The following is a 113662-nucleotide window of genomic DNA, read 5'->3' as shown; positions in this document are numbered from 1 at the left end:
TCGCCGGCGAGCGGGGTGAAGTCCTCGAACAGGCCGCGGGCGAAGTCGGCGAAGTGCGGCCGCTGCGGATGGCGGGCCACCAGCGTCTTCTGCCAGGGCGTCAGATTCGCATAGAGCGCGACCAGGGCGTCCCGCGCCTTGCCCTCCAGCTTCAGCACCTCGTCGGTGATGGCCACGCCGTCGCCGGAAGAGGAGAGCGCACGCAGCTCTTCCACCTTGGCCTCGAGTTCGGCAACCGGCTTCTCGAAGTCCAGATAGCTGCGCATGAGGGTCCGTGAGGTTTGAGGAGGTCGGCGCCCCCTAAAGCGGCGGGAAGCTGCCTTTGCCACGCGGTCAAGTCAAGGTCGCCAGATCAAGTCGGCGCGCGGCGCGAACAAAAGGCCCGTCGCGCGGCCCTGCCGTGGGGCAAGGCGACGCTGCAACGGAACCGAGCGGGGAGCGTTGTCCCCAAATCATGGTGACATCATGGAGGCTGTCATGAAACCGCAAGACGCGACGCCGCAGAAGGCCAAGGAGAGCCACCCGCCCGCCCCTGCCGCCGAGGAGCGCCCTCCGGAGACGCAGCGCCAGAAGCCGGCCGCCGGCCCCCATGCCAAGCCGCAACTGACCGATCCCGAGAAGACGCCGGGGGCCGGCGCCCTGGCCGATCCCGACAAGCCGCAGGACCCGGACGCGACCGGCTGACGCAGCCGGCCGGCGCCGGGGGCCGGCGGCCGGCCTTGTTCCCGGGGGGCTGCTGGGGCTATTGCTGGCACGCCACTTCCCGGGGACCCTTCCGACGATGCGCGCGCTGCTCGACGTTATCCTTGTCGTTCTCCAGCTCTATGTCTGGATTCTCATTGCCGCGGCCGTGCTGTCCTGGCTGGTCGCATTCAACGTCGTCAATCCGTACAACTCGTTCGTGCGGAACGTGGGCGAGTTCCTGTTCCGGGTGACGGAACCCCTGCTCGCGCCCATCCGCAACGTGCTGCCCAATCTCGGCGGCATCGACCTGTCGCCGATGGTGCTGATTCTCTTGATCTTCTTCCTGCAGCAGGTCATCGCCTACTACATCTACCCCTACGTGTTCTGAGCCGGCTGCCGTGGCGACCGAACCGTCCTTCCTGCGCGTCCTGCCGGACGGCGTGGAGGTGACGGTGCGGGCGACGCCACGCGGCGGCCGCGATGCCGTGGACGGCGTCGCCGCCCTCTCGGACGGGCGCGAGGTGCTGAAGGTGCGGGTGCGGGTGGCGCCGGAGGATGGCGCCGCCACCGCTGCCGTCGCCAAGGTGGTGGCCGGCGCGGCCGGCGTCGCCGCCTCCCAGGTCCGGCTCACCTCGGGCGCGACGGCGCGGGTGAAGACCTTCCGCATTGCCGGCGATGGCCCGGCCCTAGCGGCGAAGCTTGTAGCCGCCGCGGGGAAATGAGCCTCAGGCGGGCTTCACGAAATCCTCGCGCATGGGCGTGAACACGTCCACCAGCACGCCGGGCTCGATGCACACCGCCCCGTGGTGGACACCCGAGGGCACATAGAAGCTGTCCCCCGCCTTCAGGCGCTCGGTCCGCCCGCCAATGGTCAGCTCGAACAGGCCGCTCTCCACGCTGGTGATCTGCGTGTGCGGATGGCTGTGCGGCACCCCCATCTGTCCCGGCGCGCGGGCGATGACGCGGACCAGCATGATCTCGTCGTTGAAGGTGAGGATCTGCCGGCTCACCACCTCGTCCAGCACCTCCACCGGTGTGGTCTCGGCGAAGGCAAAGACGTTGCCCTTCTCGCTCATCTCTTGATCCTTTCAGCGCGCCAGCCAGCCGCCGTCCACCGGCAGCACGATACCATGCACATAATCCGCCGCCCGCGAGGACAGGAACACCGCCGCGCCGCCGATGTCGGTCGGGTCGCCCCAGCGGCCGGCCGGGATGCGGCCGAGGATGGCGGCATTGCGATCCGCGTCGGCGCGCAGGGCCTCGGTGTTGTTGGTGACGAAATAGCCGGGGGCAATGGCATTCACATTGATGCCCTTCGCCGCCCATTCGCAGGCCAGCAGCCGCGTAAGGCCGGCCAGCCCGCTCTTGCTCGCCGTGTAGGACGGAATGCGGATGCCCCCCTGAAAAGAGAGCAGGGAGGCGATGTTGACGACCTTGCCGCCCTTCCCGTCCGCCAGCATCCGCCGGGCGAAGGCCTGGGTGAGGAAGAAGGTGGACTTGAGGTTCACGTCCATCACCTCGTCCCAGTCTTCTTCCGTGAAGTCGATGGCGTCGGCGCGGCGGATGATGCCGGCATTGTTGACGAGGATATCGACGCGCCCGCCGATCTCCGCCTCGGCGACGATGCGGTCGATGGGCTTGAGGGTGGCGAGGTCGGCGCGGACGGCGGTGAAGCTGCCGCCCGCGGCCGCCACCAAAGCGGCGGTCTCGTCCATGGGGGAGCGGCCCACCCCCACCACACCCGCGCCGGCCCGCGCGAGCGCGACGGCGATGGCCTGGCCGAGGCCGGTATTGGCGCCGGTGACGACGGCCCTGCGGCCGGACAGATCAAACGGAGTCACGACACTCACTTCAGTTGGTCCATGGCAATCATGTCCATGTCCGTATAGTCGATATTGTCGCCGCCCATGCCCCAGATGAAGGTGTAGGCGCGCGTGCCGCAGCCGGAATGGATGGACCAGGGCGGCGAGATCACCGCCTGCCCGTCCGCCACCACGATATGGCGCGTCTGGGTCGGCTGGCCCATCAGGTGGATGACGCGGGCGTCCGCCATGAGGTCGAAATAGAGATAGACCTCCGAGCGCCGGTCATGGACGTGGCAAGGCATGGTGTTCCACACATTGCCCTCGTCCAGCTGGGTCATGCCCATGACGAGCTGGCACGATGTCACCACGTCAGGGTGGATCATCTGGTAGATGGTGCGCCGGTTGGCCGTGGCGGCTTCGCCCAGCAGCATTTTCCTGGCTTGCGCGATCCGCACCACCTTGGTCTCGTGGCGCGCATGGGCGGGCGTGGAGAGCAGGTAGAAGCGGGCCGGCACATCGGCGCTGTCGGAGGTGAACAGCACCTCCTTCGTGCCCATGGGCACATAGATCGCGTCCCGGTTCCCCAGCGCATGGGCGACACCGTCCACGCGCACCTTGCCGGCGCCGCCGATGTTGAAGACGCCCAGCTCCCGCCGGTCGAGGAAGTTGGGCGAGCCGATGGTGGCCTTGTCGCTCTCCAGCGCCAGCGGCACCGTGACCGGCGTGGCCCCGCCGATGACGAAGCGCTCCACATGGCTGTAGGTGAGCAGCACCATGCCCGGCTCGAACAGGCGTTCCACCAGATAGTTGCGCCTGAGCGCCTCGGTGTCGAAGCCGCGTGTGGCGTCCTGGTGGTGCACGTGGCGCACGTCGATCATCATGGGGCAGTCTCGGGGCAGGAGAGCAGGGACGAGCGGAACGGCGGCTAGCGGAACGGGGGCTAGCGAAACACGGCCGGCAGCCAGAGCGACACGGCCGGCACGTAGGTGACGATCAGCAGCACCACGACGGAGGCGCCGAAGAAGGGCCAGATGGTCTTCATCGCCTCGCCGATGGTGATCTTGCCCACCGCGCAGCCCACGAACAGCACCGAGCCCACGGGCGGCGTGTTCAGCCCGATGCCGGCGTTGAGGATGAGGATCACCCCGAAATGCACGGGATCGATACCGAAGGCCTTCACCAGCGGCAGGAAGATGGGCGTGCAGATGATGATCATCGGCGCCATGTCCATGAAGGTGCCGAGGATGAGCAGGATGATGTTGATGAGCAGCAGGATGACGTAGGGGTTGGACGAGACCGCCTGCATCAGCTCGATTGTGGCCTTGGGCACCTGCAGGAAGGCCATGAGCCAGCCGAAGGATGCCGCCGTGCCGATGACGAGCAGCACCATGGCCGTGGTGCGCACCGCGCCCAGCGTCGCCTCCACGAAGCCCGCCCAGTCCATCTCCCGGTAGACGAAGGTCGTCACCAGCAGCGCGTAGATGACTGCGATGCAGGAGCTTTCCGTCGCGGTGAAGATGCCCGAACGCACGCCGCCGAAGATTATGCCGATGAGCATGATGCCCGGAATGGCCACCACCACCGAGCGCAGCACCGCATACCAGCCGGGAAAGGTGCCGGCGGGATAGCCGCGATTGCGGGCCACCATGTAGGCCGTGATCATCATCGCCGCGGCGAGCAGGAGGCCGGGCATGATGCCGGCGGTGAACAGGTCCGCAATCGAGATGGTGCCACCCGCCGACAGGGAATAGATGATCATGTTGTGCGACGGCGGGATCATCAGCGCGATGATGGCCGAGTTCACCGTCACGTTGACCGCATAGTCCTTGGCATAGCCGTGGCGCGCCATCTGCGGGATCATGATGCCGCCGATGGCCGAGGCGTCCGCCACCGCCGAGCCGGAGATGCCGCCGAACAAAGTGGAGGCCACCACGTTCACCTGCCCCAGGCCGCCCCGCAGATGCCCGACGAGGCTCGCCGCCATGCCGATGAGCCGGTCGGCGATGCCGCCGCGCATCATCAGGTCACCGGCGAAGATGAAGAAGGGGATGGCCAGCATGGAGAAGGCGTTCATGCCGGAATTCAGCTGCTGGAACACCACCACCGGCGGCAGATCGAGATAGAGCACGGTCGCGAGCGAGGCGAGGCCGAGGCAGAAGGCCACCGGCGTGCCGATGACGAGGAGCAGCGCGAAGACGCCGAAGAGGATGGTGATGGCCATGGGTCTGGTCCGGCGTCATTCCACGGTGTGGACATGGGCGAGCGGCACCTCGGGCACCCGTCCCTCGGTGAGGTCGGTGAGAAGCCGCTCGAACGAGAACAGGCAGATGAGCGCGCCGCCGCCCACCAGCGGCAGGTAGTCCACGCCCTGGGGCAGGTCCACGCCCGCCATCTTGGCGCTCCAGGTGCCCATGGCGAGATCCCAGCCATACCAGGCCATGGCGCCGCCGAAGCCCATCACCAGCACATGGGTGGCGATCTCCATGGCGCGGCGCACCGGCGGCGTGGCGAAATGCAGGCCGATCTCGAAGCCGAGATGCATGTTCTCGCGCACGCCCACCGCCGCGCCGAGCAGGATGAACCAGCTCATGAGCAGCAAGGACAGCGGCTCGGTCCAGCTCGGCGAGGCGTTCAGCACGTAGCGGCCGATGACCTGCCAGAACACCGCCGCCGTCATGGCGACGAGGCCGGCGCCGGAGATCCACAGCGCCACCGCCGACAGGAAACGCACCACGCGCCTCAGCGCGAGCAGCGGAGCCGGCCTTGCAGCCTCTCCGCTCCCGCCGGAACGCTCGCTGGACTTGATGTTCATGCCGCTGCGCCTCCCGGGGATGGCCGGGCGCGCAGGCCCGGCCGGTGCCGCGCCTTCAGTTCACCGCCCGGATGCGGGCGACGAGGTCCTTCATCTTGTCGGTGGTGACGAACTTGTCGTAGACCGGCTTCATGGCGTCGATGAAGGGCTTCTTGTCCACCTCGTTGATGATGGCGCCGCCCTTGACCACGTGATCCTTGGCCTCGACGTCCCGCTTGGCCCACAGCTCGCGCATCTTCTTGGTCGCCTCGAGCCCGGCCTCCTTGAACATCTTCTGCTCGTCCGGGCTCAATTTGTCGAAGGCGCGCTTCGACATCACGAACACCTCCGGCGCCAGCGAGTGCTCGGTGAGCGAATAATACTTCGCCACCTCGTAGTGCTTCACCGAGTCATAGGAGGGATAGTTGTTCTCCGCGCCGTCCACGAGGCCGGTCTGCAAGCCGGAATAAAGCTCGCCGAAGGGCATGGGCGTCGCGTTGGCACCGAGGGCGTTGATCATGGCAATGAAGAGGTCCGACTGCTGCACCCGGATCTTCATGCCCTTCATGTCGTCGAGGGTCTTGATGGGCTTCTTGGAATTGTACATGGAGCGGGCGCCGCTATCGAAGAAGCCCAGCACCACGAGGCCGTGCGGCTCGAAGGCTTTCGCAATCTCCGCGCCGATGGGGCCGTCCACCACCTTGTACATGTGGTCGGTGGAGCGGAACAGGAACGGCATGCCGAGCACCGCCGTCTCGGGGATCAGATTGTTGAACGGCGCGGTGTTGACGCGGTTGAGATCGATCACGCCGAAGCGGGTCTGCTCGATGGTGTCCTTCTCGCCGCCGAGCTGGCCGGAGGAGAAGACCTGCACCTTGTACTTGCCGTTCGACTTCTTCTCGATGATCTCGCCGAAATACTTCACGGATTCGACGGTGGGGTAGCCGTCCGGGTGGATGTCGGCGGACCGCAGCGTGGTCTGGGCCATCGCCGGCAGCGCCGAGAGCGCAAGGCCGGAGAGCGCAAGGCCCGATAGCGCAAGGGCGACGGCGCGGGAGGTCAGTCGGCGTCGGGTCAGCATGGGCGTTCTCCCTGTGTGTCGGATATTTTTCCGCTTTATTGCGGCCTTTGCGGCCGTTCACTTCCAAGGGGCGCGGCGGCCTACATCACCGCGCCGATCTGCCAAGGCACGAACTCGGCATCGCCATAGCCCAGCTCCTCGGACTTGGTGTGGGCGCCGGAAGCAACCGCCAGCACCTTTTCGAAGATCTCGCGACCCTTTTCTTCCAGCGACACGCCATCGAGCACGTCGCCGCAATTGATGTCCATGTCCTCTTCCATCCGGCGATAGATGTCGGAATTGGTGGCGAGCTTGATGGAGGGGGTGGGCTTGGCGCCGAAGGCGGAGCCACGGCCGGTGGTGAAGCAGATGACGTTCGCCCCGCCCGCCACCTGCCCGGTGGCGGCCACCGGATCGTAGCCGGGGGTGTCCATGAAGACGAAGCCGGCGTCCGTCACCGGCTCGGCATATTCATAGACCGCGCGCAGGGTGGAGGAACCGCCCTTGGCGGCGGCGCCGAGCGACTTCTCCAGAATGGTCGTGAGCCCGCCGGCCTTGTTGCCGGGCGAGGGATTGTTGTTCATCTCCCCCGCATTGCGGGCGGTGTAGTCCTCCCACCACTTGATGCGGGCGACCAGCTTCTCGCCCACCTCGCGGGTCGCGGCACGGCGCGTCAGCAGGTGCTCGGCCCCGTAGATTTCCGGCGTCTCGGAGAGGATGGATGTTCCGCCCTGCGCCACCAGCAGGTCGGAAGCGACGCCGAGCGCAGGATTGGCGGTGAGCGCCGAATAGCCGTCCGAGCCGCCGCACTGGAGCGCCAGCACGATCTCGGACGCCGGCCGTGCTTCCCGCCGTGCAGCGGCGGCGCGGGGCGCCATCTCCTTCAGCGTGCCGAGGATATGCTCCACCGTGCGGCGGGTGCCGCCCTCGTCCTGGATGGTGAGGGTGCGAAAGCCGTCCGCCTCCTCCACCCCGTATTCCTGCTTGAAGCGGGCGATCTGGAACATCTCGCAGCCGAGCCCCACCATCACCACGGCGGCGAAGTTGGGGTGGGTGGCATAGCCCCAGAGGGTGCGCGAGAGCACGTCATAGCCCTCGCCCTTGGAGGCCATGCCGCAGCCGGTGCCGTGGATGATGGGCACGATGCCGTCGATGCCTGGAAAGTCCGCGAGGATGCCGGAGCGCTCCGCCGCCTGCGCCGCGAACCGCGCCACTGAGGCCGAGCAGTTCACGCTGGTGAGGATGCCGAGATAGTTGCGCGTGCCGGTGCGCCCGTTGGAGCGGCGGAAGCCCATGAAGTGGGCGCGCTCGGCCTCGGGCACCAGCACATCGTCGCGGGCGTCGGCGGCGAAGGCGTAGTCGCGGGCGAAATCGTGCAGCACCACATTGTGGGTGTGGATGTGGGCACCGGGGGCGATGTCCTCGCTGGCAAAGCCGATGACCTGACCGAACTTCACCACCGATGCGCCGGCGGGAATGGGCTCGATGGCCACCTTGTGGCCGCGCGGGATGCGCTGGGACGCGACGATGCCCGCAACCTTACCGCCGGGCGCGACCTCGTCCAGCGCCACCGCCAGATTGTCCTTCGCAGAAAGCCGAAGGGTGCGCGGCGCCATGCCCGCCTCCATCCCCATGAGCACGTCTCCCCGACCTGTTTCACGGCCACTCTTGGACCCGCGCCTTCGTTGACGCTCTTGATATGCTAATATATTAGTATGGAAGACCTCGCAAGAGCGGGCAGGCTGCCGGGGGAGGCTGGAACGGTGGTGGTGACGGGGGCGGATCTCAGGCGCAGGCCGGCGCATCGCAGCGAGAATGTCCGCGCGGTGCCGGCATCCTCGCGCATCCACGCCGCCCTGCGCGACGACATCGTGGCCATGACCCTTCCGCCCGGCGCGCCGCTGCAGGAAAAGCAGATCGCCCTCGCCTACGGCGTCAGCCGCACGCCGGTGCGCGAGGCCATCCTGAAGCTCGCCGACGAGCGGCTGGTGGACATCTTTCCCCAGTACGGCACCTTCGTCTCGCGCATCTCGGTGCCGGAAGTGCGTGACGCCATGATCATCCGCAATGCGCTGGAGCGCACCAGCGTGCGCGAGGCGGCGGCCCATGTGGCGACGCTGCCGGAGAAGGCGCGGCGGGTGGCGATGGCGCCGCTCCTCGCCACCCTGCGCCAGCAGCGCGCCGCCCACCGCGCCGGGGCGCTGGCGGAGTTCCACGCCGCCGACGAGGCCTTCCACCAGATCATCGCCGAGCTGGCCGGACACCCCAACATCTGGCGTGTCATCCGGCAGGAGAAGGCGCACGTGGACCGCTGTCGCCTCCTCACTTTGCCCTCCCCCCAGCGCCGCGCCAGCGTCATCGCCGAGCACCAGATGGTGGCCGACGCCATCGGCGAGGGGGATGCGGATGGGGCGGAAAAGGCCATGGCGGCCCATCTCGGCCGGGTCATCCCCAGCGTCGAGGATCTGGGCGCCGCCCATCCCGATTATTTCGAGGCGGAAGGTGCGCCCACCGATGCCGTGAACGCGAGGTGAGTTCCGTGTCCAGCCTCCTCCATCCCGATCGCCTGCTGCCCGCCGATCCGTCCGTGCGCGCGGTGGCGCGCCGGCTCTATGGGGAGGTGGAGGCACTGCCCATCGTCTCGCCCCACGGCCACACCGACCCGCGCTGGTACGCCTTCAACGAGAACTTCCCCGATCCCGCGCGGCTGTTCGTGGTGCCGGACCATTATGTGTTCCGCATGCTCTACAGCCAGGGCATCCCTTTGGAAAAGCTCGGCGTTCCCCGTGCCGATGGCGGCGAGACGGAGCAGGATGGGCGGGCCATCTGGCGGCTGTTCGCGGCCAACTACCACCTGTTCCGTGGCACTCCCACGCGGGCATGGCTGGACCATGCCTTCGCCACCCTGTTCGGCCTTGAGGAGCGGCTCAGCGAGAAGACGGCAGATGCCGCCTACGACCTCATCGCCGGGAAGCTGCAACAGGAGGCGTTCAAGCCCCGCGCCCTGTTCGAGCGCTTCAACATCGAGGTGATCGCCACCACCGAGAGCCCGCTGGACGACCTTGCCGCCCATGCGGAAATCCGCGCCAGCGGCTGGAGCGGGCGGGTGGTGACGGCCTATCGGCCCGATCCGGTGGTGGACCCGGAGTTCGAGGGCTTCTCCGCCAATCTCGCCCGCTTCGGCGAGATCACCGGCGAGGACACCTTCTCCTGGACGGGCTATCTCGCCGCCCACCGCAAGCGGCGCGCCTTCTTCAAGACCTTCGGCGCCACTTCCAGCGACCACGGCCACCCCACCGCCGCGACCTTCGACCTGCCGCCGCAGGAGGCGGAGGCGCTGTTCCGCCGTGTCACCGGCAATGCACCCGTGAGCGCGCAGGATGCCGAGCTGTTCCGCGGCCAGATGCTCACCGAGATGGCGCGCATGAGCCTGGAGGACGGGCTGGTGATGCAGATCCATCCCGGCGCCATGCGCAACCACAACGGCCAGATCTTCGCCCGCTTCGGCCGGGACAAGGGGGCGGACATCCCCTCCCCCACCGAATATGTGCGCGCGCTGAAGCCGCTGCTCGACCGCTTCGGCAACGAGGCGGGCCTCACCATCATTCTCTTCACGCTGGACGAGACGAGCTATGCCCGCGAGCTGGCGCCGCTGGCCGGCCATTATCCGGCGCTGCGGCTCGGCCCGGCCTGGTGGTTCCACGATAGCCCGGAGGGGATGAAGCGCTTCCGCGCCATGACCACCGAGACTGCCGGCTTCTACAACACCGTGGGCTTCAACGACGACACCCGCGCCTTCCCCTCCATCCCCGCCCGGCATGATGTGGCGCGGCGCATCGATTGCGGCTTCCTTGCGGAACTTGTCTGCGAGCATCGGCTGGACGAGGACGAGGCGGTGGAGGTGGCGCGCGATCTTGCCTACGGCCTCGCCAAGAAGGCCTACAAGCTTTGAGCCCGCGGCTCTCGCTTTCCACCCTCGCCGACCTGCCCGCCGCCGTCGCCCGCCCGGCCTATGACATTGCGGCGGCGGAGGTGGGGGTGGTGCATCTGGGCGTCGGCGCCTTCCACCGCGCCCATCAGGCGGCCTATCTTGACGCCATCCTCGGGCGTGGGCACACGGGCTGGGCCATCTGCGGCGCCAGCCTGCGCTCGCCCGACACCTCCGACGCGCTCGATCCGCAGGATGGCCTCTACACGCTCGCCGAGCGCTCGGGCGCGGGGGACAAGCTGCGCGTCATCGGATCGCTCCGCCGGCTGCTGGTGGCGCCGCGCGATCCCGAGGCGCTGCTGTCGGCCATGTCCGATCCGCGCGTGCGCATCGTCACCCTCACAGTCACCGAGAAGGGCTATTGCCACGATCCCGCCTCGGGCACGCTGGACGAGGCTCACCCGGACATCCGCGCCGATCTGGCGAACCCGCACCGACCCGTGAGCGCGCCCGGCTATCTGGTGGAAGCCCTCGCCCGCCGCCGCGCCGCCGGCATCGCCCCTTTCACCGTGCTCACCTGCGACAATCTCCCGGCCAACGGCAAGACCGTGGCGCGGGTGACGGCCCGCCTCGCGGCCCTGCGCGACGATGATCTCGGCCGCTTCGTCGCGGGCGAGGTCGCCTTCCCCTCCACCATGGTGGACCGCATCGTGCCCGCCACCACGGACGAGGACCGGGCGCTGGTCGCCGCCGGCCTCGGGATGGAGGACGCGTGGCCGGTGATGGCCGAGCCCTTCACCCAATGGGTGGTGGAGGACCATTTCCCCCTCGGCCGGCCGCCTCTGGAGGAGGTGGGCGTGGAGATGGTGTCGGACGTGGCGCCGTTCGAGCACATGAAGCTGCGCCTGCTGAACGGCGCCCATTCCACCCTCGCCTATCTCGGCTATCTCGCGGGCCACGCCACCATCGCCGACACCATGGCGGTGCCCGCCTTCGCCCGGCTGGTGGCGCGGCTACAGGATGAGGAGGTGACGCCGACGTTGCATCTGCCCGCGGGCGTGGACGTGGCCGCCTACAAGCGCGCGCTTCGGGAGCGGTTCGCCAATCCGGCGCTCAGGCACCGCACGTGGCAGATCGCCATGGACGGCTCACAGAAGCTGCCCCAGCGCCTCGTCGCCACCGCCCGCGACCGGCTGGCAAAGGGGGCGCCCATCCCGCTGCTCGCCCTCGGCGTCGCCGGATGGATGCGCTACGTGACCGGGCGGGACGAACAGGGCAAGGCCATCGACGTGCGCGACCCCCTCGCCGCCCGGCTGAAGGCGCTGGCGGACGAGGCCGGCCCCGAGGCCGCTCGCCTCGCGCCGGCTCTTCTCTCGGTGCGCGAAGTGTTCGCCGACCTCGGCGCCGACCCGCGCTTCGCCGGCCCGGTGCGCGAGGCGCTCGCCCGCCTATTGGCGCGCGGAGCTGCGGCGACTGTGGAGGAGATGGCGGGCGGGTGAGTCCAAGCCCGCGCCCGCGCCGCTCAGTGCTTGTTGTTGGAGAGCTTGTCCGACCAGGCCAGCACCAGGCTCGATCCCACGAATACCATGTGGATGATGACCAGCCACATGAGCGTGTTCTCGCTCATGTTCCCCTTGTCGAGGTTCATGAACGCCTTGAGCAGCTGGATGGCGGAGATGGCGACGATGGAGGCCAGCAGCTTCTGCTTCAGGCCGGTGAAGTCCACCCGCGTCATCCAGTCCGGCCAGTCGGGGTGGCCGTCGGGATCGATCTTCGACACGAAGTTCTCGTAGCCGGAGAAGATCACGATCACCACGAGGTTGCAGGTGAGCGTCAGGTCCACGAGGGCCAGGATGCCGAGGATGATGTCGCTCTCGGTGGCCGAGACCGCGTGCAGCACGAAGTGCAGCAGCTCGTGGCCGAACTTGAACAGCAGCACCAGCATGCCCACGACGAGGCCGACATAGAAGGGCGCGAGAATCCAGCGGCTGCGGAACAAAATCCCTTCGATCACCCGCTCGATCATCCCTCACCCCCGCTTTCCCCCGGCGCATGATGCACCGCAACGAGCCGCGGCAAGGGGTGCCACGGCGCGCGCGCGAGGGCAAGCGGGCAAATTCGGCAGGCGCGGCCCCCGGAAGGGTGGCGCCCTACTCCTTCACCGCTCCGGTCATGGACGAGACGTAATAATCCACGAAGAAGGAATAGAGGATCACCACCGGCAGCGAGCCGATGAGGGCGCCGGCCATCAGCGATCCCCATTCATACACGTCCGACCGCACCAGCTCGGTGAGCACGCCCACGGGCACGGTCTTGTTCTCCGACGACTGGATGAAGGTGAGCGCGTAGATGAACTCGTTCCACGACAGGGTGAAGGAGAAGATGCCCGCCGAGATCAGCCCCGGCACCGAGAGCGGCAGCAGCACCTTGATGAGGATCTGCCAGCGCGAGGCGCCGTCCACCAGCGCGCACTCTTCCAGCTCGAACGGGATGGAGCGGAAATAGCCCATCAGCAGCCAGGTGGAGAAGGGCACGAGGAAGGTGGGATAGGTGAGGATCAGCGCCAGCTTGGTGTCGTAGATGCCGAGGCCGAACACCATGATGGCGAGCGGGATGAACAGGATGGAGGGCGGCACCAGATAGGCGAGGAAGATGCCGAGGCCGACCCAGCGCGAGCCGTTGAAGCGCAGGCGCTCGATGGCATAGGCCGCGAACACGCTCGTCACCAGCGAGATGACGGTGGCCGCCACCGAGATGTAGACCGTGTTCCACAGCCAGTGCGGATAGGAGGTCTCGAACAGCAGATACTTGATGTGCTCCAGCGTCGGCTCCACCACCCAGAGCGGGGAGTAGTTGTTGTAATCGGTGAGCTGGAAGTTCGGTTTGATGGCGGTGATCGCCATCCAGTAGAACGGGAACAGCAGCACGAAGACAAAGACGATGAGCGGCAGGAAGACGGTGACGACCCGCCGGGGCAGGCTGTCGAGATAGCTCATGCCCGTGGAATTGTCGGTCATCTCAACGGGTTGGGGCTGGGCCATGGGGGTCCTCGCAGAATTGGTGGGCGGCGCGTGGGGCTTTCAGGGCGGGCTCAGTCGGCCCCGCCCTGCTGCCACTTGCGGCGCTGCAGGCCGAAATAGCTGAACAGGATCGCCGCCAGCAGGAAGGGGATCATGGCCACGGCGATGGCCGCGCCCTCGCCCAGCGAGCCGCCGGGAATGGCGCGCTGGAAGGAGAGCGTCGCCATGAGGTGGGTGGAGTTCAGCGGGCCGCCGCGGGTCAACACGTAGATCAGCTGGAAGTCGGTGAAGGTGAACAGCACCGAGAAGGTCATCACCACCGCGATGATCGGCGAGAGCATGGGCAGCGTGATGTAGCGGAAGCGCTGCCAGTTGGTGGCGCCGTCCAGCGTCGCGGCCTCGTGCAGCGAGGGCGAGATGGTCTGGAGCCCCGCCAGCAGCGAGATGGCGACGAAGGGAATGCCGCGCCAGACATTGGCCGCGATGACCGAGGCGCGGGCGTTGGTGACGTCGCCGAGGAAGTTGATGGGCGCGGAGATGAGCCCCATCTTGATGAGCGCCCAGGAGATGATCGAATACTGGCTGTCGAAGATCCACCAGAAGGCGATGGCCGAGAGCACGGTGGGCACCACCCACGGCAGCAGCACCACGGCGCGGAAGAAGGCCTTGAACGGCAGGTTCTCGTTGAGCAGCAGCGCCAGCCACAGGCCGAGGCCGAACTTCAGGATCGAGGCGGCGATGGTGTAGAGGAGCGTGTTGAACACCACCAGCCAGAACAGGCTGTCGCCCCAGAGCGATTCGTAGTTCTCGAGGCCGATGAACACGCCCTCGCGGCCGATGCGCGTGTCGGTGAAGCCGAGCCACACGCCGAGGCCGAGGGGATAGGTGAGGAAGAACAGCAGGAAGACGGCCGCCGGCACCATGAAGGCGATGCCGAGCACGTGCCGGCCCTGACCGATGCCGGCCCAGAAGGACCGTTTGTGGGTCGGCTCAGCCGCTGCGACGTTGGCCATGAATGGGTCTCCGGTATCGCTGTCTTGCTGTCTTGTTGACCTCTCCACTGGAGAGGGACTTCCCGTCGCGCTTTGTCCGGGGCGTCATGGCCGGCCTTGTGCCGGCCATCCACGTGGTTCCGCCAGTGCCACGGTCGCGCCCTCGCTAAAGCGGCGCGGCGTGGATGCCCGGAACCCGCATTTTTGCGGGTTCCGCATTTAGGTGCGCAAGTCGGCAACAGCCGACTTGAGGCACGAGGCCGGGCATGACGGCGGTATCGAAGGGGCCGGAAACCCCGGCCCCTTGTGTGCCTCAGCGGTAGATGCGCTCGGCGCGCTGCTGGGCGCGCTTGGCGGCTTCTTCCGGCGTGCGCTGGCCGGTGGCGGCTTCCGCCACCATGTCCACGACGATCCAGTCGGCCATGGCCGCGGCCGACTTCGGCCCGAGCGGACCGGCGTAGCCGTTGGGCTGCAGCGTCTCGGAGGCGAGCGCATAGGCGGCGTGGATGGGCTTGGAAGTCCACACCGGATTGTTGGAGAAGCTCTTCAGCGTCTGGCAGCAATAGGCGCTCGCGCCGGTCAGCCAGGCATTGTACTGGTCAGCCTGGAACATGAAGGCGAGATAGGCCTGCGCCGCCTTGGGGAACTTCGAATACTTGAAGATGCAGGCGGTGGTGGTCTGGTGCAGTTCCACCTTCTTGCCGATGGGGCCGACCGGGAAGTTGGTGGACTTCATGTCCGCCGCCATTTCGGCGAGCTTGGGGTCGTTGGCCGCCGCGTAATAGACCGACACGCCGTTCGCCGTCACCGACAGGTCGCCGGCGATGAAGGCGCGGTTGTTGTTGACGTCGAGCCAGCTCTCGGTGCCGGGGATGAAGGTCTTGTACAGCTCGGCCACGTATTTCAGGCCGGCGACGGTCTCGGGCGAGTTGATGACCACCTTGCCGCTCTCGTCCACCATCTTGCCGCCGTGGCTCCACAGCACCCAGTGGCAGAAGTTGTTGCCGTCACCCACGCCATGGCCCAGCGTGAAGCCCATGGGGTGGTTGTTGGCCTTGAGCGCCTTGCCAAGTTCGAGAAGGCCCTTGGTGTCCTTCGGGAATTCGGAGAAGCCCGCCTGCTTCACCCAGCTGTCGCGATAGACCACCGCGTTGCCGATGGTGGCGAGCGGCAGGCCGACGAAGCGGCCCTTGACCGTCGCATAGGCCGCGCAGGCCGGATAATAGCCGCCATATTGCTTGGCGAGGCTGTCGGCGAGGTCGGTCACGTCGAGCAGCTTGTCGGGATACTGCTGGGCGTCGTCGAACCACACCCACACGATATCGGGGCCGGAGCCCACGTTGGCGGCGACGGCGGCCTTGGGACGGATGTCCTCCCAGCTCTCCTTGTCGATGCGCACCTCGATGCCGGTGGCCTCGGTGAACTTCTTGGTGTTGGCGATCCAGGCGTCTTCCTCGCCCTTCACGAACGGCGACCAGCGCAGCAGGCGCAGGGAGGCGCCGGCCTCCGGCTCGAACTTGGCGACAGCCTGGGCGATGGCCTCCTTGGTGGAGAGCATGGGCAGGGCCATGGCGCCGGCCGCAAGGCCCGCGCCGCTCATGAGAAGGTCACGTCTGGAAATGGTCATTGGTCTTCCTCCCGTGAAGCGTTTCCTCGAGGACGGGCCGTTTCGGACGACAGTCTCGAACGGTCTTCTTTCCCCCTGATCGTACCGAAGCCCGGCACGGTACCGGACCTTGTCAGAGGCGACTGCCGGTCGCCTCGTCAAAAAGATGTGTGAGGCCCGGCTGCGGCGCGATGCGGATCGTCTCGCCGGGGCTGAAGCTCAGCCGCTCGCGGAACAGGCAGGTGATCTCCTGCGCCGCGGCCCCCTCGCCGAGGCGGGCGACGACCAGGATCTCCGAGCCGGTGGGCTCGGTGACGACGACCTGGGCCGGCACGCCCGCGGGATCGAGGCGGATGTGCTCGGGGCGCAGGCCGTAGACCACCTTCTGCCCGTCGGCGAGGCCCTGCGCATCCGGCAGGGGCACCTCGACGCCGCTGTCCGTCACCAGCATGGGATTGGCGCCGAGCCGCACCTTGCCCTTGACGAAGTTCATGGAGGGCGAGCCGATGAAGCCGGCGACGAACTGGTTGGCGGGCCGGTCGTAAAGGTCCAGCGGGGCGCCGATCTGCTCCACGATGCCGTCGTGCATCACCACGATCTTGTCGGCCATGGTCATGGCCTCGATCTGGTCGTGGGTGACATAGACCGTGGTGGTCTTCAGCCGCTGGTGCAGCTCCTTGATCTCGGTGCGCATCTGCACGCGCAGCTGGGCGTCGAGATTGGAGAGCGGCTCGTCGAACAGGAACACCTGCGGATCCCGCACGATGGCGCGGCCCATGGCGACGCGCTGGCGCTGGCCGCCGGAGAGCTGGCGGGGGTAGCGGTCGAGCAGCTTGGTGAGGTTGAGGATCTCGGCGGCGCGCTGGACCCGGCTTTCGATCTCGGACTTCGGGGCTTTGCGCAGCTTCAGCGAGAAGCCCATGTTGTCCGCGACAGTCATGTGCGGATAGAGCGCGTAGTTCTGGAACACCATGGCGATGTCCCGTTCCTTCGGCGGCATCTCGTTGATGACGCGATTGCCGATCAGGATTTCGCCACCGGAGATGTTTTCGAGGCCGGCGATCATGCGCAGCAGCGTGGACTTGCCGCAGCCCGAGGGGCCGACCAGGACCACGAACTCACCGTCGCGGATGTCCACGTCCACGCCATGGATGACCTGCGTCGACCCATAGGCCTTCTTCACACCGCGAATGTCCACGGTCGCCATGCAGCGTCCTCTCCCCTCGCCGTTTCCTCGTGCCGCGCGGGGGCCCTTGAGGACCTTGCCCGATGCAGCCGCACCATTCTTGGGCCGGAACAGACCTCCGGCCGGGCGCCCCTTCCGGAACGCGGCGCGATCATGGTGCGAGGTGAGAACGGGATCAAGTGGAAATTTAAAACGATTGAAGCTCCATTGGACGAAGGTCTGATATGGGGCTAGAGATACCCCTCCCGCCGAGGGGATGGCCGCTTCCGGCCGTGCTCTGCGGGCTCCGGCGCGGGTTCAGGGGGCGGCGCTCCCGCCGGCCCGCCGGTGACATTTCCATCCGTTTTTCCTGCCCAGCCGCCATAGCGGAGACTTGCGATGACCGGATCTGCCATGACCGATGCCGCCCGCCCGGCCCTTCTCCTCACCGGCTCCGTGATGGAGGAGGTCGTCGAGCGCCAGCTTTCCGGCCGCTTCACCCTGGTGCCGCTGGACGCCCTGAACGACAGCAATGCCGGCGCGGTCGAGGCCATCGCCACCCGCGGCAAGGTGAAGGTGGACGACGCGCTCATGGCGCGCCTGCCCAACCTGAAGATCGTCGGCAATTTCGGCGTCGGCTACGACACCGTGGATGCCGCGGCGGCGGCGAAGCGCGGCGTCATCGTCACCAACACGCCGGACGTGCTGAACGAGGAGGTGGCCGACCTCACCCTCGGCCTGCTGCTCGCCACCGTGCGGCAGATCCCCCAGGGCGACCGCTTCGTGCGCTCGGGACAGTGGACCAAGAGCGCCTTTCCCCTCGGCCCCACCCTGCGCGACCGCACCGTGGGCATCCTCGGCATGGGCCGCATCGGCAAGGCCATCGCCAAGCGGCTTGAGGCCTTCTCCGTGCCCGTCGTCTATCACAGCCGGCGGCCGCAGGCGGACGTGGCCTATCGCCATTATCCCGACCTCGTGGAGATGGCGCGGGCGGTGGACGTGCTGGTGGCGATTCTTCCCGGCGGACCGGCCACGCGTCACATCATCAATGCCGAGGTGCTGGCGGCGCTGGGCGCCAACGGCATCCTCATCAACGTGGCGCGCGGCACCGTGGTGGACGAGGCGGCGCTGCTCTCGGCGCTCCAGTCGAAGACCATCCTCGCCGCCGGCCTCGACGTGTTCGAGGACGAGCCCAACGTGCCGGAGGCTTTCTTCGCCCTCGACAACGTGGTGCTGCTGCCGCACGTGGGCTCCGCCACCCACTTTACCCGCGCCGCCATGGGACAATTGGTGGTGGACAACATCCTCTCCTTCTTCGACGGCAAGGGGCCGCTGACCCCCGTCGCCGAGACGCCCTGGCCGCGGGGCTGATCCACGGACGCCCCCCGGGCTGCGACGCGCCGGCCCTCGCGCCGGCGCGCGTACCTGATGATCCCCTGCCCGCGCGGTGCTAAACTCGCAGCGCGACGCGGCGGGGCGACCGGGGCGCGGGTCGTCGTGGAGGGCAGCATGGCGCATCTGAACGATTTTCCGCGGGTTCAAACGCGCCGCGGCGCGCTGTGCCGCGTGCTTGCTGCCCCTCTCCTTGCCGCCCCCCTTCTTGCTGCCCCGTTTCTTGCCGGCCTGATCGCCATCGCGCCTGCGTTCGCCCAGAAGGCCGATCCGGCCGCAAAGCCGCCGGCCGCCGCCACCGCGGCGCCGAAGCTCGATCCCGCCGTGCGTGAGGCGGCGGCCCGCATGGCCGCGCCGCTCCGGCTCTCCAGCGCCGACGGCGCACGCGGCTGCGCCTTCGCCCTGAAGCCCGACGCCGCCGGCCCCGGCCTCGCGGTGGAGTTCGACCGGCCCGCCTGCGCCGACATCGGCTTTTCCGCGCAGGTCGTCGCCTGGCTGCCCGATCCCTCCGGCTCCATCCGCCTTCTCAACGCGCAGGGCCGCACCGTCGCCGAGTTCACCGAGGGTACCGAAGGCAGCTACGAGGCGCTGCGCGAAGGCGACGGCGTCTATTTCCTCGCCAACCCCGCCGTGGCCGAAGGCACCGAGCTGAAGCCCGAGGAGGTGGTCGGCGACTGGGACCTCGCCCGACAGGTGGGGACGCCCGTGTGCCGGGTGACACTCCTCGATTCGCCGGCCAAGGGCGGCGGTTTCCGCCTGAGCATCGCTAGCGGCTGCGATGCGGCCCTGCTGCGCTTCGGCCCCACCGCGTGGGACATCGAGGGCGGCAACATCCTCGTGCGCGGCGAGGGCGGCGCCTCGGTCATCCGCTTCGCCCGGCAGGAAGACGGCGGCTGGGCCCGCACGCCGGAACGCGGGCGCCCGCTGCTGATGACGCGCCCCTGACACTCGGGCATCGGCCCCGACCTCGCGCCGGGGACGCCTCCGCGGTCGGCCCCTATGGCCGTTCCGACCGACCCGGGCGTGCTCCGAGTCACGCCCATGAGTCACCCGTGTGACGGGGCCTGTGATCGGAAAGCGTCACCTCACCGGATCATAATACCATTTCCATGGCCTTTTTGAGGCGCCCGATCCCTTTCGCGGCACATCATTTTCCTGGCAGGAACGGGCCGCCGTACCGTTTCGGGACAGTGCGTTGCAACCATGCAACAGCAGAATCCAGCAACTGCAACGGTTTGCCTAAAGCGGATGCAATCGCTGCCTCAAATTTCGCATTGGACTTGAAGCCGCGACCTGATTTTTATCATTCCAGATCGCTGCGGGGAAAACCGTTATGAACAAGATTGCAGTCGTGGCCGCTTCCATGCTCCTGGCCGGAGCCGCTTCCGTGGGTGCCGCCGGCGCCGCGGACCTGAGCTCTCCCATGCCCGTGAAGGCCGCTCCGGCGCCTGAGGCCCCCCTGTGGGACGTGGCGTTCGGCGTGAAGCTCGGCACCGACTACGTGTTCCGCGGCATCTCGCAGACCGACGGCAACCCCACCGTTCAGGGTTATGCCGAGCTGCGTCTGTTCGACTGGGTCTACGCCGGCATCTTCGCCTCGAACGTGGACTTCCCCCCGATCAACCAGTTCGGCGGCTTCACCGGCCTGACCGACGCCTCGGCTGAGATCGACCTGTACGGCGGCCTGCGCCACACCTGGGGCGCCTTCACCGCCGACGTCGGCTTCGTCTACTACTACTATCCCGGCGAGATCGCCGTGAACTCGCTCGGCGCGGGCATTCCCTCGGTCAACATCGACTACTGGGAAGTCTACTTCAAGCCGACCTACGTCTTCAACGACGTGTTCACCGTCGGCGCCAACCTCTACTACACCAACAGCTACGCGGGCTCCGGCTCCACCGGCACCTACCTGTCGGGCACTGCCAAGATCGACTTCACCAAGTGGAGCCCGGTCAAGGACGTGGGCTTCTACATCTCGGGTGAGCTCGGCTATCAGTGGCTCGGCCAGACCGACCTCGGCAACATCTTCGTCGCCAACTACGAGCTGCCCTCCTACACCACCTGGAACGTGGGCGCCGCCTTCACCTACAAGGCCGCCACCCTCGACCTGCGCTACTACGGCAGCACCCTCACCTCCAGCCCGTCCTACGTGTCCGGCGTCGGCTTCGCCTCCATGGGCACCTGCGGCGTGATCTCGGGCCTGAAGAACGTCTGCGGCGACCGCTACGTGGCCAGCCTCTCCTTCGACACCTCCTTCCTCGCTCTCAAGTGAGGTCGGCCGGGTCGCCTGACCCGGGTCGAGACAGAACAAAGGCGTCGCGCTCTGCGCGGCGCCTTTTTCTTTTGGCACAAGGGCTCAGGACGGCCATTGCAGCCACACGCCGTCATGCCCCGGCCGGTCCGGGGCATCCACCGGCCCGGAAGGCCGGTGCCGGGTCTAGACGTGGCACCCCGGCCGCGCCGTGGATCGCCTGCACGAGGCGGGCGATGACGGTCCCGAATATCCTGCCGGCTCTCCCCTGCCCTCGCCGCCCCTAGCGCCCCGGCAGCACCAGCACGGTGCGGGTCTTGGGCAGGGTCTCACGGCTGAGCAGCACGAACGGCTCGGTAGCGCGCTGAACCGTCCATTCCTGCCCCAGCCGCGCCAGGAAGCGCTCCAGCCCGTACTGGCTGAAGTAGTGCATGGGGATGACCAACGGCGCGTTGATGGATTTCAGCACCTCCACCATGCCTTCCAGATCGAGCGTGTAGGAGCCGTCCACCGGCGCCAGCACCACGTCGATGCGGCCCAGCGCCTCCAGGTGGTCCTTGGTCAGAAGGTGGTGCAGGTGCCCGAGATGGGCGATGCACACGCCCGCCACCTCGAACACGAACATGGAATTGCCGTCATATTCGGTCCCCGCCCCACGGCGGATGTTGGTGGGGACGTTGCGGATCCACACGTCCTCCACCGTCACCTCATGGTGCGCCGGCGCCCCGTCCCGCCCCCAGCCCTTCAGCACATATTCGATGCCGGGGTCGGGCGCGTCCGTGTAGTGGGTGTCGTGGGCATGGTTCATGGTGACGATGCGCGGCACCAGATTCGCCCGCACGTAATCGTTGTAATCCGTGACGATGCTGACCCCGGCCGGGCTTTCGATGAGGAAGCTGGCGTGGCCGATGAAGGTCAGGTGCACCGGCCCCGTGGCCTCCGCAAGCCGCAGCATGGCGGCATCCAGCGCCGCGAGCCGCACCTTGGGCCGCTCGGCCACCATGCGCGGGCACTTTTCCGGCTGCGCCTGCACGGTCCCTGCCGACAGCGCCAGCACCCCGAAAGCAGACGCGGCGAGGAGCGCGCGCAGCCTTCCCCAGCGGCAGTTGGCAGCCACGGCATTCGGCATTGCGGCGAAGGCAGGGGACGACATGGCGGCTCCCATCGGTCGCGCCCGCCCCGCTCCGCGGGCATGGGCGGCGGCGAGGGGTGCTCGGATGTTCCGGCGAAATGCGGATTCAACGATTGTGCCGTGTTGCGCCGCCCGCGCAATGTCGTCGCACGTAACGCCAGCGTGAGCCGCCCTGCCAGCCCCGCGCCGGCCGTGCGATCACCCCGCGCGACGCCCCCCATGGACCTTGCGCCCCGGATCGGCAATCGTGCGCCGCGGCGGCGACGGAGGCTGTTCGGGCCGCCCGGACGAAAGGGGAGGCTTCACAATGTCTTTCAACATGGTCATCGTTCAGCCGGCGGTCGCGCTGATTGCAGGCGTCCTGATCCTCGCCTTCCCGCGACTTCTGAACGTGCTGGTCGCCATTTACCTCATCATCGTGGGCGTCACCGGCCTGATGGGGCACTGATCCGCGACGGCTTCAGAAGGGGCCGCGCAGGAACGGCCGTCCGATTGCCCAGTTGATGCTTTGTGCGCTGCACGTTAAAGCATCCCGCCACTCTGCATAATCCCAAACGGGGCCAACCCACATGACGAAATGGGTCTACACCTTCGGCGACGGCAAGGCCGAGGGCAAAGCCGACATGAAGAACCTTCTCGGCGGCAAGGGCGCGAACCTCGCCGAGATGTCGAACCTCGGCCTGCCCGTCCCTCCCGGCTTCACCATCACCACCGAGGTGTGCACCTATTATTACGCCCACGGCCAGACCTATCCGGCCGAGCTGAAGGGCGAGGTGGAAGCCGCGCTCGCTCAGGTGGGCCAGCTCACCGGCAAGTCGTTCGGCGATGCGTCGAACCCGCTGCTCGTCTCGGTGCGCTCGGGCGCCCGCGCCTCCATGCCCGGCATGATGGACACGGTGCTGAACCTCGGCCTCAACGACGCCACCGTGGACGCGGTGGCCCGTCTCGCCGACCGGCGCTTCGCCTATGACAGCTACCGCCGCTTCATCACCATGTATTCCGACGTGGTGCTCGGCGTGGACCACCACCACTTCGAGGAGATCCTGGAGCACTACAAGCTCCAGCACGGCCACACCCTCGACACCGACCTCTCGGCGGACGACTGGGCGGCCCTGGTGGTGAAGTACAAGGCGAAGGTCGAGGCCGAGCTGGGCAAGCCCTTCCCGCAGGACCCGCACGAGCAGCTCTGGGGCGCCATCGGCGCCGTCTTCTCGTCCTGGATGAACGCCCGCGCCATCACCTACCGTCGCCTGCACTCGATTCCCGAGAGCTGGGGCACGGCGGTGAACGTGCAGTCCATGGTGTTCGGCAACATGGGCGAGACCTCGGCCACGGGCGTCGCCTTCACCCGCAACCCCTCCACCGGCGAGAACGCGCTCTATGGCGAGTTCCTGGTGAACGCCCAGGGCGAGGACGTGGTGGCGGGCATCCGCACCCCGCAGGACCTCACCGAGAAGGCCCGCAAGGCCGCCGGCTCCGACAAGCCCTCCATGGAAGTCGCCCTGCCCGACGCCTTCAAGGAGTTCGAGCGCATCTCGCATGTGCTCGAAAACCACTACCGTGACATGCAGGACCTCGAGTTCACGGTGGAGAAGGGCAAGCTCTGGATGCTCCAGACCCGCTCCGGCAAGCGCACCGCCAAGGCGGCCCTGCGCATCGCCGTGGAGCTGGCCGCGGAAGGGCTCATCACCGAGCAGGAGGCCGTCGGCCGGGTCGATCCCGCCGCGCTGGACCAGCTGCTGCACCCCGCCATCGATCCCAAGGCCGAGCGCAAGGTGATCGCCACGGGCCTCCCCGCCTCTCCGGGCGCGGCGGCCGGCGCCATCGTGTTCTCGGCGGATGAGGCCGAGGCGTGGAAGGAGCAGGGCCGCAAGGTCATCCTCGTCCGCGTCGAGACCTCGCCGGAAGACATCCACGGCATGCACGCCGCCCAGGGCATCCTCACCGCGCGCGGCGGCATGACCTCCCACGCGGCGGTGGTCGCGCGCGGCATGGGCAAGCCCTGTGTCTCCGGCGCCGGTGCGCTGCGCATCGACAATGCCGCCCAGACGCTGACCGTGAACGGCCAGACCTTCAAGAAGGGCGACCTCATCACCATCGACGGCGGCACCGGCCAGGTGCTGGCGGGCGAGGTGGCGATGCTCCAGCCGGAACTCTCCGGCGAATTCGCGACCCTGATGGGCTGGGCCGACAAGGTGCGCAAGCTCAAGGTCCGCGCCAATGCCGAGACCCCGGCGGACGCCCGCATGGCCCGTTCGTTCGGCGCCGAGGGCATCGGCCTGTCGCGCACCGAGCACATGTTCTTCGACGCCGGCCGCATCCTCGCCGTGCGCGAGATGATTCTCGCCGACGACGAGGCCGGCCGCCGCTCGGCGCTGGCCAAGCTCCTGCCCATGCAGCGCGACGATTTCGTCGAGCTGTTCGAGATCATGAAGGGCCTGCCGGTCACCATCCGCCTGCTCGACCCGCCGCTGCACGAGTTCCTCCCCCACACGGCGGAAGAGACGGCGGAGGTGGCGAAAAGCCTCGGCGTGGACATCGAGCGGGTGGAGCGGCGCTACAAGGAGCTGCACGAAGTGAACCCGATGCTCGGGTTCCGCGGCTGCCGCATCGCCATCGCCTTCCCCGAGATCGCCGAGATGCAGGCCCGCGCCATCTTCGAGGCGGCGGTCATCGCCGCCAAGTCGACGGGCGAGGCGGTGGTGCCCGAGGTGATGGTCCCCCTCATCGCCACCAAGGCCGAGTTCGACATCGTGGACAAGGTGATCCGCGACACCGCCAAGGCGGTGGAGCAGGAGACCGGCGCCACCCTCACCTTCCAGGTGGGCACCATGATCGAGCTGCCCCGCGCCGCGCTGCGGGCGGAGGAGATCGCCAAGGGCGCCGAATTCTTCTCCTTCGGCACCAACGACCTCACCCAGACCTGCTTCGGCGTGTCCCGCGACGACGCCGGCACCTTCCTCGGCCCCTATGTCCAGAAGGGCATCCTGGAGGTGGACCCCTTCGTCTCCATCGACGTGGACGGCGTGGGCGAGCTGGTGAAGATCGGCGTGGAGCGCGGCCGCAAGTCGCGTCCCGACATCAAGCTCGGCATCTGCGGCGAGCACGGCGGTGATCCGGCCTCGGTGGCCTTCTGCCACGAGGTGGGGCTCAACTACGTCTCCTGCTCGCCCTTCCGCGTGCCGATCGCCCGCCTCGCGGCGGCGCAGGCAGCGCTGAAGAAGTGAGCTTCCGGGGGCGCCCCGCGATTAAACCAGCGCGGCGCCTGAGCGTGCCCCTTGGCCTCGGTCGAAGACCGGGGCCGAAGGCAAGATCCTGAAAAGGCCGCCTCCGGGCGGCCTTTTTGCTGTCCATTCGCGAGCGTGGCCGGAACCGTTGGCCTGCTGTACCGTTTCCTCCGCGCCCCCACGCGAGCGGGGCGGTATATCGGAGGGACACCATGCAAGAGGCGCAAGTGGGCTGGATCGCCGCCATCATCATCGGCGGCTTTGCCGGGTGGTTCGCCTCCATGTTCATGAAGAGCGACACCGGCCTCTTCACCAACATCATCCTCGGCATCATCGGCGCCGCCATCGCCAGCTTCCTGTTCGGGCTGCTGGGCGTGGGTTTTGCCGGCTGGCTCGGCTATCTCGTCGCCGGCTTCGTCGGGGCCTGCATCCTCATTGCCGGCGCACGGGCGGTCAGAGGCTGACCGCCCGGCCCTGACCCGCGTTCACTGCACGAAGGTATTCACCAGCGTGCCGATGCCGGCGATCTCGATCTCGATGGTGTTGGTCGGCTCCTTCATGGTGCCGACCCCCACCGAGGTGCCGCAGGCGATGAGGTCGCCGGGGTTCAGCGTCATCTCCTTCGAGAGGAGGGACACCAGCAGTGCCGGCGGGAAGATCATGTCGGCGAGCGGGTAGTTCTGCCGCTCCTGCCCGTTGAGGATGGTGCGCACGCGCGCCGCGGCGGGATCGAAATCCGTCACGATCCACGGGCCGAACGGGCCATAGCCGTCGATGCCCTTGGCCCGCGCCCACTGGGGGAAGGTCGGGTCGCGATTGAGGATGTCGGCGGCGGTGATGTCGTTGACCACCGTGTAGCCGAAGATGCCGGCCGCGGCTTCCGCCTCGGACACGTTGGTCAGCGTCTTGCCGATGACGATGCCCAGCTCGCCCTCATAGACCGTCTTGCCCTCATAGGACGCCGGCCGGCGCACCACCGAGCCGGGCGCGGAGACGGAGGTGGTGGCCTTGAGCAGATAGAGCGGCTCGGCCGGCTCGGCCACTTTCAGCTTGGCCGCCAGTTCATGGAAGTTGTTCCACAGGGCGACGATCTTGGAGGGGACGCAGGGCGCCTCCAGCGCCACATCAGCGAGCTTCACGGTCGCGCCGGTCGCGGTGGCGCCCGCGAACATGCAGCCCTCGTGCACGGCGATGGTGTCGCCCTCAAGCGTGCCAAAGCCGGTCTTTCCGTCGGCGGCGAAGCGCAGCCAGGTGGTCATGGGTGTTTCCTCTGGTGATTGTTTGGGGAACCGCCCTTTGCCTCCTCTCCGTGTCATGCCCCGGCTCGTCCGGGGCATCCACGGCGCCGCGAGAGCGGTGCGGGCAATCTGGCTCCCTGCGCGCGGCAGGGTGGATCCCCCGGACGAGCCGGGGGATGACGGCGTCAATTCAGAAGGTCAGGCGCGGAAAACGCTCCTGCCCTCAGCCCTTCAGCACGTCGACGAGGGTCTTGCCGAGGCGCGCCGGCGAGGGCGACACGCGGATGCCAGCTGCCTCCATGGCCGCGATCTTGTCCTCGGCGCCGCCCTTGCCGCCGGAGATGATGGCGCCGGCATGGCCCATGCGACGGCCGGGAGGGGCCGTGCGGCCGGCGATGAAGCCCACCATCGGCTTCTTGCGGCCTTGTCGAGCCTCATCTGCGATGAACTGGGCCGCGTCCTCCTCGGCCGAACCGCCGATTTCGCCGATCATCACGATCGATTGGGTCTTGGGATCGGCGAGGAACATCTCCAGCACGTCGATGAATTCCGTGCCCTTCACCGGGTCGCCGCCGATGCCCACCGCCGAGGTCTGGCCGAGGCCTTCCTGGGAGGTCTGGAACACGGCCTCATAGGTCAGCGTGCCGGAGCGCGAGACCACGCCCACGGACCCCGTCTTGAAGATGTTGGCGGGCATGATGCCGATCTTGGCCTGCCCTGCCGTCACGATGCCGGGGCAATTCGGCCCCACGAGGCGCGACTTGGAGCCGGAGAGCGCCCGCTTCACCTTCACCATGTCGAGCACCGGGATGCCCTCGGTGATGCAGACGATGAGCGGGATTTCCGCGTCGATGGCTTCCAGGATGGCATCGGCCGCGCCGGCCGGCGGCACGTAGATCACGGAGGCGTCGGCACCGGTGGCTTCCTTCGCCTCGATCACGGTGTCGAACACCGGCAGGCCGAGATGCACCGAGCCGCCCTTTCCGGGGGAGGTGCCACCGACCATCTTGGTGCCGTACATGATGGCCTGCTCGGCGTGGAACGTGCCGTTCTTTCCGGTGAAGCCCTGGGTGATGACCCGGGTGTTGGCGTCGATCAGCACGGACATCACGCAGCTTCCTTCTTCACGGCCGCGACGATCTTCTGCGCCGCATCGTCCAGATCATCAGCGGGGATCACATTGAGCCCGGATTCACGGATGATCTTCTTGCCCTCGTCCACATTCGTGCCGGCGAGGCGCACCACCAGCGGCACCTTCAGGCCGACCTGCCGCACGGCGGCGATGACGCCCTCGGCGATCACGTCGCAGCGCATGATGCCGCCGAAGATGTTCACGAGGATGCCCTCGACATTCGGATCGGCGGTGATGATCTTGAAGGCCGCCGTCACCTTCTCCTTGGTGGCGCCGCCGCCCACGTCGAGGAAGTTGGCGGGCTCCCGGCCGTAGAGCTTGATGATGTCCATGGTGGCCATGGCAAGGCCCGCGCCATTGACCATGCAGCCGATGGTGCCATCGAGCGCGATATAGGAGAGATCGTAGCGCGAGGCCTCGATCTCCTTGAAATCCTCCTCGCTCTCGTCGCGCAGCTGGGCCACGTCCGAGTGGCGGAACAGCGCGTTGGAATCAAAGCCCACCTTGGCGTCGAGGCAGACGAGGCGCGCGTCCTTCGTCACCACCAGCGGGTTGATCTCCAGAAGGCTCATGTCCTTCTCGGTGAAGGCCTTGTAGAGGTTGGCGGTGAGCGCCCCGGCCTGCTTGGCGAGATCGCCGGTGAGGCCGAGGGCCTGCGCCACCTTGCGGCCGTGCAGGGGCTGCACGCCGGTGGCCGGGTCCACGGAGAAGGTGTGGATCTTCTCAGGGGTGGAATGCGCCACCTCCTCGATGTCCATGCCGCCTTCGGTGGAGACCACGAAGGCGACGCGCGAGGTCACGCGGTCCACCAGCATGGAGAGATAGAATTCCTTGTCGATGAGCGCGCCTTCCTCGATGTAAAGGCGGTTCACCTGCTTGCCGTCGGCGCCGGTCTGCAGCGTCACGAGCGTATTGCCGAGCATCTCGGCAGCATTCGCCTTCACGTCGGCGGCGGTCTTCACCACGCGAACGCCACCCTTGGCGCCCTCGGGAAGCTCCTTGAACTTGCCCTTGCCGCGTCCGCCGGCGTGAATCTGCGCCTTCACCACGAAGGCGATGCCGCCGAGCTTGCCGGCCGCGGCCTCGGCCTCTTCGGGGGTGAAAGCGGGAAAGCCGCGGGAGACCGGTACGCCGAAATCGCGGAGGATGGCCTTGGCCTGGTATTCGTGAATGTTCATCGGGGTTTCCTCCCTCGTCGAGGGCCGCGTTTGCCGCGGCTCAAGGTGCGCTTTGGCTGCCCATTGCGACGAAAGTCGCAGTCTGCACCCAATCGCGCGCACGCTCCAGTGCGACACGACGCCAGTGGGGGCGCCAATAGAAGCGCGAGGCGTGACGCACTCGGCGAGGTGAATTTTGCGGACCGTCCTTGCGGACGAAAGATCGCCTCTCCCCTCAGGGGCGGCGTGAAGCCGGCGGCCGGAGCGCTCAGCGCATCGGGCAAGGCCGGAAGGAGGGCGTTACGGGCCGCCGTATCGAAAAGCCCTCCCCCGCGTGCGGGAGAGGGAATGGGCTGCTGCGCAGACGTTCTGCGCTGGACCCCGGCTCGGCGCTCAAGCTGCGCTTTCGCTGGCCCGGGGAACGGATGCGATCAGACCACGCGACCTTCGTGCATGGACTTGATCTGCTCGGGGGAATAGCCGAGCTCCGCCAGCACCTCGTCGGTGTGCTCGCCGAGCAGCGGGGAGCCGGTGACTTCCACGCTCATGTCGGAGAACTTGATCGGGCTGCCGACGGTCAGATACTTGCCGCGCTGCTTGTGATCGACTTCCACGATGGTGCCGCTCTCGCGCAGGGACTTGTCCTCGGCGATCTCCTTCATGGTGAGCACCGGAGCGCAGGGGATGTCGAACTTGCGCAGGATGTCGACCGCCTCGAACTTGGTCTTGTCGGCGAGCCACGCCTCGATCACCGCGAAGATGTCGAAGATCTTGTCCTGGCGCGCGCGGGCGGTGTTGTAGGCCGGATCGTTGATCCACTCGGGCTTGCCGATGGCTTCCGCCACCTTGCCCCAGGCCTGCTCCTGCACGGTGAAATAGATGTAGGCGTTGGGATCGGTCTCCCAGCCCTTGCACTTCAGCACCCAGCCGGGCTGGCCGCCGCCGCCCGCGTTGCCGCCGCGCGGAACCACGTCCGAGAACGTGCCGTGCGGGTACTGCGGGTACTCCTCGAGGTAGCCCACGCGGTCGAGGCGCTGCTGGTCGCGCAGCTTCACGCGGCAGAGGTTGATGACCGCATCCTGCATGGACACGGCGACCTTCTGGCCCTTGCCGGTCTTGTTGCGGGCGTGCAGCGCGGTGAGGATGCCGATGGCGAGGTGCATGCCGGTGTTCGAGTCACCGAGCGCCGCCGCGGACACGGTGGGGGGGCCGTCCCAGAAGCCGGTGGTGGAGGCCGCGCCGCCAGCGCACTGCGCCACGTTCTCGTAGACCTTCAGGTCTTCGTAATGGTGGCCGTCGGAGAAGCCCTTCACCGAGGCGACGATCATGCCCGGGTTCAGCTCGTTGATGTGCTCCCAGGTGAAGCCCATGCGGTCGAGCGCGCCGGGGGCGAAGTTCTCGACGAGGACGTCGCTCTCCTTGATGAGCTTCGTCAGCACTTCCTTGCCTTCCTGGGTCTTGGTGTCCAGGGTCAGGGAGCGCTTGTTGGAGTTCAGCATGGTGAAGTACAGCGCGTCGGCATTGGAGATGTCGCGCAGCTGGTTGCGGGTCACGTCGCCCGAGCCGGGACGCTCCACCTTGATGACGTCCGCGCCGAACCAGGCGAGGAGCTGCGTGCAGGCGGGGCCGGCCTGAACGTGCGTGAAGTCGATGATCTTGATGCCTTCCAACGGCTTGCTGGTCATTTGCGTTCCCTTTTCAAAAACTGGTCTTCAACAGCGGGACGGCGTCACGCGAGGCATCCGCAGTCCCGAAACCTTCCGGCGTCACGGCACGGGGCCGCCGCCGGCTTCACCCGCCGGTTTGCCCGGTCTCTCATGCTTGGGATGCCGCCTTCATCTGCGTCTCGGCGTCCGCGAGGCGCTTGCGAAGGTCGCGCTCCTCCTTCCATCGCGCCGTCTCGTCCCGGATGACCGAGACGATGTGCGTGGGCACGCCCGCCTCGGACACGAGGAGGGCGACGGTGAAGGCGATGGACAAGGCATGGCCGTCCTTGTGGATGGCCGGCACGCGCAAGAGCGTCGTCCCGTAGCGGGTGACGCCGGTGCGCATGGTCTCGTGATAGCCGTCCCAGTGCCGCTGGCGCTGGCGCTCCGGGATGATGATGTCGAGCGACTGCCCCATGGCTTCGTCCGGCGTGAAGCCGAACATGCGCTCGGCGGCCGGATTCCAGAGCGCGATGGCGCCGGCCTTGTCGCAGACCACGATGGCGTCCGCCACGGCATCCATCAGCTGAGCAAGATCGAGGGCCGCACTCATCACGTCTTCCTTTCGAACCTTTCACCTCCCGCCGTCGCCGGCGATGGGGCGGCCCCCTGAGGACCGCCGCCCCGAGGCGTAACTGCTATTCCGCCGCCATCCGGCGAGGGGTGCCGATGGCGCCCGAGGCGCGCAGGGCGTCGATGCGGTCGGGGGCGAGGCCAAGCACGCCGGCGAGCACCTCTTCGGTGTGCTCCCCGAGCAGCGGCGAGCGCTCCACCTCGACCTGATTGTCCGAGAGCTTGATGGGGTTGCCGACGGTCAGGTACGTGCCGCGCATCGGGTGCTCCACCTCCACCAGCGTGCCGGTGGCGTAGAGCGACTGGTCCTCGGCGATCTCCTTCATGGAGAGGATCGGGCCGCAGGGGATGTCGTACTTGTTGAGGATCTCCATGGCCTCGAACTTGGTGTGGGCCATGGTCCAGGCTTCGATGCGCGTGAAGATCTCGTTGAGGTGCGGCAGGCGCGCGGCCGGCGTCGCGTAGTTCGGGTCGGTCTTCCACTCGGGCTCGTGGATGACGTCGCAGATCTTCTCCCAGACCGGGGCCTGGGTGATGAAATAGATGTAGGCGTTGGGATCGTGCTCCCAGCCCTTGCAGCGCAGGATGCGCCCGGGCTGGCCACCGCCGGAATCATTGCCGGCGCGGGGCACGCTGTCGCCGAACGGGATGCCCTCGCCGAACTGGCTGTATTCCTTGAGCGGGCCGTTGGCGAGGCGCTGCTGGTCGCGCAGCTTCACCCGGCAGAGGTTCAGCACCGCATCCTGCATGGCGCACAGGACGCGCTGGCCGCGGCCGGTGTGCTCGCGCTGGAACAGCGCGGTGACGATGCCAAGCGCTAGGTGGAGGCCGGTGCCCGAGTCGCCGATCTGCGCGGCGCTGACCATGGGCAGGCTGTCGCGGAAGCCGGTGGTGGAGGCGGCGCCGCCCGCGCACTGGGCGACGTTCTCATACACCTTGCAATCCTCGAACGGGCCGGGGCCGAAGCCCTTCACGGAGGCGAGGATGAGGCGCGGATTGATGGTGGAGAGGCGCTCCCAGGTGAGGCCCATGCGGTCGAGCGCGCCGGGCGCGAAATTCTCGACCAGCACGTCGCACTGGCGCACCAATTGCTCGAGGACGGCCTTGCCCTCGGGGTTCTTGGTGTCGAGGGTGATCGACCTCTTGTTCGAGTTGAGCATGGTGAAATAGAGGCTGTCGGCGCCGTCCACGTCGCGGAGCTGGCCGCGCGTCACGTCGCCCTCGCCGGGACGCTCCACCTTGATGACGTCCGCGCCGAACCAGGCGAGCAGCTGCGTGCAGCTCGGTCCGGACTGAACGTGGGTGAAGTCCAGGATGCGGACCCCCTCTAGTGCCTTGCCCATCGTATCCTCACAATTCCGCTCTGTTTTCGTTCCCGGTTTTACTTTTATTATTTTGGTGTCGTCGGGTTGGGTGGCGGGACCTGAGGCCCCGCCGACCAGCCTTGCATCATGAGTGGCGCCGGCTCATGCGCCGGACGCCGCTCACTTCTTCTTCTTGACCACGCTCTGCGGGTTCAGCGAGCCGATGTTGCCGCTCTCGGAGCCGGCAGCCGGGTCGATTTCCGCATTGATGAGGGTGGGCTTGCCCGAGTCCATGGCGGCGCTGACCGCGCGATAGAGCTCGTCGGGGGACGTGACGTTCACGCCCACGCCGCCGAAGGCTTCCATCATCTTGTCGTAGCGCGCGCCGGGGACGAACACCGTGGTGCCGGGATCACGCCCGGTGGGATCGGTGTCGGTGCCGCGGTAGATGCCGTTGTTGTTGAAGATCACGATGGTGACCGGCAGGTTGTAGCGGCAGATGGTCTCCACCTCCATGCCGGAGAAGCCGAAGGCGCTGTCGCCTTCCACCGCGAGAACCTTCTTGCCGCTCTCCACCGCCGCCGCGATGGCGAAGCCCATGCCGATGCCCATCACGCCCCAGGTGCCGACATCGAGGCGCTTGCGCGGCTCGTACATGTCGATGATGCCGCGGGCGAGGTCGAGGGTGTTGGCGCCCTCGTTCACCAGCAGCGCGTCGGGACGCTCCTTGATGACGTTCTTCAGCGCGCCGAGGGCCGAGTGGAAGTCCATGGGCACCGAGTTCTTCAGGAGCTTCGGCGCCATCTTGGCGATGTTGGCTTCCTTCTTGGTGCGGATGGTCTCGGTCCACTGGGCCGGGGGAACCTTCCAGCTGCCGTCGAGGCGGGCGTTGAGCGCGGCGATCACCGAGCCGATGTCACCGACGAGCGGGGCCGCGATCTCGACGTTGGAGTCCATCTCCTTGGGCTCGATGTCCACCTGGATGAACTTCTTCGGGGCATCGCCCCAGGTCTTGCCCTTGCCGTGGGAGAGCAGCCAGTTGAGGCGCGCGCCCACGAGCAGCACCACGTCGGCATCCTTCAGCGCGGTGGAGCGCGCGGCGCCGGCGGACTGGGGATGGGTGTCCGGCAGCAGGCCCTTGGCCATGGACATGGGCAGGAAGGGGATGCCGCTCTTCTCGATGAAGGTGCGGATCTCGTCGTCGGCCTGCGCGTAGGCCGCGCCCTTGCCGAGGATGACGAGGGGACGCTCGGCGCCCTTGAGCAGCTCCATGGCGCGGTCCACCGCGGCCGGGGCCGGGATCTGCGCCGGAGCGGGATCGATCACCTTGACGAGGGACTTGGCGCCGGCCTCGGCATCCATCACCTGGCCGAAGAGCTTCGCCGGCAGGTCGAGATAGACGCCGCCGGGACGGCCCGACACCGCCGCGCGGATGGCGCGGGCGACGCCGATGCCGATGTCGGCAGCGTGCAGCACGCGGAAGGCCGCCTTGCACAGGGGCTTGGCGATGGCGAGCTGGTCCATCTCCTCATAGTCGCCCTGCTGGAGGTCGACGATCTCGCGCTCGGAGGAGCCCGAGATGAGGATCATCGGGAAGCAGTTGGTGGTGGCGTTCGCCAGCGCCGTCAGGCCGTTGAGGAAGCCGGGGGCCGACACGGTGAGGCAGATGCCGGGCTTCTTGGTGAGGAAGCCCGCAATCGCCGCCGCGTTGCCGGCATTCTGCTCGTGACGGAAGGAAATGACACGGATGCCCTCGGCCTGGCACATGCGGCCGAGATCGGTGATCGGGATGCCGGGCACGCCGTAGATCGTCTCGATGCCGTTCAGCTTCAGGGCATCGATGACGAGGTGGAAGCCGTCGGTGAGCTCACGCTCGGCCTCGGCGGCCGGGTCGATGTGCACCACGTTGTCTTCGATCTTGGACTTTTCCGCCGTAGCCATGAGGATCTCCTAGGGCGTCGTTCCGTGGCCTGTGACCGGCCTATTCGGGGAAGACGCCGTGCCGTTCCACATGAGCCGCAAGGCCCATGGTGTGTTCCCGCACCAGGCGCTCGGCGAGATCTGGGTCTCTTGTCTCGAGCGCATCGATGATCGCCATGTGTTCCCGCATGGAGATTTCGTGCCGGTTCTCCTGCCGCACCGAGACTGCGCGGATGGCGCGCATGTGCAGGAACAGGTTCTCCGTCATGTCCACGATCAGCCGGCACCCGCCCATGCGGATCACGGCCTGATGGAAGGCGATATTCGCCTCCGAATACTCGTTCATGTGGCTGGCGAGGGGCTGCGCCTCGAACTCGTGGAACAGCCGGCGCAGGCCCGCAATCTCGCTGTCGGAGGCGTGGGTCGCGGCCAGGCGCGCCGCCATCGCCTCCAGCGCCGCCCAGACCACGATGAGGTCGAGGATCTCGCGCTTGGTCTTGCGCACCACGAAGATGCCGCGGCGCGGAACGGAGCGCACGAAGCCCTCCTGCTCCAGAACGGTCATGGCTTCGCGGATCGGGGTCCGCGAGACGCCCAGCGTCTCGGAGAGCTGGCGCTCGTCGAGACGGAATTCGGTGGTCGAGCCGTAGATGTCCATCTGCGTGATGGCGCGCTTCAGGGCCTCGTAGGCCAGCATGCGCAGGCTGGACGCGGCCTCCAGAGGCTCGACCTTGAGCTTCGGAGGATCAACGACCTCAAGCGCGGGCGTCTGATGCACGGGCGTCTGCACGACCTGGACTTCCTCTCCCTGGAAGCGGCCGCCTTCTGTCGAGGCGTTCCTCATCCGTGAAATACTGTATACGGTGTTCATTGCGCCATATCAATCCCGTCCGCCGGGAATTCGATTGCGCGTCGCAGCACGACCCAGGGTCAACGGCCCGGAAAAGCGATGCGGGCGGAGGCTGTTGTGCCATCGGCCTCGGTCTTTGTCCGAGGCCGAGAGGGCCACGCTCAGGCGCCGCGCGGGCTGGACCAAAGGCCCATGAGCCGGGCTCATGGGCCTTTGGCTATCCCGCCCGCCGTCTTTCACTCGGCGGCCGCCGCCTCTTTCCCCCCGTTGAGGCGGGCCATCACCTTGGACACCAGCGGCCACACCAGCATCACCAGCGCGAGGGTGACGATGGAGCCCACCAGCGGGTTGGACCAGAAGATGGAGAGGTGGCCCTGCGACACCAGCATGGCCTGCCGGAACGACGATTCGGCCATGTCGCCGAGCACCAGGGCCAGCACCAGCGGCGCCAGCGGATACTGGAGCTTCTTGAACAGGTAGCCGATGACGCCGAAGATCAGCATGACGGCGATGTCGAGCCCGGCATTGTGCACCGTGTAGGCGCCCACCGCGCAGATCACGAGGATGATCGGCGCGATCACGCTGAACGGGATACGCAGGATGGCCGCGAAGATCGGAACGGTGGTCAGCACCACGATCAGGCCGGCGATGTTGCCGAGGTAGATCGAGGCGATGAGGCCCCACACGAAGTCCTTCTGCTCCACGAACAGCAGCGGGCCGGGCTGGAGGCCCCAGATGAGCAGGCCGCCCAGCAGCACCGCCGCGGTGGGCGAGCCGGGAATGCCCAGGGTGAGCATGGGCAGCAGCGCCGAGGTGCCGGCGGCGTGGGCCGCCGTCTCCGGCATGATGACGCCTTCCAGCTCGCCCTTGCCGAAGTTGCGGCCGTTCTTGGAGAACTTCTTGGCGAGGCCGTAGCTCATGAAGGAGGCCGGCGTCGCGCCGCCAGGGGTCACGCCCATCCAGCAGCCGACGATGGCCGAGCGCAGAAGACCCGCCCAGTATTTTGGGATCTGCGCCCAGGTGTGCAGCACCACCCTGGGATTGATGGAGGCGCTCTTGCCCTTGAAGGCGAGACCTTCCTCCATGGTGAGCAGAATCTCGCCCACGCCGAACAGGCCGATGACCGCCACCAGGAAGTCGAAGCCGCGCAGCAGCTCCACCGAGCCGAAGGTCATGCGCAGCTGGCCCGTCACCGTGTCGATGCCCACCGCCGCGAGGGCGAAGCCGAGCATCATGGCCGCGATCACCTTGGCCGGCGGCTCCTTACCCATGCCGACGAACGAGCAGAAGGTGAGGAGGTAGACGGCGAAGAATTCGGCCGGGCCGAACTGCAGCGCGAACTTGGCGATGACCGGCGCGAGGAAGGTGATGAGCAGCACGGCGAAGAAGGCGCCGATGAAGGAGCCGGTGAAGGCCCCCGTCAGCGCCTCGCCGGCCTTCCCCTTCTGGGCCATGGGATGCCCGTCGAAGGTGGTGGCCACGCTCCAGGGCTCGCCGGGAATGTTGAACAGGATGGAGGTAATGGCGCCGCCGAACAGGGCTCCCCAATAGATGGAGGAGAGCATGATGATCGCCGACACCGGCGACATGGAGAAGGTGAGCGGCAGCAGGATGGCGACGCCGTTGGCGCCGCCCAGCCCCGGCAGCACGCCGATGAGGACGCCGAGCGAAATGCCGACGAACATGTAGACGATGTTCATGGGGTCGGCGAGGACACCGAACCCTCCGATGAGTGACGTGAGCGCTTCCACGGGGTCCTCCGTTGCGCCCCCCGGCCGCTTCTGTGGCGGCTCGCGCGGGGTCGGGCGCGTTGCCTGTTGTGCGTCGATGGTCTCGAAAAGATGGATGGGCGTCGCATCGCCCGTGGGTCCGCCGGGCGGGGCCGAGCGGAGATCGTCTGTCGCCTCCCGCGGCCCCGGAGGCGGGGCGCGCGGGCGGGACCGCGGCGCGGGGCGCCGGTGGTCAGTAGCCGAGCGCGGTCTCGAGCGGGCCCTTGGGCAGCGGCACTAGGAACCAGATCTCGAACATGACGAAGAGGGCGAGCGGCACGCCCACGGCGACGGGGATAATCTTCGCCACCGGGTATTTGCCGAGCCACCACATGAAGAAGACGATGAACACCGCCGACGCGAGATAGATTCCGACGAGGAAGATCAGCCCCACATAGACCGTCGTCGGGATCAGCACCTGCATCACCGAGACGAGCTGGGAGCGATCGACGAAGTTTCCGAGATCCGGATGGCGGCTCACCAGCGCCGTCACCAAAGTGACGGTGGAAGCGATGAACATGATGAGGCCGACATAGAAGGGGAAGTAGCCGGCCTGCGGGCCGTCCGACGCCCAGCGCGCGCCCACGCGCCAGCTGTCGGACATGACGAGGGCCGCGAGGGCCATGAAGATCAGCGCCACTGCCGCGTCCATGGTGCGGTTGGTGACGGTCTTCTCATTGTGCGCGGTGGGGGCGGAGTGTCCGCTTTCAGTGCTCATGGGATCAGATCCTTGAAGCGCCCCGCCGGTCAGGCATCCGTCTCAGGCTTCGTGCGGGGCTTCAAAACGGGGCCGGTCACGGCCGGGGCGCACGGCGGTCGCGTTCCGCGCGGCGTCCCGGATGGGCTTCCCAGATCGGCGCACAGGGTCGGCGGCCGGCCCAGCCCCGCCGTCGCGCGGCGAAGCCTCTACCGTCCCTGCCCTTCCGGCGCCCGCGGCTCTGCGGCCACACGGCACCGGCGCCGCGAACCTCGTCGCCTATTTGGCGACGAAGCCCGCCTTCTCCATGAGGTCCTTGTGTGTGGCCTCGGCCTTGGTGAGCCAGGCCGAATATTCGGGACCGCTCAGGGCCGTGGTGTTGAAGGCCCCCTTCTGCATGAATTCCTGCCACTCGGGGGTGGCGCGGACCTTCTTGAACAGTTCGACGAAGTAATCGACCTGATCCTTGCTGGCATTCGGCGGCATGAGGATGCCGCGCAGCATCAGATATTCGATGTCGAGGCCGGATTCCTTGCAGGTGGGAATGTCCGCCCAGGACTTGCCGTTGGCGATGGGCTCCTTGTAGGGCAGCCGCTGGTAGTCGAACACGCAGAGCGGCTTCAGTTCGCCCGCGCGCCACTGGGACACCGCCTCGATGGGGTTGTTGACCGAGGCGGTCACATGGCCGCCGACGAGCTGGGCCGCGACGTCGCCGCCGCCCTTGTAGGGCACGTAGATGAACTTGGCGCCGGTCTTCTGCTCGATGGCGGCGGTGATGATCTGGTCTTCCTGCTTGGAGCCGGTGCCGCCCATCTTGAAGGTCTGGTCGCCCGAGGCGGCCTTGAGCGCGGCGAGGAAGCCCTTCACGTCGTCATAGGGCGCCTTGGCATTCACCCACAGCACGAACTCGTCGAGCGCCAGCATGGAGACCGGGGTCATGTCCTTCCAGGAGAAGGGCACGCCGGTGGCGAGCGGGGTGGTGAAGAGATTCGAGAGGGAGATGATGATCTTGTGGGGGTTCCGGTTGGAGCCCTTCACGTCGAGGAAGCCCTCGGCGCCGGCACCGCCGGACTTGTTGATGACGACGAGCGGCTGGCTCATCAGATTGTTCTTCTGGACGATGCCCTGGATCATCCGCGCCATCTGGTCGGCGCCGCCGCCGGTGCCGGCGGGAACGATGAATTCCACGGTCTTGGTGGGCTCCCAGGCCGCATGGGCCCAGGACGGCATAACGGCCGGCGCGAGCGCCGTCGTGACCGCGAGCGCAGCCGCACCTCTCCTGACGATCTTGGCGATTGCCGAATGCATCTGATTTTTCCTCCCCACGTCCGCGTTCTTTTTGGTGCGGATCGCAATTCCAGAGCTTCAATCAACCGGCGCCTGTTGCGCCGGGCAAGGTCCCGAAAACACTTCTGTTCGTCGAACCCCCGGGCTTAGCCTCTATGGAGCAGACGAAAACGGGACTTCAGCCTGTTTTACATCGCGCATCTTCACCAATACGCGATTTATGCCGGCAATTTAGTTGGCGTTCCCACCGTTGCCGTTACGGCGGCTTGGCAAGAGTATAGACCAAGGGAGGGGTGTCAATTGGAATTTTCAATTCGGAATTAGGTACGTTGTATGCCACAACTTTGGAATACTGTATTCCAGTTGCGGAAGGCCACCTTAGCGGAAGGCGGCGTAGTCCTGCGGCAGGTTTTCATCGGCACCGGAATACAGGCGCGTCATCTGCTCCGCTGCCGCCACCACGCGCCGGCCAAGGCGCTGGATGCGATCCTCGCTCATGCGCACCGCCGGGCCGGACACCGACACCGCGCCGATGGGCTCGCGCCACTCGTTGAGGATCGCGGCCGCCACCGCGCGCATGCCGGGGGCATGCTCCTCCCGGTCCACGGCGAAGCCGCGCTCCAGGATTTCGGCGACATCATCCATCAGCGCCCGCTCCTCGCGGCGGGTGGCGGTGGTGAAGGGCTCGTAGCGGATCTGGGCGAGACAGGCGCCGCGGAAGGAGGGGCTCGCAGCGGCCAGCACCGCCTTGCCGGCGGCGGTGGCATGCAGCGGCAGCCGCGCGCCCAGGCGGAAGAAAGCGCGCACGGGCGCGTGCGCCTCCGCCTGCGCCACCACCACCAGCTCCATGGCATCGAACATGGCGAGGTTCACGGTCTCGTCGGTCTCGTGGAGGAGACGGCGAATCACCGGACGGCCGATGTCCGGCAGCTTGCGGATGCGGAGATAGGCCGAGCCGATGCGGAACAGGCCGAGCCCCACGGTCCAGAGCCCGGTGGAGAGGTCGTGATTGACCAGCTGGCGCTTCTCCAGCGTGGTCAGCAGGCGGTGCACGGTGGAGACGGGCAGCTCGGCGCGCCGGGCGATCTCGGCCAGCGCCATGCCGTCCTGATCGGCCACCACGCGCAGCAGGGCGATGGCGCGGTCCAGCGACTGGACCTCGGCCCCGCCCTCCGACGCCGTGCCGGAGGCCGGCCGTCCCCTGCGCCGCGGTGCGACCTCGGTGTCCGGCATGCCGCTTTCTCCTCCCGTTTCGTTGCGTATCAAACTATCTTTCCCCTCGCGCCCGTCCACCCCGTGCGCTGCCCCTGCGTCAAATTTTCCACGTTGCGGAATTAATTTCCATAAGTATTGTGTCCGGGACTTGCCGGACGGCGGGGCTGCCCGCTAATCTGGTATACATAATACGACATAGATCGCGCTCAGCAGGGAGGATCAGCCATGAAGGTATGCATTTTCGGTGCCGGAGCCATTGGCGGCTATCTGGGCGTGCAGCTCGCCCAGGCCGGCGCCGATGTCAGCCTGGTGGCCCGTGGCGGCCATCTGGAGGCCATGCAGACCAATGGCGTGAAGCTGCTGATCAATGGCGAGGAGCGCGTCGCCAAGGTGCGCGCCACCGACGACCCGCGCGAGCTGGGGCCGCAGGATTACGTCATCATCGCCCTCAAGGGCCATTCGGTGCCCGGCGTGGTGCAGCAGATGCGCCCCCTCCTCGGCAATGACACCTCCGTGGTCACCGCCGTGAACGGCGTGCCCTACTGGTACTTCTACAAGCATGGCGGGGCGCTGGAGAACCGCACCCTCGCCACCATCGATCCCGGCGCGAAGCAGTGGGAAGTGCTGCGTCCCGAGCGCGCCATCGGCTGCATCGTCTATCCCGCGACCGAGGTGGTGGCGCCCGGCGTCATCCAGCACATCTATGGCGACAAGTTCCCCCTCGGCGAGCCGTCGGGCGAGATCACGCCCCGCGTCACCGCCCTCAGCCAGATGATGGAAAAGGGCGGCCTGCGCGCGCCGGTCATGACCAACATCCGCGACGAGCTGTGGCTGAAGCTGTGGGGCAACCTCTGCTTCAACCCCATCAGCGCCCTCACCCACGCCACCCTCGACCTCATCGCCGCCGATCCCGGCACCCGCGCCGTGGCCAAGGCCATGATGCTGGAAGCCAAGGCCATCGCCGAGCGCATCGGCGTCAACTTCCGCGTGGACGTGGAACGCCGCATCAACGGTGCCGGCGCCGTGGGCGCGCACAAGACCTCCATGCTCCAGGACCTGGAGCGCGACCGCCCCATGGAGATCGATCCGCTGGTCAGCGTCGTCCAGGAAATGGGCCAGATGCTGGACATGCCCACCCCCACCCTCGACGTGGTGCTGGCCCTGGTGCGCCAGCGCGCCGCCATGGCCGGCCTCGGCGGCATCCTCGCCAACCCGCCGCTGACCGCCGCCGATCTCGAGCCGCAGAAGAAGGCCGCGGTGCACTGAGACCTCCCCTCCCGATGGCCGGGTCCGCCCGGTCATCGGACGCGGCAGCAGGGTGACTTGAAAATGAAAAGGCCGGGCGCTTGCCCGGCCATTTTCATGTCTGCGTCGCTTCAGGAAAACCGCGCGGCCCTCGATTTCACACCCGCCCTACGGACGGGAGGCGCCCCGGACGGGCGCCTTGATCGGGATGCGTTCAGTCGGCCTCGCTCTGCGCGGCAGCAGGCGAAACGGGGGAAGCGGCGTCGGCCGGCTGGCTGGCGTTCAGCGCCATGCCTGTCAGCACATAGCCCAGCACGAGAGCGGCAAACACGGCGATTCGCTTGGTCATCCTCGATCCTCAGAACTTGCGTCGCGGCTTCCGTCGCCGACGACACCCGCTTGCGGCGGTGCAGCACGAAATACGCTTCCCGTGCGGCACCGGAGCTGAATGAGTGTGTCAGCAGCGGTTCATAAAGACTGAACGGCACCGGGGTGTTCCCCGGAAATCGTCCGGGGCGTGGCCCGCCCCGCTGGCACTGCGACCGGGGTATCGCCCCCGCGACTCGACCGCAGCGAAACCGGGTTTACACCGCGCCGCGTCACGTGTCTGTGTCCTGCGAGTCACAGCGCCCTTGCGTGAACCGGGGTGGTAAAGCAGCGGTTTACGCGGTGCCGCAGCGGGGTACATCCCGGCACAGACGCGGCGAACGGGAGCCCGCGCCGCGGGCTGGCGAAAGGCCGCGCCGGCAGGCCCGCGCGGCGCTTTACTCGGATCGTTCCAGGCTCTAAGCGAGGGCACCTTTTCGCGACGCAGCAAGGCGCCCATGCTCCGCAAGCTCTACGACTGGATCATCGCGTATTCGTCGAAGCCGTCGGCACCCTGGGCCCTCGCCCTCGTCGCCTTTGCGGAAAGCTCGGTGTTTCCGGTGCCGCCGGACGTGCTGCAGGTGCCCATGACGCTGGCGCGGCCGGACAAGGCCTGGCGCTACGCCCTCATCGCCACCATCGCCTCGGTGCTGGGCGGCCTCGTCGGCTACGCCATCGGCGCGCTGCTCTATGACAGCGTGGGCAAGTTCCTCATCGAGCTTTACGGCTACGGCCAGAAGGTCGACCAGTTCCGCGCCGCCTACGCCCATTACGGGCACTGGGTGATCCTCCTGAAGGGGCTCACGCCGATCCCGTTCAAGCTGGTCACGATCACCTCGGGCTTCGCCAACTACAGCCTGTTCTGGTTTTTCGTGCTGTCGGTGATCACCCGCGGCGCCCGCTTCTTCCTGCTGGCGGCGATCCTGTACTACTTCGGCCCGTCCGCGCGCGAGTTCATCGAGAAGCGGCTCGGCCTCGTCACGCTGGGGCTGCTGGCCGTCATCGTGATCGGACTGGTGGCGGCGGCCTATTTCGTCTGAGGCCGCCGGCCTTCCCTACTGACCTTTCGGGCGCGACAGCACCGAGGCGGTGCCCGCCGACGCGCTGTCGGTGGTCGCCGTACCGGCGCCCGCCTTGCGCTTCTGCGGCTGGGCGGGGCTCGCCGGGGTCGCGGAGGGGGCGGCGTTGGCCGATTGCTGGGCCGCCGTCTGCCCAGCCGGCGCATTCGCGCTCGCGCCGGGCGTCGGCTGAGCCGCGGGGGCCGCGGCAGCAGCAGGCTCAGGCGCGGCGGGCGCAACCACCGCAGGCGCGGGCGTGACGGCGGCCATGGTCGCCTCCGGCGGGCGCTGGGGCGGCAGCGGCGCCGGGGTTCCGGCAATCGTGGGCGACGGGGCGGAATAGGACGGTGCCGGAGCCGGCGGAACAGCGCGGGCCGTCGCGGGCGGTGCCTGGCGCTGGGGCGCAGGGGCCGGCGCAGCCACGGCGGGACCAGCGGGACCACCCGGAATGGCGCGCGCGCTCACCACCCGGCCGGTGAAGGCATTCACCCGCAAGAGCGCCCGCCCCTCCTGATCGGATGCGGCAACCAGATAGAAGCGGCCGGAGAGCTTGGGCGCACCGATGCTCCAATAGCCCATGCTCTGGACGATGGACCGGATCTCCTCGGGTGGCAGCACCGGATAGCGCGCCTGCGGCACCCCGTACGCCCCGCCGGGATAGGTGCCGGGCGGATAGGCGCCGGGCGGCACCGGATAGCCGCGCGGCGCGAGGCCGGGCTGCCCCTCATAGATCAGCACCTGCGCCGCAGCCGGCAGCGCGCTGCCGATGAGAAGGGCAGAAACGGCGGCCGCGCGCAGCACCGGCCGGGAGCCGAAGGGAAGGGAGAGGGTGTGGTGCACGGCGCTGCTCCGGATCGGTAGAAACGTGAGGCGGTCGGTCGGCCTGCGCCCCTTCTTCTCCGCGCGCGTCCACGCATGCGAGGACGGGACCCGGCGGAGCCGCCTGATTCCCGTTCACCTAAGCCTTCCAATGCGGCAGCCGTAGGACGCAAGTCAGGACGCAAAATTGGGGCGGGAGCCGGCAATCGGCCGCATCGCGCATCGGACCCGCCGGGAGGCGCCGAAATCCCGTTGCGCGAGCGCCAACCGCCCCGTACCGTTCTTGCGCCAGAACCGCCAGTCGCGCAATTTTTCGCCAATTTGACCGCTTCTGCGCCATCGTGGCGCTTGTGAGGCTGCTGCTTTTCTGTCATCTTCGCCGAGATAGGGCAGTCGTACTTCCCTATCTCCCGTGCGCGCCGAATTGCCGAGCTCACGTTCCACAGGGCCGGCGCGTCGCCGGCCGAAGTCGGACGGAGGCGCAGTTCCGCGCGGCGCGGCTGTGGTGCAAAAGTTGCAAAGCAGGTATCGGATATCGTCGGGACGCCCCGTCCGGGCGAAGGGGGTCCGGCGCCCGGCGCGATGCGCACGGGCACCGACAGTCTGGGGAAGCCGGCGGCACAGCCGGAAAATGCGGGCGGCGCGCCGCCCTATGGAAAAGGAATGGTCAGATGGCACCGATGGATCGCAAGGATGGCTTGATCGGAAGCGTGGCTCAGACTGCCGCCGCCGTGAAAGACACGGCGATCGTCGGCCGTCCGGACGCCTTCGGCCTGTTCGACCCGGCGCACGAGCGTGACGCCTGCGGCGTCGGCTTCATCGCCGACATCAAGGGCCGCAAGAGCCACCGCATCGTGCAGGACGGCATCAACATCCTGCTCAATCTGGAGCACCGCGGCGCCGTGGGCGCCGATCCGCGCGCCGGCGACGGCGCGGGCATGCTGGTGCAGATCCCACACAAGTTCTTCGCCAAGGAAGCGGCCCGCCTCGGCTTCGCCTTGCCGGAGCCCGGCCAGTATGCCGTCGGCCACATCTTCATGCCGCGCGAGGCCGAGGGCGAGGCCATCGTGCGCGCCGCCTACGAGCGGGTGGTGGCGGAAGAGGGCTTCCAGCTCATCGGCTGGCGCGACGTGCCCACCGACAATTCCTCCCTCGGCGTCAGCGTGCTGCCGACCGAGCCCAAGCACGTGCAGATCTTCATCGGCCGCGGCGAATTCGCGGGCGACGAGGACGGCTTCGAGCGCCGCCTGTTCGTGCTGCGCAAGGTGATCTCCAACACCGTCTATGGCGCCCGGGACCCGCGCACCGCCGGCTATTATCCGGTGTCGCTGTCGGTCCGCACGCTGGTCTACAAGGGCATGTTCCTGGCCGACCAGCTCGGCGCCTATTATCCGGACCTGCACGACCCGGACTTCGAGAGCGCGCTCGCCCTCGTGCACCAGCGCTTCTCCACCAACACCTTCCCGGCCTGGCCGCTGGCCCACCCCTATCGCATGGTGGCGCACAACGGCGAGATCAACACCCTGCGCGGCAACGTCAACTGGATGGCGGCGCGGCAGGCGAGCGTGGATTCCGAGCTGTTCGGCGCCGACATCTCCAAGCTCTGGCCCATCAGCTATGAGGGCCAGTCGGACACCGCCTGCTTCGACAACGCGCTCGAATTCCTGGTGCAGGGCGGCTATTCCCTGCCCCACGCGGCCATGATGCTGGTGCCCGAGGCCTGGGCCGGCAACCCGCTCATGGACGAGGAGCGGCGCGCCTTCTACGAGTACCACGCCTCCCTGATGGAGCCGTGGGACGGCCCCGCCGCCATCGTCGCCACCGATGGCCGGAAGATCGTCGCGACGCTGGACCGCAACGGCCTGCGCCCCGCCCGCTACATGGTGACGAACGACGACACCATCGTCCTCGCCTCGGAAATGGGCGTGCTCACGCTGCCCGAGGAAAAGATCGTCACCAAGTGGCGCCTCCAGCCCGGCAAGATGCTGCTGGTGGACCTCGAGGAAGGCCGCCTCGTCCCCGACGAGGAGATCAAGACCGAGCTGGCCCGCGCCAACCCCTACAAGGAGTGGCTGAAGCACACCCAGCTCGTGCTGGAAGACCTGCGCCCCGTGGAAGCGCGCGAGGTGCGCACCGACGTGTCGCTGCTCGATCGCCAGCAGGCGTTCGGCTACACGCAGGAAGACCTCAAGCTGCTCATGGCGCCCATGGCCATCACCGGCCAGGAAGCGGTCGGCTCCATGGGCACCGACACGCCCATCAGCGTGCTGTCCAACAAGTCCAAGTCGCTGTTCAGCTACTTCCAGCAGAATTTCGCGCAGGTGACGAACCCGCCCATCGACCCGATCCGCGAGGAGCTGGTGATGAGCCTCGTCTCCTTCATCGGGCCGCGGCCGAACATCTTCGACCTGGAGGGCAACGCCCGCCGCAAGCGCCTTGAGGTGCGCCAGCCCATCCTCACCAACGAGGACCTGGAGAAGATCCGCTCCATCGGCTTCATGGAGGAGCGGTTCGACACCCGCACGCTGGACATCACCTACCCCTCCGACAAGGGCGCGGCGGGCATGGAGGATGCCGTGGAGCGGCTGTGCGAGCGCGCCGAGGCGGCGGTCCACGGCGGCTACAACATCATCATCCTGTCCGACCGCATGATCGGACCGGACCGCATCCCGATCCCGGCGCTGCTCGCCACGGCGGCGGTGCATCACCACCTCATCCGCAAGGGCCTGCGCACCTCGGTCGGCCTTGTGGTCGAGACCGGTGAGGCGCGGGAGGTGCATCACTTCGCCTGTCTCGCCGGCTACGGCGCCGAAGCCATCAACCCCTATCTCGCCTTCGAGACCCTGCTCTCCATGAAGGATGAGATTCCGGAGGAGGTGGACGACAAGGAGATCGTGAAGCGCTTCATCAAGTCCATCGACAAGGGCCTGCTGAAGGTGATGTCCAAGATGGGCATCTCCACCTACCAGTCCTATTGCGGCGCGCAGATCTTCGACGCGGTGGGCCTCTCCTCCGAGCTGGTGCGGAAGTATTTCTTCGGCACCGCCACCACCATCGAGGGCGTGGGCCTGCCGGAGATCGCGGAAGAGACCGTGCTGCGGCACACCCTCGCCTTCTCGGACGCGCCCGTGTTCCGCATGGCGCTCGATGTGGGCGGCGAATACGCCTACCGCATCCGCGGCGAGGACCATGCGTGGTCGCCGGATTCGGTCTCGGCGCTCCAGCACGCCGTGCGCGGCAATGCGCAGGACAAGTACAAGGCGTTCGCCGCCATGATCAACGAGGAGGACAAGCGCCTCCTCACCGTGCGCTCGCTGTTCCGCATCCGGTCCGCGGGCGAGATCGGGCAGGCGAGCGTGGACGTCTCCGAGGTGGAGCCCGCCTCCGAGATCGTGAAGCGCTTCGTCACCGGCGCCATGTCGTTCGGCTCCATCTCGCGCGAGGCGCACACGACCCTCGCTATCGCCATGAACCGGATCGGCGGCAAGTCGAACACCGGCGAGGGCGGCGAGGAGCCCGAGCGCTTCAAGCCCCTGCCCAATGGCGACAGCATGCGCTCCGCCATCAAGCAGGTGGCCTCCGGCCGCTTCGGCGTGACGGCGGAATATCTCGTCAATTCCGACGTGATGCAGATCAAGGTCGCGCAGGGCGCCAAGCCCGGCGAGGGCGGCCAGCTGCCCGGCCACAAGGTGGACGCGGTGATCGCCAAGGTGCGCCACTCCACCCCGGGCGTGGGCCTCATCTCCCCGCCCCCGCACCATGACATCTATTCCATCGAGGACCTCGCCCAGCTCATCTACGACCTGAAGAACGTGAACCCCGACGCGGACGTGTCGGTGAAGCTCGTCTCCGAGGTCGGCGTGGGCACGGTGGCGGCCGGCGTCGCCAAGGCGCGCGCCGACCACATCACCATCTCCGGCTTCGAGGGCGGCACGGGCGCGAGCCCGCTCACCTCCATCAAGCACGCCGGCTCGCCGTGGGAGATGGGCCTCGCCGAGACCCAGCAGACGCTGGTGGCCAACCGCCTGCGCTCGCGCGTCGCGCTGCAGGTGGACGGCGGCCTGCGCACCGGCCGGGACGTCATCATCGGCGCCCTGCTCGGCGCCGACGAGTTCGCCTTCTCCACCGCCCCGCTCATCGCGGCGGGCTGCATCATGATGCGCAAGTGCCACCTGAACACCTGCCCGGTGGGCGTGGCGACGCAGGACCCCGTGCTGCGCAAGCGCTTCAAGGGCACGCCCGAGCACGTCATCAACTACTTCTTCTTCATCGCGGAAGAGGTGCGGGAGATCATGGCCTCCCTCGGCTTCCGCAAGCTGGAAGAGATGGTGGGCCGCGCCGACGTGCTGGACCAGAAGGCCGCCATCGACCACTGGAAGGCCAAGGGCCTCGACTTCTCGCGCATCTTCGCGGTGCCGCAGGTGCCGGCCGAGGTCGGCATCCGCCACACCGAGCGCCAGCACCACCCCATCGAGAAGGTGCTCGACCGCACCCTCATCGCAAAGGCGGCCCCGGCGCTGGAGCGCGGCGAGAAGGTGGTCATCGAGACCCCCATCCGCTCGGTGGACCGCTCCGCCGGCGCCATGCTCTCGGGCGCCGTGGCCAAGGCCTATGGCGGCGCCGGCCTGCCCGACGACACCATCCACGTCACCCTCTCGGGCACCGCGGGCCAGGCCTTCGGCGCCTTCCTCGCGGCGGGCGTCACCTTCGACCTGATCGGCGAAGCCAACGACTACGTGGGCAAGGGCCTGTCGGGCGGGCGCATCATCGTGCGGCCGCCGGCCCATTCGGCCATCGTTCCGGAGAACTCCATCATCGTCGGCAACACCGTGATGTATGGCGCGACCGAGGGTGAATGCTACTTCCACGGCATCGCCGGCGAACGCTTCGCGGTGCGCAATTCGGGGGCAATCGCCGTCGTCGAAGGCACCGGCGACCATGGCTGCGAATACATGACCGGCGGCATCGTGGTGGTCATCGGCCCCACGGGACGCAACTTCGCGGCCGGCATGTCCGGCGGCGTCGCCTACGTGCTCGACGAGGACAAGAGCTTCGCCAAGCGCTGCAACCTCTCCATGGTGGACCTGGAGCCCGTCGAGGAGGAGGAGGACCTGCTGGAGCGCCTCCACCACCACGGCGGCGACCTGGAGTTCAAGGGCCGCATCGACGTGCAGGGCGACATGTCCCGCCACGACGAGGAGCGCCTGCACCAGCTCATCGCCAAGCACCTGCACCACACGGGCTCGGCGCGGGCGCAGATGATCCTCGACAACTGGGCGGACTATCGCTCCAAGTTCGTCAAGGTGATGCCGGTGGAATACCGCCGTGCCCTGCGCGAGATGGAGAAGCGCCGCGGCCTCGCGGCGGCCGAATGAGGCAGGAGCGTCCCCTCTCCGGAGGGGACGCCGGCCGGCCCCGAACGGCCGGCACGCGGGCCGGTCGCCCGTGCGGAAACGCGCGCGAAAACCGAGTCCTCAAGCTGGAACAATTCTTGTAATGGAACTGGTGGTGCGGCACGCGGAGACATCCGGCGCGCGCGGCGGTTCCCTCAAGGTTCGCCAACGAGGTTTTTATGGGCAAGGTCACGGGGTTCCTGGAGATTGATCGGCGCGAGCAGAAGTATCAGCCCGCATCCGACCGCATCCGCCATTTCCGCGAGTTCACGCTGCCGCTGCCCGACGCCGAGGTGGAGAACCAGGCGTCGCGCTGCATGGATTGCGGCATCCCCTTCTGCCACGGCTCCACCGGCTGCCCGGTCAACAACCAGATCCCGGACTGGAACGACCTCGTCTATCGCAACGAGTGGGAAGAGGCCGCGCGCAACCTCCACTCCACCAACAATTTCCCCGAGTTCACCGGCCGCATCTGCCCCGCCCCGTGCGAGGAAGCCTGCACGCTGAACCTCGAGGACGTGCCCGTCACCATCAAGACGGTGGAGCAGGCCATCGCCGACAAGGCGTGGAAGAAGGGCTGGATCAAGCCCGAGCCCGCCGCCGTGAAGACCGGCAAGAAGGTCGCCATCATCGGCTCCGGCCCGGCCGGCCTTGCCGCCGCCCAGCAGCTCGCCCGCGCCGGCCACGACGTGCATGTCTATGAGCGCGAGCCCAAGGCCGGCGGCCTGCTGCGCTACGGCATTCCCGACTTCAAGATGGAGAAGCACCACATCGACCGCCGGGTGAAGCAGATGGAGGCGGAAGGCGTCACCTTCCACTACAACGAGAACATCGGTGTGGTCCGCCCCCTGCAGGAACTCCTCGACGGCCACGACGCGGTGCTGCTCGCCGGCGGCTCCGAGGCCCCGCGCGATCCGGGCCTGCCCGGCCAGGAGATGGAGGGCGTGCACTTCGCCATGCCCTATCTCGTGCAGTCCAACCGCCGCGAGAGCGACGAGCCGGTGAACGAGATCCCGATCCTCGCCGGCGGCAAGCATGTGGTGGTGGTGGGCGGCGGCGACACCGCCTCCGACTGCGTGGGCACCGCCTTCCGCCAGGGCGCGCTCTCCGTCACCCAGCTCGACATCCGCGCGGTGCCGCCCATGAAGGAGGACAAGCTGGCGGTGTGGCCCTTCTGGCCCACCAAGTTCCGCACCTCCTCCTCCCAGGCCGAGGGCGCCGAGCGCGAGTTCGCCTGCGCGACGCTGGGCATCGAGGGCCGCAACGGCCGCGTCACCGGCGTCAAGTGCGCCCGCGTGGATGCCAAGCGCCAGCCCATCCCTGGCACCGAGTTCGTGCTGCGCGCCGATCTCGTCTTCCTCGCCATCGGCTTCGCCCACCCGCTGTTCGCCGGGCTCATCGAGCAGTCCGGCGCGGCGCTGGACAAGCGCGGCAACGTGAAGGCGGACGAGGAGGCCTATGCCACCTCCGTGCCCAAGCTCTACGCCGCCGGCGACATGCGCCGCGGCCAGTCGCTGGTGGTCTGGGCCATCCGCGAAGGCCGCCAGGCCGCCCACGCCATCGACAAGGACCTGATGGGCGCGACGACCCTGCCGCGCTGAGGCGGTTAGGGCGCAGATCGAGATCGCCCGATCCTGAATGCAAAAGCCCCCGGCCATCGGCCGGGGGCTTTTTTGTGCGCCGTTGAAATGGCCCGCAGTGCGCGAGGGCTCACGAGACGAGCCCTCGCCGCCGAGCCTCCTCAGATGTTCGTCTTGTCGGCGCCCTTGAGCTGCAGGATCTCGCGCGCCTCGTCGGGGCTGGCCACTTCCAGTCCGAGGCCCTCGATGATCTTGGCGGCGAGCTTCACCTGATCGGCGTTGGAGGTGGCGAGCTTGCCACGGCCGGCCCAGAGTGAATCCTCCAGCCCCACCCGGATGTTGCCGCCCATGGAGGCGGCCATGGCGGCGATGGGGAGCTGGTTGCGGCCGGCGCCGAGCACGGACCAGCGATACTGATCGCCGAACAGCCGGTCGCAGGTGCGCTTCATGTGCATCACGTCCTCGGGGTGGGGACCGATGCCGCCGAGGAGCCCGAACACCGACTGCACGAACAGCGGCGGCTTCACCAGCCCGCGCTCCAGGAAGTGCGCGAGATTGTAGAGATGGCCGATGTCGTAGCACTCGAACTCGAAGCGCGTGCCGTTATCGTAGCAGGTGGTCAGGATATATTCGATATCCTTGAAGGTGTTGCGGAAGACGAGATCGCGCGTGTTCTCAAGATGCGTCTTCTCCCACGGGTGCTTGAACTCCTTGTACTTGTCGAGCAGGTGGAACAGCCCGAAATTCATGGAGCCCATGTTGAGCGAGGCCACCTCCGGCTTGAAGGTGGCGGCGGGCAGCACGCGCTCCTCCACCTTCATGTAGGGGCTGCCGCCGGACGTGATGTTGATGACCGCGCTGGTGGCCTGCTTGATGCGCGGCAGGAAGGGGGCGAACGCCTCCGGCGTCTGGTCCGGCTGGCCGGTCTCCGGGTTGCGCGCGTGCAGGTGCAGGATGGCCGCGCCGGCCTCGGCCGCCTTCAGCGCGTCGGCGACGATCTCGTCCGGCGTGATGGGCAGGTAGGGCGACATGGTGGGCGTGTGGATCGCCCCCGTGATGGCGCAGGTGATGATGACCTTGCGGTTGGATTTCTTGGGGGCGGCCTCGGTCATGACGGTGTTGCCTCGGTGGTCGTGAATATGGGGGTTCGGAAAGCTCAGGCGCCGATGTCCTTGTCGGCCTTGCGCTTGTGGGCGGCCAGCGCCATCAGCCGGCGGTCGCGCCACACCTGACGCTCCTGAAGGGCATCGTGGGCAAGGCGCGCGCGGCGCTCGGCGAGCACGGTCTCCAGCACCGGGCCGGCCCAGTCCACACGGCGCCACTGGTCGGGCGAGATGCGCTCGTAAATCTGCTGGTAGCGCGCGACATAATCCGCCACGCCGCCGGGCGCGTTGAGGTCGATGGTCTCGAACGGCCCCATGAAGGACCAGCGCAGCGCCAGCCCCTCACGGATGCCGATGTCCACGTCTTCGACGCTGGCATAGCCGTCCGCCACGAGGCGGAACGCCTCTTCCAGCAGCGCGCCCTGCATGCGGTTCATCACGAAGCCGTCCAGCTCGCGCTTCATCACGATGGGCGACTGGCCGGCGGCGCGCATGAGGTCGGCGGCGCGGGTCATGGTCTCGGGCGCCGTCCAGGGGGCGGGCACCACCTCCACGGCGGGGATCAGATAGGGCGGATTGATGGGGTGGCACACGCACACCCGTTCGCGATGCTTCAGGCTTTCCGAGAAGCGCGACGGCAGGATCGCCGAGGTGGAGGAGGCGAGCACGGTCTCCGGCGCCGCCAGCGCATCGAGTTCCGCATAGAGCGCCTGCTTGAGGGCGAGGTCTTCCGGCGCATTCTCCTGCGCGTGGACGGCGCCCTCCAGCGCCTCGGCATAGGATTGGGCGGCGGAAAGGCGTGCGCGCACGGCCTCGGGGGTAGCGCCATTGAGCAGGTCGTTGGCGGCGAGGTCCGGCAGCACGCCCTCGATATAAGCGAGCGCAGCCTCCGGCGCACCCTCCGCCTTGTCGGCCAGCGCCACGTCGAACCCGGCGCGGGCGAAGGTGATGGCCCAGGCCCGGCCGATGAAGCCCGAGCCGATGATGGCGATCTTGGTCATGGATGCCTCATTGCGGAAGAGAATCCCTTCTCCCCTCGCGGGAGAAGGTGGCTCGCGGCACCGCCGCGAGCCGGATGAGGGGCGCCCCGGACCAGCGACGGCGCAGCCGGAGCGCCGAGCCGGGGGCCAGGGGAAAAGTCGGCGCAGCCGGCGATGGCCATCGGACGACCCTTCTCCCCTCGCGGGAGAAGGTGGATCGCGGCGAAGCCGCGAGCCGGATGAAGGGGTGGTGTCGTTTGACCGATGAGTGCGATGGAGGAGGGGCTCCCACCCCTCACCCCCATCCCCTCTCCCGCAAGGGGAGAGGGGTGGCTTTTGGCGGTCATTGCCCCGCCCCTCACAGCCACAGCACCTGCCTTCTCAGATCAAGGTCGCGCGCGAGCGGGCGGGCGGGGCCCTCGTGGACCACCTCGCCGCGCTCCAGAACCACCGCGCGGTCGGCGAGGTTCAGCACCACGTCGAGATGGTGATCCACGATGACGAGGGTGAGCGCTTGGCGCAGCCGGTCGAAGGCGTCGAACAGTTCCTCGGTGACCGCCGGGGAGAGGCCCTCGAACGGCTCGTCCAGCAGCAGCACGCGGGTGTCGCCCATGAGCGCGCGGGCCACCGCCACCATCTGCTGCTCGCCGCCGGAGAGGAGGTCGGCCGGCGTGTCCATGCGCACCTTCAGGCGCGGGAAGAGGTCCAGCACCTCCTCCTCGCTGAAGTGCTTGCCGGCCCCGGTGATGCGCTTCAGCCGCCCGAGTTCGAGGTTGTGTCGCACGCTCATGCCGTGGAACAGCGCCCGGCCCTGCGGCACGTAGCCGACGCCGCGCCGGGCGATGGCTGCGGAGGACAGGCCCATCAGTTCCTCGCCCGCCAGTGTCAGTGACCCGTTCATGGGCTTGACGATGCCGGTGATGGCCTTGAGCAAAGTGGATTTTCCCGCCCCGTTGCGGCCGAGCAGCGCGAGGATCTCCCCCTCCTTCGCCTCCAGCGAGACGCCGGCGAGGATGCGGCTCTTGCCGTAGAAGGCATCGATGCCGTGGAGCCGCAGCATGGTGGTGTCGGTGGCAGCGGATTGAAGGTCGCGGGCGGCCAGCGCCGCGGCGCCGGAGCCGATATAGACCTCCTGCACGCGCTTGTCGGAGCGTGCATCCTCCACCGTGCCGTCCACCAGCACCGCGCCGTCGGCCATCACGGTCACGGCGTCGGCCAGTTCGAACACGCGGTCGATGTCGTGCTCCACGAGGAGCACCGGCACCTCGGCGGAGATGTCCTTGATGAGGTTGGAGACGCGGTTGCGCTCCGCCGCCGCGAGGCCCGCCAGGGGCTCGTCCAGCAGCAGCACGCGCGGGCGGGAGGTGAGGGCAAGACCCATGTCCAAGAGCCGCTGCCCGCCATAGGAGAGCGCGCCCGCCTCTGCCCTTTCCATGCCGGCGACGCCGAGGAAGGCCACCATCTCCGCCGTCTCGGCATTGATCTCGGGGATGGACGCGGCATCGCGCCAGGGATCGAAGCGGCTCTTGTGGGTGGCCTGCACGCCGAGGCGAAGGTTCTCCTCCACCGAAAGGGTCGGGAACAGGTTGGTGATCTGGAAGGAGCGCGCGAGGCCCTTCATGCACACCTGATTGGGCGAGAGCCCGTCGATGCGCTCGCCGGCGAGGCGGATTTCGCCGGCATTGGGGGCGAACATGCCGGAGATCATGTTGAAGGTGGAGGTCTTGCCCGCACCGTTGGGGCCGATGAGGGCGTGGAGCGTGCGATCCTTCACCGCCACAGCGCCGGCCCGCACCGCCTTGATGGCGCCGAAGCCCAGAGCGAGGTTCTTCGCCTCCAGCAGCGGCGCCAGGCTCTCCCACCGCGCGCGGGCGGTGAGGGAGGACGGCAGCGGCCGTTTCTCCGCCGAGGTGCGCCGGCCCATGGCGGCGGCCTCGATGGTCTTCTTCCGGAGCGGCGCGAGGAGCCGGTCGGCGACGCCCACGAGCCCGGTGGGCGAGAAGACGATGAAGGCCATGAACAAAAGGCCGAACCAGAACAGCCAGTTCGCCGTCCACATGGACAGGAACTCGCGGAACAGCACGAAGAACAGCGCGCCCAGCGCCGGCCCGAGGAAGGAGCGCATGCCGCCGATGACCACCATGGCCAGCAGCTCGCCGGAAAAGGCGATGGCGATGGGATCGGCCGAGGCGAAGCGGTGGTTGAAGGCGAGCAGCGCCCCGGCGAACGCGGTGAGGCCGGCCGAGAGGGTGAAGCAGGCGATCTTGTAGGCCCGCGTGTCGTAGCCGATGAAGCGCGCCCGCTGCTCGTTCTCGCGGATGGCGACCAGCACCGTGCCCACCGGCGAGCGCACGAAGCGCTGGAGCGTGAGGATGATGAGGAAGGCCGCGCCCGCCACCACCCAGTAGAAGGTGGCGTTGCGATCCACATCAAGGCCGAGGAAGGGGCCGCGATTGACGCCGCCGAGGCCGTTCTCGCCGCCGGTCACGGCGGTCCAGCGGAAGGCGATGGTGTAGGCCAGCGCAGTCAGCGCCAGCGTCAGCAGCGAGAAATAGACGCCGCGCCGGCGCAGCACCACGTAGCCCACCGGGATGGCCGCCAGCGTCACCAGCACCGCCGCCGGGATGGCCAGCACGAGGCCCCATTCGGGAAACAGCCGCTGCTGCACCAGCGCCGCCGCATAGGCGCCGAGCCCGAACCACGCGCCATGGCCGAAGGAGACGAGGCCGGTGTAGCCGACGAGCAGGTTCAGCGCCATGCAGGCGAGGGCGAGGATCACCACGTCGGTGGCGGAGGTCACCGTCAGGCCGAGGGCGGAGAGCAGCGCGGGCAGAAGGGCCAGCGCCACCGCGGCGACGATGAGGTTGGCATTGCGGGCGAGCATCGCGGCTCCTGAGGCGGGAGGGCACGCCGCGCTCGGCGCGGCTTCTGGCGAGGGAGATGTCGCAGTCACGGAAGGCGCGGTGGAGGCCTTGGGCATGGCGGTCACTCGAAGCGCAGGATGCGCTCGCCGAACAGGCCGCGCGGCCGGGCGAGCAGCACCGCCAGCATCAGGACGTACATGGACGCCTCGGCCGCCGGCGGGATGAAATAGACCGTGAGCCCGCGCACGAGGCCCACCAGCAGCCCCGCCGCCACCACGCCCCAGAACGAGCCGAGGCCGCCGATGACCACCACCACGAAGGCGGCGGTGAGGATTTCCGAGCCCATGGCCGGATGCACGCCGGAGATGGGCGCGAGCATGATGCCGGCGAGGCCCGCAAGGCCGATGCCGATGGCCGCCACCGCCGTGAGATAGGGGGTGAGCGAAATGCCGAGCGCGCCCACCATGTCCGGGTTCTGCACCCCGGCCCGCACCACGCGGCCGAAGGCGGTGCGCTGGAGCAGCAGCCACAGCCCGAGCACCGCCACCGCCGCCACCACCAGGATGGCGAGGCGATAGCGCGAATAGATGAAGTCGCCGAGGAACACCTGCCCCTTGAGGAAGGCGGGAATGGAGAAGGGAATGGGCGTGGCGCCGAAGGCCATGCGCAGCGCCTGCTCGATCACCATGGCGAGGCCGAAGGTGAGCAGCAGCGAGAGGATGGGATCGGCCCGGTAGAAGCGCGAAAACAGGGTGCGCTCGATGACCATGCCGATGAGCGCCACGGAGAGCGGCGCGGCGACGAAGGCGGCGGGAAAGCCGAAGCGGTTGCCGACCTCGACGCCGATATAGGCGCCGATGGCATAGAAGCCGCCATGGGCGAGGTTCACGATGCCGCCCAGCGAGAAGATGAGCGAGAGGCCGAGGGCGATCAAGAGATAGGCGACACCCACCAGAAGCCCGTTGAGCAATTGCTCGATGAGGAAGACGAGTTCCATGGGCATTGCATCTTCTCCGGCCTTAGGCGTTTTTACTGGCAGACATCGACGGCGGACCCCGCGCCGCTCAGACTCCCTCTCCCCTTCCGGGAGAGGGAGGCGTTGGTGCCCCGGACCAGCGACGGCGGAGCCGGAGCGCCGAGCCGGGGTCCAGGGGAAAAGTCGGCGAAGCCGGCAATGCCCCAAGGCATCCCCGCTTGAGCCGCCTTCGGCGAACCCATGCGCTGGGCCCCGGCTCGCATTCCGCTTTCGCTGCATGCGTCCGGGGCGCGAGGGCGGCGCCGGAATCGGCCGCCCCCTCTCCCCTTGCGGGAGAGGGCTGGGGTGAGGGGTATGGCGCCGCGTGAACCGTTGTCCGGCGCAGGCGGAAACATCCCCACCCCTCACCCCCAACCCCTCTCCCGCCCGAACCCGGCTGTTGCCGGCTTCGGTTCGCAAAAGTCGAAGTCGGCAACAGCCGACTTCGAGGGGAGAGGGGGGAGTTGGTGCCCCGGACCAGCGACGGCGGAGCCGGAGCGCCGAGCCGGGGTCCAGCGGAAAGTTCGGCGAAGCCGGCAACGCCCCTCCGCCCTCCCCGCCGGAGCCACCCGCCTCCTCACCCCGCGGGGAAGGTGCAGGCGTTCTCTTCCGGGGTGGGCGCGATCACGTCGAGGGCGGTGCCGTCACCGGGCACGGCCGGGCCGAGGACCATGATGTCCCAATTGTCCTTCACCTGCGCCACCGGGCGGGGGGTCACCGTGTACATCTCCTGGATGAGCTGGTGGTCCCAGTCGCGGAAGTAGCCCTTGCGACCCTTCAGGATGTCCAGCTCCTTCTCCTTCTCGAAGAAGGAGATGATCTGCGCGGAATCCGTGCTCTTGGTCTCGATCATGGCGCGGGCGACGAGCTTGGTGGCCACATAGTCGCCCCACGCCTGGTTCTCCGGCGGCTTGCCCCACTTCTTCACGAAGGCGGCGACGAAGGCCTTGGAGGACGGGGCGGAGACGTCATGGTGCCAGATGAGCGGCCAGATGCCGCCGAAGGCATCCTTGCCCGCGCCCCAGGCCACCGCCGTATCGAAGCCGAAGCCGCCGAACGGATACTTCAGGCCGAATTCCGAATACTGCTTGATGAAGTTGGTGATCTGGTTTCCGGCGAGGTTGGAGATCACCACGTCCGGGCGCGACTGGCGCACTTTGAGCAGATAGGACGAGAAGTCCGTGGCGTCGGTGGGCACCAGCTCGTCGGCGATCACCTCGCCGCCATTCTGGGCGATGTAGCGCTTGGCGACGCGGGACAGATCGTGGCCGAAGGCGTAGTCGGCGGTGAGGAAGAAGAGTTTCTTGCCCTTGATGAGGCCATCGCGCAGCATCGCCGCGCCCACCGCCTTCACATATTGGGTGTTGGCGCCTTCCACATGGAACATGTAGCGGTTGCAATCCTTGCCGCGCAGGGCATCGGAATTGCCGCCGGTGTTGACGAATACGATCTTGTTGCGCGCCGCCACCTGGGCGATGGCCAGCGCCGAGGCGGAGGAAATCTCGCCCACGATCACCGCCGCCTTGTCGCGCTCGATGTAGCGCTCCGCCTTGGAAGAGGCGGTGGCGGGGTTCACGCTGTCTTCCATCACGAGGTTGATCTTGCGGCCATTGATGCCGCCCGCCGCGTTCAGCTCCTCCACCGCGAGCTGCACGCCCATCTGGCCATAGGCGCCGAGCGGGCCGAGGAAGCCGGTGAGCGGGGTGAGGTGGCCGAAGGTCACGGTGTCGGCCTGCGCCTTCACGATGGCCGGCATGCCGACGCCACCGAGAAGCGCGGCCGCGCCGACGCCCTTCAGGAGCGTGCGACGACCGACGGATGCGGACGCAATGCGGGCGTGATGGGGAATGTCGTTCACGGCGTCGTCTCCTCCCATGGATCCGGCTGGACGTTGCGGCGGCAGGATTTTTCCCGTTCGGACCGCTCCGGAATGATTGCCGACTGGCTCGGCTATCTGTTATCTGTGATCACACATAGCAGACGCGGAACATGGAACACAAGACACCTTCCGCCGCAGACGGCGATGCCTCAGAGGTCCGCGGCGACGAGCCGGCGGCGACGCTCGATGCCCGTGTCGGCCGCATCGTCCGCCAGACTTTGGCCGATCAGGTCTATGGCGATCTGAAGGAGCTGCTGCTCTCCGGCCGCGCCGCGCCGGGCGAGCGCTTCACCCTGCGGGGACTGGCCGCCGCCATCGGCACCAGCGCCATGCCGGTGCGGGAAGCGGTGTCGCGCCTCGTCGCCGAGAACGCGCTGGAAGTGCTGCCCAACCGCGCCGTGCGCGTGCCCCTCATGCCCCGCGCCCGCTTCGCCGAACTGCGCCTCATCCGCATCAGCCTCGAAGGCCTCGCCGCCGCCACCGCCGCCCGCGAGGCGACGGATGAGGAGATCGCCGAAGTGGTCCGCTGCGAGCGCGCCTTCGCCGCCGAGCGGGACAAGAAGAGACCGGACGGCGCCGCCGCCATGCGCCACAACAAGGACCTGCACTTCGCCCTCTACCGCGCCGCCCACCTGCCCACCCTGATGGGGATGATCGAGGGCCTCTGGCTGCAGATCGGCCCCGTCCTCAACCTCGATTTTCGCGCCGGCCCGGAGCGGGTGCGTCAGGGGGAGGCGCACCTCCACCACGCCCGCCTCGTTGCCGCCCTCAAGGCCCGCGATTCGGACGCGGCACGGGACGCCCTGGTCGCGGATATCTGGAGCGCGGGCGACTTCATCCTCTCGCGCGACGTGCTTCCGGACTGATTCAAGACTGAACGTGCCTGAACCGGCACCTGACAGCACCGATACCCCACCAGAAAACCTAGGGAGAACGCCATGGACCTCGGCATTGCCGGCATTCGCGTCATCGTCACCGCCGGCGCCGGCGGCATCGGCCTGGAAATCGCCCGCGCCTTCCTGAAGGAGGGGGCGAAGGTGGAAGTCTGCGACGTGGACGAGGCCGCCCTGGAGGCCTTGGGGAGCACCGCGCCGGGGTCCGTCGGCACCTGGTGCGACGTGTCGGATCGAGCCTCGGTCGCCGCCTTCATGGACGGCGCGCTGGGCCGTCTCGGCGGGCTCGATGTGCTTGTAAACAATGCGGGAATCGCCGGCCCCACCGGCCGCGTGGACCAGATCTCGCCGGAGGACTGGGACCGCACTTTGGCGGTGGACATCACCGGCCATTTCAACGTCACCCGCCTCGCCGTGCCGGCCCTGAAGGAGAGCGCCAACGCCTCCATCATCGGCCTCTCCTCGGCCGCCGGCCGCTTCGGCTTTCCGCTCCGCTCGCCCTATGCGGCGGCGAAGTGGGGGGTGGTGGGCTTCATCAAGTCCCTGGCCATGGAGCTGGGCGAATTCGGTATACGCGCCAATGCCATACTGCCCGGATCGGTAGACGGCCCGCGCATCCGCTCGGTGTTCGAGAACAAGGCGCGGGAGCGCAACATGTCCATGGAGGATGTGCAGGCGATGGCCCTCTCGGCCACCTCTCTAAAGCGCCTCATCCCGCCACAACACCTTGCCAATGTTGCGGTTTTCCTGTCGTCCCCGATGGGCTCCACCATTTCCGGCCAAGCCATCGCGGTGGACGGCGACATGCAGATGCTGGTGTAGCCGCCTGAACCGCCGCCGCCCTCCAGCCCAGCCGGAGGGCGGCGAAAGTTCTTTTCTGCCTGAGGGTTAGATCCCGGCCTGGGACACGAACTTGGGGTTCAGATAGGCCTCGATGGCCTCCGAGCCGCCTTCCGAGCCATAGCCGGAATCCTTGATGCCGCCGAAGGGAACCTCAGGCAGCGCAAGGCCCAGATGGTTGATGGTCATCATGCCCGCCTGCACCCGGTGCGCCACCTGCTGGGCGGTCTTGGCCGAGCGGGTATAGGCATAGGATGCAAGGCCATAGGGCAGCCGGTTGGCCTCGGTGACGGCCTCCTCGAAATCCGAGAAGGGCAGCATCATGGCCAGCGGGCCGAACGGCTCCTCGTTCATCATCCGCATGTCGCGGGTGACGCCCGTGACCACCGTGGGCTCGAAGAAATAGCCTTTGTTTCCAATGCGTGAGCCGCCTGTCGCCACCTCTGCCCCCTTCTGGCGGGCATCGGCGATGAGGGCTTCCATGGCCGGAATGCGGCGCTCGTTGGCGAGCGGGCCCATGGTGGTGCCGGCGTCCAGGCCGTTGCCCACCTTCACCGCCTTGGCGACGGTGACAAAGGCGTCTACGAACTGCTCGTAGACCTTCTCCTGAATGAGGTAGCGGGTCGGCGAGACGCACACCTGCCCGGCGTTGCGGAACTTGGCGGTGGCGATCTGCTTGGCCGCGGCGGCCACGTCCGCATCATCGAAAACGATGACCGGCGAATGCCCGCCCAGCTCCATGGTCGCGCGCTTCATGTGCTCGCCGGCGAGTGCCGCCAGCCGCTTGCCCACCGGGGTGGAGCCGGTGAAGGTGATCTTGCGGATGGTCGGATGCGGGATGAGATATTCGCTCACTTCCGCCGGCACGCCATAGACGAGCCCGATGACACCGGCCGGCACGCCCACGTCCACGAAGGCACGGATCAGCTCGGCGGGAGACGCCGGCGTCTCCTCCGGCGCCTTCACGATGATGGAGCAGCCTGCCGCCAGAGCGCCGCACAGCTTGCGTACCACTTGGTTGAGGGGGAAATTCCACGGCGTGAAGGCCGCGACAGGCCCCACCGGCTCCTTGATGACGAGCTGGTAGACGCCGGGCGCGCGGGCGGGAATGACGCGCCCATAGGCGCGGCGCCCTTCCTCGGCGAACCAGTCGATGATGTCGGCGGCCGCCAGCGTCTCCATCCGCGCTTCGATGAGCGGCTTGCCCTGCTCCAGCGTCATCAGCCGGGCGATGCCGTCGGCGCGCTCGCGCAGCAGGTCGGCGGCCTTGCGCATGAGCTTGGAGCGATCGAACGCCGATACCTTGCTCCAGGTCGCGAAGCCGCGCTCGGTCGCCTCCAGCGCCGCGTCGAGGTCGGCCCGTGAGCAGTGCGCGACCGAGCCGATCTCCTCCTCCGTGGCGGGATTGATGACCGGGATGCGGCGGCCCCCCTCGGCGTCGCGCCAGACACCGTCAATGTGGAGCTGGACGTTGGGATAGGCATCGGACATCGGGCTTCCTCCTTGGGGCGCCGCGCCGTGGATCGCGCAGGCGCCGGTCGAACCGTGTATTCGAATCGGTCTTTGCGCCCCGGTGGGCCGTAGGCCGCCGCTCATCCGGCCATCCGGCTGGAGCGCTGCGGGAAACGAACACCGAAAGTGGAGTGGCGGGCAGGCGCCGGGGCGGGCGCGCATCCTATGCGGCAACGGTGCGGTTGAGAACCTGCGGCCGGCGCGGGGAAACCGGTGCGAGGTCCGCAGCGTTGGCATGGCTGGACGGCGGAACGCCGCACCAGAGCGGAGAACCCCATGAACACCGCGAACCTGCAATTGGAAGGCGTGCTCCTCGCCTTGTCGCGCCTGGTCGAGACCATGCGGAACAAGGGCCTTCTCACCTCCGGCGAGATCGAGACAGCGCTCGCCGAGGCGGAGGACGCCTGCCGCCGCGATGCCGCCTGCCGCACCATCAGCCCGGGCCAGGCCGAAGGGGTGTTGTTCCCCATCCGCTTCCTGCGCGCGGCCACCAATCGCCAGGAAGGCCCCTCCCCGACCTTCACCGACATCGCCACGTCCATCGGCGAGAACAAGGACAGGCACGGCTGAGCCCGCGTACGGCGCCGGCCCCTCTGCGATCGGGCTCTGGCGCCGAGGGGTTCCCAAAGGGAATCAAGCGCGGGTACGCTCCGGCACCGTCATCCGGACAGGCCGGCGCCGCAATTGTGTGGGGAGGCGCCGCTGACGGCCGATCTCGACCTCATGCAGATCAGCCTCGTCACCGGCGGCACCTCAGCGGTTGCCATGGTCATTTTATGATCGTGCTTCGACCTGCGGTCGCTGCCGCAGGCCATCGGCGCGTCCCTTGCGCTGCTGGACCGGGATTTCGGCACCATCCTCGTGCGCGAGCGCGTGCTCGGCTGCATCCTGGGAGCATTCGCCGGGCTGGCCGCGCTCCTGCTCCAGCTCGATAGTCTTCTCGTCTATCTGGCGGTGCTCGCGGGCGGCATCTTCTATTTCTCCCGCTTGCTCACCGACGGCGGCCCGCCCGCCGAACTGATGCCGGTGGTGGAACGCCTCACCGGTATCTTCATCGGCGTCGCCCTGATGCTGATCGCGTCACTCGTCCTGTCCGCGCTTCACAACAGGCGGCTCACGCCAGCCCCGACTGTCGACCCGGCTGGCGAGGGCGCACTCTCCGGCATCAAGCCAGAACGCGGCGCTGCAGCCGCCGCGCGAGGCGCGCCGGCCCGTAGTGCCACGCGAGCGTCACCCTGTCCGCGAACGCAAGGCCGGCGACCTTGCGGGGCACGAACCAGGCGTTGTGCCCGGTGCGACGGACCGGCACATAATCATGTGCCCGCAACAGGCGGCGGCTGCGGCCGAAATCCACCCGGTCGTCGACCAGGATGAGACGCGGCTTGAAACGGGAGGCGGTGAAGCCGGAAAGAACGTCCGCCTCGGTGCCCCCCACGTCGAGGGAGAGGAAATCGAAGCTGGTGATGCCTGCCTCCGCCAGAATATCATCAAGCGTTCTGGCCGCCACGCGCATCACGCCGCTCGGCTGGTCGCCGGGGAACAGGTGTGACCGCGCCTCCCATCCCAGAAGCCAGAGCTGAAGTATGTCGGGCGCTCCGGGCGCCGCACAGGCGACCGGGACGACCGGAGACTTTCGTGTCGTCTCCAACGCCTTGGCCAGCTCGACGGACGGCTCGATGAGCAGACCCTTCCAGCCGTTCAGCTCGAGATGATAGGTCTGGCTGCCGCGGATGGGATCCCCCGCACCGACATCGACGAACGTTCCGACGGCATTTCCGAGCCAAGCCGCCACAAGACCTCTCTCATGGTGAGAGGGATTGATGACGCGACCACCGTCATCAGCAAGAACAGCTGCACCCATGGCACTCCACCCGCTTAACTCCGCGGAAAGTGCCCGGGTACCGAAACTTTCACAATGATAATCGGGTTCAGATTGTAGTCATAATATCCAGAATGGACCTATCTATATTAAAATATGAGGTCAAAAATAGTTCGTTGCAACACGCAATTTTAGCGAAATACAATTTTCGTTCGGACATATTACTAAATGAGCGCCCGGAGGGCTTCGGCAAAGCGCCGGCCGGCCTGACGCACGGATGCTCCGCCCTTGTGGGTCAGCTGGAGCCATACCCTTCGGCGATCCTCGGGGTCGGGATGGCGCTCGACAAGCCCTTCCTGCTCAAGCGCTTCGAGGCGACGCAAGGCTGTGGTGGTGGAGGTTCCGACCCCCGCGCATAGCGCCGAGACCGAAACCTGCCGGCCAGCAGCCTGCGCCATGGCGAGATCGAGCAGCATTTCCCAGGCGGCATCTCCGCCGGCAATCCTCGGAAGAACCCGCTTGCGGTCCATGCGCAGGCCGTCAAGCAGGCGCAGAAGAGACAGAGGATCGTCGAACAAGGTCGCTGCCCGCCGCTTCTGCACGGAGAGATCCAGCGCACGCCGAATGGCGGCCACGAGATTGGCGATTTCGACCGGCTTTTGGAGAAAATCCACCGCGCCCATGCGCAGGGCGGCAACGGAGTTCTCCAGCGATGCATTTCCCGTGAGTATGATGGGGAGAATCTGCGGGCCTTGACGAAGTTCACCCACACGACGGATCAGCTCAAGACCGTCAAGATCCGGCATGGCAAGGTCGGTGACCAGCACGCGTATGGCGAAGTTCTGCTCGACGATATCGAGAGCGCTCAAAGGCGAAGAGGCGCAGACCACTGGCAGGTTCTCGAGCGCGAGGCCCTCTCGCACCTCAAGAAGGAACTCCTTGTCGTCATCGACGACGATGACCGCAACATCCCGCATCGCCCAACTGCCATCACACGCGCCATGGCCACCCCCGGCACGAACAGCCGTCGGCACGGGAGTTCCTGTCAAAGCCACCCCGGAGGTCAAGCTAGGCGGGTATCATGCTAGGCTCATGCGATCCAGATCAGATCGATCCAATCTATCCCCATTTGGACCAATTTTCGCCAAGGAGCAGATATTTAGAGTTGATTGAATGCCGTATACGTCAACCCAAGCGTAGCTACGTCCTGCCGGAAAGGCTTCGGAGGTATCCTGAGAGGAGGTGACGGCCATAGGCGACAGCGCCAGCCGGCTACTGGACCGGAACCTTACGGGTAGATGGCGAGATGGCGCGGTCCCGGCTCAGGCCGAGACCGCCTCCGGTGCTTCGATCTGCCGAACGCGGTCCATCACCGCCTTCTGCACCTTCTCGAATGCGCGCACTTCGATCTGGCGCACGCGCTCGCGTGAGACGCCGAACTCGGCGGCAAGGTCTTCCAGCGTCATCGGGTCGTCGGAGAGCCGGCGCGCCTCGAAGATGCGGCGTTCGCGGTCGTTGAGCACGGACAGGGCGCCGGACAGGGCCGAGCGGCGGTTGCTCAGCTCCTCGCTCTCGGCGAGTTGCTCCTCCTGGTCCTGGCGCTCGTCCACCAGCCAGTCCTGCCACTCGCCGCCTTCCGAATCCTCACGGATGGGGGCGTTGAGGGAGGCGTCCCCGGACAGGCGGCGGTTCATGTCCACCACGTCCTGCTCGGTGACGCCGAGCTTGGTGGCGATCTGCTTCACCTGGTCGGGACGCAGGTCGCCCTCTTCCAGCGCGGAAATCTGGCTCTTGGCCTTGCGCAGGTTGAAGAACAGCTTCTTCTGCGCCGCCGTGGTGCCCATCTTCACGAGGCTCCACGAGCGCAGGATGTATTCCTGGATGGAGGCGCGGATCCACCACATGGCATAAGTGGCGAGGCGGAAGCCCTTCTCGGGCTCGAACCGCTTCACCGCCTGCATGAGGCCCACATTGCCCTCGGAGATCACCTCGGAGATGGGCAGGCCATAGCCGCGGTATCCCATGGCGATCTTGGCCACGAGGCGCAGATGGCTCGTCACCAGCTTGTGAGCGGCGTCGCGGTCCCCATGCTCGCGCCAGCTCTTCGCGAGCATATATTCCTCCTGCGGCTCCAGCATGGGGAACCGCCGGATTTCCTCCAGGTACCGCGAAAGCCCGCCCTCTGCGGAGGGAATGGGCATGGACTTCTGCTGGGCCATCACGAGGCCTCCTTCTCCCGCGGCCCCCATCCGGGCAGCCGCTCGTGCGGCCGCATGACGCCGACCGCGACGCACGATAATATAGATACGAACGAAAGGCGGATAGGTTTCATCCTCTCACGTCGCTGCGAGAGCGGATTGCGTTTCTGCACGCTCTCGATCAGTCGCGCAGCGCCGCCTTGAGCGCCGCAAGATCCTGCGGCAGCTCGCTTTCAAACGACAATTCCTCGCCGGTCACCGGGTGCGCGAAGCCGAGCCGAGCGGCGTGCAGCGCCTGCCGGCCAAGCGCGGCAAGGCAGGCCCGGGCCTCATCCGGCAGCAGCGAGACCTTGGTGCGGAAGCCCTGGCCGTACACTTCGTCGCCGAGCAGCGGATGGCCGGCATGGGCCATGTGGACGCGGATCTGGTGGGTGCGCCCGGTCTCCAGCCGGCATTCGATGAGGCTCGCGACCTCTGTGCCGGTCTTGCCGACGAAGGTCTCCAGCACCTCCCAATGGGTCACTGCGTGACGGCCGGAATTTCGTACCGCCATCTTCTGGCGATGGGTGGGGTGCCGGTCGATGGGAGCGTCCACCCGGCCGCGGGGCTCGGGCACGCCCCAGACGAAGGCGAGATAGGCCCGCTCCAGCGGCCCGGTGCGGCCATGGTCGGCGAACTGGGCGGCGAGGCCCTTGTGAGCGGCGTCGGACTTGGCCACCACCAGCAGGCCCGACGTATCCTTGTCGATGCGATGGACGATACCCGGCCGCCGCACCCCGCCGATGCCGGAGAGGCTGTCGCCGCAATGGTGCAGGAGTGCGTTCACCAGCGTGCCCGAGGCATGCCCCGGCGCAGGATGCACCACCAGCCCGGCTGGCTTGTCGATGACGATGAGATGATCATCCTCGAAGGCGATGGTGAGCGGGAGGTCTTCCGCCACCGGTTCGGCCGGCTCGGGAGGCGGCAGGGTCAGGGTGTAGACCTCGCCGGCATTGACCCTCGCGGCCGCGTCCCCTACCACTCCCCCGCCGATGGACACCTGCCCTTCCGCAACGAGACGCTGGATGCGGGTGCGGCTGAGTTCGGGCGCAAGGCGCGCCAGGACGCGATCCAGCCGCTGCCCCGCATCCTCGGGGGCGACGGCGAGGGTGAGGCTCGCGCCAGCGTCCTGACCGGCTTCGTCCGGCCCGATGTCGTCGGTGAGGTCGTCGAAGCCGTCGACAAGGGCAGCTTCGGTCGTCTTCGCGTTCATTCTCGTCCCGTCAGGAGCCCCGGCCCCTCATGTTCCACCGCCCGCCCCAGATCGACACCCCCGAAGAGGCGCTGACGCCGGAACAGGAGCGCGTCATCCGCAAGTTCCGCCGCTTCTCCAGCATCTCCATGCTGGTCATGGTGCTGGGAGTGGCGGCCGTGTTCGGCGTGATCGGTTATCGCATGATCCGGGCGAAACCGCTTGCGTCGGGCGAAATGACCGCGCTGTTGCCCAAGGGCGCCCGCATTGTCTCCACCGCCGTCTCCGGCGACGTGGTGGTGGTGGCCATCGAGGTCAACGGCGCGACCGAGATCCGCACCTTCGATGCCCGCACCCTCGCCCCGGCGGGCCGGCTGCGCTTTGCGGTAGAGCCCTGAGCTACTGAAGCGAGCCCTCGCCGTCCCCCGGCATGCGGGCCAGCATCATCTGGGTGATGGCCACCAGCATGTCCGCGCGGGCCTTGAGGTTCTCCGCCTCCAGCAGCGCCTGCTTCTCCAGCGCGCCGTAGGGCGACATCACCGAGAGCGCGTTCACCAAAGTCTCGGTGCCGGCCTGGCGGATACCGTCCCAGTCGGCTTCCAGCTTATTGGCGTCCAGGAAGGCCGCGAGCGCGGCCAGCACCGCCTCCCGGTCCACCTCCGCCTCGCCGGCCGAGACATCGAAATCCTCGGCGAACAGGGCCGTATCGATGCGGAACTGGCGATAGGGGGTGGTCACCGCCATCTCCTCCACCACGCGGAAACGGCAGATGCCGCTCAGGGTGATGAGGTAGCGCCCGTCCCCGGTCTCGCCGAACTGGGTGAGACGCCCCACGCAGCCCACCTTGTGCACAGCCGGTCCGCTCGCGCCCGCAGGCGCCGCCTCGTCGGGCTGGATCATGCCGATAAGCCGCGCGCCGGCCAGCGCATCGTCCACCATGGCGAGATAGCGCGGCTCGAAGATGTTGAGCGGCAGTTCCGCCCGCGGCAGCAGCAAGGCACCGGTGAGCGGAAACACGGGGATCACCGGCGGAATGTCCGCCGGCGACAGGTAATTGCGGTTGTTAGCCACGAAAAAATCCTTCTCGAGCGCCTTCGAGCGAAACTCCGTCCGCGTCGGCAAAGCGCATCGACCAATGATCGAAAGCTGCGTCTCGCCCCGGAATAAGGAAAGGCCGCGCTCTCAGGCGAACATGATCGCCGACAATTTCTTACGTCCTGAAAGGGTGAGCGGATCGGTCGGGCCCCAGGCCTCGAACAACTGGACCAGCTGCTTGCGCGCGGCATCCTCGTTCCAGGCGCGGTCGCGCTTGACGATGTCGAGCAGGTGGATCAGCGCATCCTCGCGTCGGCCCTTGGCATTGAGCCCGATCGCGAGATCAAAGCGGGCCTGATGGTCGGCCGGGTCGAGGTCAAGCTTCGCCTGCAGCGTCGCGAGATCGCCCAGCGAGGCGGCCTGCTCGGCGACATCGAGGGCGGCGCGGGCAGCGGCAACGGACGGGTCGTTGGCCTTGTCGGCGGGCGCAAGCGCCAGCGTCGCCTTGGCCTGCTCCAGCGCGCCGGCCGCGACCTGGGTGCGCACGAGGCCGGCGAGGGCCTTCAGATTGTCCGGCTCCTCGCCCAGCACGCCGGCGAAGATTTCGGCCGCAGCGGTCAGGTCGCCGTCCGCCAGCGCGCCTTCGGCCGCCGCAAGAGCTTCCTCCAGCCCGTCCGTGGCAGGCCCGATGAGGCGATCGATGAACGCCTTCACCTGCCCCTCCGGCAGGGCGCCCATGAAACCGTCCACCGGCTGGCCGTTCACGAAGGCATAGACGGTGGGCACCGACTGGATGCCGAGCTTGCCGGGGATCACCGGATGGTCGTCGATGTTCAGCTTGGCGAGGCGCACCTTGCCCTTGGCGGCCTTCACCACCTTCTCGATGACCGGCGTCAGCGTCTTGCACGGGCCGCACCACGGCGCCCAGAAATCCACGAGGACCGGACGGCGCTTCGATTCCTCCATCACCTCGGCCATGAAGGTCTGGGTGGTGGTGTCGATGATGTCGCCGCCGGCGCTGTCCGAACCCGCAGCCGGTTTGGCACCCGTGGCGCCTGCCTGATTGAGCAGCATGTGTCGCAATCCCCGAAAATCCAGCCCCGCAGCGCCCGAAGGCGCCATCGCCGGGTCGGCCCCCCATAAATGGGGCGCAGACACACCGACGCAATGCGGCGCTTGCCGCCTTGTACCCCTTTCAACGGTGGAAGGTAAGGCAGGAGGCGTCGGCGCAACCACAAGACGCATCTGCGTGCACCTCCCGCCGACGCACAAGGCACCCCCTGTGGATCGTTGACAAACCAAGGCTTGCGCGGGGGTGATGGCCCATGCACGCTGGTTTGACCTCCACCGGAAAGGCTGGCACACCCCGCGGCGATGACCCTGTTCCCCATTCCCACAGCCAAGATCGCGGCATGAAGTTCGACCGCCTGCGGCTCGTGGGCTTCAAGACCTTCGTCGAGCCCACCGATCTCCTGATCGAGCCCGGCCTTACCGGCGTGGTGGGGCCGAACGGGTGCGGCAAGTCCAATCTTGTCGAGGCGCTGCGCTGGGTGATGGGCGAAAGCTCCTACAAGGCCATGCGCGCCAACGACATGGAGGATGTCATCTTCTCCGGCACCACGGGGAGGCCGGCGCGCAATTCCGCAGAGGTGGTGCTGCACCTCGACAATTCCGACCGCACCGCCCCTGCCGCCTTCAACGAGTGGGACCAGCTGGAGATCGTCCGCCGCATCGAGCGCGGTGCCGGATCGAGCTACCGCATCAATGGCAAGGACGTCCGCGCCCGCGACGTCCAGCTCATCTTCGCCGATGCCTCCACCGGCGCCCGCTCCCCCGCCCTCGTGCGGCAGGGGCAGATCGGCGAGATCGTCGGCGCCAAGCCCAATGCCCGCCGCCGCATTCTGGAAGAGGCCGCCGGCGTCGCCGGCCTTCACGCCCGCCGCCATGAGGCCGAGACCCGTCTGAAGGCCGCAGAGCAGAACCTGCTGCGGCTGGAGGATGTCATCACCCAGCTGGGCACGCAGGTGGACAGCCTGCGCCGCCAGTCCCGCCAGACCGTGCGCTACAAATCGCTGGCCGCCGAAATCCGCCAATGCGAAGCGACCCTGCTCTGGCTGCGCTGGCAGGACGTTACCAAAGCGCTGGCCGACGCCGAGCAAGCCGTTGAAGCCGCAAAGCGCGATGGCGCCGAGCACACGCGCCTGCAGGCCGAGGCCGCGCGCCTTCAGGCCCTTGCCGCCCATGCGCTCCCGGCGCTCCGCCAGAAGGAGGCGGAAGCCGCCGCCGCCTTGCAGCGCCTGACCCATGCCCGGCAGGAGCTGGACGCCGAAGAGGCGCGCCTTGCCGCCCGCAAGGAGGAGCTGAAACGTCGCCTCGTTCAGCTGGCTCAGGATACCGCCCGCGAGGAAGCCCTCTCCCACGACGCCGAGAGCGTGCTGGAGCGTCTCGCCACCGAGGCCGAAAACCTGCGCTTCGAGCAGGAGGAGGCGGCCGAGCGCGAGGCCATTGCCGCCGACATGCAGGAAGAGGCCGCCGCCTTTCTGGAGGAGGCCGAGCGCGCCCTTGAGGAGAAGACCGCGCACTTTGCCGATCTCGGCGCCCGCCGCGCTTCGCTGGAGCAGCTTCTGCGCGAGACACGCGACCGGCTGGTGCGCAACGCCGCCGAGCGCGCCTCGGTGGAGGCCGAGGAAAGCCGCCTGAAGCAGCAGGCCGGCACCGATGCCCTAGAAGGCCTGCGCATGGAGGCCGAGGCCGCCCGCGACGCCTTGGCCGAGGCCGAGGAAGCGAGCATCGACGCAGAGGTGGCCCACACTGTCGCCCGCCGCGCCATTGAGGAACTGCGCCCGACCCTCGCCGAGGCGCAGGCCCGCTTCGGCCGTCTGGAGACCGAGGCGCGGACGCTGGCGAAGGTGCTCCAGTCCAGCGATGCGCGCTTCCCGCCTGTGGCCGATCTCGTCACCGTCGCCAAGGGCTATGAGACGGCGCTGGGCGCCGCCTTGGGCGACGATCTCGACCTGCCGGTGGACGGCGCCGCCCCCGCCCGCTGGGCCGGTGCGACGTTAGACCCGTCCGACCCCCCGTTGCCGCACGGCGCCCAGCCCCTCTCCCGCTTCGTCTCCGGCGCCCCGGCGCTGGCACGGCGGCTGGCGCAGGTGGGCATCGTGGCCCGCGCCGACGGTCCAGCGCTAGCAAGCCGGCTGAAGGCGGGCCAGCGCCTCATCTCCACGGAGGGGGACCTTTGGCGCTGGGACGGCGTGGTCGCCGCCGCTGACGCCCCCACAGCCGCCGCTCGCCGCCTCGCCGAGCGCAACCGCCTCGCCGACATCGAGGCCGAGGCGGCGCTGGCGGAAGCACATCTGGACGAAGTGCGCGCGACCCTCGCCGACCGCGAAGGCGTCTTGCGTCAGGCCGCCGAGGGCGAAAATCTCGCCCGGGAGGCCCGCCGCGCCGCGCAGCGCTCCGCCGAGGCGAGCCGCGCCACGCTGGAGGCGGCCGAGCGCCGCGCCGCCCAGCACCTCGCGCGGCTCTCCGCACTGGCCGAGGCCCGCAATCGCCTCGCCGCCGTGCGGGCCGAATCGGAGGCGTCGCTGACCGATGCCGAGCGCCAGCTCGCCGCCCTCGACACGCCGCAGGTGCTCGAATCGGAGCTGGCCCGCGCCCGTGCGGACACCGCCGAGCGCCGCGCCGCCGTGGCCGAGGCCCGCGCCCGGCTCGATGCGCTGCGACGCGATGCCACCCAGCGCATGCGCCGGCTGGAAGCCATTGCCGCGGAAGAACGCTCCTGGCGCCAGCGCGCCGGAGGTGCCGGGGAACGGCTTGCCGCCGTCGCCGCCCGCGAGGCCGAGGCGAAGGCCGAGCTCGCCGAGATCGAGGAGGCCCCCTCCGAATTCATCCGCCGCCGTCGTGCGATCATGAATGCGCTGGAAGAGGCGGAGGCCGCCCGCCGCGAGGCTGCCGACCGGCTCGCCGAGGGCGAGGAGGCACTCGCTGCCGCCGACCGGGCCGCCCGCGACGCGCTGGAAGCCATGTCCGGCGCCCGGGCCGAGGCCGCCCGCGCCGACGCCCGGCTGGAGGGCGCCCGCCAGCGCCGCGACGACCTCCAGCGCGAAATCGCCGACATTCTCGACGGTCCGCCGGACCTCGCCCGCGAACAAGCCGGCCTCACCGACTCATCCCCGCCGCCGAACGTCGCCGCCATCGAGGCGACGCTGGAGCGGGCGAAGCGCGACCGGGAGCGACTCGGCGCCGTGAACCTGCGCGCCGACGTGGAGTTGGAAGAGACCGAGGCCCAGCACACCAAGCTGACCACCGAGCGCGACGACCTGAACGAAGCCATCCGCCGCCTGCGCGCCGCCATCCAGAGCCTCAACCGCGAGGCGCGCGAACGGCTTCAGGCCTCCTTCGCGGTGGTGGACGGGCATTTCCGCAAGCTGTTCGACACGCTGTTCGGCGGCGGCGAGGCGCAACTGGTGCTCACCGATGCGGACGATCCGCTGGAGGCCGGCCTCGACATCATCGCCAAGCCCCCGGGCAAGAAGCCGCAGACGCTCATGCTACTCTCCGGCGGAGAGCAGGCGCTGACCGCCATGGCGCTCATCTTCGCCGTCTTCCTCACGAATCCCGCCCCCATCTGCGTGCTGGACGAGGTGGACGCGCCGCTCGACGACGCCAACGTGGAGCGATTCTGCACCCTGCTGGAGGAAATGACGCGCCTCACGGACACGCGCTTCCTCACCATCACCCACAATCCCATCACCATGGCCCACCAGAATCGCCTGTTCGGGGTGACGATGGCGGAGCGGGGAATCTCCCGTCTGGTGTCGGTGGATCTGCAGAGCGCAGAGCGCCTGCGGGAGGCTGTGTAACGCTTTGGAGCACGCTTGAGCGGGACCTTTCCGTCGCAACGGAGTGGCCCTTGCTGAAGCTGGCAGACGCAAGCTTTCCGCGGCGGCAGCGCCGAGACGGCGAAGCACGATGTCGCAGCCACATTTTTCTCTTTTATTTTCAGCAGCTTGATACCATATACGGCCGCCTTGACACCCAATTTTGACGCAACTATGGTGCGCCGCGGTTCAAGGGAGAGGGCTGCTGTCCTCCACCGGAGCCAGGAACTCGCGCCATGTCCGGACCTGACGATACCTCCGCAGGAGGCAAAAGCGGACCGGACGGGGCGGGAAGCTCCCGGCCCAGCGATACCGAGCTCTCCGCAAGGCTTGAGCGGCTCAACACTTCGTTGGGCCACGTGCGCGCCAAAGCCGAGGTGCCGGCTCCAAAAGAGCAGGATACCTCGTCCAAATCGGGCGTCGCGCTTGCCTTCCGGTTGGGTGCCGAATTTGTGTCGGGCGTTCTGGTGGGGTCTCTCATCGGCTATGGCATCGACCGATTCTTCTCGATCACGCCTTGGGGGCTGATCGTGTTCACGCTGGTTGGCTTTGCCGCAGGCGTGACGAACATGCTGAGGGCGTCCGGCGAAGGCCGGAAGATCGGCCCTGGCAAGTCCTGACGGGCGCCGCCTCGGCAAAGGGGCTAAGGCGCGGCGGGATCGGGTTTTCGGGGCGGCGCGAGCCGTCCGGGTCATTGGGCCGGGTCCGGCGACGGATTTCGACCTGTTGATGCATTTGGCGGCTTCGGCCGTGATCTTGGGTTCAGCGGCCGAGGCCGCGATGGCAGGGGGCGCGTTCGGATGACCGTCGATCCGATCCACCAGTTCGAGATCAAGCGCTACGTTGACCTGCTGAACTTCAGCAGCGTGCAATTCTCGTTCACGAACGCCGCCGTGTTCATGTTCGGCATCGTGGCGATCATCTTCTTCTTCCTCACCTACGCCACCCGCGGCCGCACGCTGGTCCCGGGCCGCGCCCAGTCGGCGGCGGAGATGAGCTACGAATTCATCGCCAAGATGGTGCGCGACAGCGCCGGCAACCAGGGCATGGTGTTCTTCCCCCTGGTGTTCTCGCTGTTCATGTTCGTGCTGGTGGCGAATGTGGTGGGCCTGATCCCCTACACCTTCACCGTCACGGCGCACCTGATCGTCACCGCCGCCCTGGCGCTGCTGGTGATCGGCACCGTCATCATCTACGGCTTCGTCAAGCACGGCACCCACTTCCTGCACCTGTTCGTGCCGTCGGGCGTTCCGGGCTTCCTGCTTCCCTTCCTGGTGGTGATCGAGGTCGTCTCGTTCCTCTCCCGCCCCATCAGCCTGTCGCTGCGTCTGTTCGCCAACATGCTGGCTGGCCACATCGCGCTGAAGGTGTTCGCCTTCTTCGTGGTGGGCCTCGCCTCCGCCGGTGTCGCCGGCTGGTTCGGCGCGACGCTGCCCTTCCTGATGATCGTGGCGCTCACCGCGCTGGAGCTTCTGGTGGCGGTGCTGCAGGCCTACGTGTTCGCGGTGCTCACCTCGATCTACCTCAACGACGCGATCCACCCGGGTCACTGACCCGGACGTCGCCTCGCCGTTCCGCCGTTTCCCCAACACTCGAGTTTTTGAAGGAGCAGTCCATGGATCCCGCAGCTGGTAAGTTCATTGGTGCCGGTCTCGCCTGCCTCGGCATGGGTCTCGCCGGCGTCGGCGTCGGTAACATCTTCGGTAACTTCCTCTCCGGCGCCCTGCGCAACCCGTCGGCGGCCGACGGCCAGTTCGCCCGCGCGTTCATCGGCGCGGCGCTCGCGGAAGGTCTCGGCATCTTCTCGCTCGTCGTCGCCCTCGTCCTGCTGTTCGTTGCCTGATTTCAGGTTCGCGACGGAAGAGGTCTCCCGGGCGCCAAGCGCCCGGGCGCAGTGATTGACTACCTGTGCTTGAGACACCCATGTCTTGACAGGTGCGAAGGCGGGCAAGCCATGATGAAGTCGTGGAAAGTGACTGTCGCGCTGGCGTTTGCGGGTGCGGTCCTGATGGGCGCTCCCGTCTCGGCGGCGAGCGATCCTGCCGGCAAGCCGGCCGTGGTTGCGCAGGCGGCTCCTCCCACCGGCGCCGCCGGGCATGGGACCCACGAGCCTGCCGCCGCAGCTCCCGGCACGGGACATGCGGATGCGGCCGGAGAGCACGGCAAGAAGAGCCACTTTCCGCCCTTCGACGGCACCACCTTCGCCTCGCAGCTGCTGTGGCTCGCCCTGAGCTTCGGCCTGCTCTATCTCCTGATGAGCCGTATCGCCCTGCCGCGCATCGGTCGCATCCTGGAAGAGCGCCACGACCGCATCGCCGACGACCTTGAGGAAGCGGCGAAGCACAAGGCCGACAGCGAGGCCGCCCAGGCGGCCTACGAGAAGGCCCTCAACGAGGCTCGCGCCAAGGCCAACTCCATCGCCGGCGAGACGCGCAATCGTCTCAACGCCGAGCAGGACGCCAACCGCAAGTCGCTAGAGGCGGAGCTCGCCACCAAGCTCGCTGCCGCCGAGGAGCGCATCGCCTCCACCAAGACCGAGGCCCTCACCCACGTGAAGGGCATCGCCGTGGACGCCACCGGCGCCATCGTCTCCACCCTCATCGGCACGAGCCCCGCTCAGCACGAGGTGGAACAGGCCGTCGACGGCGCCCTCGCCAAGAAGGACGCGGCCTGAGGGTCGCGATACCCGCGCGCCTTCAAGGCAGCCGGGTTCTGGAATTTTGAACGCGCCTGATCGGTTCGCGTTCTCGACGAGACCCTGACGTTTCAACGTCGCGCAGGCCCGGACCGGGCGGACGCAGACGGACCCGAGGACCACGTTATGAACGAGATGTCACTGGCTGAACTTTGGGTCGCCATCGCCTTCGTGGTCTTCGTCGGCATCCTCATCTATGCCGGCGCCCACCGCGCCATCGCTTCCGCGCTCGACAGCCGCGGCCAGCGCATCTCCGCCGAGCTTGAAGAAGCCCGCCGGCTGAAGGAAGAGGCGCAGAAGCTTGTCGCCGAGTTCAAGCGCAAGCAGCGCGAGGCCGAGGCCGAGGCCGAATCCATCGTCACCGCCGCCAAGGCTGAGGCCGAGCGCCTCGCCGCCGAGGCGAAGGCCAAGCTTGAGGACTTCGTGTCCCGCCGCACCAAGATGGCCGAGGACAAGATCGCCCAGGCCGAGCACCAGGCCGTGGCCGATGTGAAGGCCATCGCCGCCGAGGCTGCCGCCAAGGCCGCCGAGGTTCTGCTGGGGCGTGCCGCTACCGGCGACGTCTCCGACCGCCTGATTTCCCACGCCATCGGCGAGGTCAGGACCAAGCTGAACTGAGCGCAATCAGCTCCGTTCTTCCAGAAGGCCGCCATTGGCGGCCTTTTTCGTTTTCGAAAAGCTGCTGCGACGCGACCGATTTCGGCGGAGCGTCGCCATCCGCCCCGGCGGGGCGCCCGCTGCTCCCGGCCGCGAACCTGCTCCATCGCCCTGCCGCTCCGCGGACGCCTTGATTGAGCCGCCGCGCTGGTCCATTGCTAGGATATGTGGCGCGCAGCGGAAACACGTTCTTCCCAGACCGGTCCGAGCCGAAGGCGAGGCCGTTTGTCCGTGCGGCTCAATCCCCTCGCCCTGCTGCTGCTTGCGCTCCTCACCGGGATGACGCTGGCCGCCGATTCGGCCCGCCCAGCCTTCGCGCAGAACGACTTCTTCTTCTTCCTGCGCCCCCCGGCCAACGTGCCACGCGGCAATCCCCAGCCCCAGCAGCGGCAGCAGCAGCAGCGCCCCCCGCAGAATTCCGGCTGGTGGCCGTTCCAGCCCCAGCCCGAGGTCCTTCCTCCGCCCCAGCAGGCCAAGCCCCAGGCGCCGGCCGAGCCGACGGGCGTCGTCTATGGCTCCGCCGATGCCGCGAGCCAGGGCAAGCGTGTTCCGCCCAGCCAGTTCGTGCTGGTGCTGGGCGATCGCATGGCCGGACAGTTGGCGCAGGGCCTCGCCGATTCCTATGTGCCGGAACGCCAGCGCATCGCGATCATCGACAACACGGTTGACGAGAGCGGCTTCCTGCCGACGCCGGTGGACTGGCTCGCCCGCCTTCCCGATGCGATCGCGGTCGCACGGCCGTCCGTGACCGTCGTCGCGCTCGGCGCGGACGACCTCCAGCCCATCAAGGATGGCGATGGCCAGGCCCAGCCGCTGACCGAGCGGTGGAGCGAGCTCTATGGCAAGCGCGTCGACGAGGTGCTCTCCGCGCTTCGCGAAAAGGCCGGCCGGGTGATCGTCGTCGGCCTTGCCCCCGTTGCCAACGGCCAGCTGTCCGATGACTACGCCAAGCTGAACGAAATCCTGCGTGCCCGCGTGGCCCGCGCGGGGCTCACCTTTGCCAACGTCTGGGACGGCTTCGTCGACGAGGACGGGAAGTACATGGCGAATGGCCCGGCGGTGGACGGCCAGCGCAGGCGCCTGAGATTTAACGATGGCGTGCGCTTTACCCGCGCCGGCGGGCGAAAGCTGGCCTTCTTCGTGCAGAAGGACATCAACCGCATGCTGGAGGAGAGCGGCGGCGCCAAGGCCTCTGCGACGCCGGACGCGACCAGCGGACCGGAGCGGCCCTCCGCCCTCGCCGGTGCGCCGGCGACAGGCCGCGAAGCGCGCCCCGATGCGGTTCAGGTGTCCACCAGCGCCGCTTCCGCCGCGAAGGTTCTGAAGGACGGTGTCGCGCCGCCGCCCGTTCGCGGACGGGCCGACGATTTCACCTGGCCACCCCCCGGTGCCGAGCCGGCCGCCGCTCCGCCGGCACGCTGACGCCTCCCGTCTTCCCGCGGCCTGACCAGCTCTGCCGCAGCGCGGCAAAATCCGCTTTGCAAAGCCGGAGCGGCGCTTTACCGATTTCAGGGAACAAATGCGGGCGCCGCCCCGCTGCATCGGTCGAGGAGCCGTCATGTCCGAGGGAAATTCCGCCGCGTCCATCCGTCCGCGCCGCAGCGTCCTCTACATGCCCGGCTCCAACGCCCGCGCGCTGGAGAAGGCGCGCACCCTTCCGGCGGACGCGGTGATCCTCGACCTCGAGGATGCGGTCGCCCCCGACGCCAAGGTTGAGGCTCGCGGCCGCATCGTCGAGACGGTGAAGGCAGGCGGCTTCGGGCCGCGCGAGGTGGTCATCCGCATCAACGGCCTGGACACGCCGTGGGGACCGGACGATCTGGAAGCCGCTGCATCGGCGACGCCAGACGCGATCCTGCTGCCGAAGGTGCAGTCGGTGGAACAGCTCGTCACGGTGGGCCGCCGTCTCAAGGCGCTGGACGTGCCCGCCACCACGCGGGTCTGGGCGATGATCGAGACGCCGCTGGCGATCCTCGACATCAAGGCCATCGCCGCCGCCGCGCAGGACCCGCTGCCCCGGCTTTCGGTGTTCGTTCTCGGCACCAACGACCTCGCCAAGGAAACCCGCGCCGCTCTTGTGCCCGGCCGCGCGCCCATGGTCGGCTGGCTGAGCCTCGTCGTCGCCGCCGCCCGCGTCTATGGCGTGGATGTGCTGGACGGCGTGTGGAACCAGTTCCAGGACCTCGAAGGCTTCAAGGCCGAATGCGCCCAGGGCGTTGAATTCGGCATGGATGGCAAGACGCTGATCCACCCCAGCCAGATCGAGCCCTGCAACATCGCCTTCAGCCCCCCGGAGGCCGATGTGGCGCGCGCTCGGGCGATCATCGCCGCTTTCGCTTTGCCGGAGAATGCGGGCAAGGGCGTTATCACGCTGGACGGCCGCATGGTGGAGCTGCTCCACGCCGAGATGGCGAAGCGCACCGTCGCGCTGGCCGACGCCATCGCCGCCCGCGGCTGACCGCACAATGACCACGCCCGCCGCACCGACCGCTCCCGCGCCCCTGCACATCGTCATGGTCGCTTATCCCGACATGACGCAGCTCGACCTCACCGGCCCGTTCGAGGTGTTCGCGCGGCTGCCCGGCGCGAAGATCCACATCGTCTGGAAGACGAGCACCAGGCCGGTGAAGGACGTGGCGGGCCTCTCCATCATGCCCACCGCCGCTTTCAAGGAAATCCACGACTGCGACGTGCTGTTCGTGCCCGGCGGGCCGGGCCAGCTCGAGTTGATGGAGGACCGGGAAACCCTCGGCTTCCTGCAGGAGATGGCGGACGGCGCGCGCTACGTGACCTCCGTCTGCACCGGCTCGCTGATCCTTGGCGCCGCGGGGCTGCTCAAGGGCTACCGCGCCACCTGCCACTGGCTGTCTTTGCCGCAGCTCGCCCACCTCGGCGCCATCCCGGTGGAGGAGCGGGTGGTGATCGACCGCAATCGCCTCACCGGCGCCGGCGTTTCCTCCGGGATCGACCTTGCGCTGGCGCTGGCGAGCGAGATCGCCGGCGAGGACGAGGCGCGGCGCATCACCCTCGCCATCGAATACCAGCCCGAACCGCCCTTTCCGCCCCGCGACCAGGAGGATCCCCGCCTCGTCGAGGAAGTGCGGGGGCGGACACAAGGCTTCCAGGACAAGCGCGACGCCGTCGCCCGTCGCATCGGCGCGCGGCTCTGACACCCCCGGGGGGACTGAACCATGAAGCTCTATCGCTATCTCACCGGCCCTGACGACGCCGCCTTCTGCAAGCGCGTGTCCGCAGCCCTCAACCGGGGCTGGCAGCTCCACGGTGCGCCCACGCTCACCTTCGACACCGTTCAGGGCCGCGTCATCTGCGGGCAGGCCATCGTGAAGGAAGTGGAAGGCGAGTGGTCGGACGAGGTGGTGCTCTCCGAGCACTGAGCGCGCGCCAAGCGAGCGTCTATCGGGATCGCCTATCCGGGATCGCCGATCGGAGACGCGCGACGGCGGATCAGACCGCCTTTGCCTCGGCAGCCGCGGCATGGCCGGGCATGAGGACGATGGACACATCCACCTCGTCGCCGGCCTCGCGGAACTCCCGCTTCACCGACTCGGTGAGCTTGGCCACCACGGCGCGGGCGCGGGCGACCGTCCAGTCGCTCTCGAAGCCGAGATGCAGCTCCACGAACATCTTACCGCCGAACTGCCGGGTGCGGATGTCGCCCAGTTCGTCGAAATCGTCGAAGTGGGTGGTGAGCACCTTGAGGATGCGCAACTGCCCCGCCTCGTCGATGGCCTGGTCGAGCAGCGAGGCCACCGAGTTCGAGAGCATGGCGTAGATGTTGTAGATCATGAACCCGATGACCACGAACGAGCCCAGCGGATCGAGGTAGTACAGGATCGGGATGTTGTTGAAGATCGACAGGATCACCGTGACCGTGAACACCGAGCCCGAGGCGATGGCCGAGACGAGGTGAACGCGGGCTTGGGCGGCCAGCACCGGGGAATGGGTCTCGTGGGCGAGGCGGGTCGCCTTGCGGTTCAGGATCACGTTGCCGATCACCGCCATGGCCGCCACGAACAGGCCCAGCTCGGCGCCATCCACGCCCTCCGGGTGCATCACGCGGATGATGGCACGGGTGCCGGCGATGACCACCAGGATGGTCTGCAGCAGCGCGATCATCAGCTCGGCGAGGTTTTCCAGCTTGCCGAGGCCGTAGGCATATTTGCCCGCATGGGCCTTGTGGGCGAGCTTCAGCACCAGCCAGCAGGCGGTGAGCGCCGTGAGGTCGAAGGAGGTGGCAAGGAGGTCGGTGAGGATCGCCGCCGAATTGGTGAGCGTCGCGGCGAGGATGTAGAAGGGAAACAGGCAGGCCGTGAAGATCATGGCCTTGAACGACAGATTCTGGCTCGCCGAACCCGACACGAATGCCCCCTCTTGCCCACTGCGTTTTCCCGGAGCGGCCCAGCACCGCCTCGGAACGCCCCCATGAGGACTATTAGGGGGGTATGCGTCAAGCCGATCCCGCATCGCGGCCGAGATTCGGCACGTTCTCCCTTCGGCCTGTTGCGTCGCACCCACGGGCTCTGCAACATGCGGCGACGAATTGGGGGACCCTAGATGAGCAAGACCAACCGGGGCAATTTCTTCGAGGATTTCAGCGTCGGCCAGGTGATCCGCCACGCGACGCCGCGCACCGTCACGGTGGGCGATGTGAGCCTCTACAGTGCCCTGTATGGCACCCGCTTCGCGGTCCAGTCGGCCGACACCTTCGCCCAGGACATCGGCTATCCCGCCGCTCCGGTGGACGATCTGCTCGTGTTCCATACCGTGTTCGGCAAGACGGTCCCGGACATCTCGCTCAACGCAGTCGCGAACCTTGGCTACGCCGGCGGGCGCTTCCTCGCCCCGGTCTATCCCGGCGACACGCTCACGGCCGTCTCCGAGGTCATCGGCCTCAGGGAGAATTCCAACGGCCAGAGCGGCGTCGTCTATGTCCGCTCCGTGGGCTTCAACCAGGACGGCTCCGAGGTGCTGGACTATGTGCGCTGGGTGATGGTGCGCAAGGCCGACCCGTCCCTGCCCGCGCCGGAGCCCGTGGTCCCCACCCTTCCGGCGGCGCTGGCGCCCGACGCCCTCGGCGGCGCCGTGCCCGTGCTCGACCTCGCCGGCTGGCGCGATGACCTGTCCGGCTCCACCGCCCGCTTCAGCGACTATGCGGTGGGCGAGCGCATCGACCATGTGGATGGCATGACGGTGGAGGAGGCGGAGCACATGATCGCCACCCGCCTCTACCAGAACACGGCGAAGGTGCACTTCAACCAGTTCACCGAGGGCCAGGGCCGCTTCGGCCGCCGTCTCATCTATGGAGGGCATGTGATCTCGATCGCCCGCGCGCTCTCGTTCAACGGCCTCGCCAACGCCTTCCACATCGCCGCCATCAACGGCGGCCGGCATGTGGCGCCGCTGTTCGCCGGCCTCACGGTCCATGCCTGGAGCGAGGTGCTGGACGCGCAGGAACTGCCGGGCCGTGACGACGTGGGCGCGCTGCGCCTGCGCACCGTCGCCACCAAGGACCGGCCGACCGCCGATTTCCCCTTCAAGGCGGAGAACGGCGACTACGACCCGAGCGTCATCCTCGATCTCGACTACTGGGCGCTGATCCCGCGCTGACCGGTCACGCCGGACGCCGTCGCCCCGGCAGAGGTCGCGGGCGGTGCGGCGCTCGCCCCCTGGGGCTTGGCAGCCGGCGACTTCGCTTCCGACGGCTTGCTCCCGTCGGCCGGCCCCGAGGTCGTCGCCGCCGGCTTTGCCGCGGCGCCTGAGGTGGCCGGCTTGGGCTTCGGCTTGCGCGGCGGCGTGGCAGGCGCCGCCGGGGCCGGAAGCCCGCCAAAGACCGACATGAAGCGCCAAACCTCTTCGCCGGCATCGATATCGTGGCTGCGCAGGCCGAGAAATGGCGTGGCGAGGTCCGGCTTGGTCTCCACCATGGCCGGCGACTGGTGGCCGCCGCGCTCGATGGTGATGAGCTCCACCGCGCTGCCGTCCCGGCACCCCTCCCAGCGGCGCAGCTCGGCGGTGGTGCCGTCTTCCGGGGCCAGGTCGGGCAGCTTGGTGCTGGTGGCCGGCCCGCATCCGTCCAATGCGGCATAGAGACGGGCGCTGTCGGGTGCCGAAAGGGTCGAGCCCAGCGGCGTCCAGAATCCGTTATAGCCGATCACCGAATCCGCAGTGCCGTGGATGAACTGGATGGAGACCGGCTTCGACGGCTGGCACTCCTCCTTATAGTTGGCCGGGGCGGTGGACATGATGGCCGAATAGGCAGCGAACAGCCCGCTGTATTCGCAGGCCATGCGCTGCACCATGAAGCCGCCGTTGGAAATGCCGGTGAGATAGATGCGGTTCGGATCGGCGATGCCGTCCGCCGCCAGACGCCGCGCCAGGGCCACGAGGAACGCCACGTCGTCGCCCGGCCGCAGCATCATCTTGAGCCGCATGGCCGCCGGGCGGCCATCGTTCCACGTCCGCCCCTCCCCTTCCGGATAGACGGCAACGAACCCGTGCTTTGCCGCTGCGGCGTCGAGCCCGAAATAGGCGCGGAAGCTCTCCGGCGTCTGCGCCGCGCCGTGCAGCGCGATCACCGTGGGCGCCGGTGTGGTGACGCCGTCGGGTGTCACAACCACATAACGGCGGGTCTCCCCGTTGACCGAAAGCCTGAGGTCCTTGACCGATTCCGCATGGGCCGGAGCAAAAACCGACCAAAACAGGAACAAAAAGAGACTCGCAAGGAACATCCCGCTGCCAGCGGCGCCCCGCCGCAGCCACGATTGCCACACGTCTAAAGTCGAAGCATCGGGGGCCGGTCGGTGGCGGACAAGGGCGGCAAGGACCGTCATGAGCGCAATAAGCCTCTTGAAACAAATAGAATTCAGCGCGGCGGCCGCCCCTGCCATCGCGTCCAGGCTTGCCCTGCGAATACGGCGGCGGCGGGGCGGCGGTGTGTCATTGCGGCCACACACGCGGCAGCTCCGCCGCCAATTTGATCTAGATCAAACTGAACAGCGCCTCGCAGGAGGAAGTGTTTCCCATCAGTTATCTCAAAGGGCTTGTGGGAGCGGGGCATGTCGAAGCTCGGACTTGGTATCATTTTCGCGGCGGGGCTCAGCGCCCTCGTTGCCGGCAGCGCGACGGCCGCCGATCTTTCCACCCCGGTCTACAAGGCCCCCGCGGTTGAAGAGCCGCTGAGCCCCTGGCAGATCCGCGTGCGCGCCCTCTACGTGCTGCCCGAGAACGGCGGCTCCGTGACCGGCATCCTGGGGTCGGACCTGACCTATTCGAGCTCCGTCGTTCCCGAGCTCGACATCTCCTACTTCTTCACCAAGAACATCGCCGCCGAGCTCATCCTCGGCGTGACGCCTCACAACATCTACGGCGCCGGCACCATTGCCGGTCTCGGTCAGGTCGGCAAGGTGTGGCTGCTGCCCCCCACCCTCACCCTGCAGTACCACTTCACCGACTTCGGCCCGTTCAAGCCCTATATCGGCGCCGGCGTGAACTACACCGCCTTCTTCAGCCAGGAGTCGACCAACCCGGCCTTCTCCTCGCTGAAGGTCAACGACGCGTGGGGCCTTGCCCTGCAGGTCGGCTTCGACTGGATGATCGACCGTCACTGGGGCTTCAACGTCGACGTGAAGAAGATCTTCCTGCAGCCCGACTTCATGCTGCAGACCGTCGGCGGCGCCTATCTGCAGGGTGGTGCGGACCTCAATCCCTGGATCTTCGGTACGGGCGTGACCTACCGCTTCTGATCGACCGATCCAGTCGCGACCAAAAGAAAACGCCGGGCTTGCCCGGCGTTTTTTTTCGCCCGCCAGCCCGCACGCCCGCAACAGTTCTGCGTCGCGCCGATCCGCGAAGGCATCACATTCCCTTGCGCGCGGGGCGATCCGGCCCCCGGTGGGGCGTTGGCACCGCAGCAATCGGCCGCTACAAGCGCGGACATAGGACGATCATCCAATTGCCGGCCACTGCGTAACGGTCTTTAAAGCCGCCCAAGGTGCTTTGGAATCGTTGCGAAGAGACGACGATTGAGATACCTGATCGATCGATTTTTCAGGAGGAGGCCCCATGGCCGACAGCCCTCAGCGCATTGATCGCCCCCTATCGCCACACCTACAGATCTACCGTCCGCTGTTCACGATGATGATGTCCATTGTGCATCGCATCACGGGCGTCGGCCTGTATTTCGGCATGGCGATCCTCGTATGGTGGCTGCTCGCGGCCGCGACGTCCCCCTCGGCCTACGCCACGTTCGCCGCGGTTGCGGGTTCGCCCATCGGCCTCCTCGTCCTCTTCGGCTTCACCTGGGCGCTGCTGCACCATGCGCTCGGCGGCATCCGGCACTTCATCTGGGACTTCATCCACGGCTTCGGTCCGGAGCGCGTTCTGCTCGCCAAGGCCACCCTGGCCGGCTCGGTGGTGCTCACCGTGGTCGTCTGGATCATCGGCCTCGCGCTGAAGGGCTGAGGAGAACGCCATGAGCACCCCCCATTCCGGCCCCGCGCCCGCACGCACCACCATGCGCACGCCCCTCGGCCGCGTCCGCGGCCTCGGCGCTGCGAAGTCGGGCACCGAGCACTTCTTCACGCAGCGCCTCACCGGCGCCGCGAACCTCCTGCTCTCCATCGCCTTCATCATCATCGTGATCTCGGTGGCCGGCCAGAGCTACGCCGCGGCCCGCGCGACGCTCGGTCATCCGCTGGTGGCGGTGATCATCCTTCTGACGCTGCTTTCCGTCACGACGCACATGCGCATCGGCATGCAGGTGGTCATCGAGGACTACGTGCATACGGAAGGCCTCAAGGTGCTGCTCATCGTGGCCAACACCTTCTTCAGCATTGCCGTTGCCCTCGCCGGCGCCTTCGCCGTGCTCAAGATCAGCCTGGGAGGCTGACACATGGCCGATACCGCAACGAACGGGGCCGCCGCGCCCGGCATCAACGGCGCCGCCTACCCCATCGAGGATCACACCTACGACGTGCTCGTGGTCGGCGCCGGCGGCGCGGGCCTGCGCGCCGTGGTGGGCTGCTCCGAAGCGGGCCTGCGCACTGCCTGCATCACCAAGGTGTTCCCCACCCGCTCCCACACCGTCGCCGCCCAGGGCGGCGTCGCCGCCTCGCTCGGCAACATGGGCGACGACAAGTGGGAATGGCACATGTACGACACCGTCAAGGGGTCGGACTGGCTGGGCGACCAGGACGCCATCGAATACCTCGTGCGCAACGCGCCGGCGGCCGTCTACGAGCTGGAGCACTGGGGCGTGCCCTTCTCCCGCACCGAGGACGGCAAGATCTACCAGCGCCCCTTCGGCGGCATGACCACGCATTTCGGCAAGGGCACCGCCCAGCGCACCTGCGCCGCGGCGGACCGCACCGGGCATGCCATGCTGCACACGCTCTACGGCGCGGCGCTGAAGCACCAGGCCGAGTTCTTCGTCGAATATTTCGCCATCGACCTCATCATGGATGAGGAAGGCCGCTGCCGCGGCGTGGTGGCCATCAAGCTCGACGACGGCAGCATCCACCGCTTCCGCGCGCACCTCACCGTGCTCGCCACCGGCGGTTACGGCCGCGCCTACTTCTCCGCCACCTCGGCCCATACCTGCACCGGCGACGGCGGCGGCATGGTGCTGCGCGCCGGCCTGCCCCTGCAGGACATGGAATTCGTGCAGTTCCACCCCACCGGCATCTATGGCTCGGGCTGCCTGATCACCGAAGGCGCCCGCGGCGAGGGTGGCTACCTGACCAATTCCGAGGGCGAGCGCTTCATGGAGCGCTATGCCCCCTCGGCCAAGGACCTTGCCTCGCGTGACGTGGTCTCGCGCTCCATCACCATGGAAATCCGCGAGGGCCGCGGCGTCGGCAAGAACAAGGACCACGCCTTCCTCCACCTCGACCATCTCGATCCCGCCATCCTCCACGAGCGCCTGCCCGGCATCTCGGAGAGCGCGAAGATCTTCGCCGGCGTGGACCTGACGCGCGAGCCGATCCCGATCCTGCCGACCGTGCACTACAACATGGGCGGCATCCCCACGAATTATTACGGCGAGGTGCTGGACAAGCGCCAGGGTGACCCGGACAAGGTGGTGCCCGGCCTGATGGCCATCGGCGAGGCTGCCTGCGTCTCGGTGCACGGCGCCAACCGCCTCGGCTCCAACTCGCTGATCGACCTCGTGGTGTTCGGCCGCGCCGCCGGCCTGCGTGCCGCCGAGCTGGTGAAGCCCGGCGAGAAGCACCGGCCCCTGCCGGAAAACAGCGCCGAGCTGGCACTGGGCCGCCTCGACAAGTACCGCTACGCCTCCGGCGGCACCCCTACCGCCGAGCTGCGCCTGTCCATGCAGAAGGTGATGCAGAACAACTGCGCCGTCTTCCGCACCGGCGAGGTGCTCGAAGAGGGTAAGAAGCTCATCCACGACGTGTTCAAGGACTCCAGCGACATCGGCGTCACCGACCGCTCGCTGGTGTGGAACTCCGACCTCATCGAGACGCTGGAATACGAGAACCTCCTCTCGCAGGCCATCGTCACCATGGAGAGCGCGGCGAACCGTCAGGAAAGCCGTGGCGCCCATGCCCGCGAGGACTTCCCGGACCGTGACGACGTGAACTGGATGAAGCACACGCTGGCCTATTTCGACCCGGCCTCCGGTGCTGTCCGGCTCGACGACCGCCCCGTGCACACCTACACGCTGTCCAACGACATCCAGTACATCGAGCCGAAGAAGCGCGTGTACTGACGCCCCACTCGACCGCGCGCGCCGGGGGGAACGCCCGCCGCGCGCGGCCATGGCAAGAATTCCTGCGGGCGGTCACCGCTCCAGCGCTTCAGGACGTCCCATGGTTGAGCTCACTCTTCCGAAGAACTCGCAGGTCACGACCGGCAAGACCTGGCCGAAGCCCGCCGGCGCCAAGAAGCTGACCGAGTTCCGCATCTATCGCTGGAATCCGGACGACGGGAAGAATCCGCGCATCGACACCTATTACGTCGATCGCGAGGATTGCGGCCCGATGGTGCTGGACGGCCTGATCTACATCAAGAACAAGATCGACCCGACCCTCACCTTCCGCCGCTCTTGCCGCGAAGGCGTCTGCGGCTCGTGCGCCATGAACATCGGCGGCACCAATACCCTCGCCTGCACCAAGGGCATGGACGAGGTGCTGGTGAAGGGCGTGGTCAACATCTATCCCCTGCCGCACATGCCGGTGGTGAAGGATCTGGTGCCCGACCTCACCAATTTCTACGCTCAGCATGCCTCCATCGAGCCCTGGCTCCAGACGGACACCGCCGCCCCCGAGAAGGAGTGGCGCCAGTCCAAGGACGACCGCGAGAAGCTGGACGGCCTCTACGAGTGCATCCTGTGCGCCTGCTGCTCCACCTCCTGCCCGAGCTACTGGTGGAACGGCGACCGCTATCTCGGCCCCGCCGCCCTCCTCCAGGCCACCCGCTGGCTGAAGGACAGCCGCGACGAGCGCACCGGCGAGCGGCTCGACTATCTGGAAGACCCCTTCCGGCTCTATCGCTGCCACACCATCATGAACTGCGCCCAGGCGTGCCCGAAGAGCCTCAACCCGGCCAAGGCCATCGCCGAAATCAAGAAGATGATGGTCGAGCGCCAGATCTGACGCTCGCCACATCTCCGGCTGTTACCGGGACCGCCCGCCTGACCGGCGCGGCGGTCCTTTCATTTTGGGGCTTTCGCAGCGAAGGCTTGAGGCGCGGGTTCCGGCCTGACGCCAGCCCGCGGCCACACCCCGTCTGACCGGGCCGATCCCGCCCCCGCCCCGACCTCCCCCGCAGGAACCGCTCCGTTCATCGCCTCGTTATGCGAGCGCGCGCGGCACCTTCATGCCCTTCTCAAAATGGTAAATTATATGTTAACGTTAAGATTATCTGTGACATTTTGGCACTGGACAGCGTCAAACTCGGAGGCCTCGCCATGTGGATCATTCGCGCCGTTTTCCCGGCCTTTCTCGCCTTCGCGCTGCTGTTCGCGGTGGTGACCCACCCCTCGGAGATGTTCGTCGCGCTGGGCAGCCTCGTTCTGACGCTGAGCACGGCGAGCAGCATCATCTTCTTCGCCTTCGTCGCGATGGCGGTCGTCTTCGGCTTCGAGCGCACGTCCGGCCGTCACATGTCGCCGGCCTCCCCGGTCCACGTGCACCGGTCGCTCCGCAGCGAGATCAACCTCTGAGGCTGCGCCGCGCCTGAGGCCGCGTCACTTGCGGCACGAGACCGACGGCCACGGGCTCTTGTGGAAGAACGGTTTCAGTTCGATCAGCGTGATGCCCTGCCACAGGGCGCTCGTCGGCTGCGGGCATAGCTGGAGCATGGCGGAGGTGGGATTGCCCCGCCAGTTCTCGGGAATGTTGACCACAACGGTAAAGGCGCCGGCGTCGTAAACCGGGTCGCGCGCCCACCATCCGGCCGGCAGGCGCTGGCGCAGGTAGATGCGCAGCGAGAGGAACGGATCGAAGGGATAGGGGTCCACATCCGGATCGATGCGCGGCCGCGCCGGCATGTCGCCGAAGCTCTGCATGGGGGCCTGCGCGCCCCCCGGACCTGCCATAAGCCCGAGGATGAGTACCCCCACGAGGAGGCTCGTGAAGCTGCGCCCCGCCGGGGCGTGCCCGCTTCGCCTGCCTCCGGTTCGTCCCGCCATAGGCCGCCTCCCGTTTCCCGCGCCGCCCGCTCCCGCCCCAAAAAGCGGCAACCCCTGTGCTACCGCTTCCCTTGGCCGCGCGTGCGCACTAATGCTCCCTCATAGGGCCGGATGCTGCTTTGCGGAACCGGTCCGGCACCGGCGGGGGCCATGACCTCGCCGAGGCAGGATAGCGGCGACGGGGGCTCGGGTGGCGAGAACGGACGAGAAAGGCGCAGGCAGGTTGCGGGCACCTGCCGCGCGGGGATCGATCCTCGGCCTCCCGGCGGCCCGGACCGGATCGTTCCGCCCGTGAGCGCCGCCCAGCTCCGCTCCGCCATGGGGCTCATCAACACCTACGGCATCTATCTCGCGGCCATGATGGCGCGCGGGCTCGAACTGGTCGGCAAGCTCGGCCTCTACGTGCTCGGCGCGCGCATCCTGGGCGTGCATGATTCCGGCTATTTCTTCCTCTGCCTCACCTGGGTCGGCGTTTTCGCCACTGTCTCGCGCGGCGGCTTCGAGCGGGCCGTGGTGCGCCACGTGGCCGCAGAACTCGCCATCGGCAAGGGGCGCGCCGCGCGGCACGCCTTGCTGACCGGCGGAGTGGCCGTGCTCGTCATCGGGCTGGTTGTCTCCCTGATCACCGGCGCATTGTCGGAGCCGATCGCTACCCGCCTTTTCCGTGATCCCGAGGCGGCCCGCCCCCTGTTCCTCGCCGCCTTCATCATCCTGCCCCAGGCGATGTGCTATTTCGTCGGCAACGCCCTCATGGGCCTGCACAAGAGCGCCTGGGGACAGCTCGTGCAGAATGGGCTCTGGCCCTGCTTCACCCTAGCGGCTCTGCTCGCCGGGGTGCAGTCCCTCGACGGCGTCCTGATCGCGCTGGCGGTGGCAAACGTCGCGGCCGCGCTCATCGGTATGGTGCTGGTGTGGCGGGATCGCCACCGCTTCGTGGACACCCCCTCGGATATGGACGGTACGGCGGAGCAGTTGCCCGCGCTGTGGCGCACGGCCATGCCCCTGGCGGTGGTGGAGACGGTGCAGATCCTCCTGCCCTCATTGCCGGTGCTTCTGCTTGCCACCTTCGGCCAGCCGGCCCAGGTCGGCGCCTTCAGCGTGGCCAGCCGCATCTCCATGCTGACCTGGGTGGTGAGCGCCTCGATCGGCAGCGTGGCGGCCCCCTCCTTCGCCGCCCGCCACCGGCAGGGCCAATGGGACGCCCTGCGCCAGCTGAACCGCAAGGTCCGCCTCGCCATCGCGGTGTTCAGCGCGCCGCTGCTGTTCGGCATGTTCTTCTTTCCGGCGATGATCCTGCACCTCGTGGGCCCGGGCTTCGAGATTGCCGCCACCGCTCTGGTCATCCTTGCGGTGGGCCAGTTGGTCTATGCCCTGCTGCCCTGCCAGGAGATCGTGCTGGCCATGGCGGGCCACGGCGGACTGCTGCGCTGGCTCACGGTGGCGCAGACGGTGGTCTGCCTGATCCTGTGCGTGCTGCTCATCCCGTCCTTCGGCATGATCGGCGCAGCCATCGCCACGGCCGTGTTCGCCTCCCAGCTCGCCATCGGCTCCGCGCTGGCGGTCCTGCGCACCATGCCGCGTGCATTCTGAGACGAGGGTCCGCGCGCCCGGTGCATCGCTTTTCGCAACAGGTGGTTAACGCTAAAGTAATGGCGCTCCGGCAGTCTCACGGCGAGATTTCGACCGTGCTGCCGCGCCTCAACCGAGGTGCGAAGTGATGACCAGAGAGCTGGCCGGCGCCGCGGAGCATTCAGGGGGAAGCATGTTGATGCCGCACGCGGCGCAGCCGGACGCCACGGATTCATCCCCCGCCGTCGCATCCGGATCCCTTGGTTTCACGGTCCGCGACTTCCTGATCGCCACCTTCTACCACATCCGTATCGTGCTGCTCGCGGCCGCGCTTCCGTTCGCCATCGCGATCGGCGCGGCGGTGACGAGCCGCACCGAATACACCGCCTCAAGCCTGCTCATGGTCATCGTGAGCCGCGAGGTCTCCAACGCCCAGAACGTGACCGATTCGGGTCCTTCGGTGCTGAGTATCGAGGGCCTCAAGCAGGTCGAATCCGAAGTGCAGATCATCGAGAGCGCGGACGTGGTCCGCGCCACGGTGGAGCAGGTGGGCATGGATCGCCTGTTCCCGCCCGGCCGCTTCTCCGCCATCACCCGCATGTTCAGCTCCGACAAGGACGCCGTGGACAAGGCGGTGGAGCGGTTCCAGGCGAGCCTGCGGGCCTCCGTTCTGGCGGATTCCAACGTCATCCGCGTCAGCTTCACCAATCCCGACCGCGACGTGGCGGTGGAGGCCGCCGATGCGCTGGTGAAGAACTATCTGTCGGTCCGGCGCCGGCTGTTCGAGAATCCCACCGCCAAGATCCTCAAGCTGGAGGTGGAGCGCTTCCGCCAGGACCTCAGCTCCGTGGACGCCCAGATCGAGAAGCTCAAGGCCAAGGTCGGCATCATCGAGTTCAGCCAGGATGCGATCCTCGCATCCAACCAGGTGGACGGCATCCTCCAGCGCCGCCGCCAGGTGGCGGAGCGTGAAGTCGCCGTCACCGCGCAGCTCACCGAGGCGGAGAAGCAGCTCGCCGCCTTGCCGGACTCGGTGTTCGACTTCTCCGAGAAGACCGATGCGCTGCCCGGCGACGAGGACAACAACACCCTCACCAAGCTCCTGCTCGAGCGCGACCGGGTGTCCTCCCAATATGCCCCCGGCAGCCAGCTGCTGCGTGATCTCGACCGGCAGATCGTGACCATCCGCGCGCGCATCAAGAGCCGCTCGGAGCGGCGCTACAACACCGATCGCGCGATACGCAATCCGCAGGTCAACTATATCCAGAACATGATCCTGAGCCTGCGGGTGGAACAGGACTCGCTCGCCCGCCAGAAGGGCGAGCTGGTGCAGCAGCAGCGGGTGGCCGAGGAACGCCTCGCCGCCCTGCGCGCCGCCGAGACTCCCCTCATCGAGCTGAACCGCCGGCGCGATTCTCTGAGCGAGGGCTTCCGCGAATATCAGCGCCGTGCGGTGGCCGCGTCCATCGAGGAGGCAGCGGCCCAGTCGCGCCAGTCGTCGGTGCGGGTGGTGCAGGATGCCGGCTCGGCCGTCACCAAGCGGTCGCTCGCGCTGCCACTGGTTGCGGCCGGCCTGTTCGCCGGCCTCTTGTTCGGCGGAGCTGCGGGCGCCATCGCCTCCACCCTGCGCACCTCGTTCATCATGCCGGGCGAGGCCGAGCGCGCGCTCGGGATGCCGGCCATCGCGGTGCTCGACGACACCGGCGAGCAGCCGGACTCCCTTGCCACGGAGCGTGCCATCAGCAGTTGCGCCACCCTTCTCCTCGACACCCGCATCGACGACCAGCCGCTGCGCGCCATCCATTTCCTCTCGCCCGAGGACGATGATGCCCTGCCGTGGTTCGCGCGCTCCCTCGCCGAGGAATTCGCGCGCCAGCGCCAGAAGCGCACCCTCTTCGTGGATCTGTGCTCGGCGACGCCCTATCCGCTGGTCGGGGGGGACAGCGCGGTGCGCGGGGGCGTCGCGGTGGTGGCGACGCCGGTGCCTCTCCTGTGGGTTGCGGCGGAGGCCGACCGCTCACCACTCCTCGACCTGCGCCTGCCCATCGCCGAGGCCGAGATGATGATGGCAGAGCTGAAGCAGGCGTTCGACTGCATCGTCGTGTGCTCGAACCTGCCGCGCGCCTCCCTCGTCACCCAGCGCTTCTCCCAGCTGGTGGACGGCAACGTGATGGCCGTGCAGGCCGAGCGCACCCGCAAGCCGGCCGCGCTCCACCTGCGTGATTCGGTGATCGAGAGCGGCGGTCTCTTGTTCGGCTTCATCTTCCTCGGGCGCCGCTATTATCTTCCCAACTGGCTGTATAGACGCGCCTAAACTGCATCCTGAAGCTGCAAGACCTAATGGCAAAGGGGCGCATCAGCGCCCCTTATGCGTTTGGGCAGCCACGGGATTTCTGCATCGCAGCAATCGCCGCCCCGCCAATAAGCGAACGTTAACCATGGCCCTTTAGGGTGCCTTTACCACGTTCGACGGTTCTCGCTGCTGGCTCTTCTGTTGACGGTTTGCCGATGGCGGCCGACACACGGTTTGTTTGCGCGTTAACCATTCGCTTATGATTCGTTCCGGGGGTTGTCGATGGTCTTGCCACAGTGCGACGGGAGACACACCGCGCGCGGAACGGCACCGGAGATGATCGGCGCCGCGTCCCGCCGCCGTGCCGCCGCCCTCTCCCGCATCGGGCTCGCCCTCGTCAGCCTCTGCATTCTCAACGGTTGCGCCGCCATCGCGACATCGCAGAACACGGGCACCGAGCCCTTCACCACGGGGCACGAACTGCGCTTCACCGAAGTGAATTCCGACCGCTTCAAGCCGTGGACGGACCAGGTGCCGAGCTATCGGCTTGGGCCGGGCGACAAGATCAAGGTCAAGTATTTCATCACCCGCGAAATGGACGAGGATCTCACCGTCGGTCCCGACGGCTCCATCGCGCCGCGGGCCATCGGCCAAATCCGGGTTGAAGGCAGCAACCTGTCCAGCGTGCAGGACTACATCCGCCGCGAGTCCCGCAAGGAGCTCGTCGACCAGAAGGTGGTGGTCTCGCTGGAGGAAGCGGTCTCGGCACGCGTCTATGTGGGCGGCATGGTGGCCCATCCCGGCGCCTTCAAGCTCGCGGACATGGGCACCAGCGTTCTGCAGGGCATCCTCCAGGCCGGCGGCTTCACCGAAGAGGCGCGCACCGGACAGGTCGCGCTCATCCGCCGCGGGCCCAACAACGAGCCCATGCTGCGCCTCATCAACGTGCGTGACGTGATCCAGACCGGGTTCGACGCCAACGATGTGCCGCTCGTGACCGGCGACATCATCTATGTGCCGCGCTCCTCGATCGCCGAAGTCAATCTCTGGATCGACCAGTTCATCACCAAGGTGGTGCCGTTCCAGCGTCAGTTCAGCTATACCATCGGTTCCTACACCCAGACCGGCGGCGCAAGCTCGCTCCTGCAGTAGACCTGCGCGGACGGACCGCGGTCGCGCATCATCCGTGCCGCAAGCGGAGCGGCACCGCAAAAGGCTGGACCATCATGTTCGCGGAAAGTGAGGCCGCCGGTTCCGTCCGGACGCAGACCTTCCTGAAGGTGCCATTCGATTGCCTGGACGTGGCCGGCGCGGCGCGGGCCATCGCCGCCCGCCCGCCGGGATCGCCGTTCGCCTATGTGGTGACGTCCAACGCCTCCCATCTGGTGCGGCTCAACGAGCGTGGCGATGCGCGTTTCGCCGCCGCGCTCGAGGCCGCCGGCCTGCACACCCTCGATGGCTCGGCGCCCCATTGGCTCGCCCGCAACCTCTTCGGCCTCGACATCCCGCTGTGCCCCGGCAGCGATCTCTCCACCTACCTGTTCGAGCATGTCATCACGCCCGACGACGCGGTGACGGTGATCGGCGGCAATGACGAGATGAAGCGCCGCCTGATTGCGCGCTACGGTCTGCGCACCCTCCACATGCACGTGCCGCCCATGGGCTTCATCGACGACCCGCAGGCGGTGGAGGAGACCATCCGCTTCGTGGAGGAGCACCCGGCGCGCTATGTCTTCCTCGTGGTGGGCGCGCCGCGGTCGGAATATCTCGCCCACATGATCCGCGCGCGCGGCAACGCGGTGGGCACCGGCCTGTGCGTCGGCAGCGCGCTGAACTTCCTCACCGGTCTGGTGCAGCGGGCGAGCCCTGCCTTCCGCAAGCTCGGCCTGGAGTGGCTCTACCGGCTGATCCAGAGCCCCAGCACCCATATCGAACGGGTATTCGTGGATTCGCTGCCCATCTTCCGGGTGGCGGCGAAGGCGAAGGTCAATCCCGCGGCCTATGGCATGAAGCCGGCCGCGGCGGACCGCCCCTGATGGCGGGCGGGGCGGCGGACATTCCCGGCCCAGGTGGCACCGGCGCACCCGGCAAAAGCCCCGCCGCTCGCCCGCGCGTGGTGATGCCCCTGCGGCGGGACGTGGCCGCCTTTTCCCCCGGCGATGCCCGGCTCGACCATGACGCAGCGCTCCTCGCCAAATTCGTGCTCGCCGGCACCCTGCCGCTGTTTGCGCAGGTCTTCTACTATCTCAACGAGTATCCGCCGCCCTACCTTCTCTCGAAGGCCTGGCCCTTCCTCACGTTGCCGCTCGCCTTCTATGCCGTGGCCCGGCTCAAGCTACCGGTGAGCGGGGCCTTCCTCACCGTGCTCGCCTATGCGCTCGGCTTCACACCGATGGTGTCGATGATTCAGCTCGGCAACGGCTTCCTCGATGCGCTGACCACCACCATCAAGGCCTGGCCCTTTACCTACTATTTCAGCCTTTCCGCCCTGCTCGCCCTGCTTGCCGTCAACCCCTCCAGCATCCGCAAGATCGTGCTGGCGTTCGGCGCGGGCACCTTCGTCCTCATGGTGCTGATCTATCTCGCGGCGCCGACCTCCTGGTATTCCAACAATCCGGCGGACAGCAAGCTACTGCTCTTCGATCTCGAGCGCGGCTATCGCGTCTACATGCCCATGTTCTTCGGCATGATCCTGGTGTTCTTCTTGGCCCGCTCCTTCATCCTGCGGCGTAACGTGCTGTTCGCGCTGGGCGTTGCGGTGTCCTTCCTGCCCATGCTGTTCATCTTCAAGCAGCGCGCCGCCATCGGTGCGGCGGTGGTGGTGGTGGCCTTCGGCATGACCATGTCCCTGCCGCCGATGCTCCGCCGCCTCGTCATCGGCGCTGCGCTGGTCGGCGCGGCCGCGGGCACGGGCCTTCTGGCCTATAAACTCGGCCTGTTCTCGGGCTCCCTCGACGGGGCAACCAACGCGCTCGGCGCCTCGCTCTCAGTGCGGCAGAATTCGTCGGCGCTGGCGTTCGGCTTCCTCGGCGACGACCCCATGCGCTGGACCTTCGGCGTCGGCGCCACCACCCGCTTCAGCACCACCACGCTCAACGACATCTTCGGCAACGGGCAGTTCTTCATCGCCGACCTTGGCTGGATCGGCGTGATCTTCGAGTATGGGGTGATCGGCGCGGCGCTGCTCGCGGTGCTCTACGGCTGGTGCTTCGTCTATGTGTTCCGCCTGACGCGGGACCTAACCGACGCCTTCACCCTCGCCCTCGCCGACTACGTGCTTTACCTGATCGTCAGCTCGGCCGTGTATTCGGTGGTCTTCACCCCCGGTGAGCTGGGCGTAGTCATGGCGCTCATCGTGTATCTCGACCGTCAGCGACGCGCCGCGCCGGCCGCGCCGGTGACGGTCCTATCCCGCTTCAGCCGGAGCGCGGAGACCCATCTTGTCTCGCGTGAGGGTCCGCGTGTCGGCGGGCGCGGTGCGCGTCATGTCACGCTTGGGCGCAGCCCGGGTGCACGTTGAGCGGTCGGGAGGCCGGAATGCTTGAGTCGCTGCAGGTCCTGCGCGCCATAGCCGCCCTCATGGTGGTGGTGTTCCATCTCGGCGCACCGCTTCAGCGGCTGGGTCTCGAAGCACCTTGGCCGCAATCGGGCGCGGCGGGCGTGGACATCTTCTTCGTGCTGTCGGGCTTCCTGATGCTGGTCACCACCTACGAGCGGGACGGCTATACCGGCAGCTTCTACCACAAGCGCCTCGTGCGCATTGTGCCGCTCTACTGGATCGTGACCACCGCGAGCCTCGCGCTGCTCCTCCTCGCGCCGCAGCTCGTGAAGAGCGGCAAGGCCGAAGCCTGGCACATCATCGCCTCCTACCTGTTTCTGCCGGCCCGACACCCGGTGCTGGGTACGCTCGAGCCCCTCGTGGTGCCCGGCTGGACGCTGAACTACGAGATGTTCTTCTACCTGCTGTGGGGCATCGCCCTCCTGCTCCCGCAGGAGCGACGGGTGGTCGGGGTCGGCGTGGTCATCGCGGCCCTCGCCGTCCTCGGATTCGCCGCGCCGAGCGACAATCCCTTCTTCGCCTTCTACACGTCGTCCATCATGCTGGAGTTCGTGTTCGGCCTGGGCCTCGGGCTCTGGTATCTGAACGGCGCACCGATCCCGCGCGGCTGGGGCTTTGTCCTGATCGGCTGCGGCTTCATCTCGCTCCTGTCGCAGGGGGATGTGCCGCCGGAGACGCGGATGCTGCGCTGGGGCGTGCCGGCGGCGATGGTGGTGGCGGGCGCGCTGGTTCTGGAACGGGCCCGCCCGGTGCCCCGGGTGGCCGTCCTGGCGCTTTTGGGCGACGCCTCCTATTCGCTGTATCTCGTTCACGGCATGGTGCTTTCCGCCGTGGGGCAGGTGTTCGTGCGCCTGGCGCCGTCTCTGCCGCTTTCCGGTCCCGCCCTTTACATCGCCTGCGGGGTCGCCGCCGTGGGCGCGGCCATGGTGATATCCGTGCTGGTCCATCTGGCGGTCGAGCGGCCGCTGTTGCGGGTCATGAGCGGCCGGCGCGCGACGCCCGGCAAGGTCACGGCCGAACGGCCGGGATGAAAGGAGCACGCGGCAGCCGGCTTTTTCGCCGGAAGTCGCCTTTACCGCCTTGCCGAACCCCGGCAAGGTCTGTCTATTCCTACATTCGTGATCGATGCTGCACCGCCCAACGGGGGGCCGGGCGGCCCGGTGTCCGGCAGACGTTCCAGTCCGCGACCGGCGAAAAGCGTGAGGGGGTTTGAAGATGTTGAGACGAGTGAAGAAGCTCGTGAACGAACCGGCATTCCGCGAGGCCCCTCTGACGGTGACGGGACGCGCGATTTCCCTCGCCCTGCATGTGGCCCTCGGCCGCAGCCCGATCGCCGAGATCACCCCCGGCGCCCGGCTGAAGCTGCCCGCCGACCTGCGCTTCACCACCACCTCCATCTATCTGCTCCGCGACAATGTGGAGCCCGAGGTGCGCTATCTCGACAAGTTCCTGCGGCGCGGCGACGTGTTCGTGGACGTGGGCGCCAATATCGGCCTGTTCACCCTGAAGGCGGCGACCATCGCGAGCCGCGTGGTGGCGGCCGAGCCCGGCGCCGATGCCGGCCAGCAGCTGAAGCAGAACCTGGCGCTCAATGCCTTCACCAACGTCACCATCGTGCCCAAGGCGATTTCGGACGCGGTGGGCAAGGCGGTGCTGTTCCACAACCCGCTCGGCGACGACCCGCAGGCCTTCTCGCTCATCAATGACGGGACCAGCACCGAGAGCGAGGAAGTGGAGATCACCACCCTCGACAATCTGGTGGCGGATGCCGGCGTGGCCCGCGTCGACTGCATCAAGATCGACGTGGAAGGCGCCGAGGACCGGGTGATTGGCGGCGCGGCGAAGACGCTGGATGCCTTCCATCCGACGGTCATCTTCGAGATGAACTGCCCCACCCTCGTTGCGGACGGCGGCGATACCAAAGCGGCCTGGAATGCGCTGGCCGCGCACGGCTACCGCTTCTTCCACATGCAGGATGACGGCGTCCTGAAGCCGCTCGCGACCTGCCCCAGCGCTTTCGGCAACTATGTGGCGCTGCATCCGCAGGGCCGCGTGCTCTCTGAAGGCGGCGTGCCGGCCGCCTGAGGCGATGCCCGGCGGCGTTCGGCGAAGGTTGCGCGCCCCGGCGATGCCGGGGCGTCAGGCCGACCAGTCTTTCAGCCGCGCGATGATCTCCGGCCGCGCGGCGAAAATGAAATTGTTCACATAAACGGCGTCGCGCCGCGTGCGGGACCCGTCGGGAACCAGCGCCTCGCGGGCCTGGTGGACGGCCGGGTCGAAAGTGGCCAGCGGCCTCATGGCCCCGCCGAAGCGGAAGAAGCCCTCATAGCCGAACTGCGCCAGCATCCGCGCCACGTCGGCGACCGCGCCGGCCCTATGCCGCTCCTCGGCCTCGACCAGCAAGGTCGGCCGGCTCTCCGCCAGAACGCGGGTCGCGCCCTGAAGGACGGCACTCTCATAGCCTTCGACGTCGAGCTTGATGAAGCTCACCGGCGCATCCACGCACGCATCAAGCCGGTTCAGGGCCACCCGCACGTCGTCGACCGTCCCCGGCAGGCCGCTGGCGAGATTGCCGTCGATGGTGGCGAGCGGCGACATCCCCTCCGGGATGTGCAGCACCGCCTCGCCGCTGGCGCTGCCGAGCGCGGTCTCGAACAGGCGCAGGCGACCGTCGGCCAGTTCGTCGGGAAAGCGCAGGCGCAGTATCCGCGCAAGGCGCGGGTTCGGCTCGAAGGCAAGCACATGGGCGCCGCCCTTCAGCAACCAGTAGGTGAACAGGCCGCGATTGGCCCCGATGTCGCACACCGTTTCCCCCGGCGACACCAGGATTTTCAGCAGCCCGACCTCGCTTGCGGGATCGCGCGCAACCCGCTCGTCGATCCACGGGCAGGCGAACGCGAAAAGCCGCGGCATGCGGCTTTCAAGAATGGACTTGAACGTCGTCAGAACTCACTCCCTTCCCGGTGCTCCCCACGGCTCCGGAAACGAGGTGGAAACCCGCCAGACATCGCTCCCACCGGAGCGCGTGCCAAGGTTGAGAATGACATGGCGCGCGTGAATTTACATTGAAGATACTTCGGATATTTTCAGATTCGCATGAACAGCCCGCAGGTTGCAGGCCGCGTGCTGCAAAACCGCACGGACACTTTCCTTGGTCGGACAGAAGGCGACACGACTTGACCAGCCAGCCCCATCGCCGTCCCGCGGTATTCTTCGATCGCGACGGCGTGCTCAACCTCGACACCGGCTACGCTCACCGGGCTGCAGATCTGGAGTGGACGCCGGGCGCGCGCGAGACGGTGCGCCGGTTCAATGATCTCGGCTACCTGGTGTTCGTGGTGACCAACCAGTCGGGTGTCGCGCGCGGCTTCTACGGCGAGGCCGACGTTGAGGCTCTGCATCGCTTCATGGCCGAGGACCTCGCCCGGGACGGCGCGCGGATCGATGACTGGCGCTATTGCCCCTTCCATCCCGAGGCGACCGTGGCGGCCTATCGCGCCGTCCATCCCTGGCGCAAGCCGGCGCCGGGCATGATCCTCGACCTCATGGCCCACTGGCCGGTGGCGGCGGCCGAGAGCCTGCTGATCGGCGATCAGCCCTCCGACATGGCGGCGGCGGCGGCGGCGGGCATCGCCGGGCACCTGTTCCCGGGCGGGAACCTGCTCGATTTTGTCGCGACGCTCGATCCGCCGCCGGCCGGATGATCAGGGCACCGGCTGGTCGCAGCCCGGACGCTCCAGCGTGACGCAGATGGCGAGGGAGAGGCTGCGATAGTCGGGATTGTCCGGGCTGGTCGGTCCGGGCGGCACGAGGCCGAGGCCATAGAGCATCGCGCCCGCCTTGGGATCCGCCATCACCTGGATTAGCAGCCGGGCCGTGCGATCGATGGTGAAGCGCGGCCCTCCCGCCTCGGACGGCATGACGGCGATGCCGAGGGCGAGCGGCCCCCGCCACAGGCTGCGATAGGCGCGGAACGCCTCCTCAGGGCTGTAGGTCGGGCCGGCGTCGTAGGACATGATGGAGACGAGGTCGATGCCCTGCGCCTCCGGTGCCTTGAGCATCGCCCGCATCATGCCCACGAACGGCCCGAACCGCGGCTCGGCGGAGGCGAAGCGGCCTTCACCGTAGGCGCCCACGCTCCAGGCGGCGACGCTGATCACGAAGGGCCGCGGCAGCGCAGCCCGCAGGTCGGCGAGCACGGCGATGGAGCGGGGGTCGTCGGCGCAGGCGATGCCGCCCTCGGGCTTGCGCACGCAGCCGGCATCGGCGGTCTCGTAGTCGAGATCCACGCCGTCAGCGCCGAGGTCACGGACGAGCTGGGCCAGCGCCCGGAAATCGCGCGCGTCCCAGCCGAAATAGCCCCAGCCGCCCACGGCGAGCAGCACGCGTACCGAGGGATGGCGCGCCTTGAGTTCGGCGATGGCGCCCTTCAGCACAGCGCCTGAATAGGGGAAGGCCAGCCCGGTGCCGGAGAGGTCGAGATTGCCGGAATAGGCGAGATCGGGCTTCACGAAGCCCAGCGCCACATGGGTAAAATAGCCGGGCAGGCGCGCGAGCAGCGTCTCGGCGGGCGCTTGCGTGGTCACCTCCGACCACGAGGCGAGATAGGCGAGGAATGGCCGGTCGCTCTCCTTCGCCCGCGCCGCCGACGCGGCGGTCAGAACCAAGGCGAGAAGCGCAGCGCTCAGAACACCGAGGGACCAGCCATGCCCTTGGTGACGGTGAGCAGCATGATTCTGATGTCGAACCATATGGACCAGTGCTCGATGTAGAAGAGGTCGAGCTCGACGCCGCGCTCGGCCTTCTCCAGAGTATTGATGCCCCCGCGCATGCCGTTGATCTGCGCCCAGCCGGTGATGCCCGGCTTCATGCGGTAGCGCGCCACATACTGGCTGATGGCCTCGTAGCGGACGTTGGTGGCCACCTTCATGTTCGGCACATGGGGGCGCGGGCCGACGACGCTCATCTCGCCGCGCAGCACGTTGATGAGCTGCGGCAGCTCGTCGATGGAGGTGGAGCGCAGGAAATTGCCGACCTTGGTGATGCGCGGGTCGTTCTTGCTGGTGCCCTTGGAGCCGTCATCGGTGGGGTCGACCCGCATGGTGCGCAGCTTGTAGCACTGGAACACGCGGTTGTTCAGGCCGACGCGGGGCTGGCGGAACAGGATGGGCCCCGGGGAATCCAGCTTGATGGCGATGGCCGCGCCGATGAGGATCGGTGCCGTGAGCATGAGGCCGATGGAGGCCACCACATAGTCCTCCACCCCCTTCAGGAGCCCGAGCGAGCCTTTCAGCGGCTGCTGCTGCACCTGGAGGGCCGGCTCGCCGGCGATGCGGGTGAGGTTGGCGTAATTGAGCGTGAAGCGGTCCGGATCCAGCTCGACGATGACGTCGGCGGCGATCTGGTACATCTGGTTGGCGATGGCGCTGATGGCGGCCGGGTCGTTCCAGCTCTTGGCGACGACCACGATGTCCACGGGGTTGTGCTTCACATATTCCAGAAGGTCCTTCATGCCGCCGAGCACCGGCAGGCCATCGGGACCGGGCGGCGGGAGCGGCGCGCCCTCCACGTGGCTGTCATCGAACAGGGCGACGAAGCTGAGGAGGCCGGTGTTGCCCTCTTCCTCCCCATAGCGCCGCACCAGATCGCGGGCGCGGCCGAGATCGCCAATGAGCACGACGTTGCGACGGAGCACCTCGTGGGTCTGCACCAGCGCCATGCCGATGCGCACGAGAACCAGGCGGCCGAAGATGAGCATGAGCGTGGTGACGACGCCCCAGCCGAGCAGCGCCCACAGGTTCGTCTGGCCGATGGGGATCAGCGCGTAATAGCAGACGGCGATGACCGCGCCCGCGGGCACCACGCCGACGCCGATATGGCCGATCTGCCGCAGCGGGCGCACATAGTGCTCGACCCGGTAGCCGCGGCCGATCTGAAGCACCTGCACATAGACGAAGATGCCGAACGCCCAGAGGATGGCGAGCTGGCTCCAGGACAGGAATTCCCAGCGCAGGTGCGCAATGATCGCCCCGAGCGCCGCCATGACGACGTCGCACGACAGGACGAGCCGATTGACCAGTCCATGGGTCCAGCGTGTCATCGTCCCCCGATCCCCGCAGCCGCCGTCCGAATCCCAGACTCCACGGTATGTGCTTCTGGTTAAGAAGTGGTGGGCAGTCAAGGAAATGGCGCAAATTGTGGCGGCATGAACCTGTTAGGCGCCTTCCGATCGGGCGGCCGCCCGGCTCTGTAACGAAGAAGCCGCCGGACCTTGCGATCCGGCGGCTTCGATCTCGTTCAGAATGGACGTGTCTTCAGTGGCCGAAGGCCTTCACCACGTCCTCGGTGACCTTCTTGGCGTCGCCGAAGAGCATCATGGTATTGTCCTTGAAGAACAGCTCGTTCTCCACGCCCGCGTAGCCTGCCGACATGCCGCGCTTGATGAAGAGAACGGTCTTGGCCTTCTCCACGTCGAGGATGGGCATGCCGTAGATCGGCGACTGCGGATCGGTCTTGGCCGCCGGGTTGGTCACGTCGTTGGCGCCGATCACGAAGGCCACGTCCGCCTGGGCGAACTCAGAGTTGATGTCCTCGAGCTCGAACACCTCGTCGTAGGGCACCTGGGCCTCGGCGAGCAGCACGTTCATGTGGCCCGGCATGCGGCCCGCCACCGGGTGGATGGCGTACTTGACCTCGACGCCCTCCTCCTTGAGGAGGTCCGCCATCTCGCGGAGCGCGTGCTGGGCCTGAGCCACCGCCATGCCGTAGCCGGGCACGATGATGACCTTCTCGGCGTTCTTCATGATGTAGGCGGCGTCGTCCGCCGAACCCTGCTTCACCGGGCGGGCTTCCGCATGGCCAGCCGCGCCGGCCGCAGCGGCGTCACCGCCGAAGCCGCCGAGGATGACCGAGATGAAGGACCGGTTCATGCCCTTGCACATGATGTAGGACAGGATGGCGCCCGAGGAGCCCACCAGCGCGCCGGTGATGATGAGCGCGGTGTTGCCCAGGGTGAAGCCGATACCGGCCGCCGCCCAGCCCGAGTAGGAGTTCAGCATCGACACCACGACGGGCATGTCCGCGCCGCCGATGGGGATGATGAGCAGGCCGCCGAGGATCAGCGACAGCAGCGTGATGATCCAGAACAGCGTGATCGAGCCGGTCAGCACGAACGCGACGATGAGGATCAGCAGCAGCAGGGCCAGGCCGCCATTGATGAGGTGGCGCGCCGGCAGCATGATCGGCTTGCCGCTCATGTTGCCGTTGAGCTTGGCGAAGGCGATGATCGAGCCGGTGAAGGTGATCGCGCCGATGGCCACGCCCAGCGACATCTCCACGAGGCTCGCCCCGTGCAGGTGGCCGGGATCGCCGATACCGAAGGCGCGCGGCGCATAGAGCGCGGCCGCGGCCACCAGCACGGCGGCGAGGCCGACGAGCGAGTGGAAGGCAGCGACCAGCTGCGGCATCGCCGTCATGGCGATGCGCTTGGCCACCACCGCACCGACGCCACCGCCGATGCCGATGCCGGCGAGCACCAGCACCCAGCCGATCCCGTCCGACGGCGGGGAGAGCGCGAGCGTGGTGAGGATGGCGATGCCCATGCCCACCATGCCGAACAGGTTGCCCTGCCGCGAGGTGGTGGGATGAGAGAGGCCCCGGAGGGCCAGCACGAAGAGAATGCCTGCGACGAGGTAGAGCAGGGCGGCGAGGTTCGCGGTCATATGCCTCGCCTCACTTCTTCTTGGAGTACATGGCGAGCATACGGCTGGTCACCATGAACCCGCCGAAGATGTTCACCGAGGCAAAGACGAGCGCGACGAAGCCGAAGATGCGCGCGCCCCAGGCGTGGCTGGAATCGCCCACCGTGGTCACGCCGACGGCGAGCAACGCGCCCACGACGATCACCGACGAGATGGCGTTGGTGACGCTCATGAGCGGGGTGTGTAGCGCCGGGGTCACCGACCACACCACGTAGTAGCCCACGAACACCGCGAGCACGAAGATGGAGAGGCGGAACACGAAGGGGTCGATGGCCCCTCCGGTCGCCGCATGGGCCGCCGCGCCGAGGGCGGAGGCCGCCTGGTCGGCATAGAGCTGCGCGGCTTCCGCGGCCTGCCGCGCGATCTCGGCGGCGGTGCGGGCCTGCATTGCGGCATCCGCCGCGGTCTGGGCTGTGGCGGGATTCATCAGGCCGCTCCCTCGCTGGTCGCTGCGGGATTCTTGGGTGCGAAGTTCGGATGCACGACGGCGCCGTCACGGGTGAGGAGCGTGGCCTTCACCAGCTCGTCGTCCCACTTGACGGCCAGCGCCTTCGACGCCTTGTCCACCATCGTCTCGAAGAAGTTGAACAGGTTCTTGGCGTAGAGCGGCGAGGCCGAGGCGGCGATGCGGCCCGGCACGTTGAGATGACCGACGATCTTCACGCCGTTCACCTCGACCACCTGCCCCGCCACCGCGCCGGCGACGTTGCCGCCGCGCTCGACCGCGAGGTCGACCAGCACGGAACCCGGCTTCATGGAGGCCACCATCTCCGCCGTCACGAGGCGCGGCGCAGGCCGGCCCGGGATCAGGGCGGTGGTGATGACGATGTCCTGCTTCTTGATATGCTCGGCGACGAGCGCAGCCTGCTTGGCCTGATACTCCGCCGACATGGGCTTGGCGTAGCCGGCCGCGGTCTCGGCCTGCTTGAACTCCTCGTCCTCCACCGCGACGAACTTGGCGCCCAGCGAGGCCACCTGTTCCTTGGCGGCGGGCCGCACGTCGGTGGCGGTCACGATGGCGCCGAGGCGGCGCGCCGTCGCGACGGCCTGGAGGCCCGCGACGCCGGCGCCCATGACGAAGACGCGCGCGGCCGGAACGGTGCCGGCGGCGGTCATCATCTGCGGCAGGGCCCGGGTGAACTCGGCGGCCGCGTCGATCACCGCGCGATAGCCGGCGAGGTTCGCCTGCGAGGAGAGCACGTCCATCACCTGCGCGCGGGTGATGCGGGGCATCAGCTCCATGGCGAAGGAGGCGATCCCGGCATTGGCCATGGCGGCGAGCGCCGCGTCATTGCCATAGGGATCCATGATGGCGAGGACGAGCGCGCCGGGCTTGTACGACGAAAGTTCGGCTTCCGTCGGCCGGCGAACCTTCAGTACGACTTCGGCGCCGTTCAGCGCATCCGCCGCCGACGGGGCGATGGTGGCTCCTGCCGCCACGAAGTCGGAATCGAGAATGCCGGACTTCACGCCCGCGCCGCTCTCCACGGTCACGGATGCGCCCAGTGCGACGAGACGCTTCACCGTATCCGGGGTCGCGCCAACCCTCGGCTCGCCGAGATCGATCTCGGCGGGAACAGCGATTTTCATTTCTTGATGTCTCCGGTGCTCCGGCCGCTCAGCGGGTCAGAGGAGGAAAATCCACATCAGGACGAGGATGGCAGCAACGCCGATGGTGCCCCACTTGGCGAGGGCGGTGAACATGGCGTAGGTGCGCTCGTGCTCGGGATAATCGTTACCGTCTGCCGTGGCGTATTCGATCGTGGCGTGTTCAGCCATCTTATCCCCCTGCTCCTAAGCGTCTTCTGACGCCTTTACCGGAGATGGGAATGTCTGGCAACTGCCTTCTGGTGTACAGTATGCCAGATTGAACGGCATGGCCCGCGAGCCCCTCGCCCTGCTGCGCATGTTCTTGTTATGTTCCGTTTTCGGTGCTAGCTTTTTAAGCATGAGCCCCGCATCCGATTCCCACGGCCCGCGCACAGCCGCCCCGCCCGTTCCGGGGGGACCAATTGCCGCGCCGATCGCTCCCGCCCTGAAGGCCACCAGGACGGCATCGCCCAAGGCCGTTCCTGCCAAGGCTGTTTCTGCCAAGGCAGCTCCCGCCAAGGCGGCACAGCCCAAGGCAGCACAGCCCAAGGCTGCATCCGGCGACGCCCGCATCGCCTCGCCGCCGGTGAAGACCCGGAGCGATCGGATCATGGGCCGGCTCGCCGAGGAACGCCGAGCGCCGCCCCCTGCCCTGCCGCCCGCGCTGGACGGCGAGGTCGGGACCGGCGTGGAGGCGGAACGGCGGCGCGGCCGGGGCGCGGTCTCCAACGCCGCCGGGCGCTTCGAGCCCGCCGCCCGCGTGCTGTTCGACGACGGCTGGCAGACGCTGGAAGACCTCCCGCCCTTCCGCACCGAGGTGACGGAAGAGCGGGCGCGCACCATCATCACCCGCAACCAGTCCCCCGACATCGCCTTCGACCGCTCCATCAACGCCTATCGGGGCTGCGAGCACGGCTGCATCTATTGCTTCGCGCGGCCGACCCACGCCTATCAGGGCCTCTCCGCCGGCCTCGACTTCGAGACCAAGCTGTTCGTGAAGCCGGACGCGCCGGAACTGCTGGCGCGGGAGCTGTCGCACCCCTCCTACAAGCCGCGCGTCATCGCCATGGGGACCAATACCGATCCCTACCAGCCCATCGAGCGGCGCTATGAGCTGACGCGGCGCATCCTGGAGGTGCTGGCGGACTTCGGCCATCCGGTGGGCATCGTCACCAAATCGGCGCTGGTGGTGCGCGACATCGACATCCTCGGGCCGATGGCGGAAAAGGGCCTCGCCAAGGTCGCCATCTCCATGACCACGCTCGACCCGCACCTGTCCCGCACCATGGAGCCGCGCGCCGCCAGTCCCCATGTGCGCCTCGGCACCATCCGCCGGCTCGCCGACGCCGGCATTCCCACCGCGGTCCTCACCGCGCCGCTGATCCCGGCGCTGAACGACATGGAGATCGAGCGCATCCTCGACGCCGCAAAGGCCGCCGGGGCATCCGAGGCCGGCTATGTGATGCTGCGCCTGCCGCTGGAGATCGCCGACCTGTTCCGGGAATGGCTGGTGGCCAATTTCCCGGACAAGGCCCGCCACGTGCTGAACCTCATCCGCCAGATGCACGGCGGCAAGGATTACGACTCCACCTTCGGCAAGCGAGGGCGGGGGGAAGGCCCCTATGCCTGGACGGTGGGCCGCAGGTTCGAGATCGCCGCCCGCCGCCTCGGCCTCGCGGGGCGGGGACTGAAGCTGACCACCGCACACTTCCGCCACCCCAAGCAGGCGGGCGAGCAGCTCGACCTGTTCGCTTGAAGAGCCCAGCATGACCGCACCCGATCTCAGGCTCCACCTCGTCACGCTCGGCGTGTCCGACCTGTCGCGCGCCGCCGCCTTCTATCGCGCCCTCGGCCTTGTGGAGAGCAAGGCTGGAGAAGGAGAAGCCGGCAACGTCGCCTTCTTCCATGCGGGCAATGTGGTGCTGAGCCTTTTTCCGCGCGGGCGCCTCGCCGAGGATGCGACGCTGGCGGATACCCCGCCGCAGCCCTTCGCCGGCCTCACGCTGGCCTGCAATGTGGGATCGCCGGAGGAGGCCGAAGCCCTGATCGCGCGGGCGGAGGCGGCGGGCGGGCGCGTGGTGAAGCCGGCGCAGAAGGTGTTCTGGGGCGGAACGAGCGGCTATTTCGTCGACCCCGAAGGGCATCTGTGGGAGGTCGCCCACAATCCCTTCTTTCCGTTCGATGCCGAGGGCCGGCTGATGCTGCCCGGCGCTTGACCGTCAGGGCGCCGTGCGGCGGTCGCTGCCATAGGCGCGCAGGAACACGCGGACGGCGCCGCGCACCGACTTCTCCACCACCGCCGGATCGGGCGCATCCGGCGCACCGACGAGGACGGGAATGGTCACGCCATCCTTGCAGAGGGTGAGAAACTGGCTCGCCGCCTGGTTCACATCCTCGATGTCCAGCAGCCCCTGCTCCACCTTGGCCTTCAGGAACACCGAGAGACGGGTAATCCCCTCGCAGGGCCCCGCCTCGAAAAAGCGTCGGCCCACGTCCGGAAACTTGCCGGAGATGGAGATGACGGTCCGCAGAAGGGCGATGCTGCTTGGCCGCAGGATGGCGGTGACAAAGGAGCGGCCGATCTCGGTGAGCGCCGCCTCGATATCCGCTTCGTCGGGATTCACCACGAACATGCGCTCGGCGGTCTCCCCGCATTCGCTGGAGACGAGCTCAGCGAACAGGTCTTCCTTGTTCTCGAAATAGACGTAGAGCGTGCCCTTGGAGACGCCGGCCGCGCGGGCGATGTCGCCCATGCTGGCGGCATCGAAGCCGCGATCGAAGAACACCTGCCGCGCGCCGGAGAGGATCTGGCTGCGCTTCTCGGGGTCCTGGCCCGCGCCGGAGCCGGCTTCATGCGCATCACACGGGCCGCAATCCTCCCGGCCGGCCGCCTGTTGCGGCTTGAGTGCGATATCGCCTTCGCTGTCCGTCATTCCGCCGATCTCTTCCTCTTGTCTTCGTTCTCCGCGATCGCGCGGGCTCTGCGCAAGCACGTTGACGCCTTCCCGGCGCCTTCAGCCGCGGCCATGGCAACGATGACACACGCTGCCCTCCGCGAACGCCCCGCCTTCCCCTAGGGCGGGGCGGGACACAACTTTTCTGACCGAACCGTTCAGTTCGTTCTTGCATGACCGAAAGCGGTGCGCTATGTCAATATTCATCGAACCAAACCGTTCGGTCATCGCTTGGAGCCGCAACCCACGCGCTGAACGAACCGAGGGAGGAGAGCAACGCCCCCGCTCTCCTCCCTTCCTTTCCCGCCGATCGGTTCGGTCATGACCCGGTGCCGCAACCCTGGTCCTGACTGATGCGAGAGGGAGGAGAGCAACGCCCCCGCTCTCCTCCCTCTGTTTCCATCGGCCCCTCCCCCCGAATCTCCCGCCGGCCGCCCTTCCGCCCGAGCCGAAGCCGCCCCTCCGCGACATTCCGCCACATCCCCTTTGGTGAACGGGCCAAAGCCCCTATTTCCTCGCTCACCGGTCCGGGCCCCTCTGGCGCAGGTCTCCTGCGTGATGTCGGATCAGGCGTGATCTACGCGCTCCGTCCAGAGGCCCCATGGTTCCCTCCGCACCGCCGAGACCCGTTTGAGCATGACCGCACAAGGCCCGAAGAGCCGACGGCGTGCGCTGTTCATGGTCAATCCGCACGCCCGCAACGGCGCTCTGCCGCTGGATGCCGTGCGCGCCGTCCTTGAGACCGGCATCGATCTTCTCGAAGCCCCACTGCCGCCGTCAGGCGAAGTCTCGGATGTGCTGCGCGCCCGTGCGCCCGAGGTCGATCTCGTCATCCTCGGCGGTGGCGACGGCACGCTCAATGCGGCGGCGTCCGGCCTCTACGACACCCAGCTTCCCATGGGAGTGCTGCCGCTCGGCACGGCGAACGACTTCGCCCTCACCCTCTCCATTCCCACCGATCCGCTGGCGGCTGCGCGGGTCATCCTCGACCACGCGCCCCGCTTCATCGACCTGGGCGACGTGAACGGCCATCCCTTCCTGAACGTGGCAAGCATCGGCTTTTCCGCCGATCTTGCCCGCGCGCTCACGCGGGAGGCCAAGCGCTATTTTGGCGTGGTGGGCTACGGCATCGTCGCCGCCCGCCTGCTCATGCAATCGCGCCTGTTCACCGCCTACATCGAGCACGACGGGACGGCCGAAGCCGTGCGCACCCTTCAGGTATCGGTGGGAAACGGCCGCCACTACGGCGGCGGCCTGACGGTGGAGGCGAGCGCCACGGCCGACGACGGCCAGCTCGATTTCTACAGCCTGGAGGTGGACCACTGGTGGCGCCTTCTGGCCCTCCTGCCCTCGCTCCGCGACGGCACGCAGGGCCAGTGGGACGACGTGCGCGCCTTCCGGACGAAGAAGGTCGTTGTGCGCACCAGCCGTCCGCGCCCTGTGAATACCGACGGCGAACTCGTCACCTTCACCCCGGCGCATTTCAGCATCCGCCCGGCCGCCATCCGTGTCCACGCGCCGCCGCAGATCCCGCCCCAGACCTGGCCCAAGACCGGCGGTGTCCAGAATTCCTCGCAACCCCTCGCTGAAGGCACCCCCTAGATGGACTACCTCCTCCAACTCGCAGCCGATCCCGCCGCGTGGGTCGCCCTGGTGACGCTGGTGGCCATGGAAGTCGTGCTCGGCATCGACAACCTGATCTTCATCTCCATCCTCACCAACAAGCTGCCGGAGCAATACCGCAGCAAGGCGCGGCGCATCGGCATCAGCCTCGCGCTCATCATGCGCCTCGCTCTGCTCGGCACCATCGCCATCATCGTGCGGCTGACGGCGCCCATCTTCGAGGTGTTCGGCCATGGCTTCTCGTGGCGCGACCTCATCCTCATCGCCGGCGGCCTGTTCCTGGTGTGGAAGGCCACCACCGAGATCCATCACAACGTGGACCCGCAGACCCATGCGGAGGACGTCAAGGACAGCAAGATCACCATCGGCTTCACCGCCGCCATCGTGCAGATCCTGATGCTCGACATCGTGTTCTCCATCGACAGCATCGTCACCGCCGTGGGCATGACCGAGCACATCCCGATCATGGTCATCGCCGTGATCGCCGCCGTGACCTGCATGCTGCTCGCCGCGGACCCGCTGGCCCGCTTCATCGAGGCGAACCCCACCGTGGTGATGCTGGCGCTGGGCTTCCTCATCATGATCGGCATGACGCTGATCGCGGAAGGCTTCGGCGCCCACGTCCCCAAGGGCTACGTCTACGCCGCCATGGGCTTCTCCACGGCCATCGAGGGCCTGAACATGCTGGTCCGCCGCCGCCGCACGGCGGGTGCGGGGCACTGAGCCGGGAAGGTCCCAAGCAAGATGCGGCGCGCGGCGCGCGCCGCGCCATCCGGTCGCGCCACCGCATTCCAACGCCCCGCGGGCATGGTTATGCTCGCGGGGCGGGCGGATCGGCCCGCGACTCAAAGGGGCGTCGCCGGCAGTCCGCCGCCCCGCATCCTGTGGCCGAGGTCGAGAATGGCTCATTTTTCCGCGTCCCGTTTCGCCGTCGCGCTGGTGCCGGCGCTGGTGCTGATCGCGTTTGCCGCCCCGGCGCGCGCGCAGGCCTGCCTGGAGCAGATTGTTACGGTTCAGGCAGCGCTCAAGGAGCGCCTGCCCCACCCCAAGAAGCCGCCGGAGCAGGACCAGTCCATCGCGGCGCAGACCGACCGCCAGGCCACGCCGGGCTCGCTCGCCGCGGCGGGCCTGACCCAGCCGGACTCCGGCGCCCTCGGCGCGCTCAACCAGGCCATCAACCTGCAGGCGGCGGGCGACGAGGCCGGCTGCCTCAAGGCGCTCGCCGAGGCCAAGCGGCTGGGTGGCCTGAACTGAGGCCGGGCGGGCTCAGAGCCGGTCGCGCAGGGCGTAGTAGCTGAGACCCGCCATCATCAGCGGGGTGCGCAGCAGGGTGCCGCCGGGAAAGGGCGGCACCGGCAGGCGGCCGAGCAGATCGAACCGCGAGAGCTGGCCCTGCACCGCCTCGGCGAGGATCTTGCCGAACAGCGGCGCCAGCGCCACGCCCTGGCCGCTGTAGCCGGCCGAGACGAGGACGTTCGGGGAAACCCGCCGCACGAAGGGCAGACGCGTCATGGTGATGGCCAACACGCCGCCCCAGGCGTAGTCGATGCGGGCTTCGCCGAGCTGCGGGAAGATGCGCAGCATGAAGGGCCGCACGAAGTCCGCTACGTCCGGCCGCAGCCCGCGGCGATAGCTCTCGCCGCCGCCGAACAGCAGCCGACCGTCGGCGGAGAGGCGGAAATAGTTGATGACGAACCGGCTGTCCGCCACGGCCGCGTCGTTGGCGATGATCTCCTGCGCCAACTCTCCGAGGGGCTCTGTGGCGGCGATATAGTTGCAGATGGGCATGACATGGGCGTCCACCCCCCGGTCGAGCCCGTCCATCAGTCCGTTGCCGCATTCCAGCAGGAAGTCGGCGACCACGCTGCCGCCGCCGTCGGTGGAGACGGTCACACCGGCCTCGTCCCTCACCTTGACCACCCGCGTCCCCTCGTGAATCTCGACCCCGGCCGCGATGGCGGCGGAGCCGAGGCCGAGGGCGAAGTTGAGCGGGTGCAGGTGGCCCGCGCCCTTGTCCAGCAGGCCGCCATAATAGGCCGAGGTGCCGACCAGCGCCCGGATTTCGTCGCGCGAAAGCGGCACGAGGGCGTCGTAGCCGTAGTCCGCCGCGAGCGAGCGGGCATAGTCGTAGCTGTCCGGGACGTAGCGTGCCTTGTGGTCGGCGAGGATCAGGCCGTCGCGCAGGTCGCAGGGGATGTCGTGCCGGGCGATGAGGCTGCGCACCAGCGCCTTGCCCTCTTCCGCGAGGTCCCACAGCTTGCGGGCGTCCTCAAGCCCCACGGCCTTTTCCAGGAAGTCCTGCCCGCGGCGCTGGCCGCTGTGGAGCTGCCCGCCGTTGCGCCCCGAGGCGCCGGAGCCCACCCGCGCGGCCTCCAGCACCACCACCTTGAACCCCGCCTCAGCCAGATGCAGTGCGGCGGACAGGCCCGTATAGCCGGCACCGATGATGCACACGTCGGCCCGCACCGCGCCCTTCAGGGGCGAGAAGGCGGGGAATGCGGTGGCCGTCGCGGTATACCAGGACCGGGCGTGGCCGGCCGGATTGAGTGGTGCGGCGACCCGGTGCATGGCGCTTTCCTTCTTCTTGTTCTCTTGGTGCACCGGGACGGCCTCACACGTTGAGCAGAAGGTACTCCCGCTCCCAGGGCGAGATCACCCTCATGAAGGTTTCGAACTCGGCCTGCTTCACCGCCGCGAAGGCGGAGACGAACCGCGCACCCAGCACCTCGGCCAGGGCCTCGTTGTCCTGGAACGCCGCAACCGCCTCGAGCAGTCCGCGGGGCAGATCGAAATCGAGATTCTTCGCGTCGCCCTCGATCGGGTCCGTGGCGCGCAGGTTCTCGGTCAGGCCGAGATAGCCGCAGGCGAGGGAGGCGGCGATGGCGAGGTAGGGATTGGCGTCCGACGACGGCACCCGGTTCTCCAGCCGCCGCGCCTCGGGGGTGGACGGCGGCACGCGCAGCCCGGCGGTGCGGTTGTCGTAGCCCCATTGCAGGTTGATGGGCGCCATCGAGTCGCGCGTCAGCCGGCGATAGGAGTTCACATAGGGCGCCATGATGCACATGACCGCCGGCAGGTACTTCTGGTGGCCGGCGATGAAGGAGAAGAATTCCGGCGTCGGGTCGCCGTCCTCGTCCGAGAACAAATTGCCCCCGGTGGCGGTGTTGAGGATCGACTGGTGGATGTGCATGGCGCTGCCCGGCTCGTTGGCGATGGGCTTGGCCATGAAGGTCGCATAAATCTTGTGCGCGAGCGCCGCCTCGCGGATGGTGCGCTTGAACAGGAACACCTGATCCGCCAGCACCAGCGGATCGCCATGGCGCAGGTTGATTTCCATCTGCGCCGCGCCGTCCTCGTGGATCAGCGTGTCGATCTCCAGCCCCTGGGCCTCGGAATAGTCGTAGATGTCCTCGAACAGGGCATCGAACTCGTTGACCGCCTGGATCGAATAGGATTGGCGGCCGATCTCCGGCCGGCCCGAGCGGCCCACCGGCGGCTTCAGGGGGTAATCGGGATCGGTGTTGGGCTCGACAAGATAGAACTCGATCTCCGGCGCCACCACCGGCTTCCAGCCCTTCTTCTCGTAGAGCGAAATGACGTGCCGCAGCACCTGCCGGGGGGCGAGCTCCACCGGGCGCCCGTCGCGGTGGTAGGCATCATGGATCACCTGGGCGGTGG

General features: G+C 67.7%; 103 protein-coding genes (2 of these 103 running past the window's edge). 50 read left to right on the top strand and 53 right to left on the bottom strand.

Annotated elements, in window-relative coordinates:
* Nucleotides 1-266: the beginning of an acetyl-CoA carboxylase carboxyltransferase subunit alpha gene (locus EJ105_RS16515; protein ID WP_024280308.1), read on the bottom strand. 688 nt of this gene lie to the left of the window's left edge; 266 of the gene's 954 nt are visible here — the first part of the coding sequence; it begins with the start codon at nt 264-266; its stop codon lies off the left edge, out of view.
* 211 nt (nt 267-477) lie between these two features.
* Between EJ105_RS16515 and EJ105_RS16510 the strand changes: the two genes are divergently transcribed.
* The 3 genes from EJ105_RS16510 (at nt 478) to EJ105_RS16500 (ending at nt 1406) form a co-directional block, all read left to right on the top strand.
* Nucleotides 478-684, top strand: coding sequence for a hypothetical protein (locus EJ105_RS16510; RefSeq protein WP_250167195.1), 207 nt, complete (start codon nt 478-480; stop codon nt 682-684).
* 97 nt (nt 685-781) lie between these two features.
* Nucleotides 782-1072, top strand: coding sequence for a YggT family protein (locus EJ105_RS16505; RefSeq protein ID WP_024280310.1), 291 nt, complete (start codon nt 782-784; stop codon nt 1070-1072).
* Between the two features lie 10 nt (nt 1073-1082).
* A complete protein-coding gene (locus EJ105_RS16500) occupies nt 1083-1406 on the top strand; it encodes a DUF167 family protein (RefSeq protein WP_250167194.1) in 324 nt (107 codons plus the stop codon).
* A gap of 3 nt (nt 1407-1409) precedes the next feature.
* Here the strand turns inward: EJ105_RS16500 and EJ105_RS16495 are convergent, their stop codons facing one another.
* From EJ105_RS16495 to EJ105_RS16465, 7 genes are all read right to left on the bottom strand, one after another.
* Nucleotides 1410-1760: a cupin domain-containing protein gene (locus tag EJ105_RS16495; protein ID WP_024280312.1), complete on the bottom strand. Its 351-nt coding sequence runs from the start codon at nt 1758-1760 to the stop codon at nt 1410-1412.
* 12 nt (nt 1761-1772) lie between these two features.
* A complete protein-coding gene (gene kduD / locus EJ105_RS16490; RefSeq protein ID WP_250167193.1) occupies nt 1773-2534 on the bottom strand; it encodes a 2-dehydro-3-deoxy-D-gluconate 5-dehydrogenase KduD in 762 nt (253 codons plus the stop codon).
* Nucleotides 2531-3370: a 5-dehydro-4-deoxy-D-glucuronate isomerase gene (gene kduI, locus EJ105_RS16485; protein ID WP_250167192.1), complete on the bottom strand. Its 840-nt coding sequence runs from the start codon at nt 3368-3370 to the stop codon at nt 2531-2533. Before kduI ends, kduD begins: the two co-directional genes overlap by 4 nt.
* Before the next feature lie 59 nt (nt 3371-3429).
* Nucleotides 3430-4710, bottom strand: a complete 1281-nt coding sequence (locus EJ105_RS16480; protein ID WP_250167191.1) for a TRAP transporter large permease — start codon at nt 4708-4710, stop codon at nt 3430-3432.
* Between the two features lie 15 nt (nt 4711-4725).
* Entirely contained in the window at nt 4726-5301 is a 576-nt protein-coding gene (locus EJ105_RS16475) for a TRAP transporter small permease (RefSeq protein WP_250167190.1), read from the bottom strand.
* A gap of 55 nt (nt 5302-5356) precedes the next feature.
* The gene (locus tag EJ105_RS16470; RefSeq protein WP_024280317.1) at nt 5357-6361 is read right to left on the bottom strand and encodes a TRAP transporter substrate-binding protein; all 1005 of its coding nucleotides are present in this window, start codon (nt 6359-6361) and stop codon (nt 5357-5359) included.
* 80 nt (nt 6362-6441) lie between these two features.
* Nucleotides 6442-7956 (bottom strand): UxaA family hydrolase, encoded by a 1515-nt coding sequence (locus EJ105_RS16465; protein WP_250167189.1) that lies wholly within the window; start codon nt 7954-7956, stop codon nt 6442-6444.
* Nucleotides 7957-8055: 99 nt separating this feature from the next.
* On the opposite strand from EJ105_RS16465, the gene EJ105_RS16460 reads away from it, so the two are divergent.
* The 3 genes from EJ105_RS16460 to EJ105_RS16450 are packed head-to-tail and all read left to right on the top strand — an operon-like array spanning nt 8056 to nt 11767.
* The gene (locus tag EJ105_RS16460; protein WP_250167188.1) at nt 8056-8874 is read left to right on the top strand and encodes a GntR family transcriptional regulator; all 819 of its coding nucleotides are present in this window, start codon (nt 8056-8058) and stop codon (nt 8872-8874) included.
* 5 nt (nt 8875-8879) lie between these two features.
* Complete coding sequence (gene uxaC, locus EJ105_RS16455) at nt 8880-10292, top strand: glucuronate isomerase (protein ID WP_250167187.1); 1413 nt, start codon at nt 8880-8882, stop codon at nt 10290-10292.
* Nucleotides 10289-11767, top strand: a complete 1479-nt coding sequence (locus EJ105_RS16450) for a mannitol dehydrogenase family protein (protein WP_250167186.1) — start codon at nt 10289-10291, stop codon at nt 11765-11767. Before uxaC ends, EJ105_RS16450 begins: the two co-directional genes overlap by 4 nt.
* Before the next feature lie 23 nt (nt 11768-11790).
* On the opposite strand, the gene EJ105_RS16445 is transcribed toward EJ105_RS16450, so the two are convergent.
* The 5 genes from EJ105_RS16445 to EJ105_RS16425 form a co-directional block, all read right to left on the bottom strand.
* Nucleotides 11791-12294 (bottom strand): TIGR00645 family protein, encoded by a 504-nt coding sequence (locus EJ105_RS16445; protein ID WP_197022919.1) that lies wholly within the window; start codon nt 12292-12294, stop codon nt 11791-11793.
* A gap of 124 nt (nt 12295-12418) precedes the next feature.
* Entirely contained in the window at nt 12419-13309 is an 891-nt protein-coding gene (locus EJ105_RS16440) for a carbohydrate ABC transporter permease (RefSeq protein WP_029555259.1), read from the bottom strand.
* Nucleotides 13310-13359: 50 nt separating this feature from the next.
* Entirely contained in the window at nt 13360-14211 is an 852-nt protein-coding gene (locus EJ105_RS16435; protein WP_374251619.1) for a carbohydrate ABC transporter permease, read from the bottom strand.
* Between the two features lie 382 nt (nt 14212-14593).
* Nucleotides 14594-15907, bottom strand: coding sequence for an ABC transporter substrate-binding protein (locus EJ105_RS16430; protein WP_250167185.1), 1314 nt, complete (start codon nt 15905-15907; stop codon nt 14594-14596).
* Nucleotides 15908-16019: 112 nt separating this feature from the next.
* Nucleotides 16020-17093 (bottom strand): ABC transporter ATP-binding protein, encoded by a 1074-nt coding sequence (locus EJ105_RS16425; protein WP_250167184.1) that lies wholly within the window; start codon nt 17091-17093, stop codon nt 16020-16022.
* A 357-nt stretch (nt 17094-17450) separates the two neighbouring features.
* Here EJ105_RS16425 and EJ105_RS16420 point away from each other — a divergent pair, with 357 nt between their 5' ends.
* The 3 genes from EJ105_RS16420 to EJ105_RS16410 all read left to right on the top strand — a co-directional run bounded on the left by EJ105_RS16420 (nt 17451) and on the right by EJ105_RS16410 (nt 20715).
* Nucleotides 17451-18422 carry a 2-hydroxyacid dehydrogenase gene (locus EJ105_RS16420; protein WP_250167183.1) on the top strand — a complete coding sequence of 324 codons (972 nt, stop codon included), beginning with the start codon at nt 17451-17453 and terminating at the stop codon, nt 18420-18422.
* Between the two features lie 138 nt (nt 18423-18560).
* Nucleotides 18561-19388: a protease inhibitor Inh/omp19 family protein gene (locus EJ105_RS16415; RefSeq protein WP_250167182.1), complete on the top strand. Its 828-nt coding sequence runs from the start codon at nt 18561-18563 to the stop codon at nt 19386-19388.
* 388 nt (nt 19389-19776) lie between these two features.
* On the top strand, nt 19777-20715 hold the full coding sequence (locus EJ105_RS16410; RefSeq protein ID WP_250167181.1) for a TorF family putative porin: 939 nt from the start codon (nt 19777-19779) through the stop codon (nt 20713-20715).
* A gap of 262 nt (nt 20716-20977) precedes the next feature.
* Here the strand turns inward: EJ105_RS16410 and EJ105_RS16405 are convergent, their stop codons facing one another.
* On the bottom strand, nt 20978-21847 hold the full coding sequence (locus tag EJ105_RS16405; RefSeq protein WP_250167180.1) for an MBL fold metallo-hydrolase: 870 nt from the start codon (nt 21845-21847) through the stop codon (nt 20978-20980).
* A gap of 286 nt (nt 21848-22133) precedes the next feature.
* Here EJ105_RS16405 and EJ105_RS16400 point away from each other — a divergent pair, with 286 nt between their 5' ends.
* The 3 genes from EJ105_RS16400 to EJ105_RS16390 all read left to right on the top strand — a co-directional run bounded on the left by EJ105_RS16400 (nt 22134) and on the right by EJ105_RS16390 (nt 25517).
* The gene (locus EJ105_RS16400) at nt 22134-22274 is read left to right on the top strand and encodes a DUF3096 domain-containing protein (protein ID WP_081762717.1); all 141 of its coding nucleotides are present in this window, start codon (nt 22134-22136) and stop codon (nt 22272-22274) included.
* 121 nt (nt 22275-22395) lie between these two features.
* Complete coding sequence (gene ppdK, locus EJ105_RS16395; protein ID WP_029555266.1) at nt 22396-25053, top strand: pyruvate, phosphate dikinase; 2658 nt, start codon at nt 22396-22398, stop codon at nt 25051-25053.
* 212 nt (nt 25054-25265) lie between these two features.
* Nucleotides 25266-25517 carry a GlsB/YeaQ/YmgE family stress response membrane protein gene (locus tag EJ105_RS16390; protein ID WP_024280333.1) on the top strand — a complete coding sequence of 84 codons (252 nt, stop codon included), beginning with the start codon at nt 25266-25268 and terminating at the stop codon, nt 25515-25517.
* A gap of 21 nt (nt 25518-25538) precedes the next feature.
* On the opposite strand, the gene EJ105_RS16385 is transcribed toward EJ105_RS16390, so the two are convergent.
* The 12 genes from EJ105_RS16385 to EJ105_RS16330 all read right to left on the bottom strand — a co-directional run bounded on the left by EJ105_RS16385 (nt 25539) and on the right by EJ105_RS16330 (nt 39919).
* A complete protein-coding gene (locus EJ105_RS16385) occupies nt 25539-26312 on the bottom strand; it encodes a fumarylacetoacetate hydrolase family protein (RefSeq protein ID WP_250167179.1) in 774 nt (257 codons plus the stop codon).
* Nucleotides 26313-26514: 202 nt separating this feature from the next.
* A complete protein-coding gene (gene sucD, locus EJ105_RS16380) occupies nt 26515-27399 on the bottom strand; it encodes a succinate--CoA ligase subunit alpha (RefSeq protein WP_250167178.1) in 885 nt (294 codons plus the stop codon).
* The gene (sucC, locus tag EJ105_RS16375) at nt 27399-28601 is read right to left on the bottom strand and encodes an ADP-forming succinate--CoA ligase subunit beta (protein ID WP_250167177.1); all 1203 of its coding nucleotides are present in this window, start codon (nt 28599-28601) and stop codon (nt 27399-27401) included. The genes sucD and sucC overlap by 1 nt, the downstream gene beginning before the upstream one ends.
* A gap of 410 nt (nt 28602-29011) precedes the next feature.
* On the bottom strand, nt 29012-30265 hold the full coding sequence (gene frc, locus EJ105_RS16370; protein ID WP_168459886.1) for a formyl-CoA transferase: 1254 nt from the start codon (nt 30263-30265) through the stop codon (nt 29012-29014).
* Nucleotides 30266-30395: 130 nt separating this feature from the next.
* Nucleotides 30396-30839, bottom strand: coding sequence for a PAS domain-containing protein (locus EJ105_RS16365; RefSeq protein WP_250167176.1), 444 nt, complete (start codon nt 30837-30839; stop codon nt 30396-30398).
* Nucleotides 30840-30924: 85 nt separating this feature from the next.
* The gene (frc, locus tag EJ105_RS16360; protein ID WP_029555271.1) at nt 30925-32202 is read right to left on the bottom strand and encodes a formyl-CoA transferase; all 1278 of its coding nucleotides are present in this window, start codon (nt 32200-32202) and stop codon (nt 30925-30927) included.
* A 141-nt stretch (nt 32203-32343) separates the two neighbouring features.
* Entirely contained in the window at nt 32344-34104 is a 1761-nt protein-coding gene (oxc, locus tag EJ105_RS16355) for an oxalyl-CoA decarboxylase (RefSeq protein ID WP_051678746.1), read from the bottom strand.
* A gap of 40 nt (nt 34105-34144) precedes the next feature.
* Nucleotides 34145-34780: a GntR family transcriptional regulator gene (locus EJ105_RS16350; protein ID WP_051679355.1), complete on the bottom strand. Its 636-nt coding sequence runs from the start codon at nt 34778-34780 to the stop codon at nt 34145-34147.
* 389 nt (nt 34781-35169) lie between these two features.
* The gene (locus tag EJ105_RS16345) at nt 35170-36684 is read right to left on the bottom strand and encodes a tripartite tricarboxylate transporter permease (RefSeq protein WP_024280342.1); all 1515 of its coding nucleotides are present in this window, start codon (nt 36682-36684) and stop codon (nt 35170-35172) included.
* Nucleotides 36685-36895: 211 nt separating this feature from the next.
* A complete protein-coding gene (locus EJ105_RS16340) occupies nt 36896-37420 on the bottom strand; it encodes a tripartite tricarboxylate transporter TctB family protein (protein ID WP_250167175.1) in 525 nt (174 codons plus the stop codon).
* A gap of 258 nt (nt 37421-37678) precedes the next feature.
* Entirely contained in the window at nt 37679-38707 is a 1029-nt protein-coding gene (locus EJ105_RS16335) for a Bug family tripartite tricarboxylate transporter substrate binding protein (protein WP_250167174.1), read from the bottom strand.
* A gap of 357 nt (nt 38708-39064) precedes the next feature.
* A complete protein-coding gene (locus tag EJ105_RS16330) occupies nt 39065-39919 on the bottom strand; it encodes an IclR family transcriptional regulator (RefSeq protein WP_029555276.1) in 855 nt (284 codons plus the stop codon).
* A gap of 207 nt (nt 39920-40126) precedes the next feature.
* Here EJ105_RS16330 and EJ105_RS16325 point away from each other — a divergent pair, with 207 nt between their 5' ends.
* Nucleotides 40127-41167: a 2-dehydropantoate 2-reductase gene (locus EJ105_RS16325; RefSeq protein ID WP_250167173.1), complete on the top strand. Its 1041-nt coding sequence runs from the start codon at nt 40127-40129 to the stop codon at nt 41165-41167.
* A 193-nt stretch (nt 41168-41360) separates the two neighbouring features.
* On the opposite strand, the gene EJ105_RS27850 is transcribed toward EJ105_RS16325, so the two are convergent.
* Entirely contained in the window at nt 41361-41495 is a 135-nt protein-coding gene (locus EJ105_RS27850; protein ID WP_280938294.1) for a hypothetical protein, read from the bottom strand.
* A 475-nt stretch (nt 41496-41970) separates the two neighbouring features.
* Between EJ105_RS27850 and EJ105_RS16320 the strand changes: the two genes are divergently transcribed.
* Nucleotides 41971-42552, top strand: a complete 582-nt coding sequence (locus tag EJ105_RS16320; protein WP_029555278.1) for a YqaA family protein — start codon at nt 41971-41973, stop codon at nt 42550-42552.
* A gap of 15 nt (nt 42553-42567) precedes the next feature.
* Here the strand turns inward: EJ105_RS16320 and EJ105_RS16315 are convergent, their stop codons facing one another.
* Nucleotides 42568-43410, bottom strand: a complete 843-nt coding sequence (locus EJ105_RS16315; protein WP_250167172.1) for a hypothetical protein — start codon at nt 43408-43410, stop codon at nt 42568-42570.
* 650 nt (nt 43411-44060) lie between these two features.
* On the opposite strand from EJ105_RS16315, the gene gltB reads away from it, so the two are divergent.
* Together gltB and EJ105_RS16305 are read left to right on the top strand one after the other, a co-directional pair.
* Nucleotides 44061-48764 carry a glutamate synthase large subunit gene (gene gltB / locus EJ105_RS16310; protein ID WP_250167171.1) on the top strand — a complete coding sequence of 1568 codons (4704 nt, stop codon included), beginning with the start codon at nt 44061-44063 and terminating at the stop codon, nt 48762-48764.
* 197 nt (nt 48765-48961) lie between these two features.
* Complete coding sequence (locus tag EJ105_RS16305) at nt 48962-50383, top strand: glutamate synthase subunit beta (protein ID WP_250167170.1); 1422 nt, start codon at nt 48962-48964, stop codon at nt 50381-50383.
* A 140-nt stretch (nt 50384-50523) separates the two neighbouring features.
* Here the strand turns inward: EJ105_RS16305 and kce are convergent, their stop codons facing one another.
* The 5 genes from kce to EJ105_RS16280 form a co-directional block, all read right to left on the bottom strand.
* On the bottom strand, nt 50524-51474 hold the full coding sequence (gene kce / locus EJ105_RS16300; protein WP_029555282.1) for a 3,5-dioxohexanoate:acetyl-CoA acetone transferase: 951 nt from the start codon (nt 51472-51474) through the stop codon (nt 50524-50526).
* A gap of 44 nt (nt 51475-51518) precedes the next feature.
* The gene (locus EJ105_RS16295) at nt 51519-52466 is read right to left on the bottom strand and encodes a 3-hydroxyacyl-CoA dehydrogenase (RefSeq protein WP_250167169.1); all 948 of its coding nucleotides are present in this window, start codon (nt 52464-52466) and stop codon (nt 51519-51521) included.
* 337 nt (nt 52467-52803) lie between these two features.
* Nucleotides 52804-55329, bottom strand: a complete 2526-nt coding sequence (locus tag EJ105_RS16290; RefSeq protein WP_250167168.1) for a branched-chain amino acid ABC transporter ATP-binding protein/permease — start codon at nt 55327-55329, stop codon at nt 52804-52806.
* A gap of 101 nt (nt 55330-55430) precedes the next feature.
* Nucleotides 55431-56306 (bottom strand): branched-chain amino acid ABC transporter permease, encoded by an 876-nt coding sequence (locus EJ105_RS16285; protein WP_024280354.1) that lies wholly within the window; start codon nt 56304-56306, stop codon nt 55431-55433.
* A 595-nt stretch (nt 56307-56901) separates the two neighbouring features.
* Nucleotides 56902-58200 (bottom strand): ABC transporter substrate-binding protein, encoded by a 1299-nt coding sequence (locus EJ105_RS16280; RefSeq protein ID WP_394006849.1) that lies wholly within the window; start codon nt 58198-58200, stop codon nt 56902-56904.
* Nucleotides 58201-58313: 113 nt separating this feature from the next.
* Between EJ105_RS16280 and EJ105_RS16275 the strand changes: the two genes are divergently transcribed.
* Both EJ105_RS16275 and EJ105_RS16270 read left to right on the top strand, forming a co-directional pair.
* Nucleotides 58314-59069, top strand: coding sequence for a GntR family transcriptional regulator (locus EJ105_RS16275; protein WP_029555287.1), 756 nt, complete (start codon nt 58314-58316; stop codon nt 59067-59069).
* Nucleotides 59070-59141: 72 nt separating this feature from the next.
* Nucleotides 59142-59918 (top strand): SDR family oxidoreductase, encoded by a 777-nt coding sequence (locus tag EJ105_RS16270; protein WP_250167166.1) that lies wholly within the window; start codon nt 59142-59144, stop codon nt 59916-59918.
* Nucleotides 59919-59984: 66 nt separating this feature from the next.
* On the opposite strand, the gene EJ105_RS16265 is transcribed toward EJ105_RS16270, so the two are convergent.
* The gene (locus EJ105_RS16265) at nt 59985-61427 is read right to left on the bottom strand and encodes an NAD-dependent succinate-semialdehyde dehydrogenase (protein WP_250167165.1); all 1443 of its coding nucleotides are present in this window, start codon (nt 61425-61427) and stop codon (nt 59985-59987) included.
* A gap of 297 nt (nt 61428-61724) precedes the next feature.
* On the opposite strand from EJ105_RS16265, the gene EJ105_RS16260 reads away from it, so the two are divergent.
* A complete protein-coding gene (locus EJ105_RS16260) occupies nt 61725-62018 on the top strand; it encodes a hypothetical protein (RefSeq protein ID WP_250167164.1) in 294 nt (97 codons plus the stop codon).
* A gap of 595 nt (nt 62019-62613) precedes the next feature.
* Here EJ105_RS16260 and EJ105_RS16255 read toward each other — a convergent pair.
* The 4 genes from EJ105_RS16255 to EJ105_RS16240 form a co-directional block, all read right to left on the bottom strand.
* A complete protein-coding gene (locus EJ105_RS16255; protein ID WP_051678747.1) occupies nt 62614-63240 on the bottom strand; it encodes an FkbM family methyltransferase in 627 nt (208 codons plus the stop codon).
* A gap of 251 nt (nt 63241-63491) precedes the next feature.
* Nucleotides 63492-64301 (bottom strand): response regulator, encoded by an 810-nt coding sequence (locus EJ105_RS16250; protein ID WP_250167163.1) that lies wholly within the window; start codon nt 64299-64301, stop codon nt 63492-63494.
* A 288-nt stretch (nt 64302-64589) separates the two neighbouring features.
* Complete coding sequence (gene rpoH / locus EJ105_RS16245) at nt 64590-65486, bottom strand: RNA polymerase sigma factor RpoH (RefSeq protein WP_029555293.1); 897 nt, start codon at nt 65484-65486, stop codon at nt 64590-64592.
* Nucleotides 65487-65646: 160 nt separating this feature from the next.
* The gene (locus EJ105_RS16240) at nt 65647-66717 is read right to left on the bottom strand and encodes an RluA family pseudouridine synthase (RefSeq protein WP_250167162.1); all 1071 of its coding nucleotides are present in this window, start codon (nt 66715-66717) and stop codon (nt 65647-65649) included.
* A gap of 29 nt (nt 66718-66746) precedes the next feature.
* Between EJ105_RS16240 and EJ105_RS16235 the strand changes: the two genes are divergently transcribed.
* Nucleotides 66747-67094, top strand: coding sequence for a hypothetical protein (locus tag EJ105_RS16235; RefSeq protein WP_024280365.1), 348 nt, complete (start codon nt 66747-66749; stop codon nt 67092-67094).
* Nucleotide 67095: 1 nt separating this feature from the next.
* Here the strand turns inward: EJ105_RS16235 and EJ105_RS16230 are convergent, their stop codons facing one another.
* Together EJ105_RS16230 and trxA are read right to left on the bottom strand one after the other, a co-directional pair.
* The gene (locus EJ105_RS16230) at nt 67096-67767 is read right to left on the bottom strand and encodes an LON peptidase substrate-binding domain-containing protein (protein ID WP_024280366.1); all 672 of its coding nucleotides are present in this window, start codon (nt 67765-67767) and stop codon (nt 67096-67098) included.
* A gap of 111 nt (nt 67768-67878) precedes the next feature.
* Nucleotides 67879-68805, bottom strand: coding sequence for a thioredoxin (trxA, locus tag EJ105_RS16225; RefSeq protein ID WP_029555296.1), 927 nt, complete (start codon nt 68803-68805; stop codon nt 67879-67881).
* Between the two features lie 338 nt (nt 68806-69143).
* Here trxA and smc point away from each other — a divergent pair, with 338 nt between their 5' ends.
* The 10 genes from smc (at nt 69144) to EJ105_RS16175 (ending at nt 79361) form a co-directional block, all read left to right on the top strand.
* A complete protein-coding gene (smc, locus tag EJ105_RS16220; RefSeq protein ID WP_250167161.1) occupies nt 69144-72596 on the top strand; it encodes a chromosome segregation protein SMC in 3453 nt (1150 codons plus the stop codon).
* Nucleotides 72597-72850: 254 nt separating this feature from the next.
* Nucleotides 72851-73234 carry an AtpZ/AtpI family protein gene (locus EJ105_RS16215; RefSeq protein WP_029555298.1) on the top strand — a complete coding sequence of 128 codons (384 nt, stop codon included), beginning with the start codon at nt 72851-72853 and terminating at the stop codon, nt 73232-73234.
* 180 nt (nt 73235-73414) lie between these two features.
* The gene (locus tag EJ105_RS16210) at nt 73415-74167 is read left to right on the top strand and encodes a F0F1 ATP synthase subunit A (RefSeq protein ID WP_029555299.1); all 753 of its coding nucleotides are present in this window, start codon (nt 73415-73417) and stop codon (nt 74165-74167) included.
* A 62-nt stretch (nt 74168-74229) separates the two neighbouring features.
* Entirely contained in the window at nt 74230-74457 is a 228-nt protein-coding gene (locus EJ105_RS16205) for a F0F1 ATP synthase subunit C (protein WP_024280371.1), read from the top strand.
* A 165-nt stretch (nt 74458-74622) separates the two neighbouring features.
* Complete coding sequence (locus tag EJ105_RS16200) at nt 74623-75288, top strand: F0F1 ATP synthase subunit B (protein ID WP_284145496.1); 666 nt, start codon at nt 74623-74625, stop codon at nt 75286-75288.
* Between the two features lie 147 nt (nt 75289-75435).
* Nucleotides 75436-75927, top strand: coding sequence for a F0F1 ATP synthase subunit B family protein (locus EJ105_RS16195; RefSeq protein WP_029555300.1), 492 nt, complete (start codon nt 75436-75438; stop codon nt 75925-75927).
* Nucleotides 75928-76197: 270 nt separating this feature from the next.
* On the top strand, nt 76198-77388 hold the full coding sequence (locus tag EJ105_RS16190; RefSeq protein WP_347881326.1) for an SGNH/GDSL hydrolase family protein: 1191 nt from the start codon (nt 76198-76200) through the stop codon (nt 77386-77388).
* Nucleotides 77389-77524: 136 nt separating this feature from the next.
* Complete coding sequence (locus tag EJ105_RS16185) at nt 77525-78424, top strand: HpcH/HpaI aldolase/citrate lyase family protein (protein WP_250167159.1); 900 nt, start codon at nt 77525-77527, stop codon at nt 78422-78424.
* A 7-nt stretch (nt 78425-78431) separates the two neighbouring features.
* A complete protein-coding gene (locus EJ105_RS16180; protein WP_250167158.1) occupies nt 78432-79136 on the top strand; it encodes a DJ-1/PfpI family protein in 705 nt (234 codons plus the stop codon).
* Nucleotides 79137-79157: 21 nt separating this feature from the next.
* On the top strand, nt 79158-79361 hold the full coding sequence (locus EJ105_RS16175; RefSeq protein WP_024280377.1) for a DUF1737 domain-containing protein: 204 nt from the start codon (nt 79158-79160) through the stop codon (nt 79359-79361).
* A gap of 70 nt (nt 79362-79431) precedes the next feature.
* Here the strand turns inward: EJ105_RS16175 and EJ105_RS16170 are convergent, their stop codons facing one another.
* Nucleotides 79432-80346: a cation diffusion facilitator family transporter gene (locus EJ105_RS16170; RefSeq protein ID WP_029555303.1), complete on the bottom strand. Its 915-nt coding sequence runs from the start codon at nt 80344-80346 to the stop codon at nt 79432-79434.
* A 195-nt stretch (nt 80347-80541) separates the two neighbouring features.
* Here EJ105_RS16170 and EJ105_RS16165 point away from each other — a divergent pair, with 195 nt between their 5' ends.
* The gene (locus EJ105_RS16165; protein WP_250167157.1) at nt 80542-81594 is read left to right on the top strand and encodes a MaoC family dehydratase; all 1053 of its coding nucleotides are present in this window, start codon (nt 80542-80544) and stop codon (nt 81592-81594) included.
* Here EJ105_RS16165 and EJ105_RS16160 read toward each other — a convergent pair.
* Nucleotides 81570-82940, bottom strand: coding sequence for a CE1 family esterase (locus EJ105_RS16160; RefSeq protein WP_250167156.1), 1371 nt, complete (start codon nt 82938-82940; stop codon nt 81570-81572). The genes EJ105_RS16165 and EJ105_RS16160 overlap by 25 nt on opposite strands.
* 102 nt (nt 82941-83042) lie before the next feature.
* On the opposite strand from EJ105_RS16160, the gene EJ105_RS16155 reads away from it, so the two are divergent.
* The 6 genes from EJ105_RS16155 (at nt 83043) to EJ105_RS16130 (ending at nt 88168) form a co-directional block, all read left to right on the top strand.
* Nucleotides 83043-83729, top strand: coding sequence for an OmpW/AlkL family protein (locus tag EJ105_RS16155; protein WP_029555305.1), 687 nt, complete (start codon nt 83043-83045; stop codon nt 83727-83729).
* Between the two features lie 319 nt (nt 83730-84048).
* The gene (gene sdhC, locus EJ105_RS16150; RefSeq protein ID WP_024280382.1) at nt 84049-84447 is read left to right on the top strand and encodes a succinate dehydrogenase, cytochrome b556 subunit; all 399 of its coding nucleotides are present in this window, start codon (nt 84049-84051) and stop codon (nt 84445-84447) included.
* A 10-nt stretch (nt 84448-84457) separates the two neighbouring features.
* The gene (gene sdhD / locus EJ105_RS16145) at nt 84458-84874 is read left to right on the top strand and encodes a succinate dehydrogenase, hydrophobic membrane anchor protein (protein ID WP_024280383.1); all 417 of its coding nucleotides are present in this window, start codon (nt 84458-84460) and stop codon (nt 84872-84874) included.
* 3 nt (nt 84875-84877) lie between these two features.
* A complete protein-coding gene (gene sdhA / locus EJ105_RS16140; protein ID WP_029555307.1) occupies nt 84878-86713 on the top strand; it encodes a succinate dehydrogenase flavoprotein subunit in 1836 nt (611 codons plus the stop codon).
* A gap of 100 nt (nt 86714-86813) precedes the next feature.
* A complete protein-coding gene (locus tag EJ105_RS16135; protein ID WP_029555308.1) occupies nt 86814-87599 on the top strand; it encodes a succinate dehydrogenase iron-sulfur subunit in 786 nt (261 codons plus the stop codon).
* 314 nt (nt 87600-87913) lie between these two features.
* The gene (locus EJ105_RS16130; protein WP_250167155.1) at nt 87914-88168 is read left to right on the top strand and encodes a hypothetical protein; all 255 of its coding nucleotides are present in this window, start codon (nt 87914-87916) and stop codon (nt 88166-88168) included.
* Between the two features lie 24 nt (nt 88169-88192).
* On the opposite strand, the gene EJ105_RS16125 is transcribed toward EJ105_RS16130, so the two are convergent.
* Entirely contained in the window at nt 88193-88567 is a 375-nt protein-coding gene (locus tag EJ105_RS16125; RefSeq protein WP_250167154.1) for a hypothetical protein, read from the bottom strand.
* Nucleotides 88568-88927: 360 nt separating this feature from the next.
* Here EJ105_RS16125 and EJ105_RS16120 point away from each other — a divergent pair, with 360 nt between their 5' ends.
* The 7 genes from EJ105_RS16120 to EJ105_RS16090 all read left to right on the top strand — a co-directional run bounded on the left by EJ105_RS16120 (nt 88928) and on the right by EJ105_RS16090 (nt 98142).
* The gene (locus EJ105_RS16120) at nt 88928-90226 is read left to right on the top strand and encodes a lipopolysaccharide biosynthesis protein (protein ID WP_250167153.1); all 1299 of its coding nucleotides are present in this window, start codon (nt 88928-88930) and stop codon (nt 90224-90226) included.
* A gap of 172 nt (nt 90227-90398) precedes the next feature.
* Nucleotides 90399-92519 carry a GumC family protein gene (locus EJ105_RS16115; RefSeq protein ID WP_029555312.1) on the top strand — a complete coding sequence of 707 codons (2121 nt, stop codon included), beginning with the start codon at nt 90399-90401 and terminating at the stop codon, nt 92517-92519.
* A gap of 315 nt (nt 92520-92834) precedes the next feature.
* Nucleotides 92835-93650 (top strand): polysaccharide biosynthesis/export family protein, encoded by an 816-nt coding sequence (locus EJ105_RS16110; RefSeq protein ID WP_245279259.1) that lies wholly within the window; start codon nt 92835-92837, stop codon nt 93648-93650.
* A 74-nt stretch (nt 93651-93724) separates the two neighbouring features.
* Nucleotides 93725-94534 carry a WecB/TagA/CpsF family glycosyltransferase gene (locus EJ105_RS16105; RefSeq protein WP_250167152.1) on the top strand — a complete coding sequence of 270 codons (810 nt, stop codon included), beginning with the start codon at nt 93725-93727 and terminating at the stop codon, nt 94532-94534.
* Nucleotides 94534-96018, top strand: coding sequence for a hypothetical protein (locus tag EJ105_RS16100; protein ID WP_250167151.1), 1485 nt, complete (start codon nt 94534-94536; stop codon nt 96016-96018). The genes EJ105_RS16105 and EJ105_RS16100 overlap by 1 nt, the downstream gene beginning before the upstream one ends.
* Nucleotides 96019-96035: 17 nt before the next feature.
* The gene (locus EJ105_RS16095; protein ID WP_250167150.1) at nt 96036-97088 is read left to right on the top strand and encodes an acyltransferase family protein; all 1053 of its coding nucleotides are present in this window, start codon (nt 96036-96038) and stop codon (nt 97086-97088) included.
* Between the two features lie 208 nt (nt 97089-97296).
* Nucleotides 97297-98142 carry an FkbM family methyltransferase gene (locus EJ105_RS16090; RefSeq protein WP_245279260.1) on the top strand — a complete coding sequence of 282 codons (846 nt, stop codon included), beginning with the start codon at nt 97297-97299 and terminating at the stop codon, nt 98140-98142.
* Nucleotides 98143-98196: 54 nt separating this feature from the next.
* Here EJ105_RS16090 and EJ105_RS16085 read toward each other — a convergent pair whose 3' ends face one another.
* Nucleotides 98197-98970 (bottom strand): FkbM family methyltransferase, encoded by a 774-nt coding sequence (locus EJ105_RS16085; protein WP_051678753.1) that lies wholly within the window; start codon nt 98968-98970, stop codon nt 98197-98199.
* Between the two features lie 263 nt (nt 98971-99233).
* Between EJ105_RS16085 and EJ105_RS16080 the strand changes: the two genes are divergently transcribed.
* Nucleotides 99234-99761: an HAD family hydrolase gene (locus EJ105_RS16080; protein ID WP_250167149.1), complete on the top strand. Its 528-nt coding sequence runs from the start codon at nt 99234-99236 to the stop codon at nt 99759-99761.
* On the opposite strand, the gene EJ105_RS16075 is transcribed toward EJ105_RS16080, so the two are convergent.
* The 6 genes from EJ105_RS16075 to EJ105_RS16050 all read right to left on the bottom strand — a co-directional run bounded on the left by EJ105_RS16075 (nt 99762) and on the right by EJ105_RS16050 (nt 105596).
* Nucleotides 99762-100724, bottom strand: coding sequence for a glycoside hydrolase family 18 protein (locus EJ105_RS16075; RefSeq protein WP_250167148.1), 963 nt, complete (start codon nt 100722-100724; stop codon nt 99762-99764).
* 17 nt (nt 100725-100741) lie between these two features.
* The gene (locus tag EJ105_RS16070; RefSeq protein ID WP_038192497.1) at nt 100742-102157 is read right to left on the bottom strand and encodes an exopolysaccharide biosynthesis polyprenyl glycosylphosphotransferase; all 1416 of its coding nucleotides are present in this window, start codon (nt 102155-102157) and stop codon (nt 100742-100744) included.
* A 214-nt stretch (nt 102158-102371) separates the two neighbouring features.
* Complete coding sequence (locus EJ105_RS16065) at nt 102372-103778, bottom strand: NAD(P)(+) transhydrogenase (Re/Si-specific) subunit beta (RefSeq protein ID WP_169123978.1); 1407 nt, start codon at nt 103776-103778, stop codon at nt 102372-102374.
* A 10-nt stretch (nt 103779-103788) separates the two neighbouring features.
* Nucleotides 103789-104244, bottom strand: a complete 456-nt coding sequence (locus tag EJ105_RS16060) for a proton-translocating transhydrogenase family protein (protein WP_024280400.1) — start codon at nt 104242-104244, stop codon at nt 103789-103791.
* Nucleotides 104244-105407: a Re/Si-specific NAD(P)(+) transhydrogenase subunit alpha gene (locus EJ105_RS16055; protein ID WP_250167147.1), complete on the bottom strand. Its 1164-nt coding sequence runs from the start codon at nt 105405-105407 to the stop codon at nt 104244-104246. Before EJ105_RS16055 ends, EJ105_RS16060 begins: the two co-directional genes overlap by 1 nt.
* A gap of 36 nt (nt 105408-105443) precedes the next feature.
* Nucleotides 105444-105596 carry an aa3-type cytochrome c oxidase subunit IV gene (locus tag EJ105_RS16050; RefSeq protein WP_024280402.1) on the bottom strand — a complete coding sequence of 51 codons (153 nt, stop codon included), beginning with the start codon at nt 105594-105596 and terminating at the stop codon, nt 105444-105446.
* A 421-nt stretch (nt 105597-106017) separates the two neighbouring features.
* Here EJ105_RS16050 and EJ105_RS16045 point away from each other — a divergent pair, with 421 nt between their 5' ends.
* Both EJ105_RS16045 and EJ105_RS16040 read left to right on the top strand, forming a co-directional pair.
* Nucleotides 106018-107163 carry a PA0069 family radical SAM protein gene (locus EJ105_RS16045; RefSeq protein WP_029555324.1) on the top strand — a complete coding sequence of 382 codons (1146 nt, stop codon included), beginning with the start codon at nt 106018-106020 and terminating at the stop codon, nt 107161-107163.
* A gap of 10 nt (nt 107164-107173) precedes the next feature.
* The gene (locus tag EJ105_RS16040) at nt 107174-107623 is read left to right on the top strand and encodes a VOC family protein (protein ID WP_250167145.1); all 450 of its coding nucleotides are present in this window, start codon (nt 107174-107176) and stop codon (nt 107621-107623) included.
* Nucleotides 107624-107626: 3 nt separating this feature from the next.
* On the opposite strand, the gene EJ105_RS16035 is transcribed toward EJ105_RS16040, so the two are convergent.
* Nucleotides 107627-108340, bottom strand: a complete 714-nt coding sequence (locus EJ105_RS16035) for a TetR/AcrR family transcriptional regulator (protein ID WP_024280405.1) — start codon at nt 108338-108340, stop codon at nt 107627-107629.
* Nucleotides 108341-108997: 657 nt separating this feature from the next.
* On the opposite strand from EJ105_RS16035, the gene EJ105_RS16030 reads away from it, so the two are divergent.
* The 3 genes from EJ105_RS16030 to EJ105_RS16020 all read left to right on the top strand — a co-directional run bounded on the left by EJ105_RS16030 (nt 108998) and on the right by EJ105_RS16020 (nt 111238).
* Nucleotides 108998-109963 carry a lipid kinase gene (locus EJ105_RS16030; RefSeq protein WP_250167144.1) on the top strand — a complete coding sequence of 322 codons (966 nt, stop codon included), beginning with the start codon at nt 108998-109000 and terminating at the stop codon, nt 109961-109963.
* Nucleotides 109964-110707 (top strand): TerC family protein, encoded by a 744-nt coding sequence (locus EJ105_RS16025; RefSeq protein WP_250167143.1) that lies wholly within the window; start codon nt 109964-109966, stop codon nt 110705-110707. It begins immediately after the preceding gene.
* 177 nt (nt 110708-110884) lie between these two features.
* Nucleotides 110885-111238, top strand: coding sequence for a hypothetical protein (locus tag EJ105_RS16020; RefSeq protein WP_250167142.1), 354 nt, complete (start codon nt 110885-110887; stop codon nt 111236-111238).
* A 12-nt stretch (nt 111239-111250) separates the two neighbouring features.
* On the opposite strand, the gene EJ105_RS16015 is transcribed toward EJ105_RS16020, so the two are convergent.
* Together EJ105_RS16015 and EJ105_RS16010 are read right to left on the bottom strand one after the other, a co-directional pair.
* Nucleotides 111251-112552, bottom strand: coding sequence for an NAD(P)/FAD-dependent oxidoreductase (locus tag EJ105_RS16015; RefSeq protein WP_250167141.1), 1302 nt, complete (start codon nt 112550-112552; stop codon nt 111251-111253).
* Between the two features lie 43 nt (nt 112553-112595).
* A protein-coding gene (locus EJ105_RS16010; RefSeq protein ID WP_029555330.1) for a glutamine synthetase family protein crosses the window boundary here: on the bottom strand, nt 112596-113662 show its 3' portion. 337 nt of this gene lie beyond the right edge of the window; the window shows 1067 of its 1404 coding nt (coding positions 338-1404); its start codon lies off the right edge, out of view — the gene reads right to left on this strand; it ends in the stop codon at nt 112596-112598.

This window comes from Xanthobacter aminoxidans, from assembly GCF_023571765.1.
GTDB lineage: Bacteria > Pseudomonadota > Alphaproteobacteria > Rhizobiales > Xanthobacteraceae > Xanthobacter > Xanthobacter aminoxidans.
Note: the sequence above shows the minus strand (reverse complement) of the source record. Positions and strands in the feature narration are given on the sequence as shown.

What these genes read in the sequence shown, in the direction of transcription:
- EJ105_RS16510 (WP_250167195.1), top strand. Translation starts at nt 478, where the DNA reads ATGAAACCGCAAGACGCGACGCCGCAGAAGGCCAAGGAGAGCCACCCG.
- EJ105_RS16505 (WP_024280310.1), top strand. Translation starts at nt 782, where the DNA reads ATGCGCGCGCTGCTCGACGTTATCCTTGTCGTTCTCCAGCTCTATGTC.
- EJ105_RS16495 (WP_024280312.1), bottom strand. Translation starts at nt 1,760, where the DNA reads ATGAGCGAGAAGGGCAACGTCTTTGCCTTCGCCGAGACCACACCGGTG.
- kduI (WP_250167192.1), bottom strand. Translation starts at nt 3,370, where the DNA reads ATGATGATCGACGTGCGCCACGTGCACCACCAGGACGCCACACGCGGC.
- EJ105_RS16480 (WP_250167191.1), bottom strand. Translation starts at nt 4,710, where the DNA reads ATGGCCATCACCATCCTCTTCGGCGTCTTCGCGCTGCTCCTCGTCATC.
- EJ105_RS16475 (WP_250167190.1), bottom strand. Translation starts at nt 5,301, where the DNA reads ATGAACATCAAGTCCAGCGAGCGTTCCGGCGGGAGCGGAGAGGCTGCA.
- EJ105_RS16470 (WP_024280317.1), bottom strand. Translation starts at nt 6,361, where the DNA reads ATGCTGACCCGACGCCGACTGACCTCCCGCGCCGTCGCCCTTGCGCTA.
- EJ105_RS16465 (WP_250167189.1), bottom strand. Translation starts at nt 7,956, where the DNA reads ATGGCGCCGCGCACCCTTCGGCTTTCTGCGAAGGACAATCTGGCGGTG.
- EJ105_RS16460 (WP_250167188.1), top strand. Translation starts at nt 8,056, where the DNA reads ATGGAAGACCTCGCAAGAGCGGGCAGGCTGCCGGGGGAGGCTGGAACG.
- EJ105_RS16445 (WP_197022919.1), bottom strand. Translation starts at nt 12,294, where the DNA reads ATGATCGAGCGGGTGATCGAAGGGATTTTGTTCCGCAGCCGCTGGATT.
- EJ105_RS16440 (WP_029555259.1), bottom strand. Translation starts at nt 13,309, where the DNA reads ATGGCCCAGCCCCAACCCGTTGAGATGACCGACAATTCCACGGGCATG.
- EJ105_RS16435 (WP_374251619.1), bottom strand. Translation starts at nt 14,211, where the DNA reads ATGGTGCCGGCGGCCGTCTTCCTGCTGTTCTTCCTCACCTATCCCCTC.
- EJ105_RS16430 (WP_250167185.1), bottom strand. Translation starts at nt 15,907, where the DNA reads ATGACCATTTCCAGACGTGACCTTCTCATGAGCGGCGCGGGCCTTGCG.
- EJ105_RS16425 (WP_250167184.1), bottom strand. Translation starts at nt 17,093, where the DNA reads ATGGCGACCGTGGACATTCGCGGTGTGAAGAAGGCCTATGGGTCGACG.
- EJ105_RS16420 (WP_250167183.1), top strand. Translation starts at nt 17,451, where the DNA reads ATGACCGGATCTGCCATGACCGATGCCGCCCGCCCGGCCCTTCTCCTC.
- EJ105_RS16415 (WP_250167182.1), top strand. Translation starts at nt 18,561, where the DNA reads ATGGCGCATCTGAACGATTTTCCGCGGGTTCAAACGCGCCGCGGCGCG.
- EJ105_RS16410 (WP_250167181.1), top strand. Translation starts at nt 19,777, where the DNA reads ATGAACAAGATTGCAGTCGTGGCCGCTTCCATGCTCCTGGCCGGAGCC.
- EJ105_RS16405 (WP_250167180.1), bottom strand. Translation starts at nt 21,847, where the DNA reads ATGTCGTCCCCTGCCTTCGCCGCAATGCCGAATGCCGTGGCTGCCAAC.
- EJ105_RS16400 (WP_081762717.1), top strand. Translation starts at nt 22,134, where the DNA reads ATGTCTTTCAACATGGTCATCGTTCAGCCGGCGGTCGCGCTGATTGCA.
- ppdK (WP_029555266.1), top strand. Translation starts at nt 22,396, where the DNA reads ATGACGAAATGGGTCTACACCTTCGGCGACGGCAAGGCCGAGGGCAAA.
- EJ105_RS16390 (WP_024280333.1), top strand. Translation starts at nt 25,266, where the DNA reads ATGCAAGAGGCGCAAGTGGGCTGGATCGCCGCCATCATCATCGGCGGC.
- EJ105_RS16385 (WP_250167179.1), bottom strand. Translation starts at nt 26,312, where the DNA reads ATGACCACCTGGCTGCGCTTCGCCGCCGACGGAAAGACCGGCTTTGGC.
- sucD (WP_250167178.1), bottom strand. Translation starts at nt 27,399, where the DNA reads ATGTCCGTGCTGATCGACGCCAACACCCGGGTCATCACCCAGGGCTTC.
- sucC (WP_250167177.1), bottom strand. Translation starts at nt 28,601, where the DNA reads ATGAACATTCACGAATACCAGGCCAAGGCCATCCTCCGCGATTTCGGC.
- frc (WP_168459886.1), bottom strand. Translation starts at nt 30,265, where the DNA reads ATGACCAGCAAGCCGTTGGAAGGCATCAAGATCATCGACTTCACGCAC.
- EJ105_RS16365 (WP_250167176.1), bottom strand. Translation starts at nt 30,839, where the DNA reads ATGAGTGCGGCCCTCGATCTTGCTCAGCTGATGGATGCCGTGGCGGAC.
- frc (WP_029555271.1), bottom strand. Translation starts at nt 32,202, where the DNA reads ATGGGCAAGGCACTAGAGGGGGTCCGCATCCTGGACTTCACCCACGTT.
- oxc (WP_051678746.1), bottom strand. Translation starts at nt 34,104, where the DNA reads ATGGCTACGGCGGAAAAGTCCAAGATCGAAGACAACGTGGTGCACATC.
- EJ105_RS16350 (WP_051679355.1), bottom strand. Translation starts at nt 34,780, where the DNA reads ATGCTGGCCTACGAGGCCCTGAAGCGCGCCATCACGCAGATGGACATC.
- EJ105_RS16340 (WP_250167175.1), bottom strand. Translation starts at nt 37,420, where the DNA reads ATGAGCACTGAAAGCGGACACTCCGCCCCCACCGCGCACAATGAGAAG.
- EJ105_RS16335 (WP_250167174.1), bottom strand. Translation starts at nt 38,707, where the DNA reads ATGCATTCGGCAATCGCCAAGATCGTCAGGAGAGGTGCGGCTGCGCTC.
- EJ105_RS16330 (WP_029555276.1), bottom strand. Translation starts at nt 39,919, where the DNA reads ATGCCGGACACCGAGGTCGCACCGCGGCGCAGGGGACGGCCGGCCTCC.
- EJ105_RS16325 (WP_250167173.1), top strand. Translation starts at nt 40,127, where the DNA reads ATGAAGGTATGCATTTTCGGTGCCGGAGCCATTGGCGGCTATCTGGGC.
- EJ105_RS27850 (WP_280938294.1), bottom strand. Translation starts at nt 41,495, where the DNA reads ATGACCAAGCGAATCGCCGTGTTTGCCGCTCTCGTGCTGGGCTATGTG.
- EJ105_RS16320 (WP_029555278.1), top strand. Translation starts at nt 41,971, where the DNA reads ATGCTCCGCAAGCTCTACGACTGGATCATCGCGTATTCGTCGAAGCCG.
- gltB (WP_250167171.1), top strand. Translation starts at nt 44,061, where the DNA reads ATGGCACCGATGGATCGCAAGGATGGCTTGATCGGAAGCGTGGCTCAG.
- EJ105_RS16305 (WP_250167170.1), top strand. Translation starts at nt 48,962, where the DNA reads ATGGGCAAGGTCACGGGGTTCCTGGAGATTGATCGGCGCGAGCAGAAG.
- kce (WP_029555282.1), bottom strand. Translation starts at nt 51,474, where the DNA reads ATGACCGAGGCCGCCCCCAAGAAATCCAACCGCAAGGTCATCATCACC.
- EJ105_RS16295 (WP_250167169.1), bottom strand. Translation starts at nt 52,466, where the DNA reads ATGACCAAGATCGCCATCATCGGCTCGGGCTTCATCGGCCGGGCCTGG.
- EJ105_RS16290 (WP_250167168.1), bottom strand. Translation starts at nt 55,329, where the DNA reads ATGCTCGCCCGCAATGCCAACCTCATCGTCGCCGCGGTGGCGCTGGCC.
- EJ105_RS16285 (WP_024280354.1), bottom strand. Translation starts at nt 56,306, where the DNA reads ATGGAACTCGTCTTCCTCATCGAGCAATTGCTCAACGGGCTTCTGGTG.
- EJ105_RS16280 (WP_394006849.1), bottom strand. Translation starts at nt 58,200, where the DNA reads ATGGGAGGAGACGACGCCGTGAACGACATTCCCCATCACGCCCGCATT.
- EJ105_RS16275 (WP_029555287.1), top strand. Translation starts at nt 58,314, where the DNA reads ATGGAACACAAGACACCTTCCGCCGCAGACGGCGATGCCTCAGAGGTC.
- EJ105_RS16270 (WP_250167166.1), top strand. Translation starts at nt 59,142, where the DNA reads ATGGACCTCGGCATTGCCGGCATTCGCGTCATCGTCACCGCCGGCGCC.
- EJ105_RS16265 (WP_250167165.1), bottom strand. Translation starts at nt 61,427, where the DNA reads ATGTCCGATGCCTATCCCAACGTCCAGCTCCACATTGACGGTGTCTGG.
- EJ105_RS16260 (WP_250167164.1), top strand. Translation starts at nt 61,725, where the DNA reads ATGAACACCGCGAACCTGCAATTGGAAGGCGTGCTCCTCGCCTTGTCG.
- rpoH (WP_029555293.1), bottom strand. Translation starts at nt 65,486, where the DNA reads ATGGCCCAGCAGAAGTCCATGCCCATTCCCTCCGCAGAGGGCGGGCTT.
- EJ105_RS16240 (WP_250167162.1), bottom strand. Translation starts at nt 66,717, where the DNA reads ATGAACGCGAAGACGACCGAAGCTGCCCTTGTCGACGGCTTCGACGAC.
- EJ105_RS16235 (WP_024280365.1), top strand. Translation starts at nt 66,747, where the DNA reads ATGTTCCACCGCCCGCCCCAGATCGACACCCCCGAAGAGGCGCTGACG.
- trxA (WP_029555296.1), bottom strand. Translation starts at nt 68,805, where the DNA reads ATGCTGCTCAATCAGGCAGGCGCCACGGGTGCCAAACCGGCTGCGGGT.
- smc (WP_250167161.1), top strand. Translation starts at nt 69,144, where the DNA reads ATGAAGTTCGACCGCCTGCGGCTCGTGGGCTTCAAGACCTTCGTCGAG.
- EJ105_RS16215 (WP_029555298.1), top strand. Translation starts at nt 72,851, where the DNA reads ATGTCCGGACCTGACGATACCTCCGCAGGAGGCAAAAGCGGACCGGAC.
- EJ105_RS16210 (WP_029555299.1), top strand. Translation starts at nt 73,415, where the DNA reads ATGACCGTCGATCCGATCCACCAGTTCGAGATCAAGCGCTACGTTGAC.
- EJ105_RS16205 (WP_024280371.1), top strand. Translation starts at nt 74,230, where the DNA reads ATGGATCCCGCAGCTGGTAAGTTCATTGGTGCCGGTCTCGCCTGCCTC.
- EJ105_RS16200 (WP_284145496.1), top strand. Translation starts at nt 74,623, where the DNA reads ATGGGCGCTCCCGTCTCGGCGGCGAGCGATCCTGCCGGCAAGCCGGCC.
- EJ105_RS16195 (WP_029555300.1), top strand. Translation starts at nt 75,436, where the DNA reads ATGAACGAGATGTCACTGGCTGAACTTTGGGTCGCCATCGCCTTCGTG.
- EJ105_RS16185 (WP_250167159.1), top strand. Translation starts at nt 77,525, where the DNA reads ATGTCCGAGGGAAATTCCGCCGCGTCCATCCGTCCGCGCCGCAGCGTC.
- EJ105_RS16180 (WP_250167158.1), top strand. Translation starts at nt 78,432, where the DNA reads ATGACCACGCCCGCCGCACCGACCGCTCCCGCGCCCCTGCACATCGTC.
- EJ105_RS16175 (WP_024280377.1), top strand. Translation starts at nt 79,158, where the DNA reads ATGAAGCTCTATCGCTATCTCACCGGCCCTGACGACGCCGCCTTCTGC.
- EJ105_RS16165 (WP_250167157.1), top strand. Translation starts at nt 80,542, where the DNA reads ATGAGCAAGACCAACCGGGGCAATTTCTTCGAGGATTTCAGCGTCGGC.
- EJ105_RS16155 (WP_029555305.1), top strand. Translation starts at nt 83,043, where the DNA reads ATGTCGAAGCTCGGACTTGGTATCATTTTCGCGGCGGGGCTCAGCGCC.
- sdhC (WP_024280382.1), top strand. Translation starts at nt 84,049, where the DNA reads ATGGCCGACAGCCCTCAGCGCATTGATCGCCCCCTATCGCCACACCTA.
- sdhD (WP_024280383.1), top strand. Translation starts at nt 84,458, where the DNA reads ATGAGCACCCCCCATTCCGGCCCCGCGCCCGCACGCACCACCATGCGC.
- sdhA (WP_029555307.1), top strand. Translation starts at nt 84,878, where the DNA reads ATGGCCGATACCGCAACGAACGGGGCCGCCGCGCCCGGCATCAACGGC.
- EJ105_RS16135 (WP_029555308.1), top strand. Translation starts at nt 86,814, where the DNA reads ATGGTTGAGCTCACTCTTCCGAAGAACTCGCAGGTCACGACCGGCAAG.
- EJ105_RS16130 (WP_250167155.1), top strand. Translation starts at nt 87,914, where the DNA reads ATGTGGATCATTCGCGCCGTTTTCCCGGCCTTTCTCGCCTTCGCGCTG.
- EJ105_RS16115 (WP_029555312.1), top strand. Translation starts at nt 90,399, where the DNA reads ATGTTGATGCCGCACGCGGCGCAGCCGGACGCCACGGATTCATCCCCC.
- EJ105_RS16110 (WP_245279259.1), top strand. Translation starts at nt 92,835, where the DNA reads ATGATCGGCGCCGCGTCCCGCCGCCGTGCCGCCGCCCTCTCCCGCATC.
- EJ105_RS16105 (WP_250167152.1), top strand. Translation starts at nt 93,725, where the DNA reads ATGTTCGCGGAAAGTGAGGCCGCCGGTTCCGTCCGGACGCAGACCTTC.
- EJ105_RS16100 (WP_250167151.1), top strand. Translation starts at nt 94,534, where the DNA reads ATGGCGGGCGGGGCGGCGGACATTCCCGGCCCAGGTGGCACCGGCGCA.
- EJ105_RS16095 (WP_250167150.1), top strand. Translation starts at nt 96,036, where the DNA reads ATGCTTGAGTCGCTGCAGGTCCTGCGCGCCATAGCCGCCCTCATGGTG.
- EJ105_RS16085 (WP_051678753.1), bottom strand. Translation starts at nt 98,970, where the DNA reads ATGCCGCGGCTTTTCGCGTTCGCCTGCCCGTGGATCGACGAGCGGGTT.
- EJ105_RS16070 (WP_038192497.1), bottom strand. Translation starts at nt 102,157, where the DNA reads ATGACACGCTGGACCCATGGACTGGTCAATCGGCTCGTCCTGTCGTGC.
- EJ105_RS16065 (WP_169123978.1), bottom strand. Translation starts at nt 103,778, where the DNA reads ATGACCGCGAACCTCGCCGCCCTGCTCTACCTCGTCGCAGGCATTCTC.
- EJ105_RS16060 (WP_024280400.1), bottom strand. Translation starts at nt 104,244, where the DNA reads ATGAATCCCGCCACAGCCCAGACCGCGGCGGATGCCGCAATGCAGGCC.
- EJ105_RS16055 (WP_250167147.1), bottom strand. Translation starts at nt 105,407, where the DNA reads ATGAAAATCGCTGTTCCCGCCGAGATCGATCTCGGCGAGCCGAGGGTT.
- EJ105_RS16050 (WP_024280402.1), bottom strand. Translation starts at nt 105,596, where the DNA reads ATGGCTGAACACGCCACGATCGAATACGCCACGGCAGACGGTAACGAT.
- EJ105_RS16045 (WP_029555324.1), top strand. Translation starts at nt 106,018, where the DNA reads ATGGGCCGGCTCGCCGAGGAACGCCGAGCGCCGCCCCCTGCCCTGCCG.
- EJ105_RS16040 (WP_250167145.1), top strand. Translation starts at nt 107,174, where the DNA reads ATGACCGCACCCGATCTCAGGCTCCACCTCGTCACGCTCGGCGTGTCC.
- EJ105_RS16035 (WP_024280405.1), bottom strand. Translation starts at nt 108,340, where the DNA reads ATGACGGACAGCGAAGGCGATATCGCACTCAAGCCGCAACAGGCGGCC.
- EJ105_RS16030 (WP_250167144.1), top strand. Translation starts at nt 108,998, where the DNA reads ATGACCGCACAAGGCCCGAAGAGCCGACGGCGTGCGCTGTTCATGGTC.
- EJ105_RS16025 (WP_250167143.1), top strand. Translation starts at nt 109,964, where the DNA reads ATGGACTACCTCCTCCAACTCGCAGCCGATCCCGCCGCGTGGGTCGCC.
- EJ105_RS16020 (WP_250167142.1), top strand. Translation starts at nt 110,885, where the DNA reads ATGGCTCATTTTTCCGCGTCCCGTTTCGCCGTCGCGCTGGTGCCGGCG.
- EJ105_RS16015 (WP_250167141.1), bottom strand. Translation starts at nt 112,552, where the DNA reads ATGCACCGGGTCGCCGCACCACTCAATCCGGCCGGCCACGCCCGGTCC.